At 65.4% G+C, this 110,662-nt stretch carries 107 protein-coding genes and 3 pseudogenes (2 of these 110 only partly in view); 53 read left to right on the forward strand and 57 right to left on the reverse strand.

The features are described from left to right. On the forward strand, positions 1 to 896 hold the 3' portion of the coding sequence (locus HTZ84_RS21470; RefSeq protein WP_174682686.1) for a Cdc6/Cdc18 family protein. The gene continues 310 nt to the left of window position 1, outside the view; 896 of the gene's 1,206 nt are visible here — the last part of the coding sequence; the start codon falls outside the window, past its left edge; it ends in the stop codon at positions 894 to 896. 150 nt (positions 897 to 1,046) lie between these two features. Here HTZ84_RS21470 and HTZ84_RS21475 read toward each other — a convergent pair whose 3' ends face one another. After that, positions 1,047 to 2,243 carry an aminopeptidase P family protein gene (locus tag HTZ84_RS21475; RefSeq protein ID WP_174682687.1) on the reverse strand — a complete coding sequence of 399 codons (1,197 nt, stop codon included), beginning with the start codon at positions 2,241 to 2,243 and terminating at the stop codon, positions 1,047 to 1,049. A gap of 215 nt (positions 2,244 to 2,458) precedes the next feature. Between HTZ84_RS21475 and HTZ84_RS21480 the strand changes: the two genes are divergently transcribed. The 3 genes from HTZ84_RS21480 to HTZ84_RS21490 all read left to right on the forward strand — a co-directional run bounded on the left by HTZ84_RS21480 (position 2,459) and on the right by HTZ84_RS21490 (position 5,738). After that, positions 2,459 to 4,222, forward strand: a complete 1,764-nt coding sequence (locus HTZ84_RS21480; protein ID WP_174682688.1) for an alpha,alpha-trehalose-phosphate synthase (UDP-forming) — start codon at positions 2,459 to 2,461, stop codon at positions 4,220 to 4,222. 3 nt (positions 4,223 to 4,225) lie between these two features. Further along, complete coding sequence (gene otsB, locus HTZ84_RS21485; RefSeq protein ID WP_174682689.1) at positions 4,226 to 5,110, forward strand: trehalose-phosphatase; 885 nt, start codon at positions 4,226 to 4,228, stop codon at positions 5,108 to 5,110. A 277-nt stretch (positions 5,111 to 5,387) separates the two neighbouring features. Beyond that, positions 5,388 to 5,738: a winged helix-turn-helix domain-containing protein gene (locus tag HTZ84_RS21490; protein WP_174682690.1), complete on the forward strand. Its 351-nt coding sequence runs from the start codon at positions 5,388 to 5,390 to the stop codon at positions 5,736 to 5,738. 153 nt (positions 5,739 to 5,891) lie between these two features. Here HTZ84_RS21490 and HTZ84_RS21495 read toward each other — a convergent pair whose 3' ends face one another. The 4 genes from HTZ84_RS21495 to HTZ84_RS21510 all read right to left on the reverse strand — a co-directional run bounded on the left by HTZ84_RS21495 (position 5,892) and on the right by HTZ84_RS21510 (position 10,806). Continuing rightward, positions 5,892 to 6,656, reverse strand: coding sequence for a peptidase M10A and M12B matrixin and adamalysin (locus HTZ84_RS21495; protein ID WP_174682691.1), 765 nt, complete (start codon positions 6,654 to 6,656; stop codon positions 5,892 to 5,894). A gap of 96 nt (positions 6,657 to 6,752) precedes the next feature. Beyond that, positions 6,753 to 7,136, reverse strand: coding sequence for a hypothetical protein (locus HTZ84_RS21500; RefSeq protein ID WP_309138839.1), 384 nt, complete (start codon positions 7,134 to 7,136; stop codon positions 6,753 to 6,755). Between the two features lie 308 nt (positions 7,137 to 7,444). Beyond that, entirely contained in the window at positions 7,445 to 9,580 is a 2,136-nt protein-coding gene (locus tag HTZ84_RS21505) for a bacterio-opsin activator domain-containing protein (protein ID WP_174682693.1), read from the reverse strand. Between the two features lie 377 nt (positions 9,581 to 9,957). Next, positions 9,958 to 10,806, reverse strand: coding sequence for an ICP22 family protein (locus tag HTZ84_RS21510; RefSeq protein WP_174682694.1), 849 nt, complete (start codon positions 10,804 to 10,806; stop codon positions 9,958 to 9,960). Between the two features lie 150 nt (positions 10,807 to 10,956). Between HTZ84_RS21510 and HTZ84_RS21515 the strand changes: the two genes are divergently transcribed. Beyond that, positions 10,957 to 11,346, forward strand: a complete 390-nt coding sequence (locus tag HTZ84_RS21515) for a CopG family transcriptional regulator (RefSeq protein ID WP_174682695.1) — start codon at positions 10,957 to 10,959, stop codon at positions 11,344 to 11,346. Positions 11,347 to 11,422: 76 nt separating this feature from the next. On the opposite strand, the gene HTZ84_RS21520 is transcribed toward HTZ84_RS21515, so the two are convergent. After that, positions 11,423 to 13,120 carry a cobyric acid synthase gene (locus tag HTZ84_RS21520; protein ID WP_174682696.1) on the reverse strand — a complete coding sequence of 566 codons (1,698 nt, stop codon included), beginning with the start codon at positions 13,118 to 13,120 and terminating at the stop codon, positions 11,423 to 11,425. 1,645 nt (positions 13,121 to 14,765) lie between these two features. Here HTZ84_RS21520 and HTZ84_RS21525 point away from each other — a divergent pair. Next, a complete protein-coding gene (locus HTZ84_RS21525; RefSeq protein ID WP_174682697.1) occupies positions 14,766 to 15,992 on the forward strand; it encodes an orc1/cdc6 family replication initiation protein in 1,227 nt (408 codons plus the stop codon). Positions 15,993 to 16,467: 475 nt separating this feature from the next. On the opposite strand, the gene HTZ84_RS21530 is transcribed toward HTZ84_RS21525, so the two are convergent. From HTZ84_RS21530 to HTZ84_RS21540, 3 genes are all read right to left on the reverse strand, one after another. Next, complete coding sequence (locus HTZ84_RS21530) at positions 16,468 to 17,934, reverse strand: hypothetical protein (protein WP_174682698.1); 1,467 nt, start codon at positions 17,932 to 17,934, stop codon at positions 16,468 to 16,470. Then, positions 17,931 to 18,701 carry an ABC transporter ATP-binding protein gene (locus HTZ84_RS21535; protein WP_174682699.1) on the reverse strand — a complete coding sequence of 257 codons (771 nt, stop codon included), beginning with the start codon at positions 18,699 to 18,701 and terminating at the stop codon, positions 17,931 to 17,933. The genes HTZ84_RS21530 and HTZ84_RS21535 overlap by 4 nt, the downstream gene beginning before the upstream one ends. Before the next feature lie 104 nt (positions 18,702 to 18,805). After that, a complete protein-coding gene (locus tag HTZ84_RS21540) occupies positions 18,806 to 19,492 on the reverse strand; it encodes a cob(I)yrinic acid a,c-diamide adenosyltransferase (protein ID WP_174682700.1) in 687 nt (228 codons plus the stop codon). A 123-nt stretch (positions 19,493 to 19,615) separates the two neighbouring features. Between HTZ84_RS21540 and HTZ84_RS21545 the strand changes: the two genes are divergently transcribed. The 3 genes from HTZ84_RS21545 to HTZ84_RS21555 all read left to right on the forward strand — a co-directional run bounded on the left by HTZ84_RS21545 (position 19,616) and on the right by HTZ84_RS21555 (position 23,503). Continuing rightward, on the forward strand, positions 19,616 to 19,981 hold the full coding sequence (locus HTZ84_RS21545; RefSeq protein ID WP_174682701.1) for a helix-turn-helix domain-containing protein: 366 nt from the start codon (positions 19,616 to 19,618) through the stop codon (positions 19,979 to 19,981). Positions 19,982 to 20,165: 184 nt separating this feature from the next. Then, a complete protein-coding gene (locus HTZ84_RS21550; protein ID WP_174682702.1) occupies positions 20,166 to 21,644 on the forward strand; it encodes an alkaline phosphatase in 1,479 nt (492 codons plus the stop codon). Positions 21,645 to 21,805: 161 nt separating this feature from the next. Next, the gene (locus tag HTZ84_RS21555) at positions 21,806 to 23,503 is read left to right on the forward strand and encodes a hydroxysqualene dehydroxylase (RefSeq protein ID WP_174682703.1); all 1,698 of its coding nucleotides are present in this window, start codon (positions 21,806 to 21,808) and stop codon (positions 23,501 to 23,503) included. Positions 23,504 to 23,522: 19 nt separating this feature from the next. Here HTZ84_RS21555 and HTZ84_RS21560 read toward each other — a convergent pair whose 3' ends face one another. The 5 genes from HTZ84_RS21560 to msrA all read right to left on the reverse strand — a co-directional run bounded on the left by HTZ84_RS21560 (position 23,523) and on the right by msrA (position 27,373). Continuing rightward, positions 23,523 to 24,797 carry an FAD-dependent oxidoreductase gene (locus HTZ84_RS21560; RefSeq protein WP_174682704.1) on the reverse strand — a complete coding sequence of 425 codons (1,275 nt, stop codon included), beginning with the start codon at positions 24,795 to 24,797 and terminating at the stop codon, positions 23,523 to 23,525. A gap of 93 nt (positions 24,798 to 24,890) precedes the next feature. After that, complete coding sequence (locus HTZ84_RS21565; protein ID WP_174682705.1) at positions 24,891 to 25,316, reverse strand: CBS domain-containing protein; 426 nt, start codon at positions 25,314 to 25,316, stop codon at positions 24,891 to 24,893. Positions 25,317 to 25,513: 197 nt separating this feature from the next. Next, positions 25,514 to 25,948 (reverse strand): response regulator, encoded by a 435-nt coding sequence (locus HTZ84_RS21570; RefSeq protein ID WP_174682706.1) that lies wholly within the window; start codon positions 25,946 to 25,948, stop codon positions 25,514 to 25,516. 498 nt (positions 25,949 to 26,446) lie between these two features. Further along, positions 26,447 to 26,713 (reverse strand): hypothetical protein, encoded by a 267-nt coding sequence (locus tag HTZ84_RS21575; protein WP_174682707.1) that lies wholly within the window; start codon positions 26,711 to 26,713, stop codon positions 26,447 to 26,449. Between the two features lie 126 nt (positions 26,714 to 26,839). Continuing rightward, positions 26,840 to 27,373 (reverse strand): peptide-methionine (S)-S-oxide reductase MsrA, encoded by a 534-nt coding sequence (gene msrA, locus HTZ84_RS21580; protein WP_174682708.1) that lies wholly within the window; start codon positions 27,371 to 27,373, stop codon positions 26,840 to 26,842. 129 nt (positions 27,374 to 27,502) lie between these two features. Between msrA and HTZ84_RS21585 the strand changes: the two genes are divergently transcribed. Continuing rightward, a complete protein-coding gene (locus HTZ84_RS21585) occupies positions 27,503 to 28,276 on the forward strand; it encodes an enoyl-CoA hydratase/isomerase family protein (protein ID WP_174682709.1) in 774 nt (257 codons plus the stop codon). A gap of 1 nt (position 28,277) precedes the next feature. On the opposite strand, the gene ggt is transcribed toward HTZ84_RS21585, so the two are convergent. From ggt to HTZ84_RS21610, 5 genes and pseudogenes are all read right to left on the reverse strand, one after another. After that, positions 28,278 to 30,203, reverse strand: a complete 1,926-nt coding sequence (gene ggt / locus HTZ84_RS21590; RefSeq protein WP_174682710.1) for a gamma-glutamyltransferase — start codon at positions 30,201 to 30,203, stop codon at positions 28,278 to 28,280. 151 nt (positions 30,204 to 30,354) lie between these two features. Beyond that, on the reverse strand, positions 30,355 to 31,020 hold the full coding sequence (locus HTZ84_RS21595; RefSeq protein WP_174682711.1) for a 2,5-diamino-6-(ribosylamino)-4(3H)-pyrimidinone 5'-phosphate reductase: 666 nt from the start codon (positions 31,018 to 31,020) through the stop codon (positions 30,355 to 30,357). Positions 31,021 to 31,142: 122 nt separating this feature from the next. Continuing rightward, positions 31,143 to 31,775, reverse strand: a complete 633-nt coding sequence (locus tag HTZ84_RS21600; protein WP_174682712.1) for a cupredoxin domain-containing protein — start codon at positions 31,773 to 31,775, stop codon at positions 31,143 to 31,145. A gap of 68 nt (positions 31,776 to 31,843) precedes the next feature. Next, positions 31,844 to 32,710 carry a ZIP family metal transporter gene (locus tag HTZ84_RS21605; protein ID WP_174682713.1) on the reverse strand — a complete coding sequence of 289 codons (867 nt, stop codon included), beginning with the start codon at positions 32,708 to 32,710 and terminating at the stop codon, positions 31,844 to 31,846. A 208-nt stretch (positions 32,711 to 32,918) separates the two neighbouring features. Continuing rightward, positions 32,919 to 33,035 (reverse strand): annotated as a pseudogene (locus HTZ84_RS21610) (2,5-diamino-6-(ribosylamino)-4(3H)-pyrimidinone 5'-phosphate reductase); the annotation flags it as partial. 278 nt (positions 33,036 to 33,313) lie between these two features. Between HTZ84_RS21610 and HTZ84_RS21615 the strand changes: the two are divergent. The 5 genes from HTZ84_RS21615 (at position 33,314) to HTZ84_RS21635 (ending at position 38,870) form a co-directional block, all read left to right on the forward strand. Further along, positions 33,314 to 34,249, forward strand: coding sequence for a hypothetical protein (locus HTZ84_RS21615; RefSeq protein ID WP_174682714.1), 936 nt, complete (start codon positions 33,314 to 33,316; stop codon positions 34,247 to 34,249). A gap of 198 nt (positions 34,250 to 34,447) precedes the next feature. Beyond that, positions 34,448 to 35,731: a Single-stranded DNA binding protein gene (locus tag HTZ84_RS21620; RefSeq protein ID WP_174682715.1), complete on the forward strand. Its 1,284-nt coding sequence runs from the start codon at positions 34,448 to 34,450 to the stop codon at positions 35,729 to 35,731. Further along, on the forward strand, positions 35,728 to 37,593 hold the full coding sequence (locus HTZ84_RS21625; protein WP_174682716.1) for a hypothetical protein: 1,866 nt from the start codon (positions 35,728 to 35,730) through the stop codon (positions 37,591 to 37,593). Before HTZ84_RS21620 ends, HTZ84_RS21625 begins: the two co-directional genes overlap by 4 nt. Before the next feature lie 10 nt (positions 37,594 to 37,603). After that, positions 37,604 to 38,479 carry a metallophosphoesterase gene (locus tag HTZ84_RS21630; protein ID WP_174682717.1) on the forward strand — a complete coding sequence of 292 codons (876 nt, stop codon included), beginning with the start codon at positions 37,604 to 37,606 and terminating at the stop codon, positions 38,477 to 38,479. Between the two features lie 88 nt (positions 38,480 to 38,567). Continuing rightward, on the forward strand, positions 38,568 to 38,870 hold the full coding sequence (locus HTZ84_RS21635; RefSeq protein WP_174682718.1) for a hypothetical protein: 303 nt from the start codon (positions 38,568 to 38,570) through the stop codon (positions 38,868 to 38,870). A 42-nt stretch (positions 38,871 to 38,912) separates the two neighbouring features. Here the strand turns inward: HTZ84_RS21635 and HTZ84_RS21640 are convergent, their stop codons facing one another. Next, positions 38,913 to 39,272 (reverse strand): hypothetical protein, encoded by a 360-nt coding sequence (locus tag HTZ84_RS21640; RefSeq protein ID WP_174682719.1) that lies wholly within the window; start codon positions 39,270 to 39,272, stop codon positions 38,913 to 38,915. Between the two features lie 98 nt (positions 39,273 to 39,370). Further along, complete coding sequence (locus tag HTZ84_RS21645; RefSeq protein ID WP_174682720.1) at positions 39,371 to 39,748, reverse strand: hypothetical protein; 378 nt, start codon at positions 39,746 to 39,748, stop codon at positions 39,371 to 39,373. Between the two features lie 245 nt (positions 39,749 to 39,993). On the opposite strand from HTZ84_RS21645, the gene HTZ84_RS21650 reads away from it, so the two are divergent. Beyond that, positions 39,994 to 40,227, forward strand: a complete 234-nt coding sequence (locus tag HTZ84_RS21650) for a MarR family transcriptional regulator (protein WP_174682721.1) — start codon at positions 39,994 to 39,996, stop codon at positions 40,225 to 40,227. Positions 40,228 to 40,361: 134 nt separating this feature from the next. On the opposite strand, the gene HTZ84_RS21655 is transcribed toward HTZ84_RS21650, so the two are convergent. The 3 genes from HTZ84_RS21655 to HTZ84_RS21665 all read right to left on the reverse strand — a co-directional run bounded on the left by HTZ84_RS21655 (position 40,362) and on the right by HTZ84_RS21665 (position 42,809). Next, complete coding sequence (locus HTZ84_RS21655; protein WP_174682722.1) at positions 40,362 to 40,589, reverse strand: hypothetical protein; 228 nt, start codon at positions 40,587 to 40,589, stop codon at positions 40,362 to 40,364. Between the two features lie 211 nt (positions 40,590 to 40,800). After that, on the reverse strand, positions 40,801 to 42,156 hold the full coding sequence (glnA, locus tag HTZ84_RS21660) for a type I glutamate--ammonia ligase (RefSeq protein ID WP_174682723.1): 1,356 nt from the start codon (positions 42,154 to 42,156) through the stop codon (positions 40,801 to 40,803). A gap of 317 nt (positions 42,157 to 42,473) precedes the next feature. Beyond that, positions 42,474 to 42,809, reverse strand: a complete 336-nt coding sequence (locus tag HTZ84_RS21665) for a hypothetical protein (RefSeq protein WP_174682724.1) — start codon at positions 42,807 to 42,809, stop codon at positions 42,474 to 42,476. 401 nt (positions 42,810 to 43,210) lie between these two features. On the opposite strand from HTZ84_RS21665, the gene HTZ84_RS21670 reads away from it, so the two are divergent. Continuing rightward, positions 43,211 to 43,561, forward strand: coding sequence for a thioredoxin family protein (locus HTZ84_RS21670; RefSeq protein WP_174682725.1), 351 nt, complete (start codon positions 43,211 to 43,213; stop codon positions 43,559 to 43,561). Positions 43,562 to 43,623: 62 nt separating this feature from the next. Here the strand turns inward: HTZ84_RS21670 and HTZ84_RS21675 are convergent, their stop codons facing one another. Beyond that, entirely contained in the window at positions 43,624 to 43,992 is a 369-nt protein-coding gene (locus HTZ84_RS21675) for a hypothetical protein (protein WP_174682726.1), read from the reverse strand. 104 nt (positions 43,993 to 44,096) lie between these two features. After that, positions 44,097 to 44,516: a hypothetical protein gene (locus HTZ84_RS21680; RefSeq protein WP_174682727.1), complete on the reverse strand. Its 420-nt coding sequence runs from the start codon at positions 44,514 to 44,516 to the stop codon at positions 44,097 to 44,099. A 192-nt stretch (positions 44,517 to 44,708) separates the two neighbouring features. Here HTZ84_RS21680 and HTZ84_RS21685 point away from each other — a divergent pair, with 192 nt between their 5' ends. After that, entirely contained in the window at positions 44,709 to 44,915 is a 207-nt protein-coding gene (locus HTZ84_RS21685; protein WP_126665068.1) for a hypothetical protein, read from the forward strand. Here the strand turns inward: HTZ84_RS21685 and HTZ84_RS21690 are convergent. From HTZ84_RS21690 to HTZ84_RS21710, 5 genes are read right to left on the reverse strand one after another with little or no spacing between them, the layout of a single operon-like run. Then, on the reverse strand, positions 44,900 to 45,958 hold the full coding sequence (locus tag HTZ84_RS21690; protein ID WP_174682728.1) for a glycosyltransferase family 2 protein: 1,059 nt from the start codon (positions 45,956 to 45,958) through the stop codon (positions 44,900 to 44,902). The genes HTZ84_RS21685 and HTZ84_RS21690 overlap by 16 nt on opposite strands. Further along, a complete protein-coding gene (locus HTZ84_RS21695) occupies positions 45,951 to 47,447 on the reverse strand; it encodes a nucleotide sugar dehydrogenase (RefSeq protein ID WP_174682729.1) in 1,497 nt (498 codons plus the stop codon). The genes HTZ84_RS21690 and HTZ84_RS21695 overlap by 8 nt, the downstream gene beginning before the upstream one ends. Then, complete coding sequence (locus HTZ84_RS21700; RefSeq protein ID WP_174682730.1) at positions 47,447 to 48,430, reverse strand: Gfo/Idh/MocA family protein; 984 nt, start codon at positions 48,428 to 48,430, stop codon at positions 47,447 to 47,449. Before HTZ84_RS21700 ends, HTZ84_RS21695 begins: the two co-directional genes overlap by 1 nt. Beyond that, on the reverse strand, positions 48,427 to 49,683 hold the full coding sequence (locus HTZ84_RS21705; protein ID WP_174682731.1) for a DegT/DnrJ/EryC1/StrS family aminotransferase: 1,257 nt from the start codon (positions 49,681 to 49,683) through the stop codon (positions 48,427 to 48,429). Before HTZ84_RS21705 ends, HTZ84_RS21700 begins: the two co-directional genes overlap by 4 nt. Further along, positions 49,680 to 50,258, reverse strand: a complete 579-nt coding sequence (locus tag HTZ84_RS21710; protein WP_126665073.1) for an acyltransferase — start codon at positions 50,256 to 50,258, stop codon at positions 49,680 to 49,682. Before HTZ84_RS21710 ends, HTZ84_RS21705 begins: the two co-directional genes overlap by 4 nt. 417 nt (positions 50,259 to 50,675) lie before the next feature. On the opposite strand from HTZ84_RS21710, the gene HTZ84_RS21715 reads away from it, so the two are divergent. Next, positions 50,676 to 51,209: a DUF7344 domain-containing protein gene (locus tag HTZ84_RS21715; RefSeq protein ID WP_012946048.1), complete on the forward strand. Its 534-nt coding sequence runs from the start codon at positions 50,676 to 50,678 to the stop codon at positions 51,207 to 51,209. A gap of 563 nt (positions 51,210 to 51,772) precedes the next feature. Here the strand turns inward: HTZ84_RS21715 and HTZ84_RS21720 are convergent. The 3 genes from HTZ84_RS21720 to HTZ84_RS21730 all read right to left on the reverse strand — a co-directional run bounded on the left by HTZ84_RS21720 (position 51,773) and on the right by HTZ84_RS21730 (position 53,853). After that, entirely contained in the window at positions 51,773 to 52,759 is a 987-nt protein-coding gene (locus HTZ84_RS21720) for a DUF1616 domain-containing protein (protein WP_174682732.1), read from the reverse strand. A gap of 243 nt (positions 52,760 to 53,002) precedes the next feature. Beyond that, positions 53,003 to 53,278, reverse strand: a complete 276-nt coding sequence (locus HTZ84_RS21725) for a PadR family transcriptional regulator (protein WP_008895651.1) — start codon at positions 53,276 to 53,278, stop codon at positions 53,003 to 53,005. A gap of 242 nt (positions 53,279 to 53,520) precedes the next feature. Then, positions 53,521 to 53,853, reverse strand: a complete 333-nt coding sequence (locus tag HTZ84_RS21730) for a winged helix-turn-helix domain-containing protein (RefSeq protein WP_174682733.1) — start codon at positions 53,851 to 53,853, stop codon at positions 53,521 to 53,523. A gap of 609 nt (positions 53,854 to 54,462) precedes the next feature. Between HTZ84_RS21730 and HTZ84_RS21735 the strand changes: the two genes are divergently transcribed. Both HTZ84_RS21735 and HTZ84_RS21740 read left to right on the forward strand, forming a co-directional pair. Continuing rightward, a complete protein-coding gene (locus tag HTZ84_RS21735; protein ID WP_008895653.1) occupies positions 54,463 to 54,624 on the forward strand; it encodes a DUF7563 family protein in 162 nt (53 codons plus the stop codon). A gap of 383 nt (positions 54,625 to 55,007) precedes the next feature. Beyond that, complete coding sequence (locus tag HTZ84_RS21740; protein ID WP_174682734.1) at positions 55,008 to 55,511, forward strand: DUF7344 domain-containing protein; 504 nt, start codon at positions 55,008 to 55,010, stop codon at positions 55,509 to 55,511. A gap of 87 nt (positions 55,512 to 55,598) precedes the next feature. Here the strand turns inward: HTZ84_RS21740 and HTZ84_RS21745 are convergent, their stop codons facing one another. From HTZ84_RS21745 to HTZ84_RS21760, 4 genes are all read right to left on the reverse strand, one after another. Further along, complete coding sequence (locus tag HTZ84_RS21745; protein WP_174682735.1) at positions 55,599 to 57,908, reverse strand: DUF7282 domain-containing protein; 2,310 nt, start codon at positions 57,906 to 57,908, stop codon at positions 55,599 to 55,601. Positions 57,909 to 58,061: 153 nt separating this feature from the next. Then, positions 58,062 to 58,568 (reverse strand): helix-turn-helix transcriptional regulator, encoded by a 507-nt coding sequence (locus HTZ84_RS21750; RefSeq protein ID WP_174682736.1) that lies wholly within the window; start codon positions 58,566 to 58,568, stop codon positions 58,062 to 58,064. An 843-nt stretch (positions 58,569 to 59,411) separates the two neighbouring features. Then, positions 59,412 to 59,819, reverse strand: coding sequence for a hypothetical protein (locus HTZ84_RS21755; RefSeq protein ID WP_174682737.1), 408 nt, complete (start codon positions 59,817 to 59,819; stop codon positions 59,412 to 59,414). A gap of 182 nt (positions 59,820 to 60,001) precedes the next feature. Then, positions 60,002 to 60,979, reverse strand: a complete 978-nt coding sequence (locus tag HTZ84_RS21760; RefSeq protein WP_174682738.1) for an NAD-dependent epimerase/dehydratase family protein — start codon at positions 60,977 to 60,979, stop codon at positions 60,002 to 60,004. 222 nt (positions 60,980 to 61,201) lie between these two features. Here HTZ84_RS21760 and allB point away from each other — a divergent pair, with 222 nt between their 5' ends. Continuing rightward, positions 61,202 to 62,593, forward strand: a complete 1,392-nt coding sequence (allB, locus tag HTZ84_RS21765) for an allantoinase AllB (RefSeq protein WP_174682739.1) — start codon at positions 61,202 to 61,204, stop codon at positions 62,591 to 62,593. A 170-nt stretch (positions 62,594 to 62,763) separates the two neighbouring features. Then, entirely contained in the window at positions 62,764 to 63,003 is a 240-nt protein-coding gene (locus tag HTZ84_RS21770; protein WP_174682740.1) for a hypothetical protein, read from the forward strand. A 148-nt stretch (positions 63,004 to 63,151) separates the two neighbouring features. Here the strand turns inward: HTZ84_RS21770 and HTZ84_RS21775 are convergent, their stop codons facing one another. The 3 genes and pseudogenes from HTZ84_RS21775 to HTZ84_RS21785 all read right to left on the reverse strand — a co-directional run bounded on the left by HTZ84_RS21775 (position 63,152) and on the right by HTZ84_RS21785 (position 68,183). Then, positions 63,152 to 64,222: a quinone-dependent dihydroorotate dehydrogenase gene (locus HTZ84_RS21775; protein ID WP_174682741.1), complete on the reverse strand. Its 1,071-nt coding sequence runs from the start codon at positions 64,220 to 64,222 to the stop codon at positions 63,152 to 63,154. 1,028 nt (positions 64,223 to 65,250) lie between these two features. Further along, a pseudogene (locus tag HTZ84_RS21780) lies at positions 65,251 to 66,539 on the reverse strand (orc1/cdc6 family replication initiation protein). Between the two features lie 456 nt (positions 66,540 to 66,995). Continuing rightward, positions 66,996 to 68,183, reverse strand: a complete 1,188-nt coding sequence (locus HTZ84_RS21785) for a thiolase family protein (protein WP_174682742.1) — start codon at positions 68,181 to 68,183, stop codon at positions 66,996 to 66,998. Between the two features lie 256 nt (positions 68,184 to 68,439). Between HTZ84_RS21785 and HTZ84_RS21790 the strand changes: the two genes are divergently transcribed. After that, positions 68,440 to 68,604 (forward strand): hypothetical protein, encoded by a 165-nt coding sequence (locus HTZ84_RS21790; RefSeq protein WP_174682743.1) that lies wholly within the window; start codon positions 68,440 to 68,442, stop codon positions 68,602 to 68,604. Positions 68,605 to 68,663: 59 nt separating this feature from the next. Here HTZ84_RS21790 and HTZ84_RS21795 read toward each other — a convergent pair whose 3' ends face one another. The 4 genes from HTZ84_RS21795 to HTZ84_RS21810 form a co-directional block, all read right to left on the reverse strand. After that, entirely contained in the window at positions 68,664 to 69,254 is a 591-nt protein-coding gene (locus HTZ84_RS21795; RefSeq protein ID WP_174682744.1) for a MaoC family dehydratase, read from the reverse strand. Positions 69,255 to 69,391: 137 nt separating this feature from the next. Beyond that, a complete protein-coding gene (locus HTZ84_RS21800; RefSeq protein ID WP_174682745.1) occupies positions 69,392 to 69,760 on the reverse strand; it encodes a (2Fe-2S) ferredoxin domain-containing protein in 369 nt (122 codons plus the stop codon). A 6-nt stretch (positions 69,761 to 69,766) separates the two neighbouring features. Beyond that, positions 69,767 to 70,546: a CbtA family protein gene (locus tag HTZ84_RS21805; protein ID WP_174682746.1), complete on the reverse strand. Its 780-nt coding sequence runs from the start codon at positions 70,544 to 70,546 to the stop codon at positions 69,767 to 69,769. A gap of 3 nt (positions 70,547 to 70,549) precedes the next feature. Then, positions 70,550 to 70,738, reverse strand: a complete 189-nt coding sequence (locus tag HTZ84_RS21810; protein WP_174682747.1) for a CbtB domain-containing protein — start codon at positions 70,736 to 70,738, stop codon at positions 70,550 to 70,552. A 244-nt stretch (positions 70,739 to 70,982) separates the two neighbouring features. On the opposite strand from HTZ84_RS21810, the gene HTZ84_RS21815 reads away from it, so the two are divergent. From HTZ84_RS21815 to HTZ84_RS21855, 9 genes are read left to right on the forward strand one after another with little or no spacing between them, the layout of a single operon-like run. Next, the gene (locus HTZ84_RS21815; protein WP_174682748.1) at positions 70,983 to 72,017 is read left to right on the forward strand and encodes a monovalent cation/H+ antiporter subunit E; all 1,035 of its coding nucleotides are present in this window, start codon (positions 70,983 to 70,985) and stop codon (positions 72,015 to 72,017) included. Continuing rightward, a complete protein-coding gene (locus tag HTZ84_RS21820; protein WP_174682749.1) occupies positions 72,014 to 72,295 on the forward strand; it encodes a cation:proton antiporter in 282 nt (93 codons plus the stop codon). The genes HTZ84_RS21815 and HTZ84_RS21820 overlap by 4 nt, the downstream gene beginning before the upstream one ends. Further along, entirely contained in the window at positions 72,292 to 72,681 is a 390-nt protein-coding gene (gene mnhG / locus HTZ84_RS21825) for a monovalent cation/H(+) antiporter subunit G (RefSeq protein ID WP_174682750.1), read from the forward strand. Before HTZ84_RS21820 ends, mnhG begins: the two co-directional genes overlap by 4 nt. After that, complete coding sequence (locus HTZ84_RS21830) at positions 72,678 to 73,217, forward strand: DUF4040 domain-containing protein (RefSeq protein WP_174682751.1); 540 nt, start codon at positions 72,678 to 72,680, stop codon at positions 73,215 to 73,217. Before mnhG ends, HTZ84_RS21830 begins: the two co-directional genes overlap by 4 nt. Then, positions 73,218 to 73,736 (forward strand): MnhB domain-containing protein, encoded by a 519-nt coding sequence (locus tag HTZ84_RS21835; RefSeq protein ID WP_174682752.1) that lies wholly within the window; start codon positions 73,218 to 73,220, stop codon positions 73,734 to 73,736. Continuing rightward, positions 73,729 to 74,106 (forward strand): cation:proton antiporter subunit C, encoded by a 378-nt coding sequence (locus HTZ84_RS21840; protein ID WP_174682753.1) that lies wholly within the window; start codon positions 73,729 to 73,731, stop codon positions 74,104 to 74,106. Before HTZ84_RS21835 ends, HTZ84_RS21840 begins: the two co-directional genes overlap by 8 nt. Next, positions 74,099 to 75,781 (forward strand): monovalent cation/H+ antiporter subunit D family protein, encoded by a 1,683-nt coding sequence (locus tag HTZ84_RS21845; RefSeq protein WP_174682754.1) that lies wholly within the window; start codon positions 74,099 to 74,101, stop codon positions 75,779 to 75,781. The genes HTZ84_RS21840 and HTZ84_RS21845 overlap by 8 nt, the downstream gene beginning before the upstream one ends. Then, the gene (locus tag HTZ84_RS21850) at positions 75,781 to 77,754 is read left to right on the forward strand and encodes a proton-conducting transporter transmembrane domain-containing protein (RefSeq protein ID WP_174682755.1); all 1,974 of its coding nucleotides are present in this window, start codon (positions 75,781 to 75,783) and stop codon (positions 77,752 to 77,754) included. The genes HTZ84_RS21845 and HTZ84_RS21850 overlap by 1 nt, the downstream gene beginning before the upstream one ends. Beyond that, positions 77,751 to 79,607: a Na(+)/H(+) antiporter subunit D gene (locus HTZ84_RS21855; RefSeq protein ID WP_217468450.1), complete on the forward strand. Its 1,857-nt coding sequence runs from the start codon at positions 77,751 to 77,753 to the stop codon at positions 79,605 to 79,607. Before HTZ84_RS21850 ends, HTZ84_RS21855 begins: the two co-directional genes overlap by 4 nt. Positions 79,608 to 79,657: 50 nt before the next feature. Here HTZ84_RS21855 and HTZ84_RS21860 read toward each other — a convergent pair whose 3' ends face one another. Together HTZ84_RS21860 and HTZ84_RS21865 are read right to left on the reverse strand one after the other, a co-directional pair. Then, a complete protein-coding gene (locus tag HTZ84_RS21860) occupies positions 79,658 to 80,827 on the reverse strand; it encodes a tyrosine-type recombinase/integrase (protein WP_174682756.1) in 1,170 nt (389 codons plus the stop codon). Between the two features lie 124 nt (positions 80,828 to 80,951). Continuing rightward, entirely contained in the window at positions 80,952 to 82,034 is a 1,083-nt protein-coding gene (locus HTZ84_RS21865) for a glycerophosphodiester phosphodiesterase (protein WP_174682757.1), read from the reverse strand. Positions 82,035 to 82,276: 242 nt separating this feature from the next. Between HTZ84_RS21865 and HTZ84_RS21870 the strand changes: the two genes are divergently transcribed. The 3 genes from HTZ84_RS21870 (at position 82,277) to HTZ84_RS21880 (ending at position 84,979) form a co-directional block, all read left to right on the forward strand. Continuing rightward, the gene (locus tag HTZ84_RS21870; RefSeq protein WP_174682758.1) at positions 82,277 to 83,107 is read left to right on the forward strand and encodes a DUF4097 family beta strand repeat-containing protein; all 831 of its coding nucleotides are present in this window, start codon (positions 82,277 to 82,279) and stop codon (positions 83,105 to 83,107) included. 171 nt (positions 83,108 to 83,278) lie between these two features. Then, positions 83,279 to 84,439: a tyrosine-type recombinase/integrase gene (locus tag HTZ84_RS21875; RefSeq protein ID WP_174682759.1), complete on the forward strand. Its 1,161-nt coding sequence runs from the start codon at positions 83,279 to 83,281 to the stop codon at positions 84,437 to 84,439. Positions 84,440 to 84,646: 207 nt separating this feature from the next. Continuing rightward, positions 84,647 to 84,979 (forward strand): hypothetical protein, encoded by a 333-nt coding sequence (locus HTZ84_RS21880; protein WP_174682760.1) that lies wholly within the window; start codon positions 84,647 to 84,649, stop codon positions 84,977 to 84,979. A gap of 18 nt (positions 84,980 to 84,997) precedes the next feature. Here HTZ84_RS21880 and HTZ84_RS21885 read toward each other — a convergent pair whose 3' ends face one another. Further along, positions 84,998 to 85,303 carry a hypothetical protein gene (locus tag HTZ84_RS21885; protein ID WP_174682761.1) on the reverse strand — a complete coding sequence of 102 codons (306 nt, stop codon included), beginning with the start codon at positions 85,301 to 85,303 and terminating at the stop codon, positions 84,998 to 85,000. Positions 85,304 to 85,409: 106 nt separating this feature from the next. Next, positions 85,410 to 85,574 (reverse strand): hypothetical protein, encoded by a 165-nt coding sequence (locus HTZ84_RS21890; RefSeq protein ID WP_008895522.1) that lies wholly within the window; start codon positions 85,572 to 85,574, stop codon positions 85,410 to 85,412. 121 nt (positions 85,575 to 85,695) lie between these two features. On the opposite strand from HTZ84_RS21890, the gene HTZ84_RS21895 reads away from it, so the two are divergent. The 7 genes and pseudogenes from HTZ84_RS21895 to HTZ84_RS21925 form a co-directional block, all read left to right on the forward strand. Next, a complete protein-coding gene (locus HTZ84_RS21895; RefSeq protein ID WP_174682762.1) occupies positions 85,696 to 86,502 on the forward strand; it encodes an alpha/beta hydrolase family protein in 807 nt (268 codons plus the stop codon). A 207-nt stretch (positions 86,503 to 86,709) separates the two neighbouring features. Then, positions 86,710 to 87,060 carry an ArsR/SmtB family transcription factor gene (locus HTZ84_RS21900; protein WP_174682763.1) on the forward strand — a complete coding sequence of 117 codons (351 nt, stop codon included), beginning with the start codon at positions 86,710 to 86,712 and terminating at the stop codon, positions 87,058 to 87,060. Continuing rightward, on the forward strand, positions 87,057 to 87,368 hold the full coding sequence (locus HTZ84_RS21905) for a DUF7521 family protein (RefSeq protein ID WP_008895525.1): 312 nt from the start codon (positions 87,057 to 87,059) through the stop codon (positions 87,366 to 87,368). Before HTZ84_RS21900 ends, HTZ84_RS21905 begins: the two co-directional genes overlap by 4 nt. 360 nt (positions 87,369 to 87,728) lie before the next feature. Next, positions 87,729 to 88,118 carry a universal stress protein UspA gene (locus HTZ84_RS21910; RefSeq protein ID WP_174682764.1) on the forward strand — a complete coding sequence of 130 codons (390 nt, stop codon included), beginning with the start codon at positions 87,729 to 87,731 and terminating at the stop codon, positions 88,116 to 88,118. Between the two features lie 170 nt (positions 88,119 to 88,288). Continuing rightward, positions 88,289 to 89,464: a DegT/DnrJ/EryC1/StrS family aminotransferase gene (locus HTZ84_RS21915; RefSeq protein WP_174682765.1), complete on the forward strand. Its 1,176-nt coding sequence runs from the start codon at positions 88,289 to 88,291 to the stop codon at positions 89,462 to 89,464. A 198-nt stretch (positions 89,465 to 89,662) separates the two neighbouring features. Continuing rightward, positions 89,663 to 91,126 carry an NAD-dependent epimerase/dehydratase family protein gene (locus HTZ84_RS21920; protein ID WP_174682766.1) on the forward strand — a complete coding sequence of 488 codons (1,464 nt, stop codon included), beginning with the start codon at positions 89,663 to 89,665 and terminating at the stop codon, positions 91,124 to 91,126. Positions 91,127 to 91,261: 135 nt separating this feature from the next. Further along, a pseudogene (locus HTZ84_RS21925) lies at positions 91,262 to 91,612 on the forward strand (cation:dicarboxylate symporter family transporter); the annotation flags it as partial. A 69-nt stretch (positions 91,613 to 91,681) separates the two neighbouring features. Here the strand turns inward: HTZ84_RS21925 and HTZ84_RS21930 are convergent. Together HTZ84_RS21930 and HTZ84_RS21935 are read right to left on the reverse strand one after the other, a co-directional pair. Next, positions 91,682 to 92,005: a chorismate mutase gene (locus HTZ84_RS21930; protein ID WP_174682767.1), complete on the reverse strand. Its 324-nt coding sequence runs from the start codon at positions 92,003 to 92,005 to the stop codon at positions 91,682 to 91,684. Further along, positions 92,002 to 92,874, reverse strand: coding sequence for a shikimate kinase (locus tag HTZ84_RS21935; protein ID WP_174682792.1), 873 nt, complete (start codon positions 92,872 to 92,874; stop codon positions 92,002 to 92,004). The genes HTZ84_RS21930 and HTZ84_RS21935 overlap by 4 nt, the downstream gene beginning before the upstream one ends. Before the next feature lie 177 nt (positions 92,875 to 93,051). Between HTZ84_RS21935 and HTZ84_RS21940 the strand changes: the two genes are divergently transcribed. Together HTZ84_RS21940 and HTZ84_RS21945 are read left to right on the forward strand one after the other, a co-directional pair. Then, complete coding sequence (locus HTZ84_RS21940) at positions 93,052 to 93,573, forward strand: DUF5796 family protein (RefSeq protein ID WP_174682768.1); 522 nt, start codon at positions 93,052 to 93,054, stop codon at positions 93,571 to 93,573. A 3-nt stretch (positions 93,574 to 93,576) separates the two neighbouring features. After that, positions 93,577 to 93,822 (forward strand): DUF7508 domain-containing protein, encoded by a 246-nt coding sequence (locus HTZ84_RS21945; RefSeq protein ID WP_174682769.1) that lies wholly within the window; start codon positions 93,577 to 93,579, stop codon positions 93,820 to 93,822. 275 nt (positions 93,823 to 94,097) lie between these two features. Here HTZ84_RS21945 and HTZ84_RS21950 read toward each other — a convergent pair whose 3' ends face one another. Further along, positions 94,098 to 94,487: a hypothetical protein gene (locus HTZ84_RS21950; RefSeq protein ID WP_174682770.1), complete on the reverse strand. Its 390-nt coding sequence runs from the start codon at positions 94,485 to 94,487 to the stop codon at positions 94,098 to 94,100. Positions 94,488 to 95,381: 894 nt separating this feature from the next. On the opposite strand from HTZ84_RS21950, the gene HTZ84_RS21955 reads away from it, so the two are divergent. After that, positions 95,382 to 95,891, forward strand: a complete 510-nt coding sequence (locus HTZ84_RS21955; RefSeq protein ID WP_174682771.1) for a hypothetical protein — start codon at positions 95,382 to 95,384, stop codon at positions 95,889 to 95,891. Between the two features lie 224 nt (positions 95,892 to 96,115). Here the strand turns inward: HTZ84_RS21955 and HTZ84_RS23080 are convergent, their stop codons facing one another. From HTZ84_RS23080 to HTZ84_RS21965, 3 genes are all read right to left on the reverse strand, one after another. Further along, on the reverse strand, positions 96,116 to 96,250 hold the full coding sequence (locus HTZ84_RS23080; protein ID WP_256403518.1) for a DUF7128 family protein: 135 nt from the start codon (positions 96,248 to 96,250) through the stop codon (positions 96,116 to 96,118). A 59-nt stretch (positions 96,251 to 96,309) separates the two neighbouring features. Continuing rightward, a complete protein-coding gene (locus HTZ84_RS21960; RefSeq protein WP_174682772.1) occupies positions 96,310 to 96,813 on the reverse strand; it encodes an SHOCT domain-containing protein in 504 nt (167 codons plus the stop codon). Positions 96,814 to 96,899: 86 nt separating this feature from the next. Then, entirely contained in the window at positions 96,900 to 97,808 is a 909-nt protein-coding gene (locus HTZ84_RS21965) for a ribonucleotide-diphosphate reductase subunit beta (RefSeq protein ID WP_394353301.1), read from the reverse strand. Between the two features lie 80 nt (positions 97,809 to 97,888). Between HTZ84_RS21965 and HTZ84_RS21970 the strand changes: the two genes are divergently transcribed. Continuing rightward, positions 97,889 to 98,524, forward strand: a complete 636-nt coding sequence (locus tag HTZ84_RS21970) for a helix-turn-helix domain-containing protein (protein WP_174682774.1) — start codon at positions 97,889 to 97,891, stop codon at positions 98,522 to 98,524. 77 nt (positions 98,525 to 98,601) lie between these two features. Beyond that, entirely contained in the window at positions 98,602 to 100,821 is a 2,220-nt protein-coding gene (locus HTZ84_RS21975) for an AAA family ATPase (protein WP_174682775.1), read from the forward strand. Between the two features lie 43 nt (positions 100,822 to 100,864). Here the strand turns inward: HTZ84_RS21975 and HTZ84_RS21980 are convergent, their stop codons facing one another. Continuing rightward, the gene (locus HTZ84_RS21980; protein WP_174682776.1) at positions 100,865 to 101,392 is read right to left on the reverse strand and encodes a DUF7382 domain-containing protein; all 528 of its coding nucleotides are present in this window, start codon (positions 101,390 to 101,392) and stop codon (positions 100,865 to 100,867) included. Between the two features lie 74 nt (positions 101,393 to 101,466). On the opposite strand from HTZ84_RS21980, the gene HTZ84_RS21985 reads away from it, so the two are divergent. From HTZ84_RS21985 to HTZ84_RS22005, 5 genes are all read left to right on the forward strand, one after another. Continuing rightward, positions 101,467 to 101,931, forward strand: a complete 465-nt coding sequence (locus HTZ84_RS21985; RefSeq protein ID WP_174682777.1) for a DUF7311 family protein — start codon at positions 101,467 to 101,469, stop codon at positions 101,929 to 101,931. A 31-nt stretch (positions 101,932 to 101,962) separates the two neighbouring features. Next, the gene (locus HTZ84_RS21990) at positions 101,963 to 103,909 is read left to right on the forward strand and encodes a type II/IV secretion system ATPase subunit (protein WP_174682778.1); all 1,947 of its coding nucleotides are present in this window, start codon (positions 101,963 to 101,965) and stop codon (positions 103,907 to 103,909) included. 7 nt (positions 103,910 to 103,916) lie between these two features. Continuing rightward, the gene (locus HTZ84_RS21995) at positions 103,917 to 105,731 is read left to right on the forward strand and encodes a secretion system protein (RefSeq protein WP_174682779.1); all 1,815 of its coding nucleotides are present in this window, start codon (positions 103,917 to 103,919) and stop codon (positions 105,729 to 105,731) included. Between the two features lie 955 nt (positions 105,732 to 106,686). Then, complete coding sequence (locus HTZ84_RS22000; RefSeq protein ID WP_174682780.1) at positions 106,687 to 107,925, forward strand: orc1/cdc6 family replication initiation protein; 1,239 nt, start codon at positions 106,687 to 106,689, stop codon at positions 107,923 to 107,925. A gap of 273 nt (positions 107,926 to 108,198) precedes the next feature. After that, positions 108,199 to 110,187 carry a DEAD/DEAH box helicase gene (locus HTZ84_RS22005; protein WP_174682781.1) on the forward strand — a complete coding sequence of 663 codons (1,989 nt, stop codon included), beginning with the start codon at positions 108,199 to 108,201 and terminating at the stop codon, positions 110,185 to 110,187. On the opposite strand, the gene HTZ84_RS22010 is transcribed toward HTZ84_RS22005, so the two are convergent. Next, a protein-coding gene (locus HTZ84_RS22010) for a hypothetical protein (RefSeq protein WP_174682782.1) crosses the window boundary here: on the reverse strand, positions 110,188 to 110,662 show its 3' portion. The gene runs 17 nt beyond the window's last position; 475 of the gene's 492 nt are visible here — the last part of the coding sequence; the start codon falls outside the window, past its right edge; its stop codon occupies positions 110,188 to 110,190.

Genomic DNA, 110,662 nt, shown 5'->3' on the forward strand with positions numbered 1-110,662 from the left:
AGACGCAGGCGGTCCAGACGATCGCCCACTCGCTGAACGATTCCGACCGGACCGACATCAAGATCCCCGACAAGGGGCTCAGCACGTCGACCTACTACAAGCGCCTCTGGACGGTGCTGGACTCCCAGTACGAGGTCGTCCTCATCATCCTGGACGAGGTCGACAAGCTCGACGACGACGACATCCTCATGCAACTCTCGCGCGCGGGCGAGGCCGGCAAACTCGAGAACTGCAAGATCGGCGTTATCGGGATCAGCAACAAGATCAAGTACAAGGACCGGATGGACGAGCGGGTCAAGTCCAGCCTCTGCGAGCGGGAGTTCGTCTTCCCGCCCTACGACGCGAACCAGCTCCGGGACATCATGCAAGCTCGCAGCGACGCGTTCAAGGACGGCGTCCTCGAGCCCTCGGTCATCCCCCGGGCCGCGGCGCTGGCGGCCCGGGAACACGGCGACGCGCGGAAGGCGATCGACATCCTCCGCTACGCCGGCGAGATCGCCCAATCGAACGGCAGCGAAACGGTTCGCGAGGAGTACGTCGTTCAGGCCCGCGAACGGGCCGAGACCGACCGGTTCCGGGAACTCATTCGGGGATCGACGCCCCACTCCCGGTACGTCCTGCAAGCTCTCGCAGTTCTCGCGCTCAACACGCCCGACGAGGACGGCTTTCGGACGACCAGAATCTTCGACGTCTACGAGGAGATCTGTCGGCAGGAGGGATCGGACACGCTCTCCCTGCGTCGCGTCCGCGACCTCCTGAAGGAACACGCGTTCCTCGATATCATCGAGCAGTCCCGCCAGAGCGGCGGCAGCGCCGAGGGAAGCTACACCGAACACCAACTGCTCGAGGATCCGGACGTCGTTCGGAAGGTGCTCGTCGAGACCGACGACGCGTAATCGTCCCTTCGCGACGCACCGACGTCCGTCGGCAGTCAGGCCGGCTTCCCGGCCGTTTCAGTGGAAATCCGGTGTCGGTTCCGATGGCGAGCCGCGCCGGATTCAGTGGAAACGCGGTGTGTTTTCAACGGAAACTCGGTGTCTCCGCGCTTACTGAACGCCGCTCCCGGTCTCCCAGCCGCGCGGCGACTCGTTCAGTCGCTCGGCGCCGTCCTCGGTGACGACGACAAGGTCCTCGATCCGGACGCCGAACTCGCCCTCGAGGTAGATCCCCGGTTCGACGCTGAAGACCATCCCGGGCTCGAGTTTCCGGTCGTTGTCCGCGACGATGTAGGGCGGTTCGTGGACCTCGAGGCCGACGCCGTGTCCGGTTCGGTGGACGAATTCGTCGCCGTAACCGGCGTCCTCGATGACCGATCGCGCCGCCCGATCGACCGCGCCGGCGGTCGCGCCGGGTTCGACAGCTTCGACGGCGGCCCGATGGGCCTCGCGGACGACCTCGTGTACCCGTTCGTACCGATCGTACTCGTCCCCGGGCGCGTCGCCGACGACGATCGTTCGCGTCTGATCGCCGGGGTAGCGGCCGGTTCCGTCCTCGAGGTCGGCGTCGACGAACGCCCCGAAGTCCAGCACGATCGGATCGCCGCGTTCGATCTCCCGGTCGCCGCTGTGGTGGTGGGGTCGGGCGCCGTTCGGTCCCGACGCGACGATCGTCTCGAACGCCGGATCGCCGCCGCCGTACTCGGCGAGCAGCCGCTCGATCTCGCTCGCCAGCTCCGCTTCCGTCCGCCCGACCAGTTCGGTCCCGCGCGAACGGATTTCGAGCGAAACGCGGTCCGCGATTTCCCCGGCCCGTCGGAGCGCCTCGAGTTCGACGTCGTCCTTCCGGATCCGGAGGTCCTCGAGAACGCGACTGGCGAGGTCGAACGTCGCCGCCGGCGCACACGCCCGCAGATCCTGCGTGAACGTCGCCCACATGCGGTCGTCGACGAGGATCGTCGGCGCGTCGCCGTCCCGCGACGAGCCGGGATCCCCGTCGCCCGCCGGCAGTAGCTCCGCCAGCACTGCCTCGATCTCCTCGAGCGGGTCGTCATCGTCGTCCCACAGCCGTACCGCCAGCGTTTCGATCGGCAGCGTCCGAAGTTGGGCATCGTACATCGCCGGCGCGACGACGACCGGATCGCCGACCCGCGGGACGAACAGCAACAGGTGGCGTTCCGACGGCGATTCCTCGAAGCCGGTCAGGTAGGTGAGATTCGGGCCCGGCACGAGGGCGGCCAGCGCGGCGTCGACGCGCTCGAGTCGGCGCTGACACGCCTCGAGACGGCGTTCGAACGGGGATCGCATACGCGGGGATTCGGCCGGCCGCGGAAAGAACGTTCGGTCGGGACGGCGGTCCCGCTCTCGAGCCGGAGTACCGACGCGAATTGATACTGCCGCGACCGGCCGGAAATCGCCGTGCAGCGCCCGTCAACGGATATCGATAGGTAGCAGCGCCTATATGACTCCCATGCGGTTGCAGGCCGCGAACCGACCCGGGACGAGGTTGTCAATAGCAGCGAATGCGATCTATCGATGCGCGGTTGCCGTCGACGCATCCGAGCAATCGTCAGTTACGGACGGACGGATACGGCCGTTCGACTGCGGATTCGCGGTCCGACGGGTCCGTCTGTCCCGGTTCTCTAATCGTCGTTTCGAACCGCCAGCCGTACCGCCACGAGTACGATACGGCGTCCGAAGACTCCGGTGGCGACGGCGACCGATCGACCGGTACGTCGTCGATTACGGTCGACGAGCCGACGGGCGGTCTGACGGCCGGTCTCGATCCCGTTGTCCAGGCCTCCGAGGGGACCTGGATCGCCTGGGGCGACGGCGAGGCCGACTTCGACGTCGCCGACGACGACGGCTGTATCGCGGTGCCGCCGGACGACGAGTCGTACACCCTCCAGCGGATCGATCTCTCGGAGGAGGCGGTCGACTCCTACTACTACGGGTTCAGCAATCGCGTGCTCTGGCCGCTCTGTCACGGCTTCGTCGATCTCGTCGAGAACCGATCGAACGATTTCGAGTGGTACCGGACGGTAAACGAGCGCTTCGCCGACGCAGTGGCCGAACACGCCGAGGCCGACTCGATCGTCTGGGTCCAGGACTACCACTTCGGCCTCGCGCCGCGGATGATCCGGGAGTCGGTTCCCCGATCGACGACCGTCGCCCAGTTCTGGCACATTCCGTGGCCGACGCCGGCCTCGTTCCAGCACTGCCCGGCCGGCCGGGCGATCCTCCAGGGTCTGCTCGGCAACGACCTGCTCGGCTTTCACGTCGACCGCTACGTCGAACGGTTCCTCGACTGCGTCGAGCGATACCTGCCGGGGGCAGACGTCGATCGGACCCAGCGAACCGTCGCCTACGGCGGGGAGACGACGCGGATCGTCGCGACGCCCATGGGCGTCGACGCGCCGACTCACGACGGGAACGCGCGGGCGGTCGAGTCGGACCAGCTGTCGTCGCTGTTCGACCGCTACGACATCTCCCGCGAGAACGTCATCGGACTCGGCGTCGACCGCCTCGATTACTCGAAGGGGATCCCCGAACGGCTGGCCGCGATCGAACGGCTCCTCGAGCGCAATCCGGGGTGGCACGGCGAGTTTACGTTCCTCCAGACGGCGACGCCGTCCCGGACCGATATCGACGCCTACCAGCGCCACGGCGACCTCGTCAGGAGCGAAGTGACGCGAATCAACCGGCGGTTCGGAACCGACGACTGGGAGCCGATCGTCTACACCGAAGACTACCTCTCGAACGAGGAACTGTCCGGGCTCTATCGCCGCGCTGACCTGATGGTCGTGAGCCCCCTGGTCGACGGGATGAACCTGGTCGCCCAGGAGTACGTCGCCGCGAGCGTCGACGGCGACGGTGTGCTCGTCCTGAGCGAGGGAACCGGAGCCCACGAGCGGCTCGGGTCGCACGCGCTGACGATCGACCCGACCGACGTCGACGGCTTCGCGTCGCAACTCGAGGCGGCGGTCACGATGGCGCCCCGCGAGCGCCAACGCCGGATGAACACGCTCCGAAACCGCGTCTTCGACGGCGACCTCGAGTGGTGGATGGAGACCCAGTTCGACTGGATTCGCCGGGTCCACGCCGATAAACGACGTGACGGCGGGGCTCGCGGCTCCGGCTCCGACTCCGATCCCGATCGCGGTCCCGGTTCCGACGCCGGTTCGGATACCGACGCGGGCCGGAGCACCGACCGCGTCGGCGACTCCCGATCGGAGTCCCGGTCGAACTCGGACGGTGACACGAACGAACACCCCTCGACAGCGTGATCGATGTCGGACGATACCCCTCCCCGTCCGGTCGACGAGGCGCGGGACCGGATCCGGTCGCGACTCGCCGCCGGCTCGAGGCTGTGTTGCTGTCTGGACTTCGACGGCACGCTCGCGCCGATCGTCGAGGACCCCGACGCGGCGGCGCCGACGGCGGAAAACGAAGCGGCGGTCGCGTCGCTGTCGGCCGATCCGGCGGTCTCGACGGCGATCGTCAGCGGTCGCGCGCTGGCCGACGTTCGCGAGCGCATCGACGGCCCGTCAATCTACGCCGGCAACCACGGGCTCGAACTCGAGCGAAACGACTCGCTCGCCGTCCACCCGGTCGCGCGCAAACGCGCCGCGCGCATCGACGAGGTGTGCGGGATCCTCGAGTCGGTGCTCGCGCCGATCCCGAACGCCCGAATCGAAAACAAGCGATTGACCGGGACGGTCCACTACCGATCCGTGCCGCCGGCGATGCGGCCGATCGTCCAGCGGCGGACGCACGCGGTCGTCGACCGGTTCGGCGGCGACGCCCTCGAGGTGTCCTCCGGGAAGCGCATCCTCGAGATCGGGCCGTCGATCCCGTGGGGGAAGGGGAACGCGGTCGCGTTGATCGCGGCCGATATGCCGCCGGGGGCCGTCCCGATCTATATCGGCGACGACGTGACCGACGAATCGGCGTTCCGGACCGTCGAATCCGACGGGATCGGGATTCGCGTCGGCGGCGACGAGCCGTCGGCCGCCTCCTATCGGCTCGACTCGCCCGACGCCGTCGCTCGATTCTTGGAGTGGCTCGCATCGATCACGACCGAAACCCTCGAGCGGACCGAGTCGCAAGCGAGTACGCCGGCCGGAGCCGCGATCGCGGTCGACGGGTCGACGGATGATTACTCCGGGTCCTAAGCGATATCGAGAACACGTCCGTCCGCGTTCGCTGCCACGGCGACACCGGCCAGCGTCCTCCGGTGACACCGGCTGATTACCGTCGGCCGGTCTCGAGATCGCCGTCGGTCTCGACGCCGATACGAAAACCGTTTAGCCGGTCACTACTGAGTGACTCCGATCGATTATTCGAGGCTATCTCTCGTTTTCAACACCTTTCCTGACGTATAACCCAATCGATAAAGCCGAAACTATTAGTTACCACTGGAAATATAGTTCGTACCGAGAGTGAACGATAGTGAAACTGCGTCAACCTACTGATTTCCTGATCCTTGAGGCGCTCGAGGAGAAAGGCCGAAACGTCGCAACGAATCTCGCCGAACACACGGGGAAGAGCCGCAAGAACATCAATACTCGGTTACCGGTACTCGAAGATTACGGGCTGGTCCGCAAGATCGGTCCGGCCGAACGGTCCGGACTGTACGAGATTACGTCGTCGGGTAAGGCGGCGCTCGTCTATCGCGACCAGTACGACGAGGTTGACGACTTCGAGTCGCTCATCGAAGGGCCCAGCGCCGGCGGAGTCGACGACAACGACCCGCAGGCGAGTTTCGTCCGCGGCGAGGACGACAGCGACGACGACGAGTAATCCGTTTCTGCCTCGGTCCGTTCGGACGATCCGCCTCGAAGCTGCGAGTAGCGTGACGTTGTGTCGCCGGCCGGCCGCCGATAGCGCCGATGAGCCGACCTCGAGGACGGTCGGAGCCGGCTTTCGACTCCCGCGTTCCACTGCTCTCCTCGCTTATCCGAGCCCGCTGCCGCTGTACGCGGCGAGTTCGCGTCGCGCGCACGCGGAGAATTCCAGACTGAGTTTTCGCGGTCGATGCGCCGGCTCCGGATACGGACGCCCGCACGCCGAGCGGTCGACGTCGGCGTCGCCGTTCCAGGCGTAACTGCTCAACATCGGCGTCGCGACGATCGCGCCCCCGTGCCGGAAGGAGACGCCGTGTTCGTGATCCAGCCCGAGCGCGTGGCCGATCTCGTGGACGAGCACCTGTATCGAGCGCGTGGCCGGTTCGTTCGGCACGATAACTCGCTCGGCGTCCGCTGCCGGCGTCGAGAGCAGGTCGTCGAACGACGCGAGCGCGGCGAGGTGCCGGGCGCCGCCGACCGACGCGACGTGCGGGAGCCCGTACCCGGTCGGCGTCCGTCGCATCTGGCCGTCCGTGACGAGCAGGTTGACGTCGGCGACGGGGGTGACCGCGGGCGCTCCCACCGCGCCCGTCGCGAGCGTCAGCGGCCACTCTCCGTGACTCGTGACGCGCGCCCCGTTTTCGGTCGAGACGTCGACGGTGCCGCCGATCGAGAGGTCGAGCGTCCAGTACTCGAGATCGAAGATCCGCTCGAGGTACTCCCGAAGCCGCTCGGCGACGCCGTCGTACTCCGCGGCGCCGCTCGAGAGCCAGACGCGGATCTCGAGGCTCTCGACCGGCTCTCGAGTCGTATACGCGAGCGTGCCGACCGAGGTGAGCGAGCCGACGGCCCCGAGAAACGCGCGTCGCTTCACACCGACGGCTCTCGCGGCCGACGGCCAGTTCCTATCGGTTCACATATTCGCCGCTTATCGGCGGCCCGCCGCAGCTGTCACAATCGGCGGCGGCGACTACTTCGGCAGCGAACCGTTCGGGACCGGCCGCCGCGTGTCGACGACGCGAGCGCCGCGGTCGTCGATTCGGAGCTCGACCCACGCGGGGAGGTCGTCGGTCGGCGTCAGCAACAGCAAGGAGCCGTCGCTCGTTTCCACCAGCCGTCGGTCCGGATCGCGCTGTCGCATGCACGGCGTCCAGCGGTCGGTTCGAAGCCGCCGCCTGAGCTGCCAGTGGGTGTAGTAGCGATCGTTCGATCCCTCGTAGAGGCCCTCGACCGGTACGTCCGGCATCACGTCCGTACACCCTCCCCCGAGCGGCGGCCGCTCGCCGCCGGAATACTCGTCGTTCCCATCGTAGTCGGAGGGGATCGACGCGTTCGCATCGTCGCTCGGGTTCATATGGCCCTTCTTTAACATCTCGTGAGTATCGGCGTTCGTGACGTATTCGCATCGACGGTCGGCGGGAGTCGGGCGCAACCAGCGCGTCGACGACCGGGCAGTGCCCGCAGTTGAGTGACGGCCCGCTACGCCGTCTCTCCGCTCCGTCTCGGCGGGCTTTGACGGCGAGATCGGCTTTCGGTTCGACACACCGGGTTTCCGGTGAACGAACGGCGGCGATCGATCGACGATCGACGATCGGCACCGCTGAGTACCCGGGGTCGGACCCGTCGCGTGCTCGCTAAGCGGTCCCGCCGGTCGACCGCCGCTCAGGGCGGCTGCGGGCCGCCGCTGGCTTCGAAGAACTTCTCGAGGACCGCCTTCATCCCCTTCCGGAGGTGCTGGTGCATCGTCGGCGGCGAGACGTTCATCGCCTCGGCGATCTCCTCGCCGGTGCTCTCGCGGGGCCACTCGAAGAAGCCGCTGTAGTAGGCGAGTCGCAGCGTCGTCAGCTGTCGATCGGTCAGTTGGTCGAAGATGCGATCCCGCCGCTGAGCGGCGGTTCGAACCGGGCGGTCGATCTCGCGGCGCGCGACGAGTTCGGTGTTCTCGTAGATCACCGTCAACGCCTTCGCGATCTCGCGGACGTTCGCGTCCTGCGAGACCTCGATCAGACAGGTTCCGACGCCGTCGTCGACGGTGACCTCGCGGAACGTCGCGCCGTGGTTCGCGAGCGTTCGGACCCCCGACTTCGCGAGGCGAATCTCGATCGTGCAGTTCTCGCCGCCGTCGTGAATGAGCCGACAGTTCTCGATCGACGGATGTGCCTCGGCCTCCTCGAGGACGGTCTCGCCGTCGAGGCCGTCGATCGTGACGTATTGGACGGTGCGGCCGTCCGCCGTCGTTCCGGCCCACTCGAGCGAGACGGTACAGCCGTACCGCTCGGAGAGATCGAACGAGAAGGTGTTGCCGCCGTCGATCCGGAACTCGAGTTCGACGACCGTGTCGGCGAACAGCAGCTGGCGGTTCTTGACGGCCATGATCGTGAAGCCGATCGTCTCGCCGAGCAGGCCGAACCCGGCTCGCTCGCCCTCTCCGAAGGCGTCTTCGCGGTCCGCGAGGACCGTCAGGACGCCGTAGACCGAGTCGTTGTGGCTGATCGGAACGGCGATCGCGGACCGGACGCCGTCCGTCCGGGCGGCCCTGCAGAGCGATTCGGGCATCGAATCGCTCGTCGGGATGCGCGTCGCCGTCTGGATCTCGCCGGTCTCGGCGGCCTGCTGGACCAGATACGCGTGGCCCTCCTCGAGTTCCTTCGCGCGGTCGAGGTACGCGTCCACGTCGCCGGCGCCGGTTCGGAAGGCGAGGGACCCCTCGCCCGTCCGCTCGGCGATCCAGGCCCCGCAGTACAGCTCCGACTCAACGAGCTGGTCGCAGACCTCCCGTTCGATGGCCTCCCGGGAGGGTGCCTCGACCAGCGTGTCGATCACCTGTCCGACGACCGCGCTGATCCTGTTGAGCGTCTCGAGTTCGTCCCGTCGCGATCGCAGCTCTCGCTCTCGACGCATCCGCTCGGTAATGTCTCTGGCGAGCCAGACGACGGCGTTCCGGCCGTCGATCGGTTCGTCGATCGGGACGACCCGCCCCTCGTACCGTCGGCAGCCGTCGGTCGTTCTCGCCTCGTACTCGATCGACTGTACGTCGCCGGTCCGGAGCGTTCGATCGACACACGCCTGCAACTCCGCGGCCCTGTCGTCGGGAAACACCTCCGCGAGGTTCTTCCCGGGCAGTTCGTCGGCCGTCGTCGTGTAGAGATCGGCGGCGTCGGACCGGACCTTCGCCTCGAGGTAGGTGCCGTCGGCGGCGATGACGAAGGCCTCGTCGGGCAACTCGTTCGCGAGGATGCGGTGGTACTCGCCGGTCGATTCCGTCGCCGGCCGACTCTCGACCGGGGCTGCGGAGACGCCGACCGCCCGGCCTGCACCGTTCGCCGCCGTGGCGGACGTCGGTTCGCCGGCGGTCTCGCCGGCGCTGACTGCCCCGCCGAGCGTGCGGATCGCATCGACGATCCGCTCGACCGGGTCCCCGTCGCCGTCGAGGGGCGCGTACTCGGCGGCGCCGCCCCGCAGCGCCGCCGCCGCGAGCGCCTCACTGCCGGTCGGCGGGGCGACGACCGTCGGCGCGTCCGGCCACGCCTCGAACAGCCGTTCGAGGGCGGTCCGAACCCGTTCGGGACGCTCGAGTTCGAGGACGAACCCGGCGGGAACCGACGGCCCCGCGTCGGACTCGCTTTCCCCGTCGGACTCGTTTTCCCCGTCGAAGACTGACTCGAGATCGTCCTCGAGGGCCGCTGGCGTGATCGATCGAACGCCGGCCGAAGACGCTTCGCAAAGCCGTGCCTGGAGCGACTCCGTGTGAGACGTCGAGATGTGTACGATCGGGCCGGAACGGATCTCGGGGGACATTCGATGGGGGACCGTGTGGTTCGTGACCGCTTGAAAGCGTCATTTCAGGAAAAGATTTTCGCAGAATAAAAGCGTACTGGTACTGGATATCCCGAACGGTTACGGCTACGAACGGCGTTCAACGGCCGCTGCGATCGGTACTCCGAGGGAGTTGCTTTCCTCTCCGTCGCTCGACGATATCGTTCGCTCCCGGTGGGCCGCCTCGGACCGTTCGCCCGTCACGGCCGCGGTGAAGTACCGCTACCACGAACACCGTCTACACATTCTAAACAGTCCACACATTCTAAACAGTGTAAAATCGGAACTACACGTTTAGAACGTGTATGCCGTGTAGATCCGCTGTTTTTCCGACTCAGCAAGAACCCGCTCGAACGCGACTAGAGTCGGCGCATGAACTTCGGCAGGATCCCCCGCTCGCTCGAGTCGGACGCGGCGGCCGGTTCGGCGCCCGGGTGGTCGAACTCCGCCCCGTCTTCGGCGGACTCGGCGTCGTCGAACGCGTCGGCGCTCGCTCCGCCTCGGCCGGCCGTCTGCTGCCCGGTCGCGTTCTGTCCGGACGCCGACTGCCCGGCGGTGTTCGGTCCGGCGGGCTCGGTACCGGCGGGACTCGAGGCGGTTTCCGCGGCGGCCGCTCCCGGTTCCGCTTCGCCGGCGACCGTCCCGGGATCGGCGACGCCGTCACCAGCGGTTTCGGAATCGGGGGCGTCGGCGCCGGCCGGCGATCCCGCGCCGATTTCGGTCTCGAGGACGGCGTCGAACTCCTCCTGGGTTCGCGGACCGAAGTAGAAGGGCTGATCGGGCCGGAGGTACTCGCGGAACTGGAAGTTGGCGTACCCCGCCCCGGCCAGCGCGAGGACGACCAGCGGTTCGACGCCGATCACGGTGGGGCCGGCGGTCAGGATGACGAGAAAGACCGATAGCGGCGAGTAGACGTAGTAGGCGAGCAGCCGAAACCAGGTGGCGACGTAGCCGTCGATGACGTAGGCATACAGTCCGTAGGCGCCGACGGCCAGTCCCGCGTCGGCGTAGATGGAGACCAGCAGACCGGCTTCGCCGGCGACGAAGATGTGGATGTGCGCCGCCAGCGCCCCCATCAGGACCGTCGTCCGGTTAACGTACGTCTCGTCTAACGCCATGCCGACGACGAGCACCGCGATCTGGATCAACGGCGCCGCTAACCACCAGGGGAGGGAACTGAGGAGGAACCCGAGGGACACGTCGATCACAGCTGTTCGTGTGGAGGGATCCGTCCCGCGTCCTTTAACGTTCGTCCCGTTTCGAGATTCGATACGAACGCCGAGTCCGTCGCCGATTCTTGTAACGGGCCGTACAATTCTTCGAAACAATCATTAGCCCGCAGCGAACACCGTAACGGTATGGCCAAAGATACCGTCAGGTACCCGGACGAGGTCGTCGAGGCGATCGACGAACTGGTCGACGACGGTATGTTCGAGAGCAAATCCGAGTTCTACCGCTTCTCCGCGGAGTACGTCCTCACGCTGCTCAACAACGACCACGAGGTGAAGACGTTCAACTTCGACGAGATCAAGACCGAACTCGACATCTCCGAGGAGGATCACGCGAAGGCGCTGGGTGCCGACGGTGGAACCTTCTTCCTCGACGCCGTGATCACCGTTCGCAAACACGGGCTTCGAGGCGACTACGAGGCCGCCGAGCGGTTCATCGACACCCACTACGAGTCGACCGATCAGGAGTGTATCATCCTCGAGGAACTGCTCGGAACCTACCGTTCGGAGCCGACGTAACGCGACCCGAAGCCGTCGTTGCTCCGACATCGCCCTGTCGTCCGTAGCGATTCGCTCGATCGCCCGCGACTCGAACTCACGAATCGAACGGCCGGCCGAGCGCCTCGAGATCGACGTGCTCGCCGACCAGCGCCGCGGCGCGGTCGTACGGCGTCGACCCGGACCCGACCGTCCGCTCGGTCTGCGAACCCGACTCCGAAGCGGCTGCTGACGCGGGCTCCTCGCCGGCATCCGTTCCCGTTCCAGCCGTCTCGGCACTGTGACGCGGGCGATCGGTTCCCGTCTCGGACGCGACGGCCTCGAGAAACGCCGTTCGGACCGCCTCGTTGTCGAACAGGCCGTGGAGATACGTGCCGAGCACGCGTCCGCGGGCCGCGCTCGAGTCGCCGAGCGGTCGGGCGATCGCTTCGCGCTCGGCCTCGAGCACGCGCGTCCGTCCGGCGTGGATCTCGTAGCCAGACGCGGTGCCCTCGGCGCCGGCCAGCAGCGGCGACGCGGACCCGTCGACTGGGACCGTCGTCTGCTCGACGCGCTTGGTCCCCTCGAACCGCGTCTCGACCGGTAACAGCCCGAGTCCCTCGACGACGGCGTCGTCGCCGGTCCCCTCGAGCGCCGCGTTCGTAATCCGTTCCCCGAGCATCTGGTAGCCGCCGCAGACGCCGACGATCGGCCCGTCGAACGCCGCGAGCGCGTCGGCGAAGCCGGCCTCGTGGAGCGCCAGCAGATCGTCGACGGTGTTCTTCGTTCCCGGGAGGACGACCGCGTCGGCGTCGACGGCCGCGAGCGGATCGGTACTGACCGCCTGTCCCTCGGCCGCCGACTCCGCGTCGACTGGCACGAACGCGACCGAGACGCCCGGCTCCGCGGCCAGCGCCTCGAGGTCCGTCGCGTTCGAAATCCTGGGGAGGCGCGGCACGGCGACGGTGAGCCGCCGGTCGTCGGGAACGCCGTCGTCGTCGCCCAGCACGCCGCGCTCGCGTTTCGATGGAAGGCCGACGCTGTCCTCCTCGGGGAGGCCGGGATCGTCGTACGGGAGGACGCCCAGGATCGGCACGCCGGTCTTCGACTCGATCTCCTCGATGCCGGGCTCGAGCAGCGACCGGTCGCCGCGGAACTTGGTGATCACGGCGCCGACGACCCGATCGCGCAGCGCGTCGGGGAGCAGTTCGATCGTCCCGTAGAGGCTGGCGAAGGCCCCGCCGCGCTCGATGTCGACCAGCAGGAGGATGTCGGCGTCGGCGAACCGCGCGGTTTCGACGTTCGCGAGGTCCCGATCGTGGAGGTTGATCTCGCCGATGCTGCCGGCGCCCTCCGCGACGATCACGTCGTGGTCGGCCGCGAGTCGCCGGTAGGACTCTTCGGCTGCGGCGCGGGCCTCGTCCCAGAACTCCTCGTAGTACCGGCCCGCGGGGACGTGCTCGTGGGCCCGTCCCTGCAGGACCAGCTGGCTCTCCCCGTCGCCGCGCGGTTTGAGCAGGACCGGGTTGCAGTCCGTAGTGGGGGTGATGCGGGCCGCTCGAGCCTGGACGAACTGGGAGACGCCGATCTCGCCCCACTTGTCGACATCCGGTTCGTCGCTCTCGTCGGTGTCGCTTCGGTCGTCGCCGGCCGCTGCTTCGGGTCGTACGACGACTCGAGCGTTGTTGCTCATGTTCTGTCCCTTGAACGGGGCGACCGAGACGCCTCGATCGGCGAGCAGCCGACAGAGACCCGCGGCAACCGTCGATTTGCCGACGTGGCTCGCGGTTCCGGCGACGAGCAGCGTTCTGGTCATTCGCGTGGGTCTCATTCGCGCGGCGTTCGGTATCGTCCTATCGATTCGTCGGAACGGATCCGGGCCGTCTCGAGGCCGTTAGATTACTATTCGTCGTTGTAGGGTCTGACAGCTGGCCGTCCTCGAAGTCGACTTCTTCGCCGGGATGGGGTTCGATGTGGGGTAGGATCTCGTAGGGGATGACGGTCGCTTTCCGGATTACCACTATAGGATCCGAGACGATTTTCGAATCCTTCAGCGTACCTCTTTTGTTCATCGGGGACAGTCACACACCACTTTTGCAAGTGGAGCTGTTCCGAACGAGCTGTGATTCCTGCTGTCGTAATGTCCAGTGAGAGAGGGAGGGGGTGCCCCAGTGTAAACTCGAGATATTCGGGACGTAGACACCACTAAGCTTCTGTCTTCACTTGCAACGATACTGTGTCCGAGTTGGCTACTGTCTCTAATGAGGAGTGTTCCCCAACATCGAATCGATAGTCGACCTAAGTGAGATTAGACTCCGTTGATTGACTACTCTGACACACCACGAGCTACGAGAACCCCCCGGTTCCAGTGTACGGGGGGTGTTCCAGTGTAGACGTTGTCCACTTATCTCATGGAGGATTTCCGTGACGCTCTCGAGATGTGGACCCTCTGCAAGCGCTTCGATCGCGAGTCCGGAATCGATCGAGATCGAATAGAAGCTCGACGTCCGCAGTCTTGGCTCTGATTGTACCTTTCGATAACCGTTTGACTACTATCGAGAATTCCGTGAAGTCACTCTGATGTGTGCTATCTATAACAGCAGACGTGCTGTGAGTTAGGTGAATCCAACGCTCTATGGCGATTCACCACTGTTTCTGAAGATTTCGATTCTCAGGAGGGTATGGAAAGCTACCAGACACACACCACTGTTTCCGGAGCTTTCGAGCACGAATGAAGCAGGATTACTACGATTTTCGAAGGTAATGATCTCCAGAGCCTTCGTATTGTTCTTTCAACGTGGCCGTTTACTGACGGAGACACACCCTCACTTCATTCGTTTTCAGGAGTGGACGGGTAGACTTTCATACCCACTACCGGTTCAAACGTAATTCAACTGCCGTACAGTCACACACCACATTTGCAAGTGAAGCCTGTTCCAAGAGCACCAAGTTGCTATCATAATGGATGGTGTAGAATGGATGTAGACGTGTTCCGCGTCTGTTCGAAATTCTCCTCGGTACGACCGGTCAACTTGCCAGCTTCACTTGCAAACATGGTGTGTCGCCACCTTCTTTTAATTGGATTCGGCGTTGTATCCTAGACTCGAGTGGGTATATTTCTCGTTCTGATTTTATCTACCCAGCCACACACTATGGTTGCGAGTGAAGCACAGCGGCGGCGACACTGCAATCGTGAAGCCGCTTTTCGGTACGATAGTCGGTAGAGACATATCACCGTTACAACTGAAATAGCTAGCCAACTGGCTGTTGAGCGTGAAAACTCTAGTTCGCCTTTTTCGATATATGATTTATATATTACATGTATGGGTATTAGATGAAATCGTGGTGTGTTGTTTCGCTGTAGCCATTGTGGACCCTTCACTTGAAAAGGTGGTGTCTCCCACTTTACTTGAATCAGATGAATGGGTGGTTTTATAACACTTCCTTCAAAATAGTTTCATATGACTCGGTTCGAACGTAAGAGGTCGATTTTTCAAAACAAAGATGCGTTGGGCGAGTCGTATCAACCGACGGAGATAGAGGAACGTGATGAAGAGATCGCTGCGTATACGGATGCGCTTCAACCAGTTGTGGACGGATGGGAGCCGAACAACGTGTTCATCTATGGCAACACTGGCGTCGGCAAAACGGCCGTCACCGAGTATCTTCTCGAAGAACTTCAGAAGGATATCGAACGCTACGATGACGTCGATCTTTCCGTCATTTCGATCAACTGCAAAACGCTCAATTCCTCCTATCAAGTCGCAGTACGGCTAGTAAACGAGCTACGTCCACCGGGAAACGAAATCAGTTCGACCGGTTATCCGCAGCAAACCGTCTTTTCGAAGCTCTACGATGAACTCGATGTTCTCGGTGGAACGATTCTCATCGTACTCGATGAGATCGATTCGATCGGTGATCGAGACGAACTTCTCTACGAACTTCCCCGTGCCCGCTCGAACGGCTATCTCGAGTCGACGAGGGTCGGCGTTATCGGTATTAGCAACGATTTCAAATTCCGTGAGCAACTCGACTCTCGCGTTCAGGACACGCTTTGTGAACGCGAACTCCAGTTCCCGCCGTACGATGCAACTGAACTAGCTAATATACTCGCTTCTCGAGCAGATATCGCCGTTAAAGACGATGCCTACGAGGATGGTGTCCTCGAGTTTTGTGCTGCACTCGCTGCTCGAGATAGCGGGAGCGCCCGTCAAGGCCTCGATCTCCTTCGACTTGCCGGTGAAATCGCGGAAAGCAGGGATGCGGACTGTATTTGCGAGGACCACGTTGAGGACGCTCGTTCGAAACTCGAGCAAGAACGAGTCGAGGAGGGAATGCGCGAACTCACAACTCATGGTCGTCTCACACTTCTCGCGGTGATCTCGAAGGCGGCAAAGGACGAAACCCCGTGTCGAACTCGAGAGGTCTATCAGGAATACGTCGATCTCTGCGAGTCCTCGGGGACGGATACACTCGCACAACGGTCGGTTCACAATCACCTCTCCGATCTTCGCATGCTCGGTATCCTCTCTGCGAAAGAGAATCGTAGCGGTTCTCGTGGAAACTACTATAGTTATAGCCTCGACGTGCCGTTCACGAGTGCTATCGGGGCAATGGCCGACGTGCTGTATCTCGATAGAGAGATTGAAGTGATTCGTGACATTGCAGATATGAACGATATCACATAGCGTACTCTACTCTGTAAATTGGATGCACTTCTGCCACGTCGGCTAGGGTAGTTCCGTCAAGTTTCACTTGTAAGAGTGGTGTGTCTCTGTTCCCGGATCGTCAGTTCCTTCCTCTAGGTACAATAGCTTCGGAAATAGTGGGGTGTTGGTAGCTCCGTAATTACATCCTCTTCTGCAGAAATATGCTCTAACAGATCATGTAAGGGCAATATTCACTTGAAAGAGTGGTGTGTCCAGTATCGACACGACGTGTGAGATAGCTCCGGAATTGGTGGTGTGTTGGCTGCTTCTTGACTCTCTCTTCTTCTACCGAAATCAGTCGAAAACGTGGTTGTAAGGCCCATGTTCACTCGAAAGAGTGGTGTGTCGTTCTCGACTCAACAGCTGCTGCACTCGATTCCTCCTGTTGATCGTAATTTGGTGGTGACGAGATTCACTTGAAAGAGTGGTGTGTGTCTCCCCTTCCAGAAACGAACTAGTCGCCATCTCGAGACCGCTGCTCCCAGCGCGGGCCGGCCCGATTCGAGAGAACCAACCCGACGACACCGAATCCGACCCCACCAACTCCCAGCGCCATCGCAACGGCCCCGGTTGGCGGAACTACGACGAACCCGGCGACCAGCGTCGGCACGAGCGCGACCCCCACCCCGAGCGTGAACAGCGAGAACCGAACGGCGTCGAAGAGGAACTCGTTGGGATCGAAGCCGGCGATGTAGACGGTCAGTCCGTAGTAGTACAGCGCGTAGCCCGCCAGCAGAATTGCGCCGACGACCGCGTCGACGAGCGTCGCCTCGAACCAGAGCACGGCCGCGAGATACGGCACCGCCACCGTCGGCGCGCCGACGAGGACGAATGCGACCCGTTTCGCCCGGAAGACGTCGTCGATCGAGACGGGGTAGGCGAGGTAAGCCTCGAGCGAGTCGAACTGGGTCAGCCAGTTGTACGTGGTAAACGCGGTCAGCCCCAGCACGCCGCCGAAGAAGACGCCCGGCGCCGGCGCGATCCCGGTGATCGAGTCCACGACGCCGACGAGCGCGGCGACCAGCGCCAGCAGGATGGCCGCGGAGACGAACGGCTTCGTGACGCCGCCCGACGAGCGAGCCAGATCGAGCAGCGTCTTCGAGACGAGCGCGCTGTCAGCACCGATCGCCTCCACGGGGAGCGCGTCGCTGAGCCGGGCGAACCGATCGCTCGCGGTCCGGGACGGCCGCCCGTAGGTCGGATCGTACAGGGCCAGTGACGCCGCGCCGACGACTCCGGTTCCGACCGCCAGTCCGATCGCACCGGCCAGTCCGCCGTTGATCGGCACGAACGCCTTCCAGACGGCCCCGCCGATTCCCGTCAGCCACGCCGCGCCGGCGACGACGACGATCGCAGCGGTGATCGCCCACGTCGGCACGCCGCGGGTTCGGACCGCGATCAGCGCGACGGTCAGGGCCATCCCGGCGGCGAACGTTAGCGACAGCGAGAGCCACAGCGCTCCCACCGCGGCCGGCGCCGCCGCGAGACGGTCGGCCAGCACGGCGTTCGAGAGCGCCATCGGCAGGACGAACGCGACCGCGTAGAACAGCGCGTCCTTCAGCAGGAAGACGCCCAGCAAGCGCCGCCGAGACAGCGGGAGCGTCGTCGACGACGAGAGGAGCAGCGAGAGCTCGCCGAACACGTTCTCGAGCATGTCCGAGCCGGCGAATCCGGCGGTCCCGCTGTAGAGACCGAAGCCGAGCGCGAGGACGTGCAGCCCCGTCAGGATCGTTCCGTCCGCGGTCCCCGTCTCGCGCAGGGCGACCGTCGCACCCACTGCGAGGACGGCGATAACTCCCGGGAAGAGCGCGAACCGCCAGCCGCCGAACAGCTGGGTGTGCAGCCGCCACTCCTCGCGGAAGAGCACGCCGAGCAGCCGCCGCGTCGAGGGTCCCGATCGGTCGGTCGTCGCCCCGCTCATGCGTCGATCTGCTCGAGCGAGGGCAGATCTCGAGCGTCCTCGCTCTCGACGCGCTCGAGGAACACTTCGAGGAGCGATTCGTCGTTGCCGTCCCCACCGCCGTCCTCACCCGCGAGCGAGCGCTCGGTCACGATTTGACCGTCGGCGACGATGCCGACCCGGGTACAGATCTCCTCGGCCACGTCGATGTTGTGCGTCGAGACGAAGACGGCGTTGTCGCCGGCGGCGTAGGAGACGAGGAACCGCTTGACCTGCTCCTGGACCAGCGGGTCGAGGTTCGCCAGCGGCTCGTCGATGAAGACCACGTCGGGCTCGTGGAGGAACGCCTGCGTGATCATCACCTTCTGCTGTTGGCCTCGCGAGAGGTCCGTATGCAGCGTGTCGAGTTTGTTCTCGAAGCCGAGTCGCCGGGCCCAGTCGGCCGTCCGCTCGGACACCCGGTCGGAATCGAGATTGCGGACGTCGCCGACGAACTCGAGGTACTCCCGCGGCGTGAGGAAACTCGGCGGCGACTGTTGCTCCGGCAGGATCCCGACTCGCTCCCGGGTTTCGATCGGCTCGGTCGCCGGATCGGTCTCGAGAACTCGCACCGTCCCCGCGTCCGGCTGAATCTGGCCCGTCAGCGTTCTGATCGTGGTCGTCTTGCCCGCGCCGTTGGGGCCGAGAAACCCGTACAACTCCCCGCGCTCGACGGTGAAGCTCATGTCGGCCACCGCCTCGACGGCTCCGTAGGACTTGCCCAGTCCGTCTACCCGAATTGCACCCATTGAACGCCGATACGTTCTCAGGAGCTGATATTAATTGTGTTGGTAGGAGAATAGTAACACGGTCGCCGAACCGGGGGTTTCGCTCGAGCGGCCGCCGCTGTCGCTCAGAACTCGGTTCCGCGCCGTGCCCGCTGGCCGTCGTCGATCGGATGTTTCACTTTGCGAACGTTCGTGACGAGATCGGCTCGATCCTCGAGGTACGCCGGTTCCGCGTGGCTCCCCGAGAGCACCAGTTCGAGGTCGTCGGGCTTCGCGTCGATGAGGCCGTGGACGTCGTCCTCCGAGAGCAGGTCGCGATCCGCGGCGTAGAGCACCTCGTCCAGAATCAGCATGTGTACCCCCTCCTCCGGCGGTGCGTCGAGATCGATCGGCGCCTCGAGATCGGCCTCGGCCGCCGCCTCGAGCAGTTCGTGAGCGCGCTCGAGGCCCGCTTGGGCCTGGGCCTCGTGGTCTTCCTCGTCGCTGCCGTCGGCCATCCCGTGCCAGCCGTAGTGGCCGAGGTTCTCGTAGCTGATCCCCGGCAGCGCCGCGATGGCGTTGTACTCGCCCCGGACGGCGTCGACGCTCGAGGCGCCGCCCTTCATGAACTGGAGCATGTGGACGCGGTAGCCGTGGCCCGCGGCGCGCAGTCCCATCCCGAGCGTGGCCGTCGTCTTCCCCTTGCCGTCGCCCCACCAGACCTGCACGAGGCCGAACTCCTCGGGCGCCGCGGGTTCGATTCGTTCCGGTTCGGGCGTCCGTCCCTGTCCGGGCGTGTTCTCGACCGTCGAGTCGGGCGTCTCGTCGCTCATACGCGGCCCGTCGGGCCGATCCTACATGTAGTTGGCCCACCCGTCGCGACTCGCGGCCGACGCGTCCGGCACTTTCGGGACCAAACGTGTCTTTAGGCTTCGCTCCTAACGTGGTCGCAGTCCATGACACTCGAGTTCTCATCGTCCGACGACGCCGCCGATCTCGCGGGCGTCGTTGCCGTGCTGGACGATGCTGACTGTCGAGAGATCATCGCGATTCTCGAGGCGCCCAAGACCGTTCCCGAGATCGCCGAGGCGGTCGATCTCCCCCTCTCGACGACCTATCGAAAACTCGATCGGCTGACCGAGGCCGGACTCGCCAGCGAAACCGTCGGCGTTCGACGGGGTCGCCACCACGCGTCGCGGTACGTAGCGACGTTCGATCACATCGGGATCGGCCTCGACGACGACCACGAGTTCCGCGTCGATATCGACTGCTCGAACGACCAGTCGCTGGGCATCTGGTCGAACGTGCGCGAGGAGTTTTGACCGCGCCGTCGTCGCCGGGAACGGCGACCGCGTCGGCTTCGTTCCTGACTCCCTCGCAGCGCCGGGAGACTGCGGCGTGACCCACGGATCAGTATCGACGAGAACCTATCACAAGCGATTATTCTCGTATCACACTATATCCCTATTATAAACCGTCTTCACTGGAATCGTGGCCTATCCGGTGATGTCTCAAGAGAGCACGCAGACGGGGACGGACCGTGCGAAGGGATCGACCGACCGACGCAGCTTTCTGGCGGGACTGGCCGCGGTATCCGGGACGGCGGCCGCCAGCCAGGGCGCTCAGGCCGCGGGATGGGGCCGCTGGGGCCGCGGAACGCGGACCAACGTGATCATGATGATTCCGGACGGGAGCAGCAGAGCCCACGACACGGCCGCGCGGTATCTGCGGGCCTACCGGGACGATCCCGACGCGTACCCCGAGAACATCCCGGACGTCGAACTCGCCGTCGACCGCGCCGACGCCAACGGCTACATGAGCCACTTCCCGGCCGATCCGAACTCGATGGTGACCGACTCGGCCGCCGCCGGAACCGCCATCGCGACGGGCGCAAAGACCTACAACGGCGCGATCAGCGTCGACACCGATCGGGAGCCGCTCCCGACGATCCTCGAGCGGGCCGGCGAGGCCGGCTACGCGACCGGGCTGGTCTCGACGACCCAGCTGACCCACGCGACGCCGGCCTCGTTCGCCGCCCACGTCGAGGACCGCGGGATGCAGGAGGAGATCGCCCGCCAGTTCGTCGATGAGACCGACGTCGACGTCTTCCTCGGCGGCGACCGCTCGCACTTCCGGGCCGACGACCGCGACGACGGCGAGGACCTGATCGGTCGGGCCGAAGAGCAGAACTACGCGTACGTCGAGACGGCTTCGGAACTCGAGTCCGTCTCGGAGGGGAAGGTCCTCGGACTGTTCTCCCAGTCGGGCCACCTCGACTACTACCTCGACCGCGCGAACGACGCGGACAACACCCAGCCCGGGCTTCGCCAGATGACCGAGCGAGCCATCGACCTGCTCGAGACGCGGTCCGACGAGGGCTTCTTCCTGCTGGTCGAGGGCGGCCGCATCGACCACGCCTCCCACGGGAACGATCCCGCGACGGTTCCGGAACAGCTCGAGTTCGATCGGGCCCTCGACGCGGCGATGGAGTACGCGCGGGACGGCCCGCGTCGCTCGGAGACGCTGACCGTCTCGGCGTCCGACCACGACACGGGCGACCTCGGGCTCGACTACGGCGCGAACGTCGCCGCCATCGACGACCTCGAGGCGTCTCAGGGGACGCTCACGTCCGCGATCGACGCGGCGTCCTCGACGTCGAAAATCGCGTCCGTCCTCGAGTCGCAGGCTGGTATCGACGATCTCACCGACGACGAACTCGCCGCCCTCGAGGAGGACCCGTCGGCGCTGACCGGCGCCGACGGGATCCTCAACGATCGCGCGGGCCTCGTCTGGGGCTCGGGCAGCCACACCGGCGAGGACGTTCCGATCTACGCCGCCGGCGAGCACGCCGAGCAGTTCACCGGATCGATCGACAACACCGACCTCTTCGAGGTGTTCGCCGGCGTGCTCGACCTCGATGGCTCGAGGCGTCCCGGTCGGTCTACCGGTCGCGGCCGAGCGCGCGGACGCGATCGCGGCCGGTAACGCATACGGCTCCGCGGATCCGGCGTCGCTCGTCCCCGCTCTGGCGTCGGTTTTCCCCTTCCTCGAGTCCCGAGCCGTGGGCGTCTCTCGCTGCCGAAACCGGTCGAACCCGTATTCGTTAGGGGCGTCGCTTACTCCGTTGGCGACCGCAGTCTCGACCGATGTCAGACGTTGCCGTACTCGGCGGCGGAATCGGCGGTCTCACCGCGGCCCAGGAACTCGCCGAGCGGGGGTTCGAGGTGACGGTCTTCGAGGCCACCGACCGCTTCGGAGGCAAGGCGCGATCGATTCCGCTCGACGACGGGCCGGCGCCGTTGCACGGCGAACACGGCTTCCGGTTCTTCCCCGCGTTCTACCGCCACGTCATCGACACGATGGACCGAATCCCCGACGGCGACGGCACCGTCGCGGACAACCTCGTCGAGACCGAAGCGACCCTCGTCGCGAGCGCGACCGGACCGGGGCGGATCGCCGATACCCGAACGCCGGATACCGTGCGGGGCTGGCTCGAGGCGCTGCGCCCGGCGTTCGCAGAGGACCTGCCCGCCGACGACGTTCGGTTCCTGCTCGAGCGGCTCCTGTACTTCCTGAGCGCCTGCGAGCGGCGTCGAACGGAGGAGTTCGACGACGTCTCGTGGTGGGAGTTCATCGACGCCGAGAACCGCTCGCAGGCGCTTCGCGACCGCCTCGCCTTCGCGACGCAGTCGCTCGTCGCGCTGCGCCCGCAGGTCGGCAGCGCCAGGACGATCGGCACGATCTACCTGCAGTTGCTGTTCGGCCAACTCGATCCGACCCGCCCTACGGAACGAATCCTGAACGCGCCGACTAGCACGGCCTGGATCGATCCGTGGGTGCGCCACCTCGAGTCCCTCGGCGTCGAATTTCGGCCGAACGCGCCGATCCGGCGACTCGAGTTCGACGGTCGTCGCGTCACCGGTGCCGTCGTCGGCTCCGAGCGCGACCCCGATGGCCCGTCCCCCGAGCGGATCGAGGCCGACGACTACGTCCTCGCCGTCCCCGTCGACGTCGCTCCCCGGTTGCTCACCCCCGAACTGACCCGAGCCGCGCCCGCGCTCGGTCGGATCGAGCGCCTCGACACCGCCTGGATGAACGGGATCCAGTTCTATCTGACCGAAGACGTCGCGCTGTCGCGGGGCCACCAGGTCTACGCCGATGCCCCGTGGGCGCTGACGTCGATCTCGCAGCGCCAGTTCTGGTCGGACTCGGACTATAATCTCGCGGACCGCGACGACGAGGTCGCGGGCGTCCTCTCAGTGATCGTCTCCGACTGGGTGACGCCGGGAATCCTGCACGAGAAGCCGGCCAGACGGTGCAGCCGCGAGGAGATCGCCGCGGAGGTCTGGGAACAGCTGAAAACCCACCTGAACGGCCCCGACGAGCGGCTGCGAGACGAGATGCTCGTCGACTGGTTCCTCGATCCGGCGATCGTCGAGGCCGGCGTTGCGTCGGAGACGCAACGGGAAGACAGCGACGCCGTCGTCACCGGCGTCGAGAACCGCTCGCCGCTGTTGATCAACACCGTCGGCTCGCTGCGGAACCGACCGCCGGCCGACGTCGGCGTTTCGAACCTCGCGCTGGCCGGCGACTACGTCCGAACGAACGCCGATCTGGCCTCCATGGAATCGGCCAACGAGGCCGGCCGCCGCGCGGCCAACGCCGTTCTCGAGCGTCGCGGCGTCCGCGCGTCGCCGGCGCGGATCTGGGACCTCGAGGAACCCGTCGTGTTCGACCCGCTCAAACGGGAGGATCGGGTTCGCTACCGGCTCGGGCTCCCTCACCCCGCGGAAGTGACGCAGTCGCTGCGGTCGGTCACGCGCGGGTTGGTCGGCGGTCGTTAACGCTGTGTTCGTCTCTGCGTTAGCGGCTATCACCGACGAGATCCGCGTCCGTCGGCCCCTGCCCGTCGAACTCGCGGACGTACTCGTCGAGCGTCGACGGCTCCGACGCGCCCGGGAGTTCGGTCGTCGCCGTGGTCGACTCGGCGTCGACGTCCAGTCGATCGCAGACGAGATCCGCGGTCGCCTCGGCCATCCGGCGGTAGGTCGTCAGCTTCCCGCCGACGATGCTGGCGAAGTTCTCGACGCCGTCGGAACCCAGCGCCGATGAGGACGTCCGCTCGCTCCCGTCAGCAGCGTGGTCGAGCAGGTGAAAGCCCCGCGAGATTCCGCGCCCGCCTCGAGCGGCCTCCTCGGGTTCGTACAGCGGCCGCACGCCCCACCACGTCCGAACCTGGTCTGCCTCGGCGACGGCCGGGAGGACCGTCGCGCACTCCTCGATCGTTCGCTCGACTTCCCAGTCGGCCCGCTCGTAGTCGTCCGGATCGTCGATCGGGACGCTCGTCGTTCCCAGCACGGCCTCGTCGTCGTGGGGGACGACGATGTCGCCGTCGGCGGGATCACGGCAGCGGTTGAGGACGGGCTCGAGGCCGTCGTACTCGACCGAGACCATGACGCCACGCGTCGGCCGCATCGGAACGGTGACGCCGGCCATCGCCGCGATTCGGCCGGCGTGGGCGCCCGTCGCGTTCACGACGTACGTCGGCTCGAGGGTCCGCTCGGCGTCGCCGCCGAGCGAGACCGACGCGATGCGACCGTCGTCGACGGTCATGTCGGTGACGGGCGCGTGCGGCAGGATGTCGGCGCCGCGGTCCCGAGCGGCCGCCGCGTTGGCCGCGACCAGCCGCGACGGGACGACGACCCCGTCGGGAACCCACATCGCGCGTTCGACCTCGTCGCTGAGGCCCGGAGTCGCGTCTCGAGCCGTCTCGCCGTCGATCACGTCGACCGGAATCCCCACGTCCTCGCAGGCCGCGCGCTTCTCCTCGAAGTAGTCCGGATCGTCCTCGGCCAACTGGACGAACAGCCCGCGGGTCTCGCGGACGGCGGCGCCGCCGATATCGCGGAGGATGCGGTTCTCCTCGAGGCACTCGCGGGCGCCCTCGGGATCGCTCTCGGCGTACCGGGCGCCGCTGTGCAGCAGGCCGTGGGAGCGCCCGGAGGCGCCCGCCGAGAGCCCGCCGCGTTCGGCCAGCGTCACGTCCACGCCTCGCAGTGCGAGGTCCCTGGCGAGTCCCGTGCCGGTCGCGCCGCCGCCGACGACGAGGACGTCCGGATGGGTCGGTCGACTGTTCATAGTCGGACCACGTGCTCGAGCGGGAGGTACCTTTCACCGTTCGGACGGCCGACGGAGCGGCGCGCGGCGTCGGGACGGAAAAAACGACGGTTGCTACGGACTGTAGTCGGGCGACTGGGCTTCGATCGTGTCGGCGACGTTGTCGAGTTCCTCACCGATCGTCGCGATCAGGTCGTCCAACGTCGCGATCCCGGTTAGGTTGCCGTCGTCGTCAACGATGGGGAACCGACGGACGTTGTGCTCCGCGATCGCCTCCGAGATCGCCAACGGATCGTCGTCCGCGTGAATCGTCGCCGGATCCTCCGCCATGATCTCCTCGACCGAGAGGGAGCCGACGTCGTCGTGATCGTGGATCGCGAGCGCGGCGTCGCGGTCGGTGAGCATCCCGACCGGCTCGTCGCCCTCGGTGACGACGAGCGCGCCGACGTTTTCGTCCTCGAGCGTCTGCGTGGCCTCCTCGAGGTCGCTATCGGGACTGGTCGTGACGACGTTTTCGGGGCCGAGTTTGCCGATTGACATGATCCATCGAAACCGTCGACGGGAGCGGTATTCAAGATAGAGCCTTCGAGTGAACGCAGGAGTGGGAGCCCGGTGAGCGGCGAACGGAAGAGTCGGAACCCGCGTTCGACAACGTCGGAGACGGGACGGGACGGTACTGCCGATCGTTCGGCTTCGGGTCTCCGAATCGGCTCCGGGACCGCGCCGTTGCTATCGTGCTATTTCGGAGGCAGCTGCGCTTGGTTGCACCAGAACGATTCGGTGGCCGACACGAGCGCGTCGAACTCGCCCGTCGCTTCGAGACACGCGTTCGCACCGCGTTCGTAGTACAGGCCGCAGGTCGCGTCGGTACCGCCGTCCACGACGACGAGCACGGGGACGGGCGCGAATCGTCGTTCGCGCTCGATCGCCTCGAGCAATTCGACCGCGTCCGACCGCGGGAGGTATATCAGCACGATGTCGGGGAACGGTACGGACGCGTCCTCGTCGCGCCGGAGCGCGTCGAGCGCTGCATCGGTGGTGAGAACCGTGTGCGGCGTCGCCGCCACGGCCGGTTCCTCGAACGCAGCGCTCAGCGGACGGGCTTCGTCGCGACTGTCCGCAACGAGTAAGATCTCCAGAAGATCGTTGCGTTCGACCGACACTTGATTCATACGCCGAACGACAGCGATTAGTCCTTTTATTATAGACCCCTACAACGCACGTAACGCGGGCTTTCGGACGCTCGAACCGTCGCATAGTCGCTTCGCGATCGGGAGCGGTAGGCGCCGTTTACGCTCAGTCGTACGGAACGAAGGCCGCGACGGTGCGGCCACACGTCGCGTCTCTACGAATCTTCCGGACTTTCGCCCATCGATCTCCTCGCTCTTCGATGACGCGGATCGGATTTACCCGGCCCGCACGGTAGTTGCGATAACTGAAACGGTGCTCCTCGTCGCGTTCGGAAGAAGAAATCGACCGGCGCCTCGATTCCAGTCAGCGATACCGCGGATGCGGCCTGTCCGTGGGTCCGTCGCACCGGTACGGGCCCGGGTTGGAATCGATCGGTAACGCCTCCGCCGACTGGCGCTCGGACACGAGCGTCGCTTGTAGCGTCGAATGAATACGGAACAGGCTTTCACGCGAATCGCGGTATCGGTACCGTCGATGTGCTAGTCTGCGGGCGCGATCGCGGCGTGAAACTCGTCGAGCGTCGCGGCGAGCTCGTCGCGCCAGTCCCCGTCGGCGGCCGGGATATAGCGGACGACGATCGGCCGACCGATCTCCCGTTCCTCGGTCGATGGTACCGTGACCGCCTCGGTCCACTGCGTCCCCTGCCAGATTTGGGTAACCTCGACGCGACCGTGGGTTGCGTGAGCATAGACCCCACCACGTTCGATAGCGCGACCAGACGGGGTGGCGTGGTCGGTTTCGCTCATTACGGATTGCTACTCCCTACCACGTTTTCAGCGGTCTGCTTGCGATATCGGCGAGCGGTGCGGCCTCGAGTACGGGTCCGTCGATCGACGCGCCGAGTCACTGCAGCGGACCGGTTCCGGAGAACGTTAGTCGCCGGCAGCGGCCTTCTCGCCGAACTTCTCCCGCACTTTCTCGACCTTCGGGGCCGCGTGCATCGAACAGTAGGCGTCGTTGGGGTTCTTCTCGAAGTAGTCCTGGTGGTACTCCTCGGCCTCGTAGAACGTGTCCAGGGGCTCGATCTCGGTGACGATTCCGTCGTAGAGCCCCTCGTTCTCGAGTTCCGCGGCGAACGTCTCTGCGGTCTCGAGCTGGTCGTCGTCGTGGGCGTAGATCGCCGACCGGTACTGGCTGCCGACGTCCGGGCCCTCCCGATCCTTCGTCGTCGGGTCGTGGATCGTAAAGAAGACTTCGAGCAGGTCCGCGTAGGCGATCGCGTCGGGGTCGTACTCGATCTGGACCACTTCCGCGTGGCCCGTCTTTCCGGAACAGACCGCCTTGTACGTCGGATCCTCGGTGTGTCCGCCGGCGTAGCCGGAGGTGACCGACCGAACCCCCTCGAGTTCCTTAAATGCCGCTTCGACACACCAGAAACACCCGCCGCCGAACGTGGCTCGTTCCATGCATTCGAGTAGGTCGTGCTCGAGGAAAGATGTGACGGGTCCGGACTCGACGGTCGCGTTCGGTCGCGCCCACGGACCGAGACTACCGCGGTGCCAAGGGATTTCACCGGGGCCGATGAACCCCGGCGTATGTCCTGGCAGACCGTCGAAATCGAGTGGGACGGAGACGTCGCAACGATAACCGTCGATCGACCCGAGGCGCTCAACGCCCTGAACGTCGAGACTCTCGAGGCGATGGGCGAGGCGCTCACCGAGGCGGCCGACGAGGACGCCCGCGCGCTCGTCCTGACCGGCGCCGGCGACGATGCGTTCATCGCCGGCGCGGATATCGGCTACATGCGGGATCTCTCGACCGCCGAAGCCCAGGAGTGGGGCGCCCTCGGTCACGACGTCGCCGACGCGCTCGCGGCGTTCCCGGCGCCCACGATCGCCGCGGTCAACGGCTACGCGTTCGGCGGCGGCTGCGAGATGGCCATCGCCTGCGACCTCCGCGTCGCCGGCGAGTCGGCCGTCATCGGTAACACGGAGATCGACCTCGGCATCATCCCGGGCTGGGGCGCGACCCAGCGACTGCCGGAACTCGTCGGCGACGAGACCGCCCGCCGCATGATCTTCCTCGGCGAGCGACTGGACGCCGATTCGGCCGCCGAGGCCGGGCTGTTCGGCGAAGTGGTGGCCGACGGCGCCCTCGAGGAGACCGTCGACGAGTTGGCCTCGCGGCTCGCCGCGAAGCCGGCCGTCGCGATGCGCGCCGCGAAACAGGCGCTCAACCAGCGCCACGAGGGGTCACAGACCAGCGGGCTCGAGTACGAGAAGCGAGCGTTCGCGAGCCTCTTCGGAACGCCGGACCAGCGCGAGGGGATGGCGGCGTTCGTGGAGGATCGCGAACCGGAGTTCGAGTAGTTCAGTCGGTTCGGCCGCGCCCGTTCGCCGCTGACTCTCTGTGACCGCGCGTTTCGTGCTCGCCGTGACCGCACTCGCCGCCCCGGTCGAGGCCGACGGCCAGTCCGTCGCGCGTCGGATCGGCCGCGCCGATCAGCTCGTCCGCGCCGACCTCGATGACCTGTACGTTGCCGAAGTCGTCGCTGGGGTCGTCCTCCCAGACCTGGCCGAATCGCTCGGTCGCCTCGCGGGCGCCGGCCGGCACCCCGTCTTCCCACATGATCGGCGGACAGTCGGTGGTGAAGACGGTCGGTTCGGAAAGCGCCGCGAGCGGCTCGAGGTCGTAGACGTAGCGGTGGAGCAGCGTCTGGGCGACCGAGGTGATGATTGTCCAGCCGCCCGGCGAGCCCACGGTGAACTCGGGGACGCCGTCGCGGAACGCGATGATGGGGCTCATGCTGCTCAGCGGCCGCTTCCACGGCTCGACCTGGTTCGGGCCGCCGGGTTCGGCGTCGAAGTCCGTCAACTCGTTGTTGAGCATGAAGCCGCGCCCGGGGACCATCATCCCCGAGCCCATGAGCTGTTCGATAGTCGAGGTGTAGGAGACGGCGTTGCCGTCCGCGTCGACGACGGAGAAGTGGGTCGTCGACCCGTACCCTTCCTCGGCGGCCGCGACTCCCCGCGATCCGTCGACGCCCGGCGGTACGCCGGGGTCGACGCACTCCTCGGCTCCGTAGTCCGCGAGCGTGTCGTCGACGCGCACCTGCGCGGCGCGCTCGGCGAGGTAGTCGTCGCTGAGCAGACCGTCGACCGGCGCGTCGACGAACTCGGGGTCGCCCATGTACTCGTTCCGGTCGGCCCAGGCCAGACTCGTCGCCTCGGCGAACAGGTGATACTTCTCCGGCGACCGGAGGTCGTACCGTTCGATCCCGAGTTGCTCGAGGACCCGCAGGATGTACGCGACGGTGGTCGGTCCCGAACTCGGCAGCGGCTGGCCAACGAGTTCGAGGTCGCGCCACGCCGCCCGGACCGGTTCGTCGAGCGTGACGTCGTAGGCGGCGAGGTCGTCGACGGTCATGCTGCCGCCGGCCCCCCGTACCGTTTCGGCGAGATCGGCGGCGATGGGCCCCTCGTAGAAGGCCGCGGCGCCGCCGCACTTGATCCGCTCGAGCGTATCCGCCAGATCGGGATTGACGTGTGTGTCGCCCGCCTCGAGCGGCCTCCCGGACGCATCGGAGTAGGCCTCCCGGGCCGCGTCGTTGAACTTCTCCCAGTTCTCCGCGATCTGTTCGGCGAAGACCGCGTCGACGGCGAACCCGTTGCGCGCGAGGTCGATCGCGGGACGGATCAGTCGCTGCCGCGGCCGCGAGCCGTGCAACTCCAGCGCCGTCTCCAGCCCCATCACGGTGCCGGGGACGCCCACGGCCTTCCCCAGTTGGATCCGCTCGTCGAACGGGATCGGCTCGCCGTTTTCGTCGAGGAACATGTCCGGGGTCGCGCCGTGAGGCGCCCGCTCGCGGCTGTCGACGACGGAGACCTCGTCCGCGTCCGCGTCGTAGACGACCATGAACCCGCCGCCGCCGATGCCCGATGCGTGGGGCTGGGTCACGGTCAGCACGTACTGGAGCGCGACGGCGGCGTCGACGGCGTTGCCGCCCTCCCGCAGGACGTTCGCGGCGACGCCGGAAGCGATCGGATCCACGCTCGAGACCATCCCGTCGGCCGCGGTCACCTGCCGGCCACACGCGAACTGGGGGCGGTCGCAGTCGACTCCCGGAACGCCGGCCCCGCTTCGGCCGTCGCCCGTCGCACCCGCGATGGCGCTCCCGCCGAGGACGCCGGCGGTCGCCCCGAGCGCGCCGAGGAACGCTCGACGGTCGACGCGCGAAGGTTCGGTTCGCCGCGCTGCTCTCCGTCCGGTCGCGTTCGGATCGGTGTCTCGTGTCATCTGTCGAATCGTCGTACGGGTCCCCAACGTGGCCGCCGAAAATATTTCCGGAAAACGTAATCGGATAATAAAATTGTTCGTATAATTGATTATTCGATCAGTTCTAAAACGTCGTCTAATACGCGAGACCCGACCGGACGAGTCCGTCGGCCTAGCGCCCCTCGACGCGCCAGATCAGCAAGGCGCCGTCGTCGAGTCGAGCGACCTCCTCGAGACTGAGCGACGGAAACGCCTCGACGAACCCCTCGCCGTCGGCCAGCGTCGGGGCGTCGCGGCCGCCGATGACTGTCGGGCCGACGAACGTCCGTAACTCGTCGACCAGTCCGGCCTCGAACAGCGAGAAGATGAGTTCGCCGCCGCCCTCGACCATGAGCCGCTCGAGGCCCTGTTCCTCGAGCGCCGCGAACGCCCGCAGGAGGTCGACGCGCTCGTCGCCGGCGGTCACGAGTTCCGCGCGGTCGGTCAGCGCCAGCCGCGCATCGACGGAGGCGGCCTCGCTGAGACAGACGTAGGTCGCCGCCGCGTCGTCCAGCACCGCGGCGTCGGTCGGGGTGCGCCCCCGCGAGTCGACGACGACGCGGGCCGGCTGTTTCGACTCGCCCCGCTCGAGGCGGTCCTCGCACAGCGACTCGTCTTTCACCGTCAGGTGCGGATCGTCGGCGAGAACGGTGCCGACGCCGACGACGACGGCGTCGCTGTCGGCTCGGAGTCGATCGACGCGCTCGAAGTCCGCTTCGCCGCTGATCGCGATCTGCTCGCGGCGCCGCGAGGAGAGTTTGCCGTCCGCGCTCGCGGCGGCGTTGACGACGACGTGCATGGGTCTCCTGCGTGGCCGTCCGTAAAGAAACACCGTGAACTGATCGCCGTAACCGCTCCGCTCGACCGCCATGCTATCGGTCGCGATTCCCGCCGTCGGTCGCGACCGTCGCCGTCGACCGGTTACTGAACTTCGATGTCGCCGTTCATCGTCGCTTGATGGGGCTCGCAGATGTACTGGGCCATCTCGCCGGTGACTTCGTCGATCGAGAGGGTCTGGGTCTCCCCTTGCTCCGACATGATTTCGGTCTCGTAGTCGTCGACGACCTCGTCGTTGTCGTCGAGAATCTGGATGTTGTGGCCGGCGCCGTCCAGGTTCTCCCACGTGATCTCGTAGCTCTCCCCCTCCTGCAGGGTGAGCGTCGGATTCTCCTCGTCGGCGATCTGATCGGGAGAGACGCCCAGCCAGGCCTGCGTTTCGCCGCCGAGCTGGATTTCGCCGGGTTCTATCGCCCCGCTGGCGCCGCCATCGCCGTCCTCCGACTCGTTCGTTTCGTTGCCGCCGTCAGTCTCGTTCCCGTCCGTCTCGTTGCCGCCGCTTTCCGATTCGTTCGTTTCGTTGCCGTCGCCGTCCGACTCGTTCGTCTCGTTGCCGTCTTCGGACTGGTTCGCGCCCTCCCCGCCGTTCTCCGACTGATCTTCCTCGCCCCCGTTTCCGCCGGGATCCCCACCGCAGCCGGCGAGAAGGGCTGCTACGGCCGCGCTGCCGCCGAGTCGAAGCACCGCCCGTCGTGATCGCGGTTCGGCCCGATTCATGAATCTCCCGTGGTGTACGTTAACGGGCTGCATAAGTCGCTCCCCGGACGGTGCCGGGCTGAACCGGCTCAGACGGCGAGTCCGACGTCGACGACGACCATCACGACGAAGCCGACGACGAACGTCAGCGTGGCTTCGTCGGCGTAGCCGTGGCCGTGGCTCGCGGGGATCATCTCCCGGAAGATGACCGCGAGCATCGTTCCGGCGGCGAAGCCGGCCGCCACCGGGAAGAGCCCGGTGACGACCGCGACCAGGGCGAAGCCGATCGCGGCCGCGATCGGTTCGGGGCCCGCGCCGGAGAGCGTCGTGTAGAGGATCGTCTTCGGCTTCGAGAGGCCGGTTTGACTCGCCGGGATCGCCATCGCGAAGCCGTCGGGAACGTTCTGAACGGCGATCGCGACCGCCAGCGCGATCCCGACGCTCTCGAGGCCGCCCGCGAAGGCGATGCCGATCGCCAGCCCCTCCGGGACGTTGTGGATGGTGATCGCGCTGCCGACGAGAATCGCCTGCCGGAGGTCGTCGTCCGGCGCGGGAACGACGTCCTCGTCGCGCGCGTCGGCGTCGTCGGCTCTTTCACCGGGCGGCAACGGCGGCGCGGCCTCGAGTTCCCTCTCCGATCCCGCGATCGGCGGATAGGTCCGGTTCGCTTCGCCCGTGATGAGCAGGTGAATGTGGGGAATGAGCCGGTTCGCGGCCAACAGGAAGACGCTGCCGAGGAGAACGCCGACGACGACCTCCCACAGCGAACCGAACTCGAGGCCGGGGACGACCAGCGCGAAGACGGCCGCGCCGAACATGATCCCTGCCGCGAGGCCGAGCGCGGCGTCGTAGAAGCGGTGGCTGATCCGTTCGGTCACGTACACCGGCAGTGCGCCGAGTCCGGTCGCCGCGCCGGCCAACGCTGCGATCATCACGACCTCTCCGAGCGTGCTCACGAGTGTCTCGATATCGCAGGTACTCTGGGAAAACGTTCACGATCGATGAAATTCGACGTCGCTCGAACCGAGCGGGAGCCGGTAGACGAGGTAGCCGATCAGCAGGACGAAGGCGAACGTGGGACGGTTTCGCCGAACAGGACGGCGGCGTACAGGGCTCGCGTCAGGATCTGGATGACGACGAGTCCGCCGACTCGAGCGCTGCGAACGCCCGCAGGCGGTCGACGCGCTCGAAGTCCGCTTCGCCGCTGATCGCGATCCGCTCGCGGCGCCGCGAGGAGAGTTCACCGCCCGCGCTCGCGGCGGCGGCGTCGACGACGTGCATACCGTCTCTCCGGAGGGGATCTCCGAGAAGAGACGGTGTTTCGCCGCCGCCGGTGACGGCCACGACCGGACGATTTGGCCGCGACGAGCGGCGAACCGATCGCGGGCGCGGTGAACTCGAACCTCGATTCCCGTTGGATATCGTGGTGACAATCGCCATCGCGTTTGTTATTTCCTGAAATCTCATCCGATAATATTATGTTCATTATGAATGAACAGTCATTCATGGCCCTACAGGAAAAACTGACTATGGCGAAGGGGATACTTACCACCCCCTTTATGAGACGTCAACTCCTGCTGTCCTCCGTTCTCGGTCCGATCCAGAAGCGGATCCGGGGAAACGACGGCGAGTACGTCATGGATGCGGACTGGGATAACCTGATTATCCTCGACGGCTGTCGATACGACCTGTTCACGCAGATCTATGCCAAGCACTCGTTGGACGGAGAGCTCTCCCGGTTTCAGTCCCGGGGCAGTTCGTCGCCGGAGTTCCTCTCCGAGAACTTCGAGGGGCGGTCCTACAACGACACCGTTTACGTCACCGCGAACCCCCACGAGAAACGAGTTCTCGACGACGCGTTTTACGATACGGACCGCGCCTGGATCGACGACTGGGACGACGAAGACGGGACCGTCCTCCCGGGGGTTCTTTCCGAACGCGCTCGGGCCGCTCACGACGCCTATCCGAACAAGCGGCTGATCGTCCACTTCATGCAGCCACACGTCCCGTTCATCGGCGAAACGCAACTCGACGTCGACAGCGAAATCACGAGCGGACTTCGGGATATGATGCTCGAAGATTCGATGGACGACGCGCCCGGATTCGTCTGGGAAGAGTTGCAAAACGGCGCGATCGAAGAGGGCGTCTTCTGGGAAGCCTATCGCGATAACCTGATTCGGGTGCTCGAGGAGGCCGTTCCGCTCGCCGAGGATCTCCCGGGGAAGACGGTGATCACGGCCGATCACGGAAACGCGCTCGGCGAGTGGGCGACGCCGTTCCCGGTCCCGGTTTACTTCCACCCGACGAACATCCGTATGCCGGAACTGAACACCGTCCCGTGGTTCGTTCCGCCCTATTCGGAGCGAAAACGGATCGTGCGATCGGGCGACGCTCCCGCGGAGACGATCGAGGAGCCTGCTGCAGCCGACGAGTCGGTCGAATCCGGCGAGAACGCTGTCGAAGACCGCCTCTCGGCGCTCGGCTACGTGGACTAATACTGCGGGACGGACTGACTTCGGAGTGACTGCCGTCCGGGAGTCTATCGACTACACTGCTCACCCACCTCCACTGCGTACCCGGCCGCGCTCGCGGTCCGGTTGAGCGACTGCGACCGCCTGCCGAAATCCGTTCGAACGCTTCACTTTCACCCCGTTGCGGGAACGCTTTTGAAGCCCCCGCACGAAAGGCAAGTGATGGAACTCGACGATCATGCCGAGGATCTCGCCTCCGACCTCGGTGTCGACAAAGAGGAGGTCAAATCCGACCTGCAGAACTTGGTGGAGTACAGCGTTCCCGTCGACGAGGCCAAACAGAGCCTGCGACGGAAGTACGGCGGCGGCTCGAGCGGCGGCGGCGCTCCCTCGAGCAAGGATATCGCCGAGATCACGCCCGAGGACGGCAACGTCACCGTGACTGGTGTCGTCCTGACGTCCGGCAAGCGATCGATCCGCTACCAGGGCTCGGACCACGTCATCGTCGAAGGTCGACTGGCCGACGAGACCGGCGCGATCGACTACACCGCCTGGGAGGACTTCGGACTCTCGGCCGGCGACACGATCACCGCGGGCAACGCGGGCGTCCGCGAGTGGGACGGCGAACCCGAACTCAACTTGGGCGAGAGCACCTCGCTGTCCTTCGAGGACGACTCGCTCGACATTCCCGCGGCCTACGCCGACGAGATCGGCGGCGACGCCCAGTTAGCCGATCTCCAGACCGGCGACCGCGCGGTGAACGTCGAGGTGGCCGTCGTCGAGTGCGAACGACGGACGATCGACGGCCGCGACGGCGAAACCGAGATCTTGAGCGGCGTCTTCGGCGACGAGAGCGGCCGCCTGCCGTTCACGAACTGGGATCCCGCACCCGAAATCGAGGACGGCGGTGCCGTCCGGATCGAGAACGCCTACGTCCAGGAGTTCCGTGGCGTTCCGGAAGTGAACGTCTCGGAGTTCTCGACGGTCACCGCCCTCGACCGCGAGATCGAGGTCGGGGCTGATTCGACGACGATGGACGTCGGCGAGGCCGTCCGAACCGGCGGCATCTACGACGTCGAACTCGTCGGCAACGCCATCGCGGTCCGCGACGGATCCGGGCTGATCCAGCGCTGCCCCGAGTGCTACCGGGTCATCCAGAAGGGCCAGTGTCGCACCCACGGCGACGTCGACGGGATCGACGACCTCCGCGTGAAGGCAATCTTAGACGACGGTACCGGCGCCGTCACCGTCGTCCTCGACGACGAACTCACCGAGGACGTCTACGGCGGGACGCTCGAGGATGCCCTCGAGCAGGCCCGTGAGGCGATGGACCAGGAAGTCGTCGCCGACACGATCCGCGAGCGCATCGTCGGGAAGGAGTACCGCGTGCGCGGCCACCTCTCGGTCGACGAGTACGGCGCGAACCTCGACGCCGAGAGCTTCGAGGAGAGCGCCGACGATCCGGAGGCGCGTGCCGCCGCCTTCCTCGAGGAGGTGAGCGCATGAGCGCGAACGGGAACGGCGAGGACGACGAGGAGATTCCGGGACGCGAAGTCGCCTACCGACTGTTCGCCGCGGAGTACGACGACGCGTCGTTCTCCTACGCCGAGAGCGACGAAGAACGGGCCCCCAACTACGTCATCTCGCCGACCGGCGCGCGGCTCAACCGCGTCTTCGCCGTCGGGACCCTCACCGAGATCACCGCGGTCAACGACGAGATGGTCCGGGCCCGCGTCGTCGATCCGACCGGCGCCTTCGTCGTCTACGCCGGTCAGTACCAGCCCGACGAACTCGCGACGCTCGAGCGACTCGAGCCGCCCGAATTCGTCGCGGTGACCGGGAAGGCCCGCACCTTCCAGCCCGACGACTCGGACCAGGTCTACACCTCGCTCCGCCCGGAGAGCATCGCGACGGTCGACGCCGACACCCGCGATCGCTGGGTCGTCAGCGCGGCCGAGCAGACCGTCGAGCGCGTCGGCACCTACGCCGCGGCCGCCGAAAGCGACGCGAGTGGAGACGCGCTGACCGATGCGCTCCTCGAGGCCGGCGTCGACAAGGGGCTGGCGGGGGGAATCCCGCTCGCACAGGACCACTACGGGACGACGCCGGCCTACCTCGCGGCCCTGCGCGACTGCGCCCTCGAGGCCGTCGAGGTCGTCGCGGGCGAGCGCGATCAGGTCGAAGCGTTCTCGCTTTCGCCCGAGGACTCGAGTCCCGACGCCGACGCCTCGTTCGCGTCGCTGGCCGACCTCGTCGACCTCGATCTCGAGGGTCTCGAGACGCCACCGGCGGTCGAAACTGAGTCCGATTCCGAGCCCGAACCGGAGCCGGCCGCGGCGACGGCCGGCACCGGTTCCGCCGCGGGGACGGCGACGAGCACCGACCGCGAGTCCTCGTCTGCCGACGTCGAGGTCGAATCCGACGAGGCGGACGCCGTCGAGGCGGAATCCGAGACCGAGACCGAGACCGAGACCGAAACCGAAACCGAACCGGAGCCGCCGACGGAATCGACTCCCGAAAGCGCCGACCCGGCCGCCGAGACGACCGAGGCGACGCCAACCGGAACGGGCGTGACCGACGCCGAGGCCGACGCGACGGCCGACGTCGCCGCCACCGACGAGCCGGCCGAAGCGGACGCCGGGTTCGACGAGACGGACCTCGACGAGTCCGAGACGACGGACGAAGCTACCGAGGCTGACGTCAACCTCGAGAGCGACACTGAGACGGGTGCCGACCTCGAGACTGATGCCGAGACCGACGACGAGGATCTCGGCGACTTCGACGTCGACGCCGACGACGTCGACGCCGACGACGTCGGCGACGGCGGGATGTACGAGATGGACGAAGAAGAGCGCGAACAGCTCGAAGCGGAGTTCGGCGCCGAGTTCACGACCGGTGCGGAGGTCGAGGAACCCGGCGAGGCCGACATCGACGTGCCCGAGCCCGACGACGAACCCGTCGACGAGTTCGAGACCGAAAGCGAGGCGGCCGCTGACGCCGCGGCGTCCGACGAAGCCGAAACCGAGTCGACCGACGACCTCGGCGCGCCGCCGTCGTCGGGACTCGAGGCCGACGCGGAAGCGGAACCCGACGAAGACGACGCGACCGCCGAATCCGCCGCGACGGAGCCCGCCGAGGACGCGGCCGACGACACCGAGGAGGAACCCGCGGACGTCGACCTCGAGGACTACGTCGTCGAAACGATGGAGGACATAGACGACGGCGACGGCGCCGACCGGACCGAACTCGTCGAGCGAGTCGCCGACGAGACCGGCGCCGACGAGAGCGAGGTCGAGGACGCGATCCAGGACGCCCTGATGGGCGGCCAGTGTTACGAGCCCGACGACGAGACGCTGAAGGCGATCTGATCGACGACTGATGTCCGACGCGCCTCGTTCCGACGCGCCTCGCGGTTCGACACTGCCCCGCGTCGAGCCCGTTCCCGGCGAACCGGCCGCGACCGCCACCGTCGGGACCGAGCGCGTCCTGCTCGTCGCCGACTACCACGCCGGCTACGAGGCCGGACTGCGCTACGAACGCGGCGTCGACGTCCCCAGCCGCGCCCCCGACCGCCGGGAGCGACTGCTGCGTTTGATCGAGCGCACCGACCCCGACCGCCTCGTCGTACTCGGCGATCTGATGCACTCGATCGGCGACCCGGGCGGCGCCGAGCGCGGCGAACTCGAGGTGCTCTTCGAGGCGTTCTCCCCCTCGCTCTCGGTGACGGTCGTGAAGGGCAACCACGACGGCGGGATCGAGGACTGGCTCACCCCCGAAAGCGAGCGCGAGGTCGCCGCCCTCGAGTTCGATCCCGAAGCCGTGACGGTCACGCCCGGCGCCGGCGTCGCGCTCGGTGGTGGCGCCGTCGGCGTCTGCCACGGCCACACGTGGCCCGCCCCCGAGGTGCTCGAGTGCGACGTCGTCTGTCTGGGCCACGAACACCCCTGCGTCCGCCTCGAGGACGAGGTCGGCGGCAGCCGCGTCGAACGGGCGTGGCTGCGTGGCCGCCTCGATCCCGACCCGTTCCGCGAGCGTCCCGAGTACGAGGGCGTCTCGTGGCTCGAGCGGGACGGCGAGACGCCGCCCCGGCCGCCGCGAATCGTGGTCGTGCCGGCGTTCAACGACCTCGTCGGCGGCACGTGGGTGAACCTGGCGAACCAGTCGTTTCTCTCGCCGTTCCTCCCCGCGGGGCTGGCCGACGGCGAGGCCTACTTGGTAGACGGGACGCGTCTCGGGCCGTACGACGCGGTTTGACCGTTCGCAGCGCCCGTCCATCGGTACCGACCCGACCGCCAGCGAATGTAAGCCGAATCGCCAACACGGGACCGCGCGAACGGGACGTATGCCCATGGAAACCTACCGGCTCGAGGTGCGGGAGATCGAGACCAACGGAATCGACGCCGACGTCTACGGCGCTGACGACGTGATCGAGGAGTCGACTCGAGTCGCCTACGCGGACCACGACCTCGAGCCCCCGGCCTCGCGGGACGAAGAGCCGTCCTACACGGAGGAGATCACGGCCGACGTGACGACGCTCGACCTGCAGTACGAGCGCGACGACGGCGGTTTCGAGTTCCGCCTGCTCGGCGATCGCGACGAGCTGACGCGAGTCAGGGTCGACGACGAGGAGTGGGACCTGAACTGAGGGGGTCGCGGCCGCGATCGGCGCCGACGATCGACCGTCGTCTCAGGACTGCCGGGTGGCCTCGGGGAAATTGAGCGTTCGGGCGACGACCTCGCCCAGCCGCTCGGCCAGCGGACTGCGGTCGATCGTCGCCGTCCGGTGGAACCACGCCTGAGCGAAACACGGGAGCGCGGCGGCGAGGCTCACGATACCGCTCACTGTCCAGGGTGTCCCACCGGTTACGAGCCACGCGACGCTTCCGACGCCGACGAGACAGCAGACCGCGCCGCTGGCGGCGTACGCTCGCCAGAGCCGCGGGGCTCGAGCCCGCTGCTCGTCGGTGTACGAGCGCGCCTCGGCAACGCAGAAGACGCCGCCGACCGCGAGAACGACCGCGAGGAAGCCGAAGAACACGCCGAGCATATCCGGCCGTTCTCTCCATACCACCATAACTGTTCGCCGGTGAACACGTTACGGCGTCGAAACCGGATGCCGTTTCGCGGGGCGGGGTGTCGCCGTTCTCACCAGCTGCTGCTCTCTCGTTGGACCGTCTCCGACTCGATGCGGTCCCCGTCGCGCCACTGGAAGTAGTGGTAGGTCGTGCCGGCGATCTCCTTGACCGTAACCGACGCTCGGTCCGGGACGCCCTCCGGGTACTCGAGGTCGTCGTCGATCTCCTCACCGGCGTCGTCGTCGTTGGGATCGCTCGGAGTCGAACCCGTCTCCGCTCGTTCGTCCGACTCGTCTGCGGCCGATTCCGTCCACGCCGCGAGATCCTCGAGGTAGGCGGCGATAGCGCGGAGGTCGTCGGCGTCTCGATCCTCGAGTCGCGCCAGCGCCTCCCCGGCGTCGCGGTCGAGATCGGACGGCGGCGTCGGGCGGTCGCGATCGTTCGTCATCGGGTCGTCTCGAAGGTGGGTCGACACCCGTAAAACTCCCGTCGGTTCAGACTCGTTGCCCGACCGATCGGGCTCCGCTGCAATACTCCCGGAGCGCCGCGGTCGTCAGTCGTCATGGTTGCTATCACCACCCATATTTTCCGCCCGACGAAATTGTATCGAACCCTGTACTGTACTCCTTTATCCGATATATACACAATCCACGTGTGGATTTATATACACGAACGGGGACTCCACTGCTGACAATGAGTTCACAGAAGCAGCGACCGGAGCCCCGGATCGAACCGATTCCCGAGGAGCTCGACTCCGCGCAGGCGAAACTCGTCTTCCTCTGTCTCGAGGCGACGGGCGGTGCCACGGTCGACGATCTGGGCGACCTGTTGGCGATGAAGAAACTCTCGATTCTGAGTCTTCTGAACGAACTCTCGAGCGAGAACCTGATCGAACGGCGCGGCGAGGAGTACGTCGTCGCGAACTGAGCGGGACGGGTAGCGGATCGTCGTTACGATCTCGATTTTGTGACGTCTGGTGGGGTCTTCGGTGGATCGCTGTCGAACCCAGCGCGGGTCAGTACTCGCGTTTTCACTCGCGATATCGGCAGCAGTAGACTCCATTACAGCCCGTCGATTACGGCGAGTATCGTAGATCCGAGTACGACTGCAGTTCCTGGAAACAGGATCATCAATACGGTTTCCGCCGGTGTGGAAGACACCAGATGGATGCCGAACAACCAGTAGCAGAGGGCGCCGAGAAACGCGAAAATCGGCGTACCGACATAGACGTACCACTTATTATTCCACGTTTCAGTCCCGAATAGCTTTGACTTCAACGAATTAGTCATACATGACAACTATTTATGATTAGTATATAGTTCCTACGTAGCGCTCGCCAAAAGCGGAGGAGGTACATAGCCGGCGCTCGAGACGGGTCTCTTCGCTCGAATCTACTACCGTCCTCGAGATCGCTCGGACGCCGACGACTGCAACAGCGACACGCGCTCGAAGCAACCCGAGAAAAGCAAGCGGAACGAAACCGAGGACCGACGGCGATCGTCAGTACTGCTCGAGGTAGCGGTCGAGTTCCCACTGGGAAACGTCGACGAGGTACTCCTCGAACTCCTGACTCTTGGCTTCGACGAACTTCGGCGCGACGTGCTCGCCGAGCGCGTTGTAGATGACTTCGTCCTCCTCGAGGGCCTCGACGGCCTCGCCGAGGTTCGACGGGAGCGTCTCGATGCCGTACTCCTCGCGCTTCTGTTCGTCGAACTCGTAGATGTTCTCCCGGACCGGGTCGGGACACTCGAGGTCCTGCTCGATGCCGTCGAGACCCGCGTGGATCATGACGGCGAAGGCGAGGTACGGGTTACAGGACGGGTCCGGCGAGCGCAGTTCGACGCGCGAGGCCGCCGGGACGCGGGCGGCCGGCTTGCGGACCAGGGCCGAGCGGTTACGATCCGACCAGGCGACGTAGACCGGCGCCTCGTAGCCCGGCACCAGGCGCTTGTAGCTGTTGACCGTCGGGTTCGCAACGGCCGTGATCGCCGGCGCGTGCTCTAAGATACCCGCGAGGTAGGAGTGGGCGGTGTCGGAGAGGTTGAACTCGTCGTCCTCGTCGTGGAACGCGTTCTCGCCGTCCTCGGTCATCAAGGACATGTGCGTGTGCATGCCCGAGCCGTTGATCTTCGGGATCGGCTTGGGCATGAACGTCGCGTGGAGGTCGTGTTCGGCGGCGATCGCGCGGACGACGGTGCGGAACGTGGCGACGTTGTCCGCGGTCGCGAGCGCGTCGTCGTACTCGAAGTTGATCTCGTACTGGCCGCGAGCGACCTCGTGGTGGCTGGCTTCGATCTCGAAGCCCATGTCCTCGAGACCGTAGATGATGTCCCGGCGGACGTCGCTCGCGAGGTCTTTCGGCGCGAGGTCGAAGTAGCCGCCGTAGTCGGCGGTCTCGGTCGTCGCGCGACCCTCTTCGTCCTCCTCGAACATGAAGAACTCCGGCTCGGGCGCGAAGTTGACCTCGTAGCCCATGTCGTTGGCGCGCTCGATGGCCCCTTTGAGGACGTTGCGCGGGTCGCCCTCGAAGGGCTCGCCCGTCGAGGTGTTGTAGACGTCACAGATCATCCGGGCGGAGGCCCCGTCCTCGCGCTGTCTCCAGGGGAGGACGGCGAACGTGTCCGGATCGGGAACCAGACGCATGTCCGATTCCTGAATGCGGACGAAGCCCTCGATCGAGGAGCCGTCGAAGTAGATCCCCTCGGTGAAGGCCTTCTCGGCCTGGCGGGCCGGCACGGAGACGTTCTTTACCGTCCCCAGGATGTCGGTAAACTGCAGTCGAAGGAAGTCGATATCCTGTTCTTCGATCTCGTCCAGTACCTCCTCTTCCGCGGACGTGAGATTTCCGCTTGTCATCTTCTACTCGAGTATGCCATTGGATTCTACTACTAAAGTTCTACTGATGTTGGCGAATACTCCTATAGTGAGATAAACTTGGACATGTGTTGTTTAGAAAAGGGTGTATGAGGGGTTGGAACTAACAACGACTGAAAAACGTCGGGGAAAACTGAATAGTCGTGTAGCGGTTACTGATCGACCGTTACGAACGGCGCGGAGACCGACACTGATCGGGACGCCCATCAGTCACCCATCGGGACGTCAGTCGCGACCGAACCCGACCAGCAGAGGCGACCGCGACTCGCGGCGAGAGCGACCGAGTTCGGCCGGTGCCGTCAGCGTCGCAGTCGGTCGCTCGAGGGAACCGACACGGCCGCGACGCCGGTCAGTCCGACGTCGATGGTCGCTCGCCAGATCTGGATCGTGGTTCGAACCGTTCGCTGCCACGTCGCGGTCGGTCGAGCGATCGATCGATCGGCCGTCGCGTCGTCGGGAAGCGGCCGCTTCGTGAGCGTCGTCTCGCAGACGGGGCAGACGTATTCGACGTGTCGGTCCCGCGTCCGGCGAACCCAGTCGCCGTCGACCGGGTTCGCGTGGTCGCACTCCCAGCAAAAGAGGGTCGATTTCCGGGGTACTGACGGATTCTCGTCGGTAGTTGCGGGCCGAGTCATCGACCGGACCGACGGGATCGGCGCGTAAAGCCATCGGCTACGGTTCGGATCGTCCACGCGAGTCGTCGCCCGTATACGAACGATTTCGTCCGAAACGGTGCGATCCCCCGGTTCGAAAACCGGCCGCGTCGGCGGCGGCTTCGGAGCGGTCGCGAGGACCGCCGACGGTCGTCGGGGCGATCGACTCGAGGCCGCGCTCCGGTAACGCTTCAAACGAATTCATCCGAGTAGATCGCCGGCGAGTCCGTTCATCGCACGGGAGCTCTCCGCCGACGGCGAGTCCGGTCGCCGTCGCGGACCGCCTCGCTCACGCTGTGGCGGACGTCGTCCCGGTTCGGCTCACGCGAACCCCCAGCGTCCGCCGACGGTACCGATTTCAGCGCGAAGCCGATAGGGATAGTATGGACGACCCGACAAAACCGACGCACCTCGAGACCGGCGACGAGCTCGACGCCTTCCTCGAGCGCCACGACGTCGCCCTCGTCGAGTTCTACACCAGCGGCTGCACGATGTGTCAGGCGATGGAACCGGTTCTGGGCAACGTCGCCCGAGCGACCGGCGTCCCGGTCGCGCTGATCAACCCCGGGGACGATATCGGACTCGTCGAGCGGTTCGAGATCCGCTCGGTGCCGACGCTGATCCTGTTTTCCGACGGCGAGGAGATCGACCGTCGCGCTGAGGGGTTCGTCGGCGCCGACGACGTCGTCGCGATGCTCGAAGCCGACGTTCCCGAGGCCGTCGACGCGGCGTAGGTCCGGCTTCCGCGAGGGCGTTCGAGCGTCGCCGCGCCGTCGCGCCGGCCGTCAGCCGCGAGTCACTCGTCCTCGGACTCGAGTGCTGTCGGATCGACCTCGCCTTCCAGGTACCGCTCTCCTAACTCCGTGATGTCGTACATGCCGATTGCCTGTTTCACCAGCAGGCCGCGCTTGCTGAGCTCTCGACAGCGGTACGCGGCGTGGGGCGCGCGACAGACGTCCTCCGTTTCGATGTGGTCGGGATCGAAAATGTAGCTCTCCCGCATCAACTCGAGGATCTCGTCGTCGACGGGGTCCATCCACTCGGCGGGGACGTCCGGTTCCGATTCCGCTTCTCCCTCTGCGTCGGCTTCTTCGGCCCCGTCGTTCGCGTCCGGGGCGTTCTCGTCCGGTTCCTCGTCACCGTCGTTCGCGTGCGGATCGGTCATGCTGATTCTCCCCGTGAATACGGTCGCGTCGGCCGGAAAAACGCAGTCGGGCTACAAGATACTGTTGCATCGCACCGTCGCGCTCGGGACCTGAGACCGCCGAGTTACGTCCGCGACTCGGGGGCGGCGTAGTCCACGTGGACGTTCGGGACGGCGGCCGGGGACAGACCCGTGATCCGGCGGTCGACGAGCGTCACGTCCGCGAGGTCGCCGGTGAACCGGAACCGGAGCGTCCCGGATTCGATCGTCCCCTCGAGGGTCGACCCCGAGAGGACCGTCGCCGACTCGCTCTCGTCGTCGATCAGTTCGATCGTCCCGTCGACCGTAATCTCGAAACTCGAGGGGGTACCGTGCCCGATGATCGTCAGCGTGTTCGCCGACGAGTCGGCGTCCCGCGTGGTCGCGGCGATCGTGGCGGTCGCCGATTCGGCCGTCGCCGCCGCGGGCGTTCGATCGGCGAGATCGACGGCGACCGACCGATCGTCGTCCGTCTGCGCATCGTGGGTCGCGTACTGCCGTTCCATATACCGGATGATGTCGAGTATACAAGCATAAACCTTCTCACCTAACTATCGATATGATTTGATGAAATACGAGCTTTCATTTCCGTTTTAATCACTACTTTCATCTCTCGGTGATGGTTCTGGAGTTTGATTCGACGACTAATCGCGAAACACTTATACCCGAATCGAAAGAAGCACCGACAACCGAATTCTATGTCACTCTCTCGCCTGCTCTCCGGTCTCTTTACCGGATCGGAGCCCAACACCGAGTCACCAGCGACGACACAGCACAGTGGCGAGAGCGAGCCGTCGTCGACGGTCATCTACGAGTGTCGCACCTGCGGAACGACCGTCTCGGCGGACACGGTCAGGTGTCCGGCGTGTGAGGACGACGATATCGTTCGTTACTCGATCGACTGATCGGGCGTCTCGACCTCGGTCCTCGCGCCGCTGTACTCGTATCTGGTCGTCTCGAGCGATTCGTTTTCGTCGAAGTCGAGGTAGATCGCGAACCCGAGTGCGATCAGGCCGACCAGGACGGCCACGAACGAGCCGATCGCACCGGTGTACCCGTCCTTTCCGCGAAGGGTTCGGACGATCGAGTTGCCGAGTCCGGCGCTGCCGCCGAGGAGTCCGGTGGCGCCGGCGCCGTAGAGGACGACGGCGGGATGGAACTTCTCGACCACGTAGCGGGTCTTCAGCCGCCAGATGAAGCTCCGGAGCAACAGCAGGGAGACGAACCGCACGAACGGGACGTAGCGGATGCTGCTGTTTTCCTCGCCGTAGACCGCCGACATCGAGACGTCCGCGACGCGACACTCGTTGACGTTGAGGTGCGTCAGCAGGTGATTGAGGAAGCCGTACCGATCGGTGATCGCCTCGAGGTCGAGCCGTTCGATCGTCTCCCGCGAGATGGCGGTGTAGCCGTTCTGCGGGTCGCCGATGGTCCAGTACCCCGAGGCGAACTTCGAGAGGCCGGTGAGCAGGGCGTTGCCGAAGAACCGGAACGTCGACATTCCCTCGCGGTCCTCGGGGTGGAGCAGCCGGTTGCCCTTCGCGTAGTCGGCCTCGCCCTCGACGACCGGATCGATGATCCGATCGAGGATCGCGGGGTCCATCTGGCCGTCCCCGTTCATCACGGCGACGACGTCCATCTCGTCGTCGGCGGCGTGTTTGTACCCCGTCTTGACCGCCGCGCCGTAGCCGCGGTTCTCCTCGTGGCGGATCGGCACGACCCGCCGCGAGTCGCCGCCGTCGGCCAGCGCGAGCGCCGGCTCGGGCTCGGCGTCCTCGTTGATCCGCGCGGCGACGCGCCTGATCTCCCGCCAGCTGCCGTCCGGCGAGGCGTCGTCGATGGCGTAGATCCGGTCGACGAAGTCCGGAACCGTCTCGATGACGGTCCCGACGAACGACTCCTCGTCGTAGGCCGTGACGACGACGCCGATTCGTTTGCCCTTATACATCGTCTGCCCCGGGGTTCTCGAGGGTGCCGTCGGTCTCCGTCGGTCGTTCGTCGGTGCCGCCGTCGGCGGTCAGCGAGCGTTCGTCCGCCGCGATCGCGTCCGCTCCGCCGTCGCCTCGCGGCGGCCGTCCGTCCGCCGTTCCGCCGAGGGTGTACCGCCGGTGTGGCGTTCCCGAGAGGTCGACCGCGTCCCGGCCGTCGACGACGACCATCGGCTCGAGGTCGGCCCACGGAATCGCCTCGAACTCGGCGTGGGGCGTCACGACGATCGCGGCGTCGAACGACTCGTCCGCGAGGTCGTCGACGTCGACCGCTCGAGCGCCGTAGTCGGCGGGATCGACCAGCGGATCGACCCCGGCGACGTCCGCGCCGGCGTCCCGCAGCGCGTCGATCACGCCGATCGCCGGCGACGCGCGCGTCTCCTCGACGCCGGCCCGGTAGGTGATCCCCAGCACGACCACGGACGCGTCCGCGAGGTCGTCGCCGGTCGCCTCGAGCTCCCGCTCGAGTCTGTCGACGGTGACGGCCGGCATCTCGTCGTTGAGCCGGCGGGCCGTCCGCGTCAGGTCCATCGGTTCCTCGGCCTGGGAGAGCAGGAAGTGCGGGTAGAAGGGGATGCAGTGGCCCCCGACGCCCGGACCGGGATCGTGGAGCTGGCACATCGGCAGATCGTTCGCCGTCCCGATCGCCTCGCGGACCGAGATGCCGAGCTCGTCTGCCAGCCGTCCCAGTTCGTTGGCCAGCCCGATGTTGACGTCGCGGTAGACGCCCTCGAACACCTTGACGGCCTCTGCGGTCGTCGCGTCCGAGACCGGGTGGACCTCGTTGCTCGAGAGCTCGTCGTAGACGACCGAGGCGGCGCGGGTGCTCTCGTCGTCGATCCCGCCGACGACCTTGGGGTACGCACCGCGGATGTCTTCCAGCGCGCGACCGCTGGACGTCCGCTCCGGACAGAACGCCAGCCCGAACTCGTCGTCCTCGAGACCGCTCTCCTGTTCGAGGTGCGGCCGAATGACGTCTCGACAGCTCGTCGGCGGCAGCGTCGACTCGGCGATGACCAGATCGCCCGGCGCTAGTCCGGCGGCGATATCGTCGACGACCGACTCGACGGTCGCCAGGTTCGGATCGTCGTCGTCGTCCAGCAGCGTCGGGACGATGATCACGTGGATCCGCGCGTTCGCGGCCGCCTCGGGGCCCTCGGTCGTCGCCTCGAGCCGACCGGCGTCGACCTGTTCGGCGACGAGCTCGTCCAGTCCGGGCTCGCCGACGACGTGGTTCTCGCCGTCGTTGATTCGGTCGACGACGTCGGGATCGATGTCGACGCCCGTGACGGCGCCCGTCGTTTCGGCGTAGACGCCCGCCAGCGGCAGCCCCATCTTCCCGAGGCCGTAGACGGCGACCGGAATCTCGCCGTCGGTGAGCAGGTCGCGTTGGCGCTCCGGGTCGACGGTCGAGTCGTAGAGCCCGACGTCGGTCTCGTCGCCGACCATCAGGCCTCCACCTCCCGTTTCTCGGTCTCCTCGGTAACCAGCGAGTCGATCGTCTGGACCATCTCGAGGGCCCGGATGCCGTCTTCGGCGGTGACGACCGGCTCGGAGCCGTTCCGGGCGGCCTCGACGAACGACTCGAGTTCGTGTCGCAGCGGCTCGCCGTTGTCGACGCGGGGTCGTTCGACCACGCTCTCGTGGCGGTACCGCCGTTTTCCGTCGTCGGTGAGGTACTCCGGATAGGAGTCGCGGTGGATCAGCACCGACTGCTCCAGATAGTCGACCTCGACCAGACACTCGCGGGCGGTGACGGTCAGCGTCCGGACTTTCTTCTGCGTGACGCGACTGGCCGTCAGGGAGGCGACGACGTCGTCGAACTCGAGCGTCGCCGTCGCGTACTGGCCGCTCTCGGTTCCCGTCGCGGTCACCGAATCCGGCCGGTCCTCGAGCAGCGAGGCGACGATGTCGAGATCGTGGACCATCAGGTCGAAGACGACGTTGCCCAGCGCGGTCCGATCGAGCGGCGGGCCGAGTCGTTCGGCCTCGACGCTGATGACGTCGAGGTCCTCGACCAGGTCCGTCACCGTCTGGACGGCCGGGTTGAACCGCTCGATGTGGCCGACCTGCAGGACGAGACCACGTTCCTCGGCCAGTTCGGCCAGAGCGCGGCCCTGTTCGGTCGTCTCGGCGATCGGCTTTTCGACCAGGACGTGGACGTCGGCGTTCAGACAGTCCGAGACGACGTCGTAGTGAGCCCGCGTCGGAACGGCGACCGTGACGACGTCACAGCGCTCGAGGACGGTCTCGAACGCGACGGCGTCGGTGGCGTACGCGTCGGCGACTCGCCGCGCGACCTCCTCGTCGTGGTCGGCCACGCAGGCGAGTTCGACGTCTTGGAGTTCGCTGTACACGCGCGCGTGGTTCTCGCCCATGGAGCCGACGCCGATGACGCCGGCCCGAATCGGTCGTGAAGGTGTTTCGTTCATTGGGAGTGGAAGTGGTCGGTCACTGCTTCGACGACGGTTCGCCGATCGCGCTCCGAGAGGGTCGGATGCACCGGCAGCGAGAGCACGGTCTCGGCCGCCCGCTCGGCCTCGGGAAGCGACGCCGCGGCCGTGCTCACCGTCTCGTAGGCCGGCTGGCGGTGGATCGGCGTCCCGTAGTAGACGCCGGTGTCGACGCCCCGCTCGTCGAGGGTCGCCGCCAGCTCGTCGCGCTCGTCGGTCCGGATCGTGTACTGGTGGTAGACGTGCCGGTAGCCGTCCGGCTCCGTCGGCGTCTCGACCGGCAGCTCGGCCAGCTGCTCGTCGTAGTAGGCGGCGTTTTCCCGTCGAGCCCGGTTGAAATCGGGCAGCCGCTCGAGTTGCTCGCGGCCGATGGCGGCGGCGAGGCTCGTCATGCGGTAGTTGTGCCCGAGGTCGACGTGCTCGTAGCTGCCGCCCTCGCCGACGTCCCGGCCGTGGTTGACGAAGCTCGCGGCTCGGTCGGCGAGGTCGTCGCGATCGGTCGTGATCACCCCGCCCTCGCCGGTCGTCATGTTCTTCGTCGGATAGAACGAGAAGCAGGCCGCGTCGCCGAACGAACCGACGCGCTCGCGGTCGATTTCCGCGCCGTGGGCCTGGCAGGCGTCCTCGAGCACGAACAGGTCGCGCTCGTCGGCGATCTCGCACAGCCGTTTCATGTCGGCCGCCAGCCCGTAGAGGTGGACCGGCAGCAGGCCGACGACGTCGTCACGCTCCTCGAGGATCCGCTCGACGGCGTCCGGATCGAGCGTGTACGTCTCCGGATCGATGTCGGCGAAGACGGGTCGGGCGCCGGCGAGTCTGATCGCGTTCGCGCTCGCGACGAAGGAAAACGGCGACGTGAGCACCGCGTCGCCCTCCTCGAGGCCCAGCGCCTCGAGGGCCGCGTGCAGGGCGGTCGTCCCGTTGGAGGTCGCGACGGCCCGGTCGGTGCCGCAGTAGGCGGCGTACTCGTCCTCGAAGGCTCTGACTTCCGGCCCGTCGGCGAGCATGCCGCTCTCGAGGATCGATTCGACTCGCTCGACGGCGTCGTCGCTGAGCGTCGGGTTCGCGATCGAGACGGAGTCGCTGGTCTCGGCGCCCTCGTCGCTCGGTTCGGACGCCGACGCGTCGGTCTCGCTCTCAGTTTCGGCCTCGGCGACGCCGCCGTCGGTCTCGGCGACCGTCTCGGTTCCGGGCTCGCGCCCGCTGTCGATGTCGCTGTTGGAATCGGTCATGCGATCTGGTTTGCTCCCTCGAGCGGTTCGGGCAACGCTTGCACCGTCGCCGGCGTGCCGACGGCGAGCGTGTCCGGCGGGACGTCCTCGGTGACGACCGACCCGGCGGCGACGAAGGCGTTCTCGCCGACGGTGACGCCGGGCAACAGCGTCGCGTTCGCGCCGATCGATGCGCCGTCCTCGATCGTCGGCCCCTCGAGGCCGTTGTCCGTCCTGATCGGGTACTCGTCGTTCGTCAGGGCCGCGCTCGGCCCGATGAAGACGTTATCCCCGATCGTCGTCTCGGTCGGAATGTAGACGTTCGTCTGGAGGCTGACGTGGGAGCCGATCGTCGTCTGGCCGTCGATGACCGTCTTGGTGCCGACGAGGACGTCGTCGCCCATCGTCGTCCCTTCTCGGACCAGGACGTCGTGGCCGGTCGTGAACTCGTCGCCGATCGTCACGTCGCCGTAGACGATCGAGCCGGCCCTGATCGTCGCGCCGTCGCCGACTCGCGTCGGTTCGTCGAACTCGCCGTATCCGACCGTCGCATCGTCGTCGACCGTGCAATCCTCGCCGTGGACGAACTCGCTCACGGCGTCTCACCTCCGGAGCTGTCCCTCGAGACCGTGCCAGGGGTGCGGAACTGTCGTGTTGGATGATACATGAGTACTCGATACCCGCGTGGGCAATCGTGCTGATACAGCCGGTAACACGGCTTTGTTATCCCCGCCCTGAGGCTGCCGTAGTCACGAACTATACACGCGAGGACTGCCGACCTGGTGAAATTACCGCGATACAGGCGATTCCGAGTACGCTCAGCCGATCCGAACTGTTATTCCTCGAAAAATGTCGGATTAGACGTCAGTCACGGCCGGAAACTGGTATAAATCCCTTTCGTACGGGTAGCCGAGTGATAGTAAAGTGCCAATCCCTGGCATTCAGTGACGTGAGGTATCCGAATAGCCCCGGAGACCGGATTCAGAAACCGGTTTGGGAACGCGAGGACGCCTATGTCTGAACACGAACTGACACAGGCCGAACTGTTCGACGTCTTCAGCAACGCTCGGCGGCGACGGACCGTCCAGTATCTCAAGCGGCAGGGCGGCGCCTGCGATCTCGCTCCGCTCGTCGAACAGGTCGCTGCCTGGGAAAACGACGTCGACCCGGACGAGGTAACGCGCACGCAGCGTCGGCGGGTGTACATCTCCCTCTACCAGACCCACCTGCCGATGCTCGAAGAACACGGGATCGTCGACTGGGATCCCGACGATCACACCATCGACCTCCTCCCCCACGAGGACGTCTTCGACCCCTACCTCGATCACCGACTCGAGGATCAACGGGAGTGGCACCGGCCGTACGTGACGGTAACGGCGTTGGGGGTCCTCGGACTCGTAATCTCGTGGCTCTCGATCGGTCCCCTGACGGCGGCCGCCGCCCCGGTCGTCGCACTGACGCTTTGCCTGCTCGTTCTCGCCCTCGCAGTGGTCCAGCACGTCTCGCGGCGACCCGACCTCGAGTTGCCCCTCGGCTTGACGAGCTAGCGACCGTTCCCTACGCCGCCCGACCGGTTCTGCGCACCATTTGCTCCCGCCGAGACTCGCGTGTCCCTCCCCGTCTAGTTCGTTCGCTGGTTTCCGAATTCGCCGTTCGCGCGGCCCGCGGGACCGTCGGCCTCGCGTCGGCGCAACCGGCTACGCTACCAGAGTTGTTTGCTCTCGTGACGGACGACGCTGACTACTAACCCTGTATTACCGACTACCGATGTCAGATACCTCATTGCTTCTAATTGGTCCGTTTCTCGGGGCGGACTTCGACTCCGTTGCAAGCGCCTGCGGGACGAACGACGACTGGGATCGCCGTGTGCGCGGCGTTGATCGACGGCCGGTCGCCGTCTTCGACTAAGGTTTCGGTTCGATCTGGACGCTCACTCTACATCAGCTACTGTGACTCTCGAAACAGCCGCGCTCCAGTCAAAACAGGGCCCGAGCAGCGCGGCAAGGAGTGGACCGTCCCATGAGCGCTCCGCTACAGTGGTGGCCTCTCCGTCAGCGATCGAGACCGCCGGGCGAATCGCGATCGTCGCGTCTCCGGCGCCGGAGACGCGTCACTCCTCGACGGTGACCCAGAAGTAGGTGTCTTCTTCGGCGTTCTCGTTCGTCGGCTCTTCCGGCGGCTCTCCCTCGTACAGGAGGACGCTAATACGGACGGTTTCGCCCTCCGACGCCGTCGGCGTGACGCTCAGTTCGCCGTTCCCCGTCGTCCCGTGGTCGAGGGTGGTCTCGAGGTCCTCGAGCCGCGTCCGTTCGACGACGCTGTCGTCCTCGATCACCTGCTCCTGGACGACGACGGTGTAGTCGGTCGCCTCGCCTTCCTGATTCGTGATCGAGACGGTCACCGGGACGGATTCGCCGGGCGCGACCTCGTCGGTGATGTTGCCGGCGACCAGCTCCTCGCCGCCGTTGTCGCTGTACAGCGCCAGTTCGGTGTAGCCGCCGGTAGACGGCGGCACGAGAAAACCGAACAGGAGCGCGCCCGCCGCCGCCCCGATCGCGAGCACGACCAGTATCGAGGACGCCGTCGCGACGGCGCTCTCGTCGCCCCGGAGTCGCGCGAGCGACGCGAGCGGGGAGACGGTAAACCGCTCCGACGCCGGCGTTCGGAATCGCCTGATGACGCCGAGTTGCGCGAGCACGACGGTGACGACACAGAGCGTCGCCGCCGTCGAAACGGTCGTAAAGCCCCACTGGGTAAACGGCAGCGCGATCCCGACGATCGGAACGACCGCCAGCGAGAGCGCGACCGCGAGCCCCAGTCGCTCGAGGACGTCGATGCCGCGGGACTGTCGATCGATCGGCGTCGACGTCGCCTCTCGCCCGCTCCGATCGGCCGCCGGGAACAGAAGCGAGACCAGCGCGTACCCCGGGAAGAAGAGCACCAGCGGGAAGGTGACGAGCAACCGCACCACGTTCCCCTCCGGCGTGGCCGTTGCGATTCCGTACGCCAGTATCGCGGCGATCGAGACGACGGCGAGATCGAACGGATACTGGCGGATGACACCGACTCCCGTCAGGCGACTCGTTCCGTGACTCATCGGTTAGCCACCGGGAGTTGATCGGGAGGGCGCAATCCGTCTGAAGACGACACGTAGAGCATTCTCGATTCGGTCTCTCTTCCGGGAATCGCTTTGTTATGGTCGGGTTACCGCGCCGTCGATCGGATCGATCGTCGACACCGGTCTCGTGCGTGATACGTTTTCGCCGGCTACCGCCGACAGACTCCCGGTTACCGCCGACAGACGCCGGTCGGCTCCCCACCTGCGGCTCCCGGAGTTCCGCTAGAAATCGACGTACTGTTCTTCCCACTCGCGACGTTCCTGGATCCGCTCCTGGCCCGTCTCCGTGATCGCGTAGTAGTTCGTCCGTCTGTCGAGCTCTCCCTTCTCGACGAGTTCCTTGTTGACGAGCGTATCGAGGTTCGGATACAGTCGTCCGTGATTGATCTCGGAGCTGTAATACTTCTCGACTTCGTCCTTGACGGTCTGTCCTGACGGCTGATCTGCGCCTGCGATCACGTACAGGAGGTCCCGCTGGAAGCCGGTCAGATCGTGCATTGCTCAATCACAGTGACCATTCCCCTGAGTAGATATTTGTTATCCGTATCATACAGGGACGTTAGAACTCCTTTCAAGACATATCCGCGGAACTAAAGTGCACGTTCCGGCGATTCTCTCTCCAGAGAGACGATCTGCACCTGTCGCGTCGGGCGACAACTGTCGCTCACTTGCCTCTCGGCGTCCCCCGTTGACTCGCTCGGTTGGGCAGCCCCCAGTGAGACCGATTGCGTCGGCCGCACTCACTCATCGGTGGACGGTATCGAAACGTCGATCCCGTCCGCACAGATCTCTACCTCGAGCGTTTCGATCGTCGCTTCGTAGGCCGTCGTATGCGAGCCGTCGTCGTCGAAACGAACGCACTCGGAGAGGAGTCCGCTCTCGAGGAGATTATTGATCCGTCGATACACCGTCGCCGACGAACTGTCCGTTCGCTTCGTCAGCTCCTTTGCCGTCTTCGGACCGTCGCTCGTGGCGACGAGAATCATTCGTGCGCATTCGTCACCGAGCACGTCGAGCTGGGCGGACGGGTCGGGCGTGGATTCCGTTCGTGTATCGCTTGCTTGCATTGACATCGTCGTATTCACCGAGTTCGTGGAGATCGACTTCGTTCGCTCTCGCGGGAGAGGGCTCGATACGGATCGACTGGGCGTGGTCCGCCCCGGTCGCGGATACCACCGTTACATTCCAGCACGACGATCGGTAAGCGATAGTGGTATTTTATAACGATGTACCTTATCCGTTGGAAACATCAGTATTCGGCGCCGAAACTCGACGTTTCTCGATCGAAATACCGTATTTCGAGCCGGCTCGAAACGCTCAATACGGCCTTTGAACGCCGAATGCGGGCAAAGCCATCTGAATTCACTGTCCCAATCACCGGGACGCAATCTCTCCAGGCGGTCCTTCGACGGCAGTACAGCACGCTACGGTGTCGGAAACTGCGTATTTCGCGGTTCTCGGAACCGCTCGAGAGGTGAACGGTCTCCGTCCTTTATTCATATCTGCCCCCCTCGGTAGGATGTCGTTCGGACGAGTGCGATGGTCTCGCGGTCGGACCCGCCGTCGTCGGCCCGTTTCGACGCGCATCGATCGGGCCGACGACAGCGACCGCCGCCGTTCGTCACTGCTCGTCCGCGTACCACCCCCCAACCATGAAATCCACCCAACAAGACTGGAAGCCCATGGAATCGTCGACGGCAGGCGCTCGCTGTCGAAACTGCGGCACCCACGTCACACAGCAGTTCGCACGTGTTTTCGGCGATAACGGCGATATCGTCCACGGGTGTCCGGCCTGTACGACGTACCGCGAAATGCAGTCCGGCGGCCACCTCCCCGGTGAGTAACGCGCCGGACTCCTGCTGTGACGTTCCGTCTGCGGTCGACCGTTTTTCGCGACGACGCGTAACTCGAGATCCCTAGTCCCATCGCTGGACGATCCCCTCGCGATCTGGACCCGATCGATCCCTCGCCGGTCGCTCGGTGGCGCGAACCGCCCGTCTCCGAGGGAGACGGGGTCGCGTCACGAGGCAACTGCAGTGCCCTCGAGTGCGTCGTCACGGTCCCGGTGTACCCTCGCCTTACTCGCTAGCCCGCGTCGCCGCGCGTCCTCGAGGGCGAACAGCGACGTCCTAGCCTGCAAAAGTTAAAGTCGGTGGTCTGCGAAAGGCAAGCGTGCATGGTAGCTGGTGGTGGACTGTTCGTGGAGCACGCGTTCGCTTTCTGATCGATGTCTGTCCAGACGAACCGAACTGAGTCGCTCGAGGAAAGTGAAGTCTTTCACATCCTCGGGAACGACAGACGACGAGCGATCGTACAGTTGCTCGCCGAAGAGGCCGGACAGGTCGACGTCTCGGATATCGCCTCGGAGATCGCCGCCAGCGAGACGGATACGACCCCCGTTCCGAACAACCTCTACAAGAGCGTCTACGTCTCCCTCCAGCAGACGCATCTCCCGCAGCTGCAGGAGGACGCCGTCATCGAGTACGACTCCGACTCGAAGACGATCACGCCGGGGCCGAACTTCGAGGACGTCTTGCAGTACATCGACGGCCACGGCGAACTGCAGGCCTCGGTTCTGCAACTCCACCTGGCCTTCTGTATCGTCGGCCTCGCGATCATCGCGCTCGCCGGTCTCGGCATCCCACTCGTCTCGAGCATCGATCCGGTGCTCTCGAGCGTCCTCGTGTTCCTGATCGTCGCCGCGAGCAGTCTGTACCGCCTGCTCAGCTGATCGTCCCGTCTATCCGCGGGGACGCGTCGTCACTTTGTCCGTCGTCCGTTCGAAAAAAGTCCGCCCGCCTGCGTCGCGTCGTTCGCCTCAGTTCGCGGCGGTGATGCTCGTCGTCGCGTTCGCGCTCTCGTTGACGGTGACGTCGGTGTCCCCGTCGACGGTCGTGTCGTTCTCGAGGTCGCCTTCGAGGTCGCCGTCACCGCTCGTCGCCGCGGTGATCTCGATCGCACTGACTTCGCCGGAGAACTCGGTGAGGACCATGTGGACGTACTGCCCGGGCTCGAGGTCGCTCGTGTCGACCTCGAACTCGACGTCGGTGGTCTCGCCGGCCGCCAGCGTCGTCTCCTGTGCTTCGATCAGGTCACCGTCCAGACGGAACTGGACCGCTTCGGTTCGTTCCTCGTCCGTCGGGTTCGTGACCGTTGCCGTGACGGTGAGCGGCTCACCGGCTTCGGCGGTGTCGGGCGCCTGGAGGTTCTCTACCGTGAACGAGTCAGCGGCTTCTTCTTCCTCGACCGGCTCTTCCTCAGGTTGCTCTTCGACCGGCTCTTCGGTCTCGTTCGGCTCTTCAACGACCGGTTCGTCCGGCTCCTCGACTGGCTCCTCAGTCTCGTTCGGCTCTTCAACGACTGGTTCTTCCGGCGCCTCGACTGGCTCCTCGGTCTCGTTGGGTTCCTCGACGACCGGTTCTTCCGGTTCCTCGACCGGCTCCTCAGTCTCGTTCGGCTCTTCAACAACTGGTTCTTCCGGCTCCTCGACTGGCTCCTCAGTCTCGTTGGGTTCCTCGACGACCGGTTCTTCGGTCTCGTTCGGCTCCTCAACGACCGGTTCTTCCGGCTCTTCTTCGACCGGCTCCTCGGTTTCGTTCGGCTCCTCGACGACCGGTTCTTCAGGCTCTTCGATCGGTTCTTCGGTCTCGTTTGGTTCCTCGACCGGCTGTTCCGGCTCCTCAACCGGCTGCTGAGGAAGTTCACCGATGTCGCCGATGAATACGAAGACGGTCGCCTCTTCGATGACGATCTCGGCGTTGCCGTCATCGGTCATTCCGAACTGCATTTCGTTCGACGAGTCGGTCTCGTTTGCCTGCTCGTGGACCGAGTCGCTCACTCCGGCGTGGTGCTGGCTGACCGGCACGACCGTGACCTGCCCGACCGTGACGTCTATCTGCTGCTCACCCATCTCGAGCGTGGTCTCGGTGGCAGCGTCGGTCTCGTCGGACATATTCGAGTCGGTCTCGTTAGCAGTATCGGTGCCGTCCTCGACGGGGACACCGTTACCTTCGTAATCGGAGTCGCCCGCATCGGTTGCAGGAGCGTCCGCGTGGTCGCCGACGAACACGAAGACGGTCAGGTTTTCGATGACGACGTTGATCCTGCCGTCATCGATTTCCTCGGGCTGTTCTTCGACCGGCTCTTCGGTCTCGTTCGGCTCTTCGACGACCGGTTCGTCCGGTACTTCGACCGGTTCTTCGGTCTCGTTCGGCTCTTCAACGACCGGTTCGTCCGGCTCCTCGACCGGCTCCTCAGTCTCGTTCGGTTCCTCGACCGGCTCTCCTTCAGGGACCTCTTCGACCGGTTCCTCGGTTTCGTTCGGCACCTCAACCGGTTCCTCTTCGACCGGTTCTTCGGTCTCGTTCGGTTCGTCGACCGGCTCTTCTTCAGGGACCTCTTCGACCGGCTCTTCGGTCTCGTTCGGCACCTCAACCGGTTCTTCTTCGACCGGTTCTTCGGTCTCGTTCGGCTCCTCGGCTGCCGGCTCGCCCACGGTGACGACGGCCTGATCAGTGACCGGATCATCCTCTGCCGTCAGGTACGGAGCATCGGCTGCACCCTGGGTTTCGACGAAATCGTACGTCTCGTTCGCGTTCGTGTCGCGATGTGGCATCGCGATCAGCGTCTCGTCTTCCGCGAGCGGTTCGTCGAGCGTCACTTCGACGTTCTCGTGCGTTCCCGCCTCGAGATACGCGGACGTCCCGATGACGCTCGTGAAGACGTTTTCACCGCCGGCCAGCAGGCTGCTGTCGTGGATGACCACGAAGCCGCCGCTCGCCATCGTCACGTTGTCGACGACGACCGTCTCGCCCTCGGTCGCCTGATCGCTGAAGTTGACGTAGGCGTCCTGCTCGCTATCAACGTCCTCGTCGATCAGTTCGTCCGACTGGTTTTCCTCGCCAGTCGGTTCTTCCGCATCGCTGTCGTTCGGTTCCTCCGCGACACTATCGGTGGAGTCCTCTACCGTCGATGTGTCGTTTCCCTCCTCGAGTACGTCGGTCCCATCGTCGTCGACTTGGGTGTGCTCGTCGACGGTTGCCGGCGCCGCACCGACGACCATCGCCCCGCTCGAGCACACCATCATCAACGCGGTGAGTACCACGAGTAGCTGATTGCGTGCGTTCATGTCTGTGCCGTAATGGCACCGATTACTCCGTCCGTTCGCCGCATAAACAGCCACAACCATTTCATCACGTAACAGGAAACTACGGCTACGGGAGCCGAAGTCCGGTTTCGGACCGGTTCCGGAAAACAACGGTTGTTGATAGCTTCCCGATTCTCATTCGTTCTTCGGCTTCTCGGGCGACTGGGAGGCCGTCGGTTCGTGACCCGGCAAACAGACCAGGTTCTCGCGGCCGAGCCGGAGTTTCGTGATGCGACCCTCTTCCTCGAGTTCGGCGAGCAGTCGGCTGACCTTCGCTTTCGACCAGTCCACGTCGTTGACGATCTTCGACTGTTTCATCCGCCCGCCGTTCTCGCGGATGAGCTGCTGGACGTGCTCGCGATCGGTGAGAAACTCCTCGCGGCGCGGTTCCGGATCGGCCACGAAGGCGTTCTGTTGATCGAACCGGTTGCGGGCGACGAGGACGCCCCCCAGAAGTGCGAGTGCAACGATGCCCGCAAGCGCCGCGACGTGCGGGCTCCACTCGAGCTGGAGCGGCCGAGTCAACGGGCTCACGTCACCCAGTGACTCGGAGGAGAGTGTCGATACGATTGGCTCGTTGCCGATGCTACTCGGACCGGAGTCGGCGATCATCGCGAGACTAGCTCGGAAGTGAATGCTCATGTGGATCGGATGGGCCTTGATTCGCTCACGCTCACGTTTCCCTGTACCGTCGATACCGCTCCCCAAAATGTTTTTTATCGATCATTTATCGTTCCTGTACAGTATTTCACGATCGGTGATGGTGTTGGTCGCTCGGTGGATCGTCGGGATTCCCGCTGCGGTTAGCGATCCCTACGCGCCCGGTGCACGCCGCTCCAGCGTCCCGTCGGTTCGCGCGATTCCCCCCGTAGACGGCCGTCGCAGCCGATCGGATTTCGACTGCCGAACCTGTCGGCGAACGTGACGATGGTGGGAGGCGCAACGGTGCTTCGGAGAGCCGTAGACCGAGGGTTCGAATAAACTCGGTCGGACGTTTGAAACGACTAGCCGGGATTCGTTCCGATTCAGCCGGTAATCGATCAATTCGATGAGTGTCTCGAGAACCGAAATCAGTCGAGCACCGATTGATCGGGGTCTCGGGCCCCCTTCGGACCGATCCCGTATGGGTGTTTCGTTCACTCGAGCAGACCGAACCGGGCGCGAGCGAGACGGATCGTCCGCTTCGCTCGAGCCAGTCTCGCCTCCTGACACTACTCGAGCGAGTCCCGATGACGATCGGAACTGCACGCGGCTACGGATGCCGCTGCGTCACGAGCGATACCGTACTGCAAGTAGTGCCACGGTGTGATTCGACCGCGCTCGAGGTGGTGCACGCCACGACACAGGACCGAGGGTCGCGGGACAGTTCAGGATACGGTACCGCTCCGGTGGTGGTTCGGTTTCGGACTGCAAGCGGTCCCGCGCGGGAAAGACCGAGACCGAGCGGCCCAGCCGCGACGCTGGCGCGGGCGACTCTCGTCTGTTCTAGACGCCCGGCACGCCGGCGGCCTCGAATCCGGTGACGCCGATGAGCGCGAGGACGTAGAGCACGACCAGGACCGATAGCCAGGCGACGATCGTAATCGCGGCGGCGTCGATCCAGCCACCTGGATACCGGGAGTTGATCACCGCGAGGTAGGCGACGAAGACCAGCAGCGGCCCGAGCAGCGGAATCCAGCCGAGGAAGAACCCGACGACGCCCCAGACGACCGCCCCGATCAACGCCGTGACGAGCGCGTACGTGTAGTCCTCGGCGTCGACGATCACCTTCGCGCCGACGTAGATGCCGACCGCGCCGATCAGCAGGCTGACGGCGAAGACGACGAGGCTCTGTACGGGCGTTGCGCCGCTCTGACCGGGCACCGTGGCGACACCGGCGAGACTCTCGATCATACCCGTTCGTGAGGCGGCGTATTCCGTTAGTTATCTTTCACCTACACTCACGGAAACGCCGTTCTATTCGCTACTAACTCGGTTTTCGAGCGTCTCCCGAGAAGAGCGACAAGCTTTGGTAGTAGGTACCAAACTCTTCCGTCGGGAGCGGTTCCGGCCGTTTGCTGACCCGTACACCGGCTTCAGCTGATGGTTCGTTCTTCGTGGCTCGATTCGACGTCGGCGTCCGCCGGCGTCAGTCGCGTCCCGTCAACGAGCGATTGGATTCCGCTCTCGAGGCTCACGCGCGGTTCGAACCCGAGCGTCCGCTTCGCTTTGGAGACGTCCGCGCCGCTGTGTCTGATGTCGCCGGGACGGGAATCGCGGTGGACGATCGGCGAGTCGGAGTCGGTCGCGTCCGTGATCGTCTCCGCCAGTTCCTTGATCGACGTCCGGCTTCCCGTGCCGATATTGTAGGCCTCGCCGACCGCATCGGTCGTCGCCGCCCGGAGGTTCGCCCGGACGATATCGCTGACGTGGACGAAGTCCCGGGTCTGTTCGCCGTCGCCCTCGATCGTAACGGGTTCTCCCGCGCGCGCCTGCTCGAGAAACGTCGAAATGACGCCGCTGTAGGGGCCCCGCTGGCGCGGTCCGTAGGCGTTGAAGTACCGCAGCGCGACCGTCTCCAGATCGTACAGCTCCGCGTAGCGGCGAGCGTACTGGTCGACGGCGAGCTTCTGGATGCCGTAGGGCGAGGCCGGATCGGTCGACGCGGTTTCCGAGACGGGAAGCTCGTCGGGGTGGCCGTACACCGCGGCGCTCGAGGCGACGACGACCCGGGCGTCCTCCTGGCGAGCCTGTTCCAAGACCAGCAGGCTCGCGTCGAGATTCGTCTCGTTGCTCCGCCGGGGAGCGTCGACGCTGCGGGAGACGCTGACGAGCGCGGCGTGGTGGAAGATGACGTCGACGCCGCGGGCCGCCCGCTGGAGGGCGATCGGATCGCCGACGTCGCCCTCGACGATCGTCACGCCGTCGGGGAGGTAGCTCCGGTCGCCCGACGAGAAGTTATCGAGGATCCGGACCTCGTTGTGCGGCGCCAGCGCCTCGACGAGGTGGCTCCCGATAAAGCCCGCGCCGCCGGTGACGAGCACCGTTTTGTCGCGAATCGCTGCTGTATCCATTGGGTCGTTCCACCAGCCACCCGCTGTTTAGTATCCGATTCGTACCCTCGTGGTTCCGTGCGCTCGCTCCCGTAAACCGGTGCTTACAGGGGCGGATTTGCCGGTCACGGTCGGGAACCGTGTCGCCCTCTGGGAAACGGTGCGTGACTCACCCGGGATTCGCAGACCGGGCGCGATCCGTTTGGGGAAGCTATATGCGCGGCCCTCGGCAATCTCCCGGCAATGTCCGTTGATCTCGTCGTACGCAACTGTACCGTCGTCACGCCGGCGGGGCGCTCGCCCGACTCGGGCGTCGCCGTCGAGGACGGTGAGATCGTCGCCGTCGGCCGCAGCGACCGGCTTCCCGACGCGGACCGCGTCGTCGACGGCGAGGGTAACGCGCTGGTGCCGGGGATCGTCGACGGCCACATCCACAACCGCGAACCCGGCCTCGAGTACAAGGAAGACTGGGAGTCGGCCACGCGGGCCGCGGCCGCCGGCGGCGTGACGACCGTCGTCGGGATGCCCAACACGGACCCCGTCATCGACCGCCCGGACCACCTCGAGTTGAAGTTCGAGCGCGGCGAGGCCTCGGCCCACGTCGACTTCCAGAGCTACGCGGTCGTCACGAGCGAGAACATCGACTTGATCCCCGAGATCGACGCGGTCGGCCCGCTCGGGTTCAAGATCTTCCTCGGATCGACGGTGGGCGACGTCCCGCCGCCGAACGACGGCGAGATCCTCGAGGCGATGGAGCAGATCCGCGAGACCGGCAAACGGCTGGGATTCCACGAGGAGAACGGCGAGATCATCGACCACTACACGGAGAAGTTCCGGGCCGAGGGTCGGAACGACCCGATCGATCACTCCCACTCCCGGCCCGTGATCGCCGAGCGGGAGGCCGTCGAGCGGATGATTACCTTCGCCGAGGAGACCGGTGCGAAGGTCCACATGTTCCACGTCTCCTCGGGGTCGGCCGCCGAGGCCGTCGCCCGCGGCAAGGAACGCGGCGTCGACGTCACCGCCGAGACGACGCCCCACTACCTCTGGTTCACCGAGGAGGTCATGCGCGAGAAGGGGAATCCGGCCCGCATTCAGCCCCCCATTCGGGACGCCGCCGAGCGCGAGAAGCTCTGGGAAGTCGGCATCGACGAGGGCGCGATCGACACCGTCGCGACCGACCACGCCCCCCACACCCCCGAGGAGAAGAAAGTCGACGACCCGTTCGGCAACACCTGGGACGCCATCTCGGGCTTCGTCGGCCTCGAGACCGAAGTTCCGGTCATGCTCACCTTCGTCGATCAGGGCCGGCTCTCCCTCGAGGAGTGGGTGCGACGGCACTCCACCCGTCCGGCACAGGTCTGGGGCCTGTACCCCCGGAAGGGGTCGCTGCAGGTCGGCACCGACGCCGACTTCACGATCGTCGACCCCGACCGGAAGTGGACGCTCGAGGACGCCGACGAACTGCATTCCAAGAACTGCGTGACGCCCTTCATCGGCGAGTCCTTTACCGGCAAAGCGGTGATGACCGTCGTCCGCGGCGAGGTCGTCTACGAGGACGGTGACGTCGTCGGCGACTCCGGCTACGGGACTCGCGTCGCGGTCGACGAGACGAACGACGCCGACGACGCGTAGCGACGAGAGCCACGATAACGTCGGACAGTGCCGGTACCGGTCGCTTCCGATTACTCCGTTCGCCCGGACGGGAACGGATGTCGTTGATACCGACGATTCTCATTTCGTGAAAGTGGCGGAGGGTTTATATTCATCGTCCGATCGATCGGATTCGATGAGGGTCACCACCCATGACCGAATCCGAATCCGAGGCAGACGAGGACCGAGAGACGGACGAAGCAGACAAGACGGCGGAGCTTCGGTCGGTGTACCTCTCCGTGACCGACGGTGACACTGATCCCGTCGTCGAGTCCCAACGGGAGGACTCGACCTCCCGTGAGATCCGCGAGGAACGCGCCGACGAAGCCGTCGGCCCGGCGGAACTGCACGGACTCGACGACGCGATCGACGACGCCGAACCCGCCGACTAACGGTCGGCGCCGTCCCCGTTCGGCGAGAGCCGCCCGCCGCTACGGCGGATCCGCGCTGTCCGCCGCGGCGGATGCTCCCCGCTCACCTACTCCGCGAGGGTCGCCCCTCGCGACTCGAGAAACACAGTTATCGGTCCGCGCCGCGACGCTACTCGAGATCGGCGCCGACCGCCGCTTCGACCGACGAGAAGCCGTCGCGCTCGAGCAGATCGACCAGCCCTCGGTTGATCCGCTCGGCCGTCGACGGCCCCCGGTAGACGAACCCCGTATAGAGTTGCACGAGCGACGCGCCCGCGCGAATCTTCTTATAGGCGCTCGCAGCCGAATCGACGCCGCCGACGCCGACGATCGGCAGTTCGCCGTCCGTGTGTTCGGCGATCGTGCGGATCACGGCGGTGGATCTGTCTTCGATGGGGTCGCCGCTGAGTCCGCCCCACTCCTCGCGGGCGGGCGACTCGAGTCCCTCGCGGGTCGTCGAGGTGTTGGTCGCGACGATCCCGTCGAGGCCGAACTCCCGAACGATGTCGACGAGGTCCAGGATCGCGTCCTCGGGTTCGTCGGGACCGATCTTCACCAGCATCGGCACGTTCTCGTCGTTTTCGGCCTCGAGGGTTTCGAAGATCGCCCGCAGGTGCTCGGGCGAGGCCTCGTCGAACTCGTCGGGCGTGTTCGGACAGGAGACGTTGACGACGACGTAGTCGGCGAAGGGCGAGAGCCGATCGAAGACGCGCCGGTAGTCCTCGATCGCCTCCCGTTCGGTCGAGGAGTTCATCTTCCCGATGTTGACTCCCAGTGGGAAATCGGGCGTGCCGTCTTCCTCGAGTCGCTCCTTGACGGCCTCCATTCCCTGCCCGTTGAAGCCCATCCGGTTGATCATCCCCTCGTCCTCCCGCAGTCGGAACAGCCGGGGTCGGTCGTTGCCTTCCTGCGGATAGGGCGTGACGGTGCCGATTTCGACGAACCCGAAGCCGAGCGCCTCGAGGGCGTGGGTCACCTCGGCGTTCTTGTCGAAGCCGGCCGCGATCCCCACCGGGTTCGGAAACGTCGAGTCGAACAGGTCGACCTCGAGCGCGGGATGATCGTACTGGTAGGCCGCGGCGAGGGCCCGCCGCGTCGGCCACGTGGACTGGGCCGCCCGGAGCGTTCGCTTGCCGAGATCGTGGGCGGTCTCGGCCGGCAGTTTGAACGCGAGGGGGCGAACCCGCGAGTACAGCGTCATTTGCTGGTGTTCGGAACGGCCGATAGGTAAACGTCTCGAAGACGGGACCGCCGACTGCGGCCTCGAGCGAGGATCGGACCGGAGGGGACGGTTCACGCTCGGAGTCGTGGCTATCGATGTCTTCGACCGCGAGACTGTTGCGCTCGAGGAGCCGTTCGACGATACCGCCGTGCGGCCCAGCTCGACGGCTTCGACAGCCGCGAGCGATCCGAGCAGCGTTCCGTTGGATGTTCGCGCGCTGTCGACGAGAACGATGTAGATGGGCACACCACTATGTCCGCAGTTCCGTAGCCGAGACCGAAATCAGAACAGCGGACATGGTGGTGTGGGATCGGTCATTCCATCACTATTTCCGCAGAAGTTCCGTACGGAGACGGGTAGCGTGTAAGCCGATGTATCACGCGATATTTATAAGACCACCGTGTCCGGAGCTCTGTCGTTTATATATAATAGACGGACACACCTACACCACCGTGTCCGTTGTTCTCTGTCCCTTGTTGATCCGTTGTCACTCTCGTACTGTGAGGAAAGGGGCCCACCGCCGTTTCAGCAATTCACTACTCCCTCCCCCCGTTATCGAAGTGTAAACCGTCGATCGATCAATGGACTCATACAGAGAGATACCGCCTCAAGGAGACGAATCTGCGAGGCAACTCAACTGTTCAGTGTGGTTTGAATACAGAAGAATTTATTATAGTGTGACAGAAAATGTATCTGTAATATAGTCACAAGTAATGTAGGTTAGTGATATGGTTTTCGTCCCGTGTGAGATATTCCTATACCCCTCTTTACTGCTCTTCTTTAGCTCGAGATCCTTTCAACTGAACTCACTGCTACCTGAAGCGACTCCCCACATGACGCCTAACGATCCGACCTGTGCCGGATTTACACTTCGATAACGGGGGGAGGGGCTGAAGGAGAGCGAGCGCCAAAAGGATCAAATCCCGTCCATCGAAGTGACTCTACCTTCGGTCTGAATTCGAGAGCAGTTACACTCCGATAACGGGGGATGACTGGTTGAGTGGAAATCAGTTATCGTGGAACTCTCTAAGTTGCGTAATAACAATCGTCTGAATCGGTTCATCATAATCCGCGACGTTCGCAATTCGAGAATCCTCACTGAGTCGGTCTAGTACTCCCGCTGGGTCTCCGGTGAACGTGAATTCCATATACATACCGCGGCCCCGACCCCTACTCTTGCGGGTCGTTGCAACGAGGCCATACGTCGAGAGTTCCTTGACGTATTTGACGTACGTCTCTCGAGTCATTTGATCAGTATCGAGTTCGTCAGTCAGCCACTGGTAGACCGTGAACCCGACTGGACTCGGTACGGAGCTACTCGACCGATTCGAGTACTGAGCGACCGCTGCTGTTGCGTACAGCGAGACCTTTTTCTGAGTAGTGAGACCGTCGATGAGTTTCATCGACCGATCTTTGTCGATCTCCTCTTGGGAATCACGAACGTGGACTTCAGTAACCTCCTCGTCGCCGCGCTCATCTGCGAGATCGCCGGCTCCGCGAAACAGATCGATGGCCTTGCGAGCATCGCCGTGGCTCTGTGCCGCAAACGCTGCGACGAGCGGGATTACGTCGTCGGAGAGTGCATCAGGTCGAAACGCGTCGCGGCGATTCGTGAGTATCTGACGCAGTTGATTCGCATCGTAATCGGGAAAGTAGACGTCTCGAGGATTGAACGAACTCTCCGCTCGACCGTCGATATTCTCCATGAAGCGCGGATCGTTCGTCAGCGCTGCGACTGATACTCGACCTTCGATATCGTTCGTGCTACTCGCTCGAGACAATTGGTAGAGTAGCCTCGAATAGGCTGGTTCAACGTGGTCCGGCCGTCCGACAAGGAGATCGATTTCGTCGAGAATGAAAATGACCGAATCGTAGTGATCGTTGATCAGTTCGTAGAGGCGACGATACTTCCGCTGGGTTGAGACACCCGTTTCGGGAACGCCGATCTCGGTACCGACATCAGTCGCGACAGTCTTCACGAGTTCGTATACCGCTTGATCGAGCGTATTAATCGCTTGGCAGTTAATGTCGATAACACCGAAGATAACCCGTTAGATTTGCACAAGTCGGTGATTTGCTGCGTAACAGCGTTAATTATCAGCGACTTTCCCGTCCCTGCCGGACCATAGAGGAGCATATTCGGTGGTCGATTTCCCTGAAGCGCCGGTCGCAAGAACGACACGACTGACTCGAGTTGATCGTCCCGACCGACGATTCGTTCCTCGTCGATGATCGTTTCCGGTTCGACGAGATCGCGATTAACGAACACGGAGCTGTTTCCCTCTCCGTCGAGCATTTCTCGAATCGTACGCTGCGTGTTACTCGTTGCGGTTTGAGATGTTCCCGCTTCCGAGTTCTGGTCTTCCGGCGCCGAGTACAGCTCAGAATCATCTGTTCTCTGCTGTGATTCATTGCTCGACGTTATTCGACCGGCTTCATCTTGTTCGCTCTCATCCATATGATTACTGCATACTCTATATTGAAAATATTTCCTTATTCGATGTGTATACAGGTAATATTCTGATCGTAGACCTTTATCCTCGAAAAGCGGGATTTCTTCTGTTTCACCTCTATCGAAGTCTATAGTCCTCCGGCTGCGTCCCGACCCTTTCGAGCCACCCCGGCGGCTGCGCGGCCGACGACTCGGAGTGGCCCCGCTTCAGCGCTATCAGCGTCCGCTCGAGACCTCGAGTGGAGCTCGATCCGGTCTCACGTTTCACGCCCGAGAGCGCGGTAGTGGCGATCGATCCGGTCAGTAGCTCTCGAGCAGCCCCATGATCGCGCCGCCGCCACCGATGCTCATCCCGACGAAACCGCGGTCGACGTCGGGGTCGTCCCGGAGCTGGTAGGCGAGGCTGGCCGCCAGCATCCCGCCGGAGGCGCCGATCGGGTGGCCGAACGCGACCGCGCCGCCCTGCGGGTTCATCCGCTCTCGCGGAATCCCGACGCGGTCCATGACGTACACCGCCTGCGCGGCGAAGGCCTCGTTGATCCAGTAGGCGTCGACGTCCTCGACCGCGAGCTCGTTGCGCTCGAGGAGCCGTTCCACGACGTCGCCGACGGCTTCGTTGAACCGGTCGGGATCGCGGTAGGCGGTCGCGTAGTCAACGAGTCGGGCCAGCGGCTCGAGGTCCCGATCGTCGACGGTCTCCTCGTCGGCCAGCAACACCGTGCCCGCGCCGTCGCTGAGCTTCGAGGCGTTGCCGGGCGTGATGGTGCCGTCCTCGCGGAACGACGTCGGCAACTCGGCGAGATCCGACAGGCTCGAGTCCGGCCGCGGCCCCTGATCCTCGGCGACGGTCTCGCCGCCCGTCTCGACGGGCACGATCTCGTCGTCGAACGCGCCCGAATCGATCGCGTCGGCGGCCCATCGGTGGCTCTCGAGGGCGTACTCGTCTTGGGCTTCTCTCGAGATTCCCTCGCGGTCGACCAGTCCCTCCGTGATCTCGCCCATGTGGACGTCCAGGTTGACGTCCCAGAGCGAATCGAGGAGCATCGAGTCCTTGATCTCGACGTCGCCGTACCGGCGCCCTGTCCGGTAGTCGGGGAGGATCCACGGCGCGTTCGTCATCGACTCGAAGCCGCCCGCGATCGCCAGGTCGGCGCGGTCGGCCGCGATCCGATCGGCCGCGAGTCCGATCGCGCTCATCCCGGAGCCCGAGGCTTCGTTGATCGTCGTCGCCCGCGTCTCGTTGGGAAGCCCCGACTCGACGACGACCTGCCGTCCCGGAACCTGTCCGATGCCGGCCTGGATGGCGTTGCCGAGTCCGACCCAATCGATTGCGGCGTCGTCGACGTCGACGCGCTCTACGAGGCCGTCGACGGCCGTCCGACCGAGTTCGACCGCCTCGACGTCCGCGAGCGATCCGAGCAGCGTTCCGTGGGGCGTTCGCGCGCCGTCGACGAGGACGACGTCGGGCGCGCTGTCAGCGTCGGTCATGGACGCCCGGTCGACGCGAACGCGAATGAAGGTTGGCCGTGACCGCACGCCTCGAGACTCGGTCCCTCAGTCGGGGCGGCTTCCCGTTCTCGAAGCCACCTGGTCACCGTTTCCCGAATACGTCCCGGTTCAATATTCGTATCAAACGAGTCTTACGGATAGAAAATGACCATCTGTCTAGTTCTAGACTAATAACAAATACATTCTTCACAAAATATATGCCGGCCCGACCGTCAGGATTCGATGACAGTAACGAATGACCGTACTAGACGAACTATTCGACCGCATCGGCGGCCTTCGCGACGCCGGCGAGCGAACGACCGTTCACTACGAATGCCGCCGCTGCGGACTCACGCTCTCGAAGGACGACGCGTGGTGTTCGTCCTGTGGCTCCGAGGAGATCGCGGCCATCCTTCTCTAACCGAATCCGAGACGTTTAGGGGGCTACGCGGGTTCCGCTTTCCGCGACTCGCCCCGCCGCTACAGGTCCTCGGGCTGGAGTCCGATTCCGTCGGGCCAGCCCGGCGGCGCCGCCGCGGACGGCTCGGCGTGTTCGCGTTTCAACACCATCGGCGTCCGCTCCAAGCTCAACACCAGATCGTCGCGCTGGTTGTACGCCCTGAGCTCGGTCTCGACGATGCCGACGTGGTCGCGGGACTCGAGTTCCCGCTTGCTCAACACCTCGCTTTCGGCGAAGAGTGTATCGCCGTGGAAGACCGGTTCGTGGTGTCGGATATCGTCGTAGCCGAGGTTCGCCGTCGCGTTCACGGAGACGTCGATGACGCTCATCCCGACCGCCAGCGCGATGACGAACGTGCCGTCGACGAGGCGCTCGCCGAACTCCGTTTCGGACGCGTAGGCCTCGTTGAAGTGCATCGGGTTGAGGTTCATCGTGACGTTGGTCATCCAGACGTTGTCCGTCTCGGTGACGGTCCGGCCGAACGGATGCTTGTAGATATCGCCGACCGCGAAATCCTCGTAGTAGCGACCGTGCCAGCCCGAAACGAGTCGCTTCTCGGTCGATTCGTCGCCGTTCCGTGCGCTCTCGGTATCGTCCGGTGAGTCAGCCATCTCTCTCCCGTCTACCAGTCGGACGTACGTAGTCCCGACCGCCGGCGAATCCATCGTCTCGCGGGACCGTGGCACGCTCGGTGTGTACTCGAAAGAAGACAGGAAAATCGAGAACGGACGCGATTCGAGACGGAGAGTCACGCAGCGTCGGAGTCGTTCGCCTCTCGCCGTCGGTGATACGCCGCCCCGACCCGTTCGGCGTCGGGACCGAACTCGCTCTCGAGCAGATCGGGCACCTCCGCCGGCCGGACGTCCGAGTACCACTCGTCGCGCGGTTGGATCGCGATGGCGGTCCCGTCCTCGCTGCACAGTCCCAGGCAGCCGGTCTCGATCACCGAGATCGGGTTCCAGAACGCGTTTCGATCGCGCAGCCACGATTTGACCGCCTCGAGCGTCTCCTCGCCGCCGGCGTCTGCACAGCAGGCGTAGTCGGCGTCGCGGTCGTTCGTACAGACGAACACCTGCGCGGCGAGCCGGTCGCGCTGTCGGTCAGTTTGACGTTGCATTTGTACTCAGGGGCTCGCCGTCAACTGGTCGTGTGAGTCCGCGTCCGCGGCGTCGACAGTGGGGTCGGCCCGTCGCTGGAGTCGGTTGAACGCGCCCGCGATCAGTACCCAGATCGCAGCCTGACTCAGCGCGGCCAGCGCCTGGTACGCCATGACGAGTTCGCCGGCGACGTCGGGCTGGGTGACGACCGTCGGCGTAACCGCGGGGAGAACGACCGCAGTCGCGACGATCGGTACCGCGGCGGCGAGCGCGCCGAGCGCCGGATGCCGCGGCGCCGCTCGCCCGTACGCGAGGATCGCCGCCGCCGAGACCGCCGCACCGAGAACGACGAGACCGACGTAGATGCCGATTCTCGCGTCGATGCCGTAGAGGTGGTCGGCGCCCGGCGCCGCGGGCGGAACGACCAACCACGGCGTCGCCGAGACGGTCAGGAACCCGGCGCCCGCCAGGACGTACGACTCGAGTCCGTCGCGGCCGGGAAGCGCCGGTTCGAAGAGGTACAGCGCGACGGCGAAGAGCCCGCCGAGCAGGATCGCCCAGAGGACGCCGCTGCCGACGCTGACGAGGGCCGTCGTCGTCTCGGAGACGACGTGTTCGGCGCCCTCCTGTGCGTGGCTGTGATCGCCGGCGCCGTGGCCGTGGCCGTGACCGTGTCCGGCGTGGTCGTGGCCGGCGTCGTGGACGTACTCGGTGAGGGGGTTCGCGACGAACGCGACGTACAGCCCGTAGGCGAGGCCCGCGACGACCCCCGCGAGGACGCCGCGTTGCAGGTAATCGACGAGCATCGCTCAGTGACAGACGATGCCGGCCCCGTGGCGGAAGTTGTGCATCGCGTCGTGGACGAGGGGCTCCTGGAGGAAGAGCAACGCGAACGCGATCGCCGCCGCGAACAGCAGCCCCGTCGCGACCTGCATCGGCGTCAGTTCGGTGCGTGCGGTCTCGATCCGACCGTGAACTGTCTCGTTCGTTGCCGTCATGAAATTCGATTTGCAATAGAACAAGTGTGGTTGTAAAAGTATCGGTCTGACGGTTCTCCGCCGTTTGACCGGCGTCATCGCCGCGAGTGAAAACGCGGCCGTTCGTCGTGAACTCCCCGTGAAAATCAAGCAAATCGTCCGGCAGTCTGGCAGATAACGAAATCGTTTTCCTACAGGTGACGCTTGACTCGACTAACGACGAGTCTCATGAATATCCATCGACGGTCACCGGGAGTGATGTGCCGTGGCGGCTGAACGCGTACTCGTACCGCTGTCGGACACGGTGACCGTCCGGCAGACGGTCGGCTATGCGATCCAGTCGGGCCTCGAGACGGCTGACTCGCTCGAGTGCCATCTGGTCATCGCGCTCCCATACGACGTCGACCTGCCCGAAGGAAAGCGGCTGAACGCCGAAGCCGAGGAGCTGCTCGAGCGGGCGGAAAACTGGGTCGAGGAGGACGCCGGCGGGGCCGACGTGACGATCGAAACGGCCGTCCTCGGGACCGACGAGTATCTCTTCGGTCCCCGGGACTACGCCGAGATCTTCCGAACGTACGCCGACGATCACGGGATCGACCGGCTCGTGCTCGATCCGGAGTACAGTCCGGGCGTTACCGCGTCGATGCTCCAGCCCCTAGAGCGGGAACTCGAGCGCGTCGACATGCCCTACGACGAGGCGCCGGTCGAGCGGGCGGCCCGCCACGGTCGCCTCGTCCTGTCCCGCGACGGGTTCGATCGCCTGTTCGCGACGTTCTGGATCTCCTTCGGCTTCTATCTCGTCCTCGGGGATCCGTTCTACTGGTTCGATCTCCTCACCGGCGCGGCGGTCGCCGGCATCGTCTCGGTCTCGCTGGCCCACGTCACCTTCTCGGTGCCCCTAGACAGGGTCCAGTCGCCGCTGCGGGCCGTCCGGTTCGTCTTCTACATCCCGTATCTGCTCTGGGAGATCGTCAAGGCGAACATCGCCGTCTCGGCCGTGATCCTCCGGCCGTCGATGCCGATCGAGCCGACGCTGACCCGGGTTAACGCGCGAGTCCGCAGCGGTCTCCCGCTGCTCGCGCTGGCCAACAGCATCACGCTGACGCCGGGGACGCTGACGGTCCGGGCCAACGACCAGCAGCTGCTGGTCCACACGCTGATCCCGTCGGCTCGCGAGGATCTCTTCGACGGCGGCCTCGAGAAGGCGATCCGATTCGTCTTCTACGGCCGCGAGTCGGCGGCGATCCCGTCGCCGAACGAACGCGACGACGCCGAGATCGTCGGAGGTGACGAACTGTGACGCCCGTTCCGCTCGAGGACGTCTTCCTCGTTTCGGCGGCGCTGTTCGTCGTCCTCGCGATCGTGCTGTTCTACCGCGCGGTCGTCGGTCCGACCACGCAGGACCGGCTGCTGGCGGTCAACGTCCTCGGGACGAACACGGTCGTCATCCTCGCCCTGCTTGCGGCGGGGCTCGACCAGTCGTGGTTCCTCGACGTGGCGCTGATCTACGCGCTGCTGAACTTCCTGATGTCGATCGCCATCTCGAAGTTCACCGTCGACCGGGGTGGTGTGCTGTGATCGAGCCGATCGCGCTCCAGTCGACCCTCGAGACCGTCCGGTTCTGGGCGATCGTCCTCTGTCTCGGACTGGGCGTGTTCTTCACGCTCGTCTCGACGGTCGGCGTCCTCCGGCTCCCGGACATCTACGCCCGGGCCCACACCGCCTCCCAGACGGACACGCTCGGCGCCGGCTTCGCGCTGGCCGGCGTCGCGCTCGCGTTCGGCTGGCAGCACGCGGCGGTCTACGCCGTCCTGCTGCTGTTTTTCGTGTTCATCACGAACCCGACGGCGGCCCACGCCATCGCCCGCTCCGCGGCGGAGTCGGACGTCGAACCCGTCCTCGCCGAGGAGGGGGGAGCGGACGACGCCGAGGTCGCCGCCGAAACGGAGGGTGAGACGCGATGAGCCTGTTCGCCTACTCCCTCGCGGTCTTCATCCTCGTGACGGCCGTCGCGACGGCGCTGTTCCGCGACGTGCTGTCGGTGATCATCGTCTTCGGCGCCTACAGCCTCGGGATGGCCATCCTCTATACGTTCCTGCTGGCACCCGACGTCGCCATGACCGAGGCCGCGATCGGCGCCGGCGTGACGACGCTCCTGCTACTACTGACGATCGCGCGCACGACCCGGCCCACGACCGACCGGCTCACGGAGCGGATCCACGTGCCGGGGGTCGTCGCCGTCGGCGCGTTCGTACTCGTGCTCTGTACCGTCGTGCTCCCCGAGATGTACCCCGTCGGGAGCCTGGAAACGCCGGTCTGGTCGAACCCCGAGGTGACCCAACACTACATCACGGAGACCTACGAACAGACCGGCGTCGAGAACGCGGTCACGTCCGTCCTCGCCGCCTACCGTGGGTTCGACACCTTCGGCGAGGCGGTCGTCGTCTTCGCCGCCGGCGTCTCGACGCTGGTGGTTCTGAAACGCGAGGTGTTCGCCTAAATGCCCGAATCCTTCGACGATACCTACACCGAGAGTCAGGTGATCATGACCGCCGTCAAGATCATCGCACCGTTTACGCTCACCTACGGGCTGTTCATGACCTTCCACGGGGGCGACGCCCCCGGTGGCGGCTTCCAGGGCGGAACCATCGTCGGCGTCACGATCCTCATGCTCGCGTTCGCCTTCGGGATCGAACCCACGCGCCAGTGGCTGCGAAACTCCCTGCTGGTCGGCCTCGTCACCGGCGGCGTCGTCATCTTCGGCGCGATCGGCCTCGGGATGGTCGCCCTCGGCGGGGACTTCCTCGAGTTCACCATGCTCAAAGAGGTCTTCCACATCAAGCCCAAGTGGGGGCTCGAGGCCGTCGAGATCGCCGGCATCTCGCTGATCGTCTCGGGGACCATCATCACCCTCTTCTTCGCGATGGCGGCCGGGTTCACGCCCGAACGGCCCAGCGGAACCGGCGGGCTCGAGGACCGTCGCGGATCGGCCGACAGCGAGGTGAGCGACGATGATTGATCTGCTCGCGAGCCGCTACACGTACGTGCTGATGTTCGTCCTGCTGGGCATCGGGATCTACATGGCGATCGCCAGCGAGAACCTCGTGAAGAAGCTGATCGGGGTGAACCTCTTCCAGACGGCGATCTTCCTGTTTTTCGTCTCGATGGCCTACATCGACGCCGACGGCGCGTCGGCGCCGATCGTACCCCACCACGGCGAGCCCGGGGAGGTCATGGTCGCGAGCCCGCTGCCCCAGGTCATCGTCCTGACCGCCATCGTCGTCGGCATCGCGCTGACGGCGGTCGGGCTGGCGCTGATCATCCGCATCTATTCGGAGTACGGAACGCTCCGCGAGGATACCCTGCGGGAGGTGCGTGCCGATGAATAGCAGTCTCGTCGACCTGCTCCCGCCGCTGTTGATCGTCGCCCCGATCCTCGCGGCGACGCTCCCGATCGCGCTCGGCCTGCGGTTCGACCGCACCGGGTGGTCCGTCGCCGCGATCACGACGGGCGCGCTGTTCGCCGCCGCCGGTTACCTCGCGAGCGCCGTCCACGCCGGCGGCAGAGTGACCCACACCCTCGGCGGCTATCCCCGAACCTACGGGATCCAACTCGTCGCCGACCAGTTCTCGATTCTGATCGTCCTGCTCGTGACTGGGGTGGCCACCGGCGTCCTCGCGTACACGCGACGCGGGGGCCCGCGCGGGAACACGTTCTACACCGCCTACCTGCTGCTGGTCGGCGGACTGCTCGGCATCTCGCTGACCGGCGACGTCTTCAACCTGTTCGTCTTCCTCGAGATCTCGAGCCTCGCGACCTACGCGCTCGTCGCCAGCGGCGACGGCCCGGAATCGGCGGTCGCCGCCCTGAAGTATCTCATCCTGGGAACCGTCGCCGCGTCGATGTACCTGATCGGCGTCGCCTTCGTCTTCATGGCGACGGGGACGCTCAACATGGTCGAGTTGGCCGAGGCGATCCCGAACGCGGAACGCCAGACCCTAATTCAGGCCGGGTTCGCGTTCATCGTGGTCGGCTTCGCGACCAAGGTCGCCCAGTGGCCGCTGCACACGTGGCAACCGAGCGCCTACGAGCAGGCCCCCGACGGAGCGACGCCGCTGATCGCGGCGCTGGTCTCGACGGCCTCCGCGTACGCGTTCGGGCGGCTGATCGTCACCGTCTTCGAGGTCGACTACCTCGCCTCGATGCCGCGGGCGGCCTCGATCGTCCTCACCGTCGGCTGCGTGAGCGTCCTCGCCGGGACCGTCCTGGCCGTGATCCAGCGCGAGGTCAAGCGGATGCTCGCCTACTCGTCGGTCTCGCAGTTCGGCCTGGTGATCGCCGCCTACGGCGTCGTCATCGCCGGCGGTTCCGAGACGGCGTTTACCGGCGCCGCGATCCACCTGGTCGGACACGGAATCCTCAAGGCCGGCCTCTTCCTGTCGGCGGCGATCGTCGCGACGAGCTACGGCGCCCGCACCGTCGACGAGTACGCCGGCCTCGCCAAGCGGCGGCCGGTCGTCGCCGGCGCCATGGCCGTCCTCCTGTTCGCGCTGGTCGGCGTCCCGCCGGCCGTCGGCTTCGTCGGCAAGTGGTACATCGCGCTCGGCGCCGTCGAGGCCGAGCTGTGGCCCGTCGCGGCCGTCATCTTCCTCAGTACAATGCTCACCTTAGCCTACGCCGCCCGCCTGCTCGAGAAAATGTACTTCACGCCGGCCGCCGGGGCCGCGTCCGCCCGCGGCCACGGTCCGAGTACGGTCGCGACCGACGGCGGTGAGCAATCCGACGGTGAGCGCGGCTCCGACGGCGGCGACGAGAGCGCCGCCGAGGGCCGCGAGGACCGTGCGTCCGACGACGGCGCGGTCGAGACCCCGCTCGCGGCGGGCGTCTCGTACGACCCCACCGGCGGACCCGGCCGTGACGGCCCCGGCCGATCGCCGGATCCGGTCTCGAGCGGGATGGTCGCGGTGGTCGTCGTCGCGGCGCTCGTCGCGGTCGCGCTCGGCTTCGCAGGCGGCGCGTTCGCCGACTTCCTCGAGCCGTTCCTCACGGAGGTGTTCAACTAATGGTTGCAGACCTACGACCGCTCGCCGCCGTGTTGGTGTCGGCGGTCGCGATCGTCCTGATTGTCGCGTCGCATCGCCGTCCGAATCTCCGCGAGGGCTGGTCCGTACTGGCCGCGCTCGGCAAGTTCGGAATCGTCGCCAGCATGCTCCCCGCGGTCATGTCCGGCACCGTCTACCGGTGGAGCCTCTACGAGAGTACGGGACTCCGGTTCCTCCCGGGCGTCGACTTCGCGCTGCGGGCGGATCCGCTGGGAATCCTCTTCGCCTTGCTGGCGAGTTTCCTCTGGATCTTCACGTCCTTCTACGCGGCGGGCTACATGCGCGGGCTCGACGAGCACGCCCAGACACGCTTCTTCGCCTCGTTCGCGGCGAGCCTCTCGGCCGCGGTCGGGATCGCCTTCGCGGCGAACCTGGTGACGATCTTCGTCTTCTACGAGTTGCTGTCGCTCGTAACCTACCCGCTGGTCGCACACAACGAGGACGACGAGGCCCGGATCGCCGGCCGGAAGTACCTCACCTACACGTTCTTCGGCGGCGGGGTCTTCCTGCTGGCCGGGACCGTGATGGTCTACTGGCTGACCGCGTCGGTCAACGGCGATCCGACGCTGGCCTTCGAGTCCGGCGGGATGGAGGCGCTCGCGACGGCCGCGCAAGCCGAACCCGGCTTCGCGCAGGCCGCGTTCTTCCTGCTGATCGCCGGCTTCGGCGTCAAGGCGGCGCTGATGCCCCTCCATTCGTGGCTCGCGGACGCGATGGTCGCGCCGACGCCGGTCTCCGGGCTGCTCCACGCGGTCGCGGTCGTCAAGTCCGGCGCCTTCGGCGTCGCGCGGGTCATCCTCGACGTCTACGGCCCGGGACTGATCCACGACCTGCCCCTCGACGTTCCGGGGATCGGCGAGGTCGGGCTCAACATCCCCGTCGCGATCGTCGCCGCGTTCACGCTGACCGCGGCCTCTATCATCGCGATGCGCAAGGACCACCTCAAGCGCCGGCTGGCGTACTCGACGACCGCACAGCTGTCCTACATCGTGCTCGGGCTCTCGATGTTACACCCCTACGCGATGGTCGGCGCCTTGTTCCACATCCCCGCCCACGCGTTCGCGAAGCTCACCCTGTTCTTCTGTGCGGGGGCGATCCACGTCGAGACGCACACCGACTACATCAGCGACATGGCCGGGATCGGTAAGCGGATGCCGCTAACGCTGTCGGCGTTCACGATCGGCGCGGCCGGGATGGCCGGCCTGCCGCCGATCGCCGGCTTCGTCAGCAAGTTCTACATGCTGATCGGCTCCGGCTACATGGGCGGCGAGTACTGGATCTTCGCCGGCACGCTGCTCCTCTCGGGCGTGCTCAACATCGCCTACTTCTGGCCGGTCGTCTACACGGCCTTCTTCGAGAGCGAGGACCGCCACGACGCCAAACCGGTCCTCGAGTTCCCGCGCGGCGGGATCTTCGAGTCCTATGGCGCCGGCGCCGAGGGACAGAAGGAACACGTCGCCGCGGACGGCGGCTCCTCGTCGGCCGATCGCTCCGGGTCGAAATCCGAGTCCGAATCGGACGCCGCGGAATCGAATCCGGCCCCGGCGGGAACGGACGACTCGGACGCCACGGACGCCGACGTCGAAGACGACGATTACGACTACGCCGTCGATAGGTACCCGAGCGACGCCGACGTTCCGGCGGGAGATCACGTCAGCGCCGTCGACCACCACGGCGACCACGACGACCACCTCACCGGCGGGCCGCCGGCCGGCGGCTGGCCGCGTCACTCGCCCCTCGGCGAGAGCACGTGGCTCATGCTGGCGCCGATCGCGATCATCGCGACCGGCGCGGTCGTCCTCGGCGTCGTCCCCGACCACGCCGTCTTCCTCGACCTGATCACGCACATCGTGGAGGGCGTCTTCGGCGTCGACTCCTTCGACCAACTGCAGGGCCTGTCCCTCGAGGAGGCCCTGGAGGTGATGTCCGAATGATCGAAAGCGATCTCCTGACGATGGCCTACCCGCCGCTGCTGGTGTTCGCGGCGGCGCTGCTCGTGCTCGTACTGCCCCGGATCGCCGGCTTCGCCGCCGGCGCGCTGAGCCTCGCGGGCGTGTTGGCGATCTCGGTGTACGCGCCCGGCGGCGAGTACCTGACGGGCACCTTCCTCGGGTTCGACGTCGTCGCCTTCCACGTCGACGGCTTCTCCCAGATGATCGGGATCGGGCTGGGCTTCCTCGGGATCTGTTCGGTCATCTACGCCTACTCGAGCGGCGCCAGTCGCGAGCTCGTCGCGATCGCACTGACGTACGTCGCCTCCTCGCTGGGGGCCGCGTTCGCGGGCGACTGGCTCGTGCTCGTGTTCATGTGGGAGCTGATGGCCGTCACGAGCACGCTGGTCGTCTGGCACTACGGCGGCGACGCCGTCCGGGCCGGCTTCCGCTACGCGCTCTTTCACGGCACCGGCGGCGTGATCGTGCTGCTGGCCGTCGCCGCCCACTACGTCGAGGCCGGGACGTTCGTCTACGACGGCACCGGGATCGCGTCCGGACTGCCGGCGATGCTCGCGGTGCTCGGCATGGGCGTCAACGTCGGCTTCATCGGCCTCCACACGTGGCTGCCCGACACCTACCCCCGACCGCACTTCGCGGCGTCGGTGTTCCTCTCGGTCTACACCACGAAGACGAGCGCCTTCGTCCTCTACCGGGCGTTCCCCATCGGCGCCGAGAGCGATCTCGGGATCTACATCGCGTACATGGGCGGGCTGATGTCCGTCTACGGGGCGACGTTCGCCCTGTTGCAACACGACATGCGGGCGCTGCTGTCCTACCACATCCAGGCCCAGTTGGGCTACATCGTCGCCGGGATCGGGATGGGCGCCTGGATGGTCGAAACCGAGATCGCCACCGCCGGGGCGATGAGCCACCTGTTCAACAACATCCTGTTCAAGAGCCTGCTGTTCATGGCCGTCGGCGTCGTCATCTTCCGGACCGGCGAGGAGGACCTCTACAAACTCGGCGGGCTCTGGCGCGAGATGCCCCTGACGGCGATCGGATTCGCCCTCGGCGCGCTCTCGATCACCGCGATCCCCGGCTTCAACGGCTACATCAGCAAGGGGATGCTCTTCGACGCGGCCGACCCGCACTACTACGGGGTCCACGAGTTCGAGGCGCTGTACTGGCTGCTCTGGCTCGGCGCGATCGGGACGCTCCTGTCGTTCATCAAACTCGGCTACTACGTCTTCCTCCACGGCGAGAGCGACATCTCGGTGCCCGACGCCAAGCCCGGCCAGACGATCGCCATGCTCGGGCTGGGCGGCGCCTGTCTCCTCTTCGGCGTCTGGTGGCAGGGGCTGGCCGACCTCGCGCCGACGATCCACGTCCACGGCGGCCACTACGAATTCGCCTACCCCGGCGGCGGCGAGAGCGAACTCCACCCCTACAGCCCGAGTCACCTCGAGACGGCGGGGATCCTGACGGCGGTCGCGCTCGTCACCTTCGCCGTCGTCCGCAAGCCCCTCTCGAAGCTCGATCTGGGCGATCCGGCCCGGGTCGTCTTCCCCGCGGGCTACTACGTCGGTCGGTGGTCGATGCTCGCGACGACCGAACTCTACCGGATCGTCGACGCCGCGGCCGTCGGCCTCGTCAAGCGCTGCTACTGGATCGGTAACAACCCCGTGCTGGCCGTCGACGCGGCCGCCCGTCGCCTTCCCGGTGTCGACGTCGAGGACCGCCAGCCGACCGACGGCGGGCGGCCGTCGACGATCCACCTCCGGGCGAGCATCGGGACCACCGTCCTCCTGCTGACCGTCGTGCTGACGGTGGTCCTCCTGGTGCTCCTCGGCTGAGGCACCGCAGCTACCGCTCCGTTCTCGAGAGAGAAGTCAATACAGTCGAGTCAGTTATTTTCCGACCGCTCGTCTCCTTCGCTCGAGTCGATCGGATCGACGTCGATCACGACCGGCTGCTCTTCCGGAACGGCGATCGCCTGCTCGAGCACCGACGCGCGAAGCGCGGGTTTCGCGTCGGTCGCCTCGCGCCGGTAGTCGGCGTCCTCGCCGTCGCCGGTGCCGGTGCCGCGGACGCCCCGCGGGGTCAGGTAGTCGCCGTCGACGTCGACGTCGGCGGCTTCGCAGAGGCGTTTGAGCACCGACCGGGCGCCCTCGGTCGTGATCGCCGGCGGGGCGATCGCCCGCTCGCGGGCGAGTTGCGTCGCCGTTCGCTCGTCGAGCAGCGACTCGATCCGGGCCTCGTCGCGGCCGCGCTCGGCCAGCACCTCCCTGACCCGCCGAGCGATCGAGGGCGCGTGGCGGGTCGGGAACAGCGGCCAGTCGTTCGAGGGCGGATCGAGGACGACCCGGTACCGGCGCAGCGGCGTCCGGGCCGGCGCCGGCAGCGGCACGTCCTCTAACCGCTGGGACTTGCCCAGCACGCGGATCGTCCCGGTGTAGAAGTCGACGTCGTCCCAGGTGGCGCCGGTGCGTCGCTCGTCGTCCGGGACCCGAAACAGTTCGGAGCCCCGGACGCCCGAGTGGGCGAGCACGGCGACCATCGCGTACTCCCGGAGCCGATTCCGGCGCTCGTCGCGGTCGACCCCGTCCGCCGCGGCCTCGAGGGCCCGCTCGCGGACGTGGGTCTCGAGGCGGCGGCGCTGGTCGGCCGTCCAGAACTCGCTGTCGGGTCGCTCCTCGGCGGTCGGCAGGGCGGATTCGGCCGCATCGGTCGCGGCCGGGTTCGTCTCCAAGATCCCGCCGCGGACGCACCACGAGAGAAAGGCCCGGACGACCGCGTAGTAGGTCCCGGCCGTGGAGGCGGCGTACTCGCCGCGGTCGGCTCGAGCCCGCAACTCGTCCGCGTACGATCGCATGTGCTCGACCTCGAGGGCGAACAGCGAGCGGACGCCGTGTTCGCCCTCGAGCCAGTCGGTCCAGCGGCGCAGGATCGATTCGGCGTTCGAGGCGTAGGTGCCGGCGCCCGGGCCGTCCGGGTCGCCGACCGCCTTCCGCTGGAGGTAGGCGTCGACCGCGTCGACGACGGTGACGTCGGCGTCGGAATCGGAGTCGGTCACGACTCGATCACCCGCAGCACCCGCCTCGTGAGATCGCCGCCGCTGATCATCTACTCGTACGATACTGCGCCAGCGTCCTAAATCTGTGTTTCGGTCGCACGGGGTCGACCGATGTCCGTCGCCGTCAGTTGGTCGCGCCGAAGCGACGCACGTCGGCGTAGTCGCTGATCAGCCCGTCGACGCCGGCCGCCGCCAACTGTTCGGCCTGGTACCAGGTCTCGAGGGTGAAGACGTTCACGTCCCGCCCCTCCTCGTGGGCGACCGCGAGGAGGTCGATCTCGTCCCAGCCGGCGTCCGCCGCGTAGTGCTGGTCGGCGTAGAACGGCGTCCCGCGGATCATGTCGTACGGCGGATGGACCGCCTCGGCCTCGTACCGGCGGGCGACTTCGACGCCGGCCTCGACGGAGTCCCAGAGCAGCGGCGCGACCGGGTAGTCCGACGCCTCGCGGGTCGTCGCCAGCGCGGCCTCGTAGAACGACGAGAAGAGGTACTCGTGGTCGAAGTCGTCGACGACCGCGAGCACGTCGGCGACGAACGGCTGCCAGATCTCTTTCTGCGTCGCGAGCTCCTCGCTCGAGAGCGACTCGGCGAATCGGACGTCGAACGAGCCCGGGTTCTTCAGTTCGACGTTGACGCCGACGTGGGACGGGATCGCCGCGAGGGTCTCGCGCAGTCGGGGGACGGTCTCGCCGCTCTCGAGGACCTCGGCGCTCGTGACGGTCTCGGTGTCGGTCTCCCAGACGACGCCCTCGGTGTCGGTCAGTCCGCGCTCGCCGCCGTCGCGCTCGGCGAGCCGGTCGTCGTGGAAGACGACGACGTCGTCGTCGGCGGTCGGCACGACGTCGATTTCGATCATGTCCGCGCCGCGGGACGGCGCGTACGGCGACTGGATGCCGCGGGCCGACGCCTCGACGGCGCCGACGGTGTTCTCGGGGTAGAGGCCGGCGAATCCGCGGTGGGCGATCAGCTCCGGCTCGTCGGTTCGATCGGTGAACCCGCGTTCGCGCGATCGGTTGCGCCCTCGATTGTCGGCGCCGGCGGGCCGATCGCGATCGCCGTCGTTCCCGCGGCCGCGGTCGGCACTCGCGGCGCCGACCATGCCGGTCGCCGTCGCTCCCGCGGCGGCGATAAACGATCGTCGTCGGAGCGCGGAGCTCGAGGTGTCTGGGTGGCCGGTTCGTCTCTCGTCGCCGTTGGTATCGGACATCCGTACGATGGCGGACCCGAAATACGAATAATAGATCTTATATTTCTGATTTATACGAAACCGTGACGGTATCCGTGTCAACGTCGCGCACTGGGCAGTCGGGAAGGACTATAATCAGCTACGGGGCGAGCCGCGGATCGACCGGATTCGACGACTGATCGGTGCGGCTGACTGTCAGTTCGGCGGAACGGTCTCCGCGGGTGACTATCGGCATTATATCTGGCGATGAAGTACGTCGAACTATGACTCCCACGACGTCACGACGGTCGATCCTGGCCGGGATCGCTGTCGGGACCGTCGCAGGGGTGGCCGGTTGTCTCGCGGACGGCCGCGACGTCGAGGAATCGGTCACCGAACGGCGTTCCGCGGCCGACCTCTCCGCGGTGGCCGTCTCGACGGCGATCGGCGACGTTACCGTTCGGCCGACGTCTCGAGACGAGGTCGTCGTCGACGGCCGGAAGGCCGCCGTCAGCCCGGACGACCTCGAGACGATCGGGCTCGAGACGACCACCGACGGCGACTGCCTCGAGCTGGCGGTCGAGCGGGACGAGTCGCGGACGCTCTTCGGTCTCCGACCCCTTCCGGTTCTCGACCTCTCCATCGCCGTTCCCGAGCGCCTCGCGGTTCAGAGCGTCGATACGAAGACGGGCGAAATCGACGTCAGCGACGTCCGCGGCGATCTCGTCGCGGTCACGGAAACCGGAGACGTCCGCGCCGAAGCCGTCGACGGAACCGTCTCCGCGACGACCGAGGCCGGAGCGCTCGATCTCGTCGATCCGACGTCGATCGAGCGCCTCGAGACCGACTCCGGCGACGTCACGGCGACGCTGCCGGATATCGAGCGGGACGCGACGATCGAGACGTCGTCCGGCGACGTCGAACTGCGTCTCCCCGACGAACTCGATCTGACGCTCGACATCACGACCGACTCGGGCGAGATCACCGTCTCCGACGTTGGGGCGCTGCCGGAGATGGCCGGCGATTCGCTGATCGAGGCCGTCGTCGGGCAGGGAACGCACCGACTCGAGGTACGGACGGAGACGGGCGACGTGACGGTGACCGGGAGGGAGTAATCGATATAGCGGTATGGGATTCATCGAACCGACGTCTGATCGATATACCGGCGAAGAACGTCTGAGGTGGATGAATACTAGAGTTTGGCCGATACAGAGTCCCCACTTTGGATTAGGCCAGTAATCACAAGTATCCTTATTGTTCGGTCCGCCGTACGGTGGTCGTAGTTGATGGACTCCAGCGATTCAGCGGTTTCATCCGACGGAACGGCCCTCGAGACCGCCCTTGCAGAGTGCCTCGAATCGAAGTCCGGCACCTCGCCGAACTATCGGCAGAACTTCGAGCGCGTCGTCGGCGCGTGGATCGACTTCTGCGACCGAAAAGACGTCGCGACACTCGAGGCCGTCTCGAAGCGCACGATGAACCAGTACTCGGCGCATCTCGCCCGCCGGATCGAAGCCGGTAACTCCGACAACGTCGATGGCGGGATCTCTGCGACGACCGCGTGGACGTACTACGACTACGTCTCGGCGTTCCTCTCGTGGGCCGTTCGCCACGAGTATCTCGCGGAGAACCCGGCCGACAAAGCCGTCGCTCGCGAGAGTCTCCCCGACCGCCCCTCGAGCGGCGAGTACGACCGCCAGTACTGGCAACCCGAGCAACGAAAGACGGTCGTGGACTTCGTCCGGCGCCGCGTCGACAGCGCCTACCAGGATCCGATCGCCCCGACGCCGATCCTCCATAAGCGTCTGCGGGACCGCGCACTCGTCGCGACGATCGCTTACTCCGGGGTTCGCGGCGGCGAAGTGCTGAAAGATCCGAACGACTCGCGACGGACCGGGCTGCGGTGGTCGCACGTCGATTTCGAGGAAGGAGTGGCGTGGATTCTCGGGAAGAATCAGGACACCGAACCGGCGCAGTTCCCGGAGCAAGTGACCGACCCACTCGAGCGCTGGTATGAGGCCTACGACCCGCCGAGCGATGACTGGCCGGTGTTTCCCTCGATGCACGTCCCGACGCTCTCGCGCCGGATTGCCGACGCCCTCGGCGGCGACGAACGCGACCGGCGGACCGCCGACCGCCATCACTGGACGGTCGCACTCGAGGCCGGCGTCGAACCGACGTCGATTACGACTGAGGGCGTCCGGTCGCTCATGAAGCGACTGAGCGCTGTTGCGGAGGTGCCGGGCCTCGATCTCGAGGCTGGCGAGTATCTGACCTTACACGGCGCCCGCCGAGGTGTCGGCGAGTTCCTGTATCGAAACGTGAGTCACGAACAGGCCCAACGGACGCTCCGACACGCCGACCCGCAGACGACCAGCGAGATGTACTCGCACATCGACGCGAGTGAACTGGCCGACGATAACACGGAAGCGTTCGACCGGGAGTGAAGATGCCGATAGGCTCCCGGATTGCGCTCTCCGAACCCCACTCGCGGTCGGGACTCCCCGGGAGCAGATAATTGCCGATCAGATTCAGGTCGGGAGCTAAGCGGGTCGACGCGTATTCCGGAATAGCACTATCGTGACGGATACTACGCCGGCGAGTCCGTTCGATTCGTTCGAGTCCCGACCGTACAGTGACACCTCGAGAAGCCGATGACCGATGCATCGCTCCGCCGCAGTTGGCTCGTCTCCGCCGCGTCGCTCGCGCTCTGGGCCGTTAGCACCGTCTCGCTGCTCTGCTACATAGTCGTTCTCGGCCCCTCGAGCGTTCAGCGACAGGTCCCCGAACGACTCTCCCGGAGCGCCCTCGAGTCGGGCGTCGAACCGCTGGTCGTCCTGCTGGGGTCGACGGTCGCGCTCGGTGCGCTCGCGGTGGTCTCGCTGCTGTACTACAGCTACGCGCAGTGGCGACACGTGCAGCGGCGTCGGCGTCGGCTCGAGTCCGAATCGGCGTCCGACTCCGACCTCGGTGTCGAACGGACGTAACGCGACCTCTGAGACGTCTCAGTCGTCTTGCTCCGGGCCAGCGGTCGCGTTTTCGTCGTCGCTATCGTTCTCCTCGCTCTCGTTGGCGTCCGGAGCGTAGCCCGTCGGCTCGCCTTCCTCCTCCATGTCGTCGCCGACCTCGTCCGGGTGTTCGGCCTGTTCGTCGTCGCTCGCGTTACCGTTATCGTCGCCGTCGCTCTCGTTGGTCTCGGTGTCGGTCTCGTTCTCGTCGCCAGGCCCGCTGTCGCTACAGCCGGCCAGTAGCGCCATCGATCCGACCGCGCCGAGACCCAGTTCGAGCGTCCGTCTGCGGGAACAATCCATCGTCGTCTTCGAGTGGTATTCGAGACGGCAGTATATCGCCGGTGCTTGCGATACCGTACCCGTCGCCGTCTCGAGTCCGCCGACGCGATCGGTTCGGCCGTCCGGGTCAGGACGGATGCTGGTGTCTGACCTTCTCGGCGATCTGTCCCGGCACGGGCGTCCCGCAGTCCGTACACTTCCAGCTGGGCGTCGCGATCCCCGGCTCCTTTTCGAGGTCCTGTTTGAACTCGAGGAGGGCGCCGCAGGTACAGCGGTAGGTCGTGCGGGTCATAGACGGTAGATCACGGTGAATGGAAGTAAATGATTGGTCCACGGCGCTCCCGTCCCGATCGAGAACCACAGATGCCGCGGAACGACAACGCATACGGTCGCGACCGCCTTGATATGGATCGATGACCGAAACGGAACAGCGGATCGCCGTCGCCGACGGGGAGACGATCGCCGCCGTCCACCACGAGGCCCCCGGCGACGACTGGATCGTCTTCTGTCACGGCTTTCTGAGCGACAAGAGCGGGAGCTACGAGCGTCGGTGTCGACGGGCGGTCGAGCACGGGTACGATGCCGTTCGATTCGACTTCCGCGGCTGCGGGGACTCCGACGGACGGTTCGTCGAACAGACGCTGAGCGACAAACTCGCGGATCTGCGCGCCGTCCTCGACTACTTCGCGCCGCCGTCGGTCGTCCTCTTCGGCTCGAGTTTCGGCGGCAAGGTCGCGTTCCACGCGGCCGTCGACGACGAGCGGGTCGCGGCCGTCGCGACGAGAGCGCCCGTGACGTACAACCGCGCGTTCGACGAGTATCGGGCGATCGTCGAGCGCGAGTCCTCGAGTCGGCAAGCGGCGGGATCCGAGCAACGCGAAGGTCCCGAGAATACGAGCGGTGGAACCGCGAGAGCGAAGCGAGACGCGAACCGCGAGGGCGTCTACGAGTTCGAAACCGGCGACCGAATCGACGAGCGGTTCTTCGACGATTTCGAGTCGTACGCGTTCGGTGACGTCGTCGCTTCCCTCTCGGTTCCGGTCGCGATCTTCCACGGGCGCGAGGACGACTCCGTCGCCGTCGGCGACAGCGTCGACGCCGCGGCCGCCCTGGAAACGGACGTCCTCCTCGAGGCGTTCGCGACGGAGGGACATCGGTTCTCGACCGACGCGGAGTCTCGCCTGCTCGAGCGACTGTTCCACTGGCTCGAAACGCGGTGAGGTCGAACCCGTCGTCGATCGTTTCGCTTCGCCCGACACGATAAACCACATTTCGATATACGAATAATTCTTGCGACCACGACGCTCGAGGCGGCATCGATATCCCCGTGGATCCCTCCTCGTTCCGATGATGAATTCGAAAGCGCATTTTCTCGGTCAGAAAAATCGGACCGCTTTTGATACTAATAGGGAAACGAACAGGTAGCAGTGAGTGAGGATACCGATTTATCGACGGTGCTCGCCGTGCTCGACGACGAGTACGCACGTGATATCCTCACCCATACGAGCATCGAACCCATGTCTGCTAGTACCCTGAGCGAACGGTGTGATGCGTCCCTGCCCACGATCTACCGACGGCTCGATCGTCTCGAAGAGTGTCAACTCGTCTCCGAGGAGACCGAACTCGCCCCCGACGGCAATCACTACAGCGTCTACAGCGCGAACCTCGAGTCGCTGGAGCTCTCCCTCGGTGACGGCGAGTTCGAACTCGAGGTCACCTACCAAGACGAAGCGGACGTCGCCGACAAGTTCACCCGCATGTGGGAGGGGATGCGATGAGCCAGGACGTCGTTCGAATCGACCAAGCACCCCTGTTCGAACTGTTGACCGTCGCGAGTCTCTTCCTCGTCGCGCTGATCGGGACGCTCATCGCGTACCAGGCCTACCGCGGCTACCGTCGCAACGACGCGTCGTCGATGTTCTATCTCGCCGTCGGCCTGCTCTTTCTCACCCTCTGTCCGTTTCTGATCAACGTGACGGTGACGACCGCGTTACAGGCGGATCAGGTCGTCACGGTCTTTCTCGAAAACGTCAGCAGACTCGTCGGACTGGTCGCGATCATGTACTCGCTGTACGGGCAGCATTAAGGGTTCGACGCGACCGAAATCGGTCGGAACGCGATTCTCTGTGGGCCGAAGCGAACTGCGGGGAGAGGGGACGGATGAGCCAGGCCGGCCCGGATGGGGAAGGCCGGCCTGACGTTCAGGGTGGGGCTAGACGATGGGGATGGGATGATCGGATTCGACGGGGAGAGTGCCGCCGGGATCGGGTTCTCCGCCCCGGTCACTCCTTTCGGCTGTCCACTAATAGTGATACGAGCGTGTTTTCTGGGTCGGAAAATCCTCGCTAGTCGGCGACTCGTCGACGGAGACCGCTGGCAGCGCGGTCGCTGACGGCTCGGACGGCGGTTCCACAGATTCTTTGGACCGCCGCTCGAGAGATCCGATATGCACTATCTCGTCGGAACGACGTCCGTCCACACGACGGCGGCGATCTGCGACTACCTCGACGAGCGGGCGACGGCCGACGACACCGTCACGGTCGTCGCCGTCGCGTCGGCCGACGACGCGACGGCCCGTCGGGACGCACAGGAGGCGCTGAACGTCGCCCCCGTCAGACTGGCGACCGTCGGGGAGGTCCGGACGGAGCTTCGCGAGGACGATGACGACCCGGCTGCGGGCCTGCTCGAGGAAGCGGCGACCGCCGAGGCCGACGAACTCCTGATCACGCCGCGCGAGGTGACCGCCGACGCTACCTCGGGCGTCGGAACGACCGCTCGCGCCCTCCTCGAGGAGTCGTCGTTGCCCGTCGTCGTCGTTCCGGCTTCCGAACTGTAAACGCGCAACGCGCAAAGCCGAACGCGATCGACGGTCGTCGCCGGCGACGCGGGTCGGCGTCCGCAGTCGATCACTTTCACTTCCATTGACTCTCACTACTTTCGAAACGAGTGCCTTCGCCGCGGTAGCGGACGGCTACTTAATCGGCTCTTCCGCGAACCGATCACGTAATGTGCGACGAAATTCCGTTATTCGAAATTCCGTGGGACGAAAACGACGTGACCAACGCCGTCGATTCGCTCACTCGTGGCTCCTACTGGGCGAACGGGCCGTACATCGAGGAGTTCGAGCGCGGACTCGAGGAGTACCTCGGCATCGAGCACGCGATAACGGTCAACTCCGGGACGACGGCGCTGGTCGCCGCGCTGACGGCACACGGAATCGGCGAGGGCGACGAGGTGATCGTCCCCTCGTTTACGTTCATCGCGACGGCGAACGCCGTCCGACTCGTCGGTGCGCGACCGGTATTCGCCGACATCGAACGGGAGACGTACGGGATCGATCCGGAGCACGCCGCGACGCTGATAACCGACGATACGGCCGCGATCGTGCCCGTCCATCCGTACGGCGCCCCCTGCGAGGTCGGGCTGCTCGAGGATATCGCCGCCGACGCAGACGTGGCGCTGATCGAGGACGCCGCCGAGGCGTTCGGATCCGATTACCGCGGCCGCACGCTGGGGACGATCGGCGACTCCGCCGCGCTGAGTTTCTGTCAGAACAAGGTCCTGCCGACCGGCGAGGGCGGAGCCGTCGTCACCGACGACGACGACGTCGCTCGCCGACTCGACCGGTTTCGCTCGCACGGTCGGGCCTCGGAGGACTACTTCGACTCGAGCGATAGCGGCGAGTACGTCAGCCTGGGAACGAACGTCCGAATGTCGGATCTCGTCGCGAGCATCGGCTGTTCCCAACTCGAGAAGGTCGAAGACCACATCGCGAACCGACGGCGCGTCGCGACGCGCCTCTCCGAGGGACTCGCGGACGTCGACGGCGTCGAACCCCACACGGCGGGCGGTCGCGGCCGGCACGTCTACCAGCTCTATACCGTTTCCTTCGACGAAAGCGTCGATCGAGACGTCGTTATCGACACGTTATCTTCCCGGGGTATCTCGTCGAAAATCTACTGGGAGCCGGCCGTTCATCTGACGCAGAGCTACCGCGACGAGTACGGCTACCAACCGGGTTCGCTCCCCGTCACGGAGGAAGTCGCGGGACGCGTTCTCTCGCTACCGATGCACCCGGAACTCTCCGCGGATCAGATCGACCGTATCACGTCGGCCGTCGAGACCGGCGTCGAACGCGGGCGGGAAGTCGAGACGGCGGATCGACCCAGACCGTCGAACTGACCGCTTTCGGTCGCTATTTTGAGGCGCCGACCGTCGGAAGGCGGGTTCACCGATCGGGTGCCGCGCTCGCTCGAGAACCGACTACCTGTCTAGAAAACCGATCCATAACAAAGGGGAACAATCCGGTTTGGATGAGTAGGCCGCGCTGACGTCGGTGCGAGACCGCGGATGCTGCGGCAGTTGGGGTCAAAGTCACCTATGAGATGGCCAGTTACAGCCGATGCAGGGACGTCGATCCGGACGGCGATCGCGCGGATCGATCGCTCCGATTACAGAGGTATCGTTGTCGTCGACGACGAAGACCGACTCGTCGGAACAGCGACGGTCGATCGACTCAGACAGGCTCTCCGCGACGGCGCCGCGCCCGACGCACCGGTTGCGACCGCCGTCGACGAGGAGCCGACCGTCGTCGACGCGAGCGACTGGCGGCGAACGGCCGACACCGATTCCGAGGCCCGCGAAAACGCGGCCGACGAGACGGTTGTCACGCCCGTCGTCGACGAGGACGGGACCGTTATCGACGTCACGGTCGCCGAGCGCCTCGACCGACCCGCGGCCGACGCCGAACCGACAGCCGCCGGCGTCGACCGAGTACTCGTCGTCGGCGGCGCGGGATACCTCGGCTCCGTCCTCTGCCGCCAACTCCTCGACGAGGGGTACGACGTCCGCGTTCTCGATCCGCTGCTGTACGGCGACGGCGGGATCGCCGCGCTGACCGACAACGATCGGTTCACGCTGCTCCGTGACGACGCGCGATCGGTCGACGCGGTCCTCGAGGCGATCGACGGCGTCGACGCGGTCGTTCACCTCGGCGGGATCGTCGGCGATCCGGCCTCCGAAATCGATCCCGAGAAGACCCTCGAGTACAACCTCCACTCGACGCAGCTCCTGGCGTCGCTGTGCAAGTACCACGGCATCACGCGGTTCCTCTTCGCTTCGACGTGTAGCGTCTACGGCCGATCCGACGGCGATACCGGACGCCTCTCCGAGGACGACGCGCGCAACCCCGTCTCGTTGTACGCCCGACTGAAGATCCAGTCCGAACGCGTGCTCCGCGAGCTCGCCGACGAACACTTCTCTCCGACGATCCTCCGGATGGCGACGGTCTACGGCCGATCGCCGCGGATGCGGTTCGATCTCGTCGGGAACATCCTCCCCGCGAAAGCCCACTCGGAGGACGTCGTCCCCGTCTTCGGCGGCGACCAGTACCGACCGAACGTCCACGTCGACGACGCCGCTCGCGCGTACGTGGAGTGTCTCGCGGCGCCGATCGAGGACGTCGGCGACGCCGTCTTCAACGTCGGCTCGAACGAGCAGAACTATCGGATCGACGAACTCGCGACCATCGTCGAGGACTGTTTCCCCGACGCGTCGATCGAATACCACGACGAACTGACCGACGAGCGGAGCTACCGCGTCGAGTTCGACAGGATTCGATCGGTGCTAGACTTCGAGCCCGAACGAACGGTCCGCGATCACTGCCTCGAGTTGCGAGAGGCGTTCGAAGCCGGGCTGTACGACGAGTACACGGCCACCAGGTACAACAACTACGAAACGCTCGACCGGGCTCCGAACTTCGAAAACACGACCGCCGTTCTCGAGTCCGACGACGAGCCGAAGACCGAGCGCCCGCACGAAAAGCTCCCCTCCGGCGAAGTGTAGTCCGATCGAGGTGGTGCCGACTGCCGCTAGCTGCGACCTGTCTGCTAACTATCGGCGTAGACCCGCCCGTATACGCCCGGATGCTGCGTGGTCAACTGTTTCACATAACAGCGTCTAAAAATATGTGCGATGGTAGCAACAGCTATTCATCGAGGTTGGAGTCGGTATCGCTCGGTACCGATCGTCTACCGGATCGGCGCGGCGTTCGTCCTCGGATCGATCGCCGTCCTCGCGGGGATCGGGACCGCGGGCGTCCCGAGTGCGGACCTGATCCTGATGACGCTCGTCCTGACCCAGGTCGGGCTCCCCGTCGAGGTCGTCGGCTTCATCGCGGGCATCGATCCGCTGCTCGACCGCCTGCGAACCATGACCAACGTTACCGGCGATCTGGCCGTCGCGACGCTCGTCGGTCACCTGAACGGCGAGGTCGACTTCTCGAGCGGCTCGTGGAGCGGGACGACGGCGGCGAGTCCGAGCGATGACTGACGGGTTCGACCGCTCCCGGAGGAGGAACCGTCGCTGCACCCGATCCGAGGTCTGAAAACAGTCTCTCGATTACCGATTCTCGCGCTGCTCGACCTTGTTCAGTTCGATCAGCAGTCGGAAGATCGCCTTCACGAGGTTGGCGTCGACGTCGAACTGTTCGGCGTTCTCTCCGGCCCGCTCCATCACCTGCTGTTCTTGCTTCTCGTCGGTCGTCGGCAGCCCCTGTTCGTCCTTGACCTGGGCGATGGTATCGGCGACGTAGGTGCGCTGGGCGATCAGTTCGACGATCTCGCGGTCGATCGTCTGGATCTCCTCGCGCAGTTCGTCGAGGCTCATCTCGTCAGGCAGTCGGTTCTCCGTCCCGCCGTCCGCGGCTGTCTCGTTGCGAGTCATGTCGTTCGTGTTCCGTCCGTTCGCGTCGTCAGTAATCGTGTCGTTCCGTCTCGGTCGTCCCACCGATCACGGACCGCCTCGAGCGTCGAGCGATCGCCGACGGCGACGTAGCTCGGGCCCGTCCCCGACAGGGAGACGCCCGCGACCTCGGGCATGACGTCGATCATCGGTCCCGTCGGGAACTCGAGGGCGGCCGAGAAGGCGAAGCCGTTGACGGTCATCGCCTCGCCGTAGCGACCGTCGAGGGCGAGGTCCGCGACGAGCTCGGCCATCGGCGCGACGCGCTCGCAGGCCGAGATATCGGCGTCGGCGCTGAAGGACTGTTCCGGCGGCGTGTAGACGAGCGCGTCCCAGTCGACCGTCTCTCGAGCGAGCAGTTCGTCGGTCGCGTTGTCGGTGACGGTGACGCCGCCGAGCATGCTCGCGCTGGCGTCGTCGAAGGCGCCCGTCGCGGTGACGCCGGCGTCACGAGCCGCGCGAACGCCCAGCCGACAGGCGTCGATCCGGTCGACCGTGTCGGCGATCTCGAGGGCGTCGAGCGTCGCGAGCACGGTCGCGTTCGCCGCGGCGCTGGAGCTCTTCAGACCCGCGGCCATCGGCACCTCGCTGTCCGTTCGGACTCGAGCGCCGACGGTCGAGGCGTCGAGGCCCGCCGCGTCGGCGTGCTCGGCGAGCGTCATCGCGACGCAGCGCTCGATGAGCGTCGTGTCGGCGTCGGGCTGTCCCGCGATTTCGGCGTCGATCTCGCCGTCGTCGGTGAGTTCGACGGTAGCTGTCGTCTCGAGGTCGATCGCAAACGCCGAGCCGGTCCCGGTCGCGAGCGCGTTGAGAACCGTTCCGGCTGCTGGGGCGACGGCGCGGCCGTCCATAGTCACACTCTCTCAGACCGCCTACTTACGGCTGACGGTTCGTCGGATCCGCGGGCTCCCGCCGTCTCGCGGCCACGGACGCGATCGTCCGATCGGTAGCCACCGGCCCGCGTCTCGCGGCGGCGGACCGACGACGGAACCGACCGCTTTTCCGGGATCCGCCCGAACGAGCGACCAATGAGCGCGCGCAACAACGTCGCACCCAGCACGATTGCCGTCGACTTCGTCGAGGGCGGCGTCGTCGTCGAGTACCTCGACGGTCGGGACGTCTTCTATCACGGTCCGCCGAAACCCGTCGAGGGAGCGATCACGACGCCGCCGGGCAAGGAAGTGCACGTCCTCGTCACTGACCCCGACGGCGTCGAGGGCGTCATGACCTACGTCAACGACCGCAACACCCACGACGACATCCTCGAGTCGACCGGCGTCGGCCGCGTGATGCTCGACCGCGACGACGAGGAGGAGCTGTTCCCCGGCGTCACCGTCGCCACGGAGGGCTACTCGATCCGCGTCGAGGCCGACCTCTCGGCGGTCGACGGCCGCGTGTTCGTCTTCGCCGAGGACGAGATGAGCGAGCACGCCTACGAACTCGTCGAGCGCGTCGACGAGGACGCCGACGCGACCGTCGAGGACGAATCGGACGGCACCGCCAACGGTGACGACACCGCCGGCGACGAGTCCGGCACGAACTGGGGTTAAGCGATGCCGCTACAGAAACCCTGGCGGGACCTCGACCGGGACGCGGTCTCGAGCGCGCCCGATCGACCCGGCGTCTACGAGTTCGGCGACAGTTCGGGGACGGTGCAGGCGGTCGATCACGGCGTCCTCCGCGACGAACTCAAAACCGCGTTGGCCTACGGCGACGCCGACCGCGTGCGATGGACGGAAACCCACACGCTCGAGCAGGCTCGCGAACTCGCCGCCGAGCATCGCGAGCGACTCGAGTGACGGTGCGTTCGGGATCGGGCGCTGTGAGACGCTTCTCGTTCTCGTTCGGTGACGGCTTTTCTCGGGGACCGATCCACAGTGACGAAACTCTCCGGGGTCTGAACGACTCTCCGTCGGGTCAGCAGCCGTTAGTGCGGGCCGGCACGCTCGTCGTTACCCATCGAACGAACGGGGGCCACCAGTATCGTAAAAGAGAAACGAGACTGCCTCAATAGCGAGGAGTCCCGTTAGAGCGTCATCCACCGATTCTAATCGGACTCCACCACTTTCTGCCTTTAGTAGTCGCCGTGTTTCTTGTGGCCCCTACCGCGCTTCTTCTTGTGGCCCTTACCGCGCTTCTTTTTGTGACCTTTGCCTTTCCCACGCTTCTTCTTCTTTTTGTGACCCTTGCCTTTCCCGCGTTTCTTCTTCTTTTTGTGGCCCTTGCCTTTTCCGCGCTTCCTCTTCGGCTTGTGGCCCTTCTTTTTGCCTCTCCCTTTCTTGCTGGCCTTTGTATTACCACGCTTCCCGCTTTTCTTCGATTTGTGTCCGGGCGGCGTTTTCTTATCGTAGTCGTCTTTTCCACTTGCCGAAGCGGCGCCGGTGAATCCGATCGCGGCGAGGCTCGCCGTCCCCACAGCTCGGAGGATACCCCGGCGGTCGCTCGTTTTCTTGTCTTCAGTCATTTTCGTTCTCGGGCGGGGTTCCGCCCGTCAGAGGGAACTTCGGGGATCTGTATTAACGGCTACAATCGTTACAACCGTTGACTACAACCGTTACAATCGTTTCGAGGCGTCAATTCTACATACTAACTATTCCCGATCGGGTGAATAAATCCGGGAAGATTCGGTGAAATTTAACGACGTTTATTCATCCTACGGAAAGTAACTCGATCTCAGTAATTAGACACGGGCCCAGACACGAGCGGACGTCGAAGGCGTCAAACCGTGCCGTAACCGGGCCGATAATTTCGGCCAGTGGGGAGAACCGATTTATGGTTCCCCCATACTGGTTCAGTTACGGTCCCTTACTAACGGGACGTTTCGATATAGCGCTCGAGAGTAACTGAGACGGCTGAGTTGCTTTCGGACGGAACGCTACGTTCAGCGTGCACGGTACTGAGGTAAACGACCGGTAGCACCGTTTCAGCGGTCGATTCCGCGTACTGGCTCTGGCCGCAGTGACGAATGGCGGTTCGCTGGGAACTCTGCGACATGTTGTCGAGAAAAACGTATCGCGTGAGAACCAGTAGCCCTGGTTAGATACGCGTAAAAGTGCGTTCACTGGGTCCCGCGCTGGATCGCCGTGATACCGGTTTTCGGGTCAGCGTTACTACGTGTATCGTCTACTGATTGTTACCAGAGCCGATCCCCGAGCGATCGATCCCGAGAATCAGGCCTCGGGATAACCGTTTACCGTTTCAACTGCTACTATCCGTAACCAATTGAGGGTTACCTCATAGCGACACAGTCTCCTTTTCGATAACGGTATTCCATCAGATCAATATATTCCCATTTCGGATGACGTTATCCTATAGGGGAAGAGCACTCTCAACACATTCGAGCGCTATCGTAGGTGTGATGGTACCCGAGCCCGAGGACATTCCCCCCGTGACCAACGGGCGCGCGCTGACGACGGACCGCGACAGACGGCACCTCGCCCGCGCCGGTGACGCGGACGATAACGACCACTATCAGGCCGTCTCGAGGGTTCGCCGGCGGATCCGCGAGAACATCGACGAAGACGTCGAACTGCTCCGGGAGCACAATCCGCGTCTGCTCGAGGAACTACGAGGCGTCGTCTGTGAACCGACGGAAGACGACGGTCCGTTAGACGAGGCCATCGAGCACATGATCGACGCCCTCGAGAACGTCAACCGCGTTCGCAGTCGGCGGTACGAGGCTGGAACGCAGGACGCCCGAGATCGGTCGGCCGACGGCGACGAAGACGGCGATCATGACGGGGGCCGGTCCGCAACCGAGGACGCTCGGCTCGAGACTGCGCTGAACCACATCGACGCCGCCCGACGAGCGCTCGTCGCCGAGACCGAGGAACCGGTTTCCGGGGCCGAACGGGACCCGGATCAGTGAAAGCACGCCCCACTCCTCGCATGCGGCACGCAGTAGGTTCCAGTTCCGCGCGTCCGGCCGTTCTCGCTCATTGTTCGTCACCGCTCTCCGTTCGTCGCCACCGCGTTCGGGTTACCAGTCCGCTCCACAATCGCGCGTGTGCCGCCTACGACCTGTTCCGGACTCTCGGGTTCGAACGCACGCTCGACCCGGGTGACCGGCGCCGCGGCGTCGACGCCGGTCGGTCACTGGATGTACGACGGATCGGAGCCGTCGCAGTGGTTCTCGTGTTCGGTCGCGTCTGACTTCTCGTCGAACAGCAGCCCGCAGGTCTCGCACTCCCACCAGGTCGCGTCGTCGCGCTCCGTCTGGAGTACCATAGGGAGGCAGTCACCGCGAACGGCAAAATGCGTTTCTCCGAATCTGGAGCCGTTATTCGTTACTTATCGATCTCGACGTTCGTGTGCGCATTCGACCGCGACTGCGCGTCCGCGGCGTCGTCGTCCAGCAGCCGCTGCATCTCGCGTTCGAACTCCGCCTCGCTGATCTCGCCGTCGACGTACTGCTCTTTGAGTCGCTGTCTGCGATCCTCGGTCGTCGGCTCGACTCGCTCCGAGGCGTCGAGCTGCCGCAGGACGGGATACTCGCGCTCGAGGCGCTCGACGATCGACACCAGCCGATCGCTTCGGGGGAGCGACGCGGTCCGGAGAACGGAGACGACCGTCGCGACCAGAAACGCGATCGCGATTAGCCCGAGGACGACCGCGGCGACGACCCACTCGGCGGCCGCCCCGAGCATCGCCAGCACGAGGACCTCCTCGCTGTAGGTCGTTCCCCCGGAGAGCACGGAGAGCGCGTCGAAGAGACCCAGTAGCCCGACGCCGACCAGTAGAATCCCGGTGACGACGAAGCCGCCGAAGTACAGCCAGTGACGCGATGCCATATGCGATAGTCAGCCACGGGATAAAGTAAGTGTACGGGGTCGGTCCGTCGAAACAGATCCCCGTCCGGTTACCGCTGCTAACGGGTCTACGCGTCGAGTTCGGTCAGTTCTTCGACGTCCGGAATCTTCTCGCTCGCGGTCGTGATCTGTTGCATGCGCTGTTCGTGTTTGTTATATGCGTACTCGGCGAGGTCCGACGGGCTCGGACCGGGGCCCGCCTCGGTGCTGGCCCCACCCTCGCCGGCGAGACTGTCCTGGACGAGCGGCACCAGTTCGTCGACCGTGTCCCGAAGCACGTCGGGATCGACCTCGCCGTCCATCACGAGCGACTTGAGTTGGGCCATCCCGAAGCCGACGTGGCGACCCTCGTCGCTGCGGACCAGTTCGAGCCCCTCGACCAGCCCCGGCAGATCGGGGAGGTCGGGCTCCTGCTCCCCGTACGCGAGTGTCAGCCCGTAGTAACCCGTCTGCGCGAGGATGCCCTCGATCGTCAGGTGGTAGTGACAGTGGGCCTTCGCGCGGTTCTCCGGTGTGTCGTCCTCGAGCAGGCGCGCCATCGCCCGTTCGTTGCGCTCGAAGAGTTCGTCGTAGGGGTCGTTGAACCACCGCTCGTCGGTCGGCGACGACCGTTCCTGTCCGCGTCGGTCCTCCTCCGTATGGATCACCTCCCGCCAGTAGCGGTCGAAGAAGTCGGTGTGTTTCGACTCCTCGTAGAGTTGGGTCGTGATGAACAGCTGGTCCTCGACGTCCTCGAGGACGACCGCCAGCGGCGCGAGGTCCTCGGTCACCGACTCCTCGCCGGCGCCGAACAGCGCCAGCGACCGTTTCAGCCCCTCGAACGCCGGGTCCGGGAGATCGGCGACGCCCTCGCGGTCCGCCTCGAGATCGATCTCGTGGGGGTCCCAGTGCTTTTCGACGGCGTTCCGGTAGTATCGATGGGAACGCGTCGACGAATCCAGTCGCATCTCGGGCCGTGCATCGCGCGTCATGTTCATGTGAGTATACGCTCGAGATCCCGATGAACTTGTATCTCGTACAGTAGGGTGTTTAAGTAATATCGGACGGACGCGATCGCATGGGGCTCATCGCGGAGTTCAGATTGACGTCGCTCGATCTCCCACTGACGGACGCGGTCGTGGCCGTCCCCGAGGTCACGGTCTACATCGAACGAATCCTCGTCGTCGATCCCGATCGACCCGTCGTCCTCTGTCGGGTCGTCGACGACTCTAACGGCGAATTCGGCGCCGCGTTGGCCGACGATCCCACGGTCGCAGAGCACATTCCGCTGGACGAATCGAGCGGCAGCACGTTCTATCGGATCAAACTTCGCAATCCGCCGGTCCCGATCTACCGGAAGTACGTCGAACTCGGCACCACGCCGCTCGACGGAATCGTGACCGTCGACGGCTGGTGGGGGCGCGCCCGGTTTCCCGGCCGCGAGGCGCTGGCCGAGTACCGCGCGTTCTGCGTCGATCGGGGTGCGTCCTTCCAACTCGAGCGACTCACGCGGGAATCGGCGGCGGACGATCCGCCGTTCGGCCTCACGCGGGAACAGTACGACGCGCTCGTCGCGGCCCGGGACGCGGGCTACTTCGCGGTACCGCGGGAGACGTCGACCGAGGAAATCGGCGAGCGACTGGGGATTTCGGGACCGTCTGCCTCCGAGCGCATTCGCCGGGGAATCGATCGGTTGCTCGAGAACGCGCTGTAGCAGGACGGCGCAGCGATTCGACGTCAACGTCGATTGACAGGACAATTCTCAAGGCGACGCGGGCGAAAGGACCCTCCATGAGCGAGTCGGATTCGGACGGCGTTTCGCTGACGGTTCGAGCCGCCGAAAAGCGAGACGCCGGGCGCGGCGTCGCGCGGATCCCGGAACTGGCGCGGCGCCAGCTCGGCGTGTTGAGCGGCGACACCGTCGTCATCGAAGGCGAGACGGCGACCGTCGCGAAGATGTGGCCGGCCGATCCGTCGGTCCCGGAAAACGTCATCCAGATCGACGGGGACACGCGCGCGAACGCCGGCGCGCACGTCGGCGATACGGTCACCGTTCGGACGAAGGATACGTCGACGATTGCCGAGGCCGAGCGCGTGACGCTGACGCCGCCGCCGACGCTGACGGACGACCAGGTAGCGGCCGCCGAACGCGAGGCGACCAAGACCCTCCGCAACCGGCCCGTGCGAGCCGGCGAACAGATCCGAATCGAGGGCGTCGATCAGGAGCCGTTCCGCGTCACCGACACCGCTCCCGACGGCGACGTCCGCATCACGAGCACGACGACGGTCCGGATCGTCGGCGGCGACGCGGGAACGAGCGGCGGGTCCTCGAGGACCGGCCGGAGTGACGGGCGAAATCGCGATGAAGGGACGACCGGGTCGGCGGCGGACGGTACGGCCGCGACCGCACCGACGGAACCCACCTCCGGCGTCACCTACGAGGACATCGGCGGGTTGGACGAGGAGCTCGAGCTCGTCCGGGAGATGATCGAGCTCCCGCTCTCCGAGCCCGAACTGTTCCGCCGGCTCGGTGTCGATCCGCCCTCCGGCGTCCTCCTGTACGGTCCGCCGGGCACCGGGAAGACGCTGATCGCCCGCGCGGTCGCCAACGAGGTCGACGCCAACTTCGAGACGATCTCCGGGCCGGAGATCATGTCGAAGTACAAGGGCGAGAGCGAGGAGCGGCTCCGCGAGGTGTTCGAGCGCGCCGAAGAAAATGCGCCGACGATCATCTTCTTCGACGAGATCGACTCCATCGCCGGCCAGCGCGACGACGACGGCGACGCCGAAAACCGGATCGTCGGCCAACTGCTGACGCTGATGGACGGTCTCGACGCCCGCGGCGAGGTGATCGTCATCGGCGCGACCAACCGCGTCGACACCATCGATCCCGCGCTCCGTCGGGGCGGCCGCTTCGATCGCGAGATCCAGATCGGCGTCCCCGACGCGGACGGCCGCAGAGAGATTCTCGAGGTCCACACCCGCGGGATGCCCCTGGCCGACGACGTCAGCGTCGACGCGCTCGCCCGCCGAACGCACGGGTTCGTCGGCGCGGACCTCGATTCGGTCGTCAGCGAGGCCGCGATGGCGGCGATCCGCGGGCGGCCGACCGAGAGCGACGAGCGGGCGGCGTGGAATCGGGAGCCGACGGTCCACAAGCGCCACTTCGACGAGGCGCTGGCCTCGGTCGAACCATCCGCGATGCGCGAGTACGTCGCCGAATCGCCTAACACCGACTTCGCGGACGTCGGCGGCTTAGAGGAGGCCAAACAGCTGCTCCGGGAGTCCGTCGAGTGGCCGCTGACCTACGACCGGCTGTTCGAGGAGACCAACACTCAGCCGCCGTCGGGCGTGCTCCTCCACGGGCCGCCGGGGACTGGAAAGACGTTACTCGCACGCGCGCTCGCGGGCGAGACCGACGTCAACTTCGTCCGCGTCGACGGCCCCGAGATCGTCGACCGCTACGTCGGGGAATCGGAGAAGGCGATCCGCGAGGTGTTCGAACGCGCCCGCCAGTCCGCGCCGTCGATCGTCTTCTTCGACGAGATCGACGCGATCACGAGCGCCCGCGGTGAGGGCAACGAAGTCACCGAACGGGTCGTCTCCCAACTGCTGACGGAACTCGACGGAATGCGGGAAAACCCAAACCTCGTCGTGCTGGCCGCGACGAATCGCAAGGATCAGATCGATCCCGCCTTGCTCCGCCCCGGACGACTCGACACCCACGTCTTCGTCGGCGAACCCGATCGCGAGGCCCGGGAGAAGATCCTCGCGGTCCACACCCGCGGCAAGCCGCTTGCCGACGACGTCGACGTCGCGGAACTGGCCGGCGAACTCGAGGGGTACACCGGCGCGGACCTCGAGGCGCTCGTCCGAACGGCCTCGATGCAGGCGATCCGGGAGGTCGCCGAGCGGTACGACCCCGAGGACGCCAACGAACGCGCCGACGAGGTCGTCATCGAGCGCCGGCATCTCGAGGCGGCGCGGGAGAACGGCGCCCCGACGCGGTGATCGGATACGGGCACCCTCCCGAAACCGCGGCCGTTCGCGTCCCTCAGAAGTCCGACGCCACGCGGATTTCGGGGTTGGGCTGCTCGTCGATGTAGTTGCTGTCCGACGGCGGGATCACCTCGAGTTCGATCGTGCCGATGTCCTGGTCGGCGCGGAGGCTCTGGTCGCCGTCGAACTCGAGGAGCGCCTCGTGGTCCTCGAGACCAGACCCGTCGCCCGTCTCGGCTTCGACGACGCCGTCGAGTTGCGCCGAACCGGCCGTCGCGATCACCCTCGCGTTTTCGACGTTGTTGCCGTTCTCGTCGATGACCGAGACTTTGACCTCGCCGTCCGATCCACCCGCGTCGGCCTCGACGAGTTCGTCTTCGATCTCGACGGATACCTCCGTATCGCCGACGTCGCCGATGCCGCCGAGCATGTTGAGCATGAGCGCCAGCGCGGCGACGCCGACGACCAGGGCGATGACCAGCCGAATCGGTAACCCTTCGATCGCGCGGTCGTCCCCGCCGAACGAACGCCGCGAGCGGTGCGTCCTGTCGGCGACGTCCGCCGCCGATTGGTCCGAAACCATACGACCTCTGGCCCCGGCTTCGCACTTAAACTACAGACCGACGGTTTACGTACGAAGGGACGGCCAGCAGATGCGTGATCCGCTACGTTCTCGCAGCGGTCCTCTCGCTCGCGTTGCTCGCGGCCGCCGTTCCCGCACTCGAGTACGGCGCCGCGATGAACACCGAGCGAACGCTCGATACGGGCATCGAGGATCTCGACCGAGCGGCGACGTCGCTCGCCGCGAACGACGACCCCACGCCCGACACGCACCCGGATCCGCAGCGGGTCGTCACTGTCTCGCTCCCCGAAGACTCGCTGACGACGGCGGGCGTCGACCACTTCGAGGTCGTTCCCCGCGAGGACGGCAACTTCAGCGCCGCGCGGTACGTCCTCGAGGACGGCACGACCCGGACGGCGACCATCGACGAGCGGATCGTCTGGCTCGAGCCGACGGAGAACGAACCGATCGAACTCGGTGGCGCGGGGGAGCGAGAGCTCGTATTGACACTGGAAACGGACGCGAACGACGAGCCGGTCGTCGTCGCGCGGCGGGCGTGAGTTTATACCGGAACGCGCGGCCAGTGGCCCCATGACGGGAGACGGAGCCGAAGGCAGCCTTCGATCGGTTATCGGCGGATTCGGCGTCGGTCGCGTGTTCGACAGCCTCGAGCGATTCGGCGATTCCGAGCCGCCGGACGCGTGTTCGTGTCGCGTCGCCACGGCGGGCGAGACCCTCGTCCTCGACGCCGGCGACTGCGACGGCGACCTCGCGACCGCGCCCCCGTGTCGCCGAACGGTCGTCGACGCGCTGACCGACCGCGACGCCCGCCGGATCGTCGTTCGGACGAACGGCCTCGAGTACCAGTACCGCGGCCGCGGCGTCGACCTGCTCGCCGCGGCGGGGCGGTTCGTCGACCGACTGGGGGACCGAGACGACGCGTTGCTCGCGACCGCACGGCGGGATCCGCTCGCGATCGCAGGCGAACGCGGGCGGCAAACCGGCGTCGTAGCCGACATCGTCCGCGAGTCGGCGCTCGTCGACGTCGCGCGAGAGGTCGAGAACTACGATGCAGTGCTGTCCCCAACGGTCGGACTCACGATCGGCCACTACCGGATCGATCCGACGATCCCGGACGACACGCGGTTGCGAGACGTTCGGTCGCTCGAGACGGGCAGCGAGGTGCGAATCTACGACCGACCCGGCGGCGTCACGGCGTACGCGCTCGACGTCGTCGATCTGACGCTCTCGGCGGCCGAACGGTCGCGTCTCCTCGAAGGCCACGAGGCCGTCGCCGAGGGAGCGGTCGGCGGCGAACGCGCGGCCCCGCGGGCGATCGAACACGTCACCGACGGACCGGCCGATTCGCTGGAGATGGACATTCTCACGAAGCATACGAGCGGCTACGGAATTCTCGAGGACCTGTTCGCCGATCCGCGGCTCTCGGACGTGTACGTGACGTCGCCGGTGGCGCGAAATCCGCTCCGCGTCGTCGTCGACGGCGAGTCGATGGCGACGAACGTCTATCTGACGGCCGAGAGCGCACGCGCGCTCGCGTCCCGGGTGCGGCGGACGAGCGGCCGCGCGTTCTCGCGGGCGAATCCGACGGTCGACGCGACGGCGGTCCTCGAGAACGGCGCCGGCGTCCGCGTCGCCGGCGTCACCGATCCGGTCGCCGACGGCGTCGCCTTCGCGTTTCGGGAGCGAACGGACGATCGGTTCACGCTCCCAGAACTCGTCGCGAACGGGACGGTGCCGACGGCGCCGGCGGCGTTCCTCTCGATCGCCGTCGAACGAAACGCCGCCGGGCTGATCGCCGGCACCCGCGGCGCGGGGAAGACGACGCTGCTCGGGACCCTCCTGTACGAACTGCCCCCGGAGACCCGAACGGTCCTGCTCGAGGACACGCCCGAACTCCCGGTCGCCGCGCTCCAGTCGGTCGGGCGAAACGTGCAGGCGCTGCGAACCGGCAGCGAGGACGGACCGGAGATCACTCCGACGGAGGCGCTCAGAACCGCGCTTCGCCTCGGCGACGGCGCGCTCGTGGTCGGCGAGATCAGGGGCGAGGAGGCCCGCGTGCTCTACGAAGCGATGCGGGTCGGCGCGAACGCCAACGCGGTCCTTGGGACGATCCACGGCGACGGCGCCGGCGAGGTTTACGAACGCGTCGTCTCCGACCTCGGCGTCGCGTCCTCCTCGTTCGGCGCGACGGATCTGATCGCCACCGTCCAGTCCCGGCGCACGGCCGAGGGTCGACGGCGGCGGCTCGCCCGCATCGAGGAGGTCATCAGCGACGGCGACGACCACTGGTTCGAACCGCTGTACGAACTCGAAGACGGGGCGGCCGCGCCGACCGGCCGGATCGATCGCGGCGAGAGCCGACTCGTCGATCGGCTCGCCGGGCCGGACGAAACCTACGCCGACGTTCGCCGTGCACTCGAGACGCGAACGAACCAACTGGCGGCGCTCGCGGCGGACGGGCGGACGAGCCCGCAAGCGGTCGCCACGGCCTGCGCCGAGCGGCAGTACGACGGGTGATCGATCGATGGGCCGCTCATCCGACTCCGCTACCGCGTCCGGTACCGGTGCGACCGAAATCGGTGGCGGCACCGGGGGGACGGACGAACGCTCCGATACCGCGTCCGCCGGCTGGCGCGCGACGCTCGTTCGCTCGCTCGCCGCGCTCTATCCCGCCGCCGTCGAGCCGTCCGACGACCTCGAGGAAGCGCTCTCGTTCGTCGACTCGCCCTACGACGCCGAGACGGTCGTTCGGGCGGGATACGGGGCCGGACTGCTCGCGGCGATCCCGCCGCTTCTCCTGGTAGCACTCGGTGCACCGCTCCCGTTCGTGCTGTTTTTCGTCCTCGTGACGCCGATCGCGACGACCTACGCGGTGCGTTCGTTCCCGCGACTGCAGGCCGCGTTCCGGCGAACGGAAGCGCTCGGCGAGACGCCGAACCTCATCGGCCGCGCCGTCCTCCGCATGCAGATCCAGCCGTCACTCGAGAGCGCCGTCCGGTTCGCGGCCGACACCGGAACCGGTCCGCTCGCCGACGACCTCGCGGCGCACATCGACCGCTCGATCGGGACGCCGGAGACGGGGCTGCTCTCGTTTACCGAGGCGTGGGCCGATCGATTCCCGGCGCTTCGGCGCTCGGCGCATCTGCTCGCGGCGGCCCAGGACGCACCGGCGGGCGAACGCGAGCGGACGCTCGATCGCTCGCTCGCGGCCGTCCTCGACGGAACGCGCAGTCAGATGGCAGAATTTACGGCCTCGATTCGGACGCTGACGACCGGGCTGTTCGCGTTCGGGATCATGATCCCGCTGGCGCTGATCGCGCTCGTCCCGACCGTCCCGATGGTCGGCGTCTCGATCAACATCTGGGTCCTGATATTCCTCTACGACGTCGTGTTGCCTGCCTGTCTGGTCGTCGCGGGGCTGTACCTGCTCGTTCGCCGACCGGTCGCGTTTCCGCCGCCGACGATCGGGCGCGATCATCCCGACGTTCCCGATCGACTGTGGCTTCGGGCGCTGTGGGGCGTCCTCGCCGGGATCGGCGTCTACGCGATCGTGGACGCGGTCGGCCCCGCGCACCTCGCGCCGATCGTCGCCGGCGGCTTCGCGGTCGGCGTCGCGCTGCTGGCCGTCTATAGCCCGATCCTCGCGGTCCGTCACTACGTTCGCGACGTCGAGGATCACCTCACCGACGCCCTCTACATCGTCGGCCGGCAGGTCTCCGACGGCGAGTCAGTCGAGTCGGCCGTCGAACTCGCGGCGACCCGCGTCCCAGGGGAAACCGGCGCCGTCTTCGAGAACGCCGCCGGACTGCAGCGACGCCTCCGAATCGGCGTCGAGTCGGCGTTCCTCGGTCCCCACGGCGCGCTCGAGGACGTTCCCAGTCCCCGCGCTCGAGGCACGGCCGCGCTGTTGGCGATCGCGTCGAAGGAGGGCAAGCCCGCCGGGCGCGCGGTCGTCTCGATGGCCGATCACTTAGAGGACCTCTCGGAGGTCGAAGCCGAGACGAAACGGAACCTCGCGAAGGTGACGGGGACGCTCGACGCCACGGCCGCGTACTTCGCGCCGATGGTCGCCGGCGTCACCGTCGGGATGGCTGCGATGATGGCGAGCCAGAACGTGTTCACCTCGAGCGAGGTCGACGCGGCCGCGTTCCCCGCCGAGCCTCTCGCGATCGTGATCGGAATCTACCTTATCATGCTGTGTTTCATCCTGCTGCCGCTCTCGATCGCCCTGCGACACGGCGTCGATCGGGCGCTGATCGGCTACCACGTCGGCCGCGCGCTGACGACGTCGATGGTGCTGTACGCAGTTACCGTTGGGTGTATCGATTTCTTTCTTTGAGTTCTAAACTGGAAAAGGGAATCTGGTATGAAACGGGATATATAAACCCACACCACCAGTTCCGCAGTAACCCTACTCGCTGACTCTCATACGCACCGTATTCGAACAGATCCCCACCCCACCAGTTCCGCTGTTAGCAACTCGAAGGAGACCCCTACCTACCACTGTTTCGTGTATCCCTCCCAGCCTCTAAGAGAGGTCTACTGACGGACTCCAAGCGGACCGAGAGATAGACTATGGTTTACCCGACGAGTCACCTGATGAGTGTTACACCCCACTATTTCCACTAGTTAGCGTACATGATGAGAGTTAGCAGTCGTGCCTACCCCCTCACCCCCCACAATTTCCAGTTAAACTAGCGGCGAAGGCCTCTTAAACTCTATCGTTATTTTATTTCGGAATATAAAAGAGATACCACTCTAGCTCTCCTACGGACTAGCTCAAACGCTATTATAATAAATATTTGTATGGCAGAATTTTTCTACTAGGTGGTTCTCTTTCATGGCGCTTTACTGGAAACAGTGGGGTGGGGGTGTTCCGTCATGCCCGACGGAAGAATCCCTCGCAGTATGCTGGTTCAAATTCTTGCCGAGTATACTGGAAATGGTGGGGTCTGTCCTGTATATAAAGAACTATCTACTGGAAATACTGGAAGCCAATGGTTCTTCTCTCTTGTGACCTGCTAACTGGGGTTACCGCGAATTACTGGAAACGACGGGGTGGGTCAGTCACTCGTGATCTGATGCCTTTACTGGAAATAGTGGGGAGGTTCCTCATTGAGAGTCGGTTCATCTGAGGATCATCCACGCGACTAACACGAAAATCTCCCAATAAACTGGAAACGACGGGGTCGATATCAAATAGTGGAGATCATACTACCTGGTGGTTATACTGGAAATAGCGGAAACAGTGGTCGAAACAATTATAATTCTATCCTGAATAAGTTGAACACAATATGGCTCCTCGATTCCAGCCGGACGACACGTTGTACAAACGTCGGAATACACTCAAAGTCGAGTACGTTCCAGACGACATCGTCGGGCGGGATAATGAGATTGAGGAATACGAAGCGGCCCTACAGCCGATCATCAACGGTGAGTACCCCGACAACATCTTCATCTATGGTAAAACTGGCGTCGGAAAGACGGCTGTGACTAACTTCTTATTAAACGAGCTTCTTGAATCAGCGGAACAATTCGAAGTCGACCTCTCTGTCATCTCTCTCAACTGCGATGGTCTTAATACGAGTTACCAGGCCGCGATTAGTCTAGTGAACAATCTCCGAGAGCCTGAAGATCACATCGCCGAAACCGGCCATCCCCAATCCAAGGTCTATCGTCTTCTCTGGGATGAACTCAATAAGCTCTCTGGGACCGTGATCATTATTCTCGACGAGATCGATCACATCACGGACGACACGTTCCTCTACCAGATTTCTCGTGCCGACAACAACGGATATATCGACAACATTCAGCTCGGCCTCATCGGGATCAGTAACGACTCGACGTTCCGGGAGCAGCTCGATGCGAAGGTTCAATCGTCTCTGTGTGAAACCGAGATTTCGTTCCCGCCATACGGCACGGAAGAGCTCCAGAAGGTCCTCGAACAGCGGGCCGATATCGCATTTCACCAGAACGCACTCGAAGAGGGAGTGATTGCGTTGTGTGCAGCCCTTGGTCGTCAGGACGGTGGCGACGCCCGACGAGCGATTACACTCCTTCGGAAGGCTGGCGATCTTGCACGCACCGAGAACGCGGATTCAGTGACGACTGACCACGTCGAACGCGCTCAGGAGAAACTCGAGGCACAGCAGAGCATGAACATCATGCGTGACCTCACCGAACACGAGCAACTCACACTCTATGCATTGACCACACTGGCAGCGGAGGATACTACACCAGCCCGGTCGCGGATTGTCTACCAGCGCTACAAAGAACTCTGTGAGTTCCAGGGTCGTGATCCCCGTACTGCCCGCCGAATGCGCAGCTTCCTGTCCGATTTCGAGATCCTCAATCTAACGCTTTCGCACATGGAACACCGCGGTCAAAACGGTGGAACATACCGTGAGCATGAACTCAATCGCGACATCGCGACTGTCGTCGACGCGCTACAGACGATTATCAGCGAATTCGGTGCACATCGGAGTCTCATCGAGTACCTTCCTGACTCTGGTAAAGAATTCACAGCGATTTAGCTAAAAGACGAAAATCGGTTACAAGACGGCGACGACAATAGCATTCTCGAGACGGACGCTCGAGTCTAACACAGACATCCCAGCACTTCATGTGTTTTCCGAGCACACACTAGTGCTTCATGTGTTCCTATGAAGCACAACAGACACACCACCGTTTCATGTGTTCTGGCAAACGGACACACCATCGTTTCATCTGTTCTCAAACGGGTCTCACACTACACTCCAATCGAGTCGAACGAAATCGGTTTACCCGCACCACCGTTACGACCGTCAGTGACCGACGAACGTGCTTCGGAAGCGACTGGTGGCGAGAGCCAGCGACCCGAGGATCCAGCGGCCGACGGGGACAACGATCCCACCGGAGACGAGCAGGTGGACGAGCAGTTCACGCTCGCGGACTTCCACGACGCATCGCAGGAGGCCGGTCGACCCGTGCTCACCGCCGCGGCACTCTCCCGAGCGCTCGAGCTTCCCCAGGAACGGGCCCGTGACGCGCTCGAGACCCTCGCGGACCGGAACGAGGTCGAACGACTCTCCGTCGAGACGGATCCCGTCGTCTGGTATCCCAGCGAACTCGAGGATCTGACCGACCGGGAGCGAGTCGTCGTCTTCCCGAAGCGCCGCGAGATCATCGTCGATCGGCCGGACCAGTTCACCCGCGCACAGCTCGCCCAGTTCGCCCACCTCGCGGACGGGAACGGCGACCAGGGGTATCGCTACGTCGTCAGGCCCGAGGACATCTGGCAGGCGCCCCACGATTCCTGGGAGAACCTGGCCCGGACGATGCGCCAGGCCCTCGGCCAGCGCTCCGAGGAACTCGAGGAGTGGGTCCGCAGCCAGTGGGATCGGGCCCACCAGTTCCGGCTGGCGACCCACGAGGACGGCTACACCGTTCTCGAAGCCAAGAGCCCCGAGGTCATGGGGAACGTCGCCCGCCAGAAACTCGACGAGGAACACGTCCACGCGCCGATTTCGGATACCGAGGACTGGGTCCGGGAGGGCTCGGAAGCCGCGATCAAGCGGATTCTCTACGAGGCGGGCTACCCGGTGCAGGACCACCGCGAACTCGAGTCCGGCGAGGAACTTCCCATCGATCTCGGGGTTCGACTGCGGGACTACCAGCGGACCTGGGTCGATCGGTTCGCGGAGGCCGGCGAGGGCGTCTTCGTCGGCCCGCCGGGCAGCGGAAAGACGGTCGCCGCGATGGGGGCGATGGCCCACGTCGAGGGCGAAACCCTGATTCTGGTGCCGAGTCGCGATCTGGCCCGACAGTGGGCCGACGCGATACTCGAGTACACGTCGCTCGAACCGGAGCAGATCGGCCAGTACCACGGCGGGCGCAAGGAGGTCCGGCCGGTGACGATCGCGACCTACCAGATCGCGGGGATGGATCGGCACCGCTCGCTATTCGACGACCGCGAGTGGGGGCTGGTGATCTTCGACGAGTGCCAGCACGTCCCGTCGGACGTCTACCGCCGGAGCACGCACCTCCAGTCCAAACACCGGCTCGGCCTCTCTGCCAGCCCGATCCGGGAGGACGACCGCCAGCAGGAAATCTTCACCCTCGTGGGCCCGCCGATCGGCACCGACTGGGAGGCGCTGTTCGAGGCCGGCTTCGTCGCCGAACCGGAACTCGAGATCCGCTACGTCCCGTGGGGCGACGACGAGCAGGGCAACGCCTACGCCTCCGCGGACGGCCAGGAGAAGTACCGGATCGCCGCGAAGAACCGCGGGAAGGTCGACGAGGTGCGATACCTGCTGTCGGCCCACCCCGACTCGAAGGCGCTGGTGTTCGTCGACTACCTCGAGCAGGGGAAAGATCTCGCGAACGCGCTGGACGTCCCCTTCCTCAGCGGCGAGACGCCCCACCACGAGCGCCGGCGGTTGCTCGACGAGTTCCGCCGGAACGAACGCGACCTCCTCATCGTTTCGCGGGTCGGCGACGAGGGGATCGACCTCCCGACGGCCGATCTGGCGATCGTCGCCTCGGGGCTCGGCGGCTCGAGACGACAGGGAACCCAGCGCGCCGGGCGGACGATGCGTCCCGCCGGCGGCGCGCTCGTCTACGTGCTCGCGACGCGAGGGACCCGCGAGGAGGACTTCGCCCGCAAACAGCTCCAGCACCTCGGTCGCAAGGGGATGACGATCCGCGAGCGGAGCGTCGAACGCGACGAGGGGTCCGCCGACGACGCCGATGAAAAGGACGGAAACGGCACAAGCGACACCGATGACGAGATCGACGGGAGCGTTGGCGACGAGTAGCTACTCCTCGCGAGCCTCGAGGATCTCGTCGATCACGCCCTCGGTGTCCGCGGCCGCGAGCCGAAAGACGGCGTCGTAGAACTCGCGACCGGTCAGATCGCGAACGTCGTGGTCCGTTCGCAGCTGTGCATCTACTAACGCGCGCGCGTCGTCCAGATCGGCGAGCGTCTCCGGGCGGACGTACACCGTCTTCTTCTCGGTCGCGTCGAACGGGAACGCCGTCGGATCGTTATCGCCGGTATCGTCACCACCATCGGCATCGGTATCGGTATCGGTATCCCCGGTCTCGGCGCTCGAGTCCGACTCGGACCCGCTCGAGTCGCCGCCGGTCTCGGAGTCCTCAGAGTCGGATACGGACGCAGCGTCTTCGGCGGCCGGCGAATCGGTCTCCTCGCTCGAGGAGTCGGCAGCCGCCGATTCGGCGTCCGACTCCTCGTCGGGGTCGTCCTCGACGGCGTCGCTCAGTCCGGCGAAG

This window comes from Haloterrigena gelatinilytica (assembly GCF_013342145.1).
In the GTDB taxonomy this organism is placed as follows: Archaea; Halobacteriota; Halobacteria; order Halobacteriales; family Natrialbaceae; genus Haloterrigena; species Haloterrigena gelatinilytica.

What these genes read in the sequence shown, in the direction of transcription:
- HTZ84_RS21475 (WP_174682687.1), bottom strand. Translation starts at nt 2,243, where the DNA reads ATGCGATCCCCGTTCGAACGCCGTCTCGAGGCGTGTCAGCGCCGACTC.
- HTZ84_RS21480 (WP_174682688.1), top strand. Translation starts at nt 2,459, where the DNA reads ATGCGATCTATCGATGCGCGGTTGCCGTCGACGCATCCGAGCAATCGT.
- otsB (WP_174682689.1), top strand. Translation starts at nt 4,226, where the DNA reads ATGTCGGACGATACCCCTCCCCGTCCGGTCGACGAGGCGCGGGACCGG.
- HTZ84_RS21500 (WP_309138839.1), bottom strand. Translation starts at nt 7,136, where the DNA reads ATGAACCCGAGCGACGATGCGAACGCGTCGATCCCCTCCGACTACGAT.
- HTZ84_RS21505 (WP_174682693.1), bottom strand. Translation starts at nt 9,580, where the DNA reads ATGTCCCCCGAGATCCGTTCCGGCCCGATCGTACACATCTCGACGTCT.
- HTZ84_RS21515 (WP_174682695.1), top strand. Translation starts at nt 10,957, where the DNA reads ATGGCCAAAGATACCGTCAGGTACCCGGACGAGGTCGTCGAGGCGATC.
- HTZ84_RS21520 (WP_174682696.1), bottom strand. Translation starts at nt 13,120, where the DNA reads ATGACCAGAACGCTGCTCGTCGCCGGAACCGCGAGCCACGTCGGCAAA.
- HTZ84_RS21525 (WP_174682697.1), top strand. Translation starts at nt 14,766, where the DNA reads ATGACTCGGTTCGAACGTAAGAGGTCGATTTTTCAAAACAAAGATGCG.
- HTZ84_RS21530 (WP_174682698.1), bottom strand. Translation starts at nt 17,934, where the DNA reads ATGAGCGGGGCGACGACCGACCGATCGGGACCCTCGACGCGGCGGCTG.
- HTZ84_RS21535 (WP_174682699.1), bottom strand. Translation starts at nt 18,701, where the DNA reads ATGGGTGCAATTCGGGTAGACGGACTGGGCAAGTCCTACGGAGCCGTC.
- HTZ84_RS21540 (WP_174682700.1), bottom strand. Translation starts at nt 19,492, where the DNA reads ATGAGCGACGAGACGCCCGACTCGACGGTCGAGAACACGCCCGGACAG.
- HTZ84_RS21545 (WP_174682701.1), top strand. Translation starts at nt 19,616, where the DNA reads ATGACACTCGAGTTCTCATCGTCCGACGACGCCGCCGATCTCGCGGGC.
- HTZ84_RS21550 (WP_174682702.1), top strand. Translation starts at nt 20,166, where the DNA reads ATGTCTCAAGAGAGCACGCAGACGGGGACGGACCGTGCGAAGGGATCG.
- HTZ84_RS21555 (WP_174682703.1), top strand. Translation starts at nt 21,806, where the DNA reads ATGTCAGACGTTGCCGTACTCGGCGGCGGAATCGGCGGTCTCACCGCG.
- HTZ84_RS21560 (WP_174682704.1), bottom strand. Translation starts at nt 24,797, where the DNA reads ATGAACAGTCGACCGACCCATCCGGACGTCCTCGTCGTCGGCGGCGGC.
- HTZ84_RS21565 (WP_174682705.1), bottom strand. Translation starts at nt 25,316, where the DNA reads ATGTCAATCGGCAAACTCGGCCCCGAAAACGTCGTCACGACCAGTCCC.
- HTZ84_RS21570 (WP_174682706.1), bottom strand. Translation starts at nt 25,948, where the DNA reads ATGAATCAAGTGTCGGTCGAACGCAACGATCTTCTGGAGATCTTACTC.
- HTZ84_RS21575 (WP_174682707.1), bottom strand. Translation starts at nt 26,713, where the DNA reads ATGAGCGAAACCGACCACGCCACCCCGTCTGGTCGCGCTATCGAACGT.
- msrA (WP_174682708.1), bottom strand. Translation starts at nt 27,373, where the DNA reads ATGGAACGAGCCACGTTCGGCGGCGGGTGTTTCTGGTGTGTCGAAGCG.
- HTZ84_RS21585 (WP_174682709.1), top strand. Translation starts at nt 27,503, where the DNA reads ATGTCCTGGCAGACCGTCGAAATCGAGTGGGACGGAGACGTCGCAACG.
- ggt (WP_174682710.1), bottom strand. Translation starts at nt 30,203, where the DNA reads ATGACACGAGACACCGATCCGAACGCGACCGGACGGAGAGCAGCGCGG.
- HTZ84_RS21595 (WP_174682711.1), bottom strand. Translation starts at nt 31,020, where the DNA reads ATGCACGTCGTCGTCAACGCCGCCGCGAGCGCGGACGGCAAACTCTCC.
- HTZ84_RS21600 (WP_174682712.1), bottom strand. Translation starts at nt 31,775, where the DNA reads ATGAATCGGGCCGAACCGCGATCACGACGGGCGGTGCTTCGACTCGGC.
- HTZ84_RS21615 (WP_174682714.1), top strand. Translation starts at nt 33,314, where the DNA reads ATGAGACGTCAACTCCTGCTGTCCTCCGTTCTCGGTCCGATCCAGAAG.
- HTZ84_RS21620 (WP_174682715.1), top strand. Translation starts at nt 34,448, where the DNA reads ATGGAACTCGACGATCATGCCGAGGATCTCGCCTCCGACCTCGGTGTC.
- HTZ84_RS21625 (WP_174682716.1), top strand. Translation starts at nt 35,728, where the DNA reads ATGAGCGCGAACGGGAACGGCGAGGACGACGAGGAGATTCCGGGACGC.
- HTZ84_RS21630 (WP_174682717.1), top strand. Translation starts at nt 37,604, where the DNA reads ATGTCCGACGCGCCTCGTTCCGACGCGCCTCGCGGTTCGACACTGCCC.
- HTZ84_RS21635 (WP_174682718.1), top strand. Translation starts at nt 38,568, where the DNA reads ATGCCCATGGAAACCTACCGGCTCGAGGTGCGGGAGATCGAGACCAAC.
- HTZ84_RS21640 (WP_174682719.1), bottom strand. Translation starts at nt 39,272, where the DNA reads ATGCTCGGCGTGTTCTTCGGCTTCCTCGCGGTCGTTCTCGCGGTCGGC.
- HTZ84_RS21645 (WP_174682720.1), bottom strand. Translation starts at nt 39,748, where the DNA reads ATGACGAACGATCGCGACCGCCCGACGCCGCCGTCCGATCTCGACCGC.
- HTZ84_RS21650 (WP_174682721.1), top strand. Translation starts at nt 39,994, where the DNA reads ATGAGTTCACAGAAGCAGCGACCGGAGCCCCGGATCGAACCGATTCCC.
- HTZ84_RS21655 (WP_174682722.1), bottom strand. Translation starts at nt 40,589, where the DNA reads ATGACTAATTCGTTGAAGTCAAAGCTATTCGGGACTGAAACGTGGAAT.
- glnA (WP_174682723.1), bottom strand. Translation starts at nt 42,156, where the DNA reads ATGACAAGCGGAAATCTCACGTCCGCGGAAGAGGAGGTACTGGACGAG.
- HTZ84_RS21665 (WP_174682724.1), bottom strand. Translation starts at nt 42,809, where the DNA reads ATGACTCGGCCCGCAACTACCGACGAGAATCCGTCAGTACCCCGGAAA.
- HTZ84_RS21670 (WP_174682725.1), top strand. Translation starts at nt 43,211, where the DNA reads ATGGACGACCCGACAAAACCGACGCACCTCGAGACCGGCGACGAGCTC.
- HTZ84_RS21675 (WP_174682726.1), bottom strand. Translation starts at nt 43,992, where the DNA reads ATGACCGATCCGCACGCGAACGACGGTGACGAGGAACCGGACGAGAAC.
- HTZ84_RS21680 (WP_174682727.1), bottom strand. Translation starts at nt 44,516, where the DNA reads ATGGAACGGCAGTACGCGACCCACGATGCGCAGACGGACGACGATCGG.
- HTZ84_RS21685 (WP_126665068.1), top strand. Translation starts at nt 44,709, where the DNA reads ATGTCACTCTCTCGCCTGCTCTCCGGTCTCTTTACCGGATCGGAGCCC.
- HTZ84_RS21690 (WP_174682728.1), bottom strand. Translation starts at nt 45,958, where the DNA reads ATGTATAAGGGCAAACGAATCGGCGTCGTCGTCACGGCCTACGACGAG.
- HTZ84_RS21695 (WP_174682729.1), bottom strand. Translation starts at nt 47,447, where the DNA reads ATGGTCGGCGACGAGACCGACGTCGGGCTCTACGACTCGACCGTCGAC.
- HTZ84_RS21700 (WP_174682730.1), bottom strand. Translation starts at nt 48,430, where the DNA reads ATGAACGAAACACCTTCACGACCGATTCGGGCCGGCGTCATCGGCGTC.
- HTZ84_RS21705 (WP_174682731.1), bottom strand. Translation starts at nt 49,683, where the DNA reads ATGACCGATTCCAACAGCGACATCGACAGCGGGCGCGAGCCCGGAACC.
- HTZ84_RS21715 (WP_012946048.1), top strand. Translation starts at nt 50,676, where the DNA reads ATGTCTGAACACGAACTGACACAGGCCGAACTGTTCGACGTCTTCAGC.
- HTZ84_RS21720 (WP_174682732.1), bottom strand. Translation starts at nt 52,759, where the DNA reads ATGAGTCACGGAACGAGTCGCCTGACGGGAGTCGGTGTCATCCGCCAG.
- HTZ84_RS21725 (WP_008895651.1), bottom strand. Translation starts at nt 53,278, where the DNA reads ATGCACGATCTGACCGGCTTCCAGCGGGACCTCCTGTACGTGATCGCA.
- HTZ84_RS21730 (WP_174682733.1), bottom strand. Translation starts at nt 53,853, where the DNA reads ATGTCAATGCAAGCAAGCGATACACGAACGGAATCCACGCCCGACCCG.
- HTZ84_RS21735 (WP_008895653.1), top strand. Translation starts at nt 54,463, where the DNA reads ATGGAATCGTCGACGGCAGGCGCTCGCTGTCGAAACTGCGGCACCCAC.
- HTZ84_RS21740 (WP_174682734.1), top strand. Translation starts at nt 55,008, where the DNA reads ATGTCTGTCCAGACGAACCGAACTGAGTCGCTCGAGGAAAGTGAAGTC.
- HTZ84_RS21745 (WP_174682735.1), bottom strand. Translation starts at nt 57,908, where the DNA reads ATGAACGCACGCAATCAGCTACTCGTGGTACTCACCGCGTTGATGATG.
- HTZ84_RS21750 (WP_174682736.1), bottom strand. Translation starts at nt 58,568, where the DNA reads ATGAGCATTCACTTCCGAGCTAGTCTCGCGATGATCGCCGACTCCGGT.
- HTZ84_RS21755 (WP_174682737.1), bottom strand. Translation starts at nt 59,819, where the DNA reads ATGATCGAGAGTCTCGCCGGTGTCGCCACGGTGCCCGGTCAGAGCGGC.
- HTZ84_RS21760 (WP_174682738.1), bottom strand. Translation starts at nt 60,979, where the DNA reads ATGGATACAGCAGCGATTCGCGACAAAACGGTGCTCGTCACCGGCGGC.
- allB (WP_174682739.1), top strand. Translation starts at nt 61,202, where the DNA reads ATGTCCGTTGATCTCGTCGTACGCAACTGTACCGTCGTCACGCCGGCG.
- HTZ84_RS21770 (WP_174682740.1), top strand. Translation starts at nt 62,764, where the DNA reads ATGACCGAATCCGAATCCGAGGCAGACGAGGACCGAGAGACGGACGAA.
- HTZ84_RS21775 (WP_174682741.1), bottom strand. Translation starts at nt 64,222, where the DNA reads ATGACGCTGTACTCGCGGGTTCGCCCCCTCGCGTTCAAACTGCCGGCC.
- HTZ84_RS21785 (WP_174682742.1), bottom strand. Translation starts at nt 68,183, where the DNA reads ATGACCGACGCTGACAGCGCGCCCGACGTCGTCCTCGTCGACGGCGCG.
- HTZ84_RS21790 (WP_174682743.1), top strand. Translation starts at nt 68,440, where the DNA reads ATGACCGTACTAGACGAACTATTCGACCGCATCGGCGGCCTTCGCGAC.
- HTZ84_RS21795 (WP_174682744.1), bottom strand. Translation starts at nt 69,254, where the DNA reads ATGGCTGACTCACCGGACGATACCGAGAGCGCACGGAACGGCGACGAA.
- HTZ84_RS21800 (WP_174682745.1), bottom strand. Translation starts at nt 69,760, where the DNA reads ATGCAACGTCAAACTGACCGACAGCGCGACCGGCTCGCCGCGCAGGTG.
- HTZ84_RS21805 (WP_174682746.1), bottom strand. Translation starts at nt 70,546, where the DNA reads ATGCTCGTCGATTACCTGCAACGCGGCGTCCTCGCGGGGGTCGTCGCG.
- HTZ84_RS21810 (WP_174682747.1), bottom strand. Translation starts at nt 70,738, where the DNA reads ATGACGGCAACGAACGAGACAGTTCACGGTCGGATCGAGACCGCACGC.
- HTZ84_RS21830 (WP_174682751.1), top strand. Translation starts at nt 72,678, where the DNA reads ATGAGCCTGTTCGCCTACTCCCTCGCGGTCTTCATCCTCGTGACGGCC.
- HTZ84_RS21835 (WP_174682752.1), top strand. Translation starts at nt 73,218, where the DNA reads ATGCCCGAATCCTTCGACGATACCTACACCGAGAGTCAGGTGATCATG.
- HTZ84_RS21840 (WP_174682753.1), top strand. Translation starts at nt 73,729, where the DNA reads ATGATTGATCTGCTCGCGAGCCGCTACACGTACGTGCTGATGTTCGTC.
- HTZ84_RS21845 (WP_174682754.1), top strand. Translation starts at nt 74,099, where the DNA reads ATGAATAGCAGTCTCGTCGACCTGCTCCCGCCGCTGTTGATCGTCGCC.
- HTZ84_RS21850 (WP_174682755.1), top strand. Translation starts at nt 75,781, where the DNA reads ATGGTTGCAGACCTACGACCGCTCGCCGCCGTGTTGGTGTCGGCGGTC.
- HTZ84_RS21855 (WP_217468450.1), top strand. Translation starts at nt 77,751, where the DNA reads ATGATCGAAAGCGATCTCCTGACGATGGCCTACCCGCCGCTGCTGGTG.
- HTZ84_RS21865 (WP_174682757.1), bottom strand. Translation starts at nt 82,034, where the DNA reads ATGTCCGATACCAACGGCGACGAGAGACGAACCGGCCACCCAGACACC.
- HTZ84_RS21870 (WP_174682758.1), top strand. Translation starts at nt 82,277, where the DNA reads ATGACTCCCACGACGTCACGACGGTCGATCCTGGCCGGGATCGCTGTC.
- HTZ84_RS21875 (WP_174682759.1), top strand. Translation starts at nt 83,279, where the DNA reads ATGGACTCCAGCGATTCAGCGGTTTCATCCGACGGAACGGCCCTCGAG.
- HTZ84_RS21880 (WP_174682760.1), top strand. Translation starts at nt 84,647, where the DNA reads ATGACCGATGCATCGCTCCGCCGCAGTTGGCTCGTCTCCGCCGCGTCG.
- HTZ84_RS21885 (WP_174682761.1), bottom strand. Translation starts at nt 85,303, where the DNA reads ATGGATTGTTCCCGCAGACGGACGCTCGAACTGGGTCTCGGCGCGGTC.
- HTZ84_RS21890 (WP_008895522.1), bottom strand. Translation starts at nt 85,574, where the DNA reads ATGACCCGCACGACCTACCGCTGTACCTGCGGCGCCCTCCTCGAGTTC.
- HTZ84_RS21895 (WP_174682762.1), top strand. Translation starts at nt 85,696, where the DNA reads ATGACCGAAACGGAACAGCGGATCGCCGTCGCCGACGGGGAGACGATC.
- HTZ84_RS21905 (WP_008895525.1), top strand. Translation starts at nt 87,057, where the DNA reads ATGAGCCAGGACGTCGTTCGAATCGACCAAGCACCCCTGTTCGAACTG.
- HTZ84_RS21910 (WP_174682764.1), top strand. Translation starts at nt 87,729, where the DNA reads ATGCACTATCTCGTCGGAACGACGTCCGTCCACACGACGGCGGCGATC.
- HTZ84_RS21915 (WP_174682765.1), top strand. Translation starts at nt 88,289, where the DNA reads ATGTGCGACGAAATTCCGTTATTCGAAATTCCGTGGGACGAAAACGAC.
- HTZ84_RS21920 (WP_174682766.1), top strand. Translation starts at nt 89,663, where the DNA reads ATGAGATGGCCAGTTACAGCCGATGCAGGGACGTCGATCCGGACGGCG.
- HTZ84_RS21930 (WP_174682767.1), bottom strand. Translation starts at nt 92,005, where the DNA reads ATGACTCGCAACGAGACAGCCGCGGACGGCGGGACGGAGAACCGACTG.
- HTZ84_RS21935 (WP_174682792.1), bottom strand. Translation starts at nt 92,874, where the DNA reads ATGGACGGCCGCGCCGTCGCCCCAGCAGCCGGAACGGTTCTCAACGCG.
- HTZ84_RS21940 (WP_174682768.1), top strand. Translation starts at nt 93,052, where the DNA reads ATGAGCGCGCGCAACAACGTCGCACCCAGCACGATTGCCGTCGACTTC.
- HTZ84_RS21945 (WP_174682769.1), top strand. Translation starts at nt 93,577, where the DNA reads ATGCCGCTACAGAAACCCTGGCGGGACCTCGACCGGGACGCGGTCTCG.
- HTZ84_RS21950 (WP_174682770.1), bottom strand. Translation starts at nt 94,487, where the DNA reads ATGACTGAAGACAAGAAAACGAGCGACCGCCGGGGTATCCTCCGAGCT.
- HTZ84_RS21955 (WP_174682771.1), top strand. Translation starts at nt 95,382, where the DNA reads ATGGTACCCGAGCCCGAGGACATTCCCCCCGTGACCAACGGGCGCGCG.
- HTZ84_RS23080 (WP_256403518.1), bottom strand. Translation starts at nt 96,250, where the DNA reads ATGGTACTCCAGACGGAGCGCGACGACGCGACCTGGTGGGAGTGCGAG.
- HTZ84_RS21960 (WP_174682772.1), bottom strand. Translation starts at nt 96,813, where the DNA reads ATGGCATCGCGTCACTGGCTGTACTTCGGCGGCTTCGTCGTCACCGGG.
- HTZ84_RS21965 (WP_394353301.1), bottom strand. Translation starts at nt 97,808, where the DNA reads ATGAACATGACGCGCGATGCACGGCCCGAGATGCGACTGGATTCGTCG.
- HTZ84_RS21970 (WP_174682774.1), top strand. Translation starts at nt 97,889, where the DNA reads ATGGGGCTCATCGCGGAGTTCAGATTGACGTCGCTCGATCTCCCACTG.
- HTZ84_RS21975 (WP_174682775.1), top strand. Translation starts at nt 98,602, where the DNA reads ATGAGCGAGTCGGATTCGGACGGCGTTTCGCTGACGGTTCGAGCCGCC.
- HTZ84_RS21980 (WP_174682776.1), bottom strand. Translation starts at nt 101,392, where the DNA reads ATGGTTTCGGACCAATCGGCGGCGGACGTCGCCGACAGGACGCACCGC.
- HTZ84_RS21990 (WP_174682778.1), top strand. Translation starts at nt 101,963, where the DNA reads ATGACGGGAGACGGAGCCGAAGGCAGCCTTCGATCGGTTATCGGCGGA.
- HTZ84_RS21995 (WP_174682779.1), top strand. Translation starts at nt 103,917, where the DNA reads ATGGGCCGCTCATCCGACTCCGCTACCGCGTCCGGTACCGGTGCGACC.
- HTZ84_RS22000 (WP_174682780.1), top strand. Translation starts at nt 106,687, where the DNA reads ATGGCTCCTCGATTCCAGCCGGACGACACGTTGTACAAACGTCGGAAT.